The organism is Pseudomonas sp. H1_F01 (assembly GCF_054681425.1).
The window spans coordinates 3,667,587-3,782,929 of the sequence record NZ_CP162823.1 but is presented as its reverse complement, the minus strand read 5'-3'; the positions used below and the strand labels follow the sequence as shown (position 1 = coordinate 3,782,929).

Annotated in this window: 84 protein-coding genes (2 of these 84 cut by a window edge); 51 read left to right on the top strand and 33 right to left on the bottom strand. The window is 62.2% G+C overall.

Going from position 1 to position 115,343, the window contains the following annotated elements; translation table 11 throughout:
* From AB4O09_RS17205 to AB4O09_RS17180, 6 genes are all read left to right on the top strand, one after another.
* Positions 1 to 989: the 3' portion of an AMP-binding protein gene (locus AB4O09_RS17205; RefSeq protein WP_060613829.1), read on the top strand. 172 nt of this gene lie to the left of the window's left edge; only the last 989 of its 1,161 coding nucleotides appear in the window; the start codon falls outside the window, past its left edge; its stop codon occupies positions 987 to 989.
* A gap of 13 nt (positions 990 to 1,002) precedes the next feature.
* On the top strand, positions 1,003 to 1,785 hold the full coding sequence (locus AB4O09_RS17200; protein ID WP_003201361.1) for an ABC transporter ATP-binding protein: 783 nt from the start codon (positions 1,003 to 1,005) through the stop codon (positions 1,783 to 1,785).
* Between the two features lie 67 nt (positions 1,786 to 1,852).
* Positions 1,853 to 2,734, top strand: coding sequence for a branched-chain amino acid ABC transporter permease (locus AB4O09_RS17195; RefSeq protein ID WP_003201363.1), 882 nt, complete (start codon positions 1,853 to 1,855; stop codon positions 2,732 to 2,734).
* Positions 2,735 to 2,745: 11 nt separating this feature from the next.
* Positions 2,746 to 3,813 (top strand): branched-chain amino acid ABC transporter permease, encoded by a 1,068-nt coding sequence (locus AB4O09_RS17190; RefSeq protein WP_027911750.1) that lies wholly within the window; start codon positions 2,746 to 2,748, stop codon positions 3,811 to 3,813.
* 72 nt (positions 3,814 to 3,885) lie between these two features.
* On the top strand, positions 3,886 to 5,211 hold the full coding sequence (locus tag AB4O09_RS17185) for an ABC transporter substrate-binding protein (RefSeq protein WP_003201366.1): 1,326 nt from the start codon (positions 3,886 to 3,888) through the stop codon (positions 5,209 to 5,211).
* A gap of 57 nt (positions 5,212 to 5,268) precedes the next feature.
* The gene (locus tag AB4O09_RS17180; protein WP_460107250.1) at positions 5,269 to 6,036 is read left to right on the top strand and encodes an ABC transporter ATP-binding protein; all 768 of its coding nucleotides are present in this window, start codon (positions 5,269 to 5,271) and stop codon (positions 6,034 to 6,036) included.
* Positions 6,037 to 6,067: 31 nt separating this feature from the next.
* Here AB4O09_RS17180 and AB4O09_RS17175 read toward each other — a convergent pair whose 3' ends face one another.
* The 5 genes from AB4O09_RS17175 to AB4O09_RS17155 all read right to left on the bottom strand — a co-directional run bounded on the left by AB4O09_RS17175 (position 6,068) and on the right by AB4O09_RS17155 (position 12,274).
* The gene (locus tag AB4O09_RS17175) at positions 6,068 to 7,171 is read right to left on the bottom strand and encodes a sigma-54 interaction domain-containing protein (protein ID WP_038856884.1); all 1,104 of its coding nucleotides are present in this window, start codon (positions 7,169 to 7,171) and stop codon (positions 6,068 to 6,070) included.
* Between the two features lie 318 nt (positions 7,172 to 7,489).
* Positions 7,490 to 8,521, bottom strand: coding sequence for an HlyD family secretion protein (locus AB4O09_RS17170; RefSeq protein ID WP_027911748.1), 1,032 nt, complete (start codon positions 8,519 to 8,521; stop codon positions 7,490 to 7,492).
* Between the two features lie 6 nt (positions 8,522 to 8,527).
* Complete coding sequence (locus AB4O09_RS17165; RefSeq protein WP_027911747.1) at positions 8,528 to 10,093, bottom strand: MFS transporter; 1,566 nt, start codon at positions 10,091 to 10,093, stop codon at positions 8,528 to 8,530.
* Positions 10,090 to 11,538 carry an efflux transporter outer membrane subunit gene (locus AB4O09_RS17160; protein WP_460107248.1) on the bottom strand — a complete coding sequence of 483 codons (1,449 nt, stop codon included), beginning with the start codon at positions 11,536 to 11,538 and terminating at the stop codon, positions 10,090 to 10,092. Before AB4O09_RS17160 ends, AB4O09_RS17165 begins: the two co-directional genes overlap by 4 nt.
* 364 nt (positions 11,539 to 11,902) lie before the next feature.
* Positions 11,903 to 12,274 carry a response regulator transcription factor gene (locus AB4O09_RS17155; RefSeq protein ID WP_003201377.1) on the bottom strand — a complete coding sequence of 124 codons (372 nt, stop codon included), beginning with the start codon at positions 12,272 to 12,274 and terminating at the stop codon, positions 11,903 to 11,905.
* A 471-nt stretch (positions 12,275 to 12,745) separates the two neighbouring features.
* On the opposite strand from AB4O09_RS17155, the gene AB4O09_RS17150 reads away from it, so the two are divergent.
* The 6 genes from AB4O09_RS17150 (at position 12,746) to AB4O09_RS17125 (ending at position 23,706) form a co-directional block, all read left to right on the top strand.
* Positions 12,746 to 18,235 (top strand): trifunctional serine/threonine-protein kinase/ATP-binding protein/sensor histidine kinase, encoded by a 5,490-nt coding sequence (locus tag AB4O09_RS17150; RefSeq protein ID WP_460107245.1) that lies wholly within the window; start codon positions 12,746 to 12,748, stop codon positions 18,233 to 18,235.
* Between the two features lie 117 nt (positions 18,236 to 18,352).
* Positions 18,353 to 18,931, top strand: coding sequence for a lecithin retinol acyltransferase family protein (locus AB4O09_RS17145; RefSeq protein ID WP_028237219.1), 579 nt, complete (start codon positions 18,353 to 18,355; stop codon positions 18,929 to 18,931).
* Between the two features lie 95 nt (positions 18,932 to 19,026).
* Positions 19,027 to 19,677: a response regulator transcription factor gene (locus AB4O09_RS17140; protein WP_039011838.1), complete on the top strand. Its 651-nt coding sequence runs from the start codon at positions 19,027 to 19,029 to the stop codon at positions 19,675 to 19,677.
* Between the two features lie 167 nt (positions 19,678 to 19,844).
* On the top strand, positions 19,845 to 21,107 hold the full coding sequence (locus tag AB4O09_RS17135) for a serine hydrolase domain-containing protein (RefSeq protein WP_100263990.1): 1,263 nt from the start codon (positions 19,845 to 19,847) through the stop codon (positions 21,105 to 21,107).
* A 118-nt stretch (positions 21,108 to 21,225) separates the two neighbouring features.
* The gene (locus AB4O09_RS17130; protein WP_043042845.1) at positions 21,226 to 22,563 is read left to right on the top strand and encodes an alginate export family protein; all 1,338 of its coding nucleotides are present in this window, start codon (positions 21,226 to 21,228) and stop codon (positions 22,561 to 22,563) included.
* Between the two features lie 39 nt (positions 22,564 to 22,602).
* The gene (locus tag AB4O09_RS17125) at positions 22,603 to 23,706 is read left to right on the top strand and encodes a polyamine ABC transporter substrate-binding protein (protein WP_003201387.1); all 1,104 of its coding nucleotides are present in this window, start codon (positions 22,603 to 22,605) and stop codon (positions 23,704 to 23,706) included.
* A gap of 51 nt (positions 23,707 to 23,757) precedes the next feature.
* Here the strand turns inward: AB4O09_RS17125 and AB4O09_RS17120 are convergent, their stop codons facing one another.
* The gene (locus tag AB4O09_RS17120) at positions 23,758 to 24,369 is read right to left on the bottom strand and encodes a TetR/AcrR family transcriptional regulator (RefSeq protein WP_003201389.1); all 612 of its coding nucleotides are present in this window, start codon (positions 24,367 to 24,369) and stop codon (positions 23,758 to 23,760) included.
* 505 nt (positions 24,370 to 24,874) lie between these two features.
* Here AB4O09_RS17120 and gabP point away from each other — a divergent pair.
* From gabP to AB4O09_RS17100, 4 genes are all read left to right on the top strand, one after another.
* Positions 24,875 to 26,275, top strand: coding sequence for a GABA permease (gene gabP, locus AB4O09_RS17115; protein ID WP_043042844.1), 1,401 nt, complete (start codon positions 24,875 to 24,877; stop codon positions 26,273 to 26,275).
* Between the two features lie 308 nt (positions 26,276 to 26,583).
* Complete coding sequence (locus AB4O09_RS17110; protein ID WP_003201392.1) at positions 26,584 to 28,305, top strand: type I secretion system permease/ATPase; 1,722 nt, start codon at positions 26,584 to 26,586, stop codon at positions 28,303 to 28,305.
* Positions 28,298 to 29,668 (top strand): HlyD family type I secretion periplasmic adaptor subunit, encoded by a 1,371-nt coding sequence (locus AB4O09_RS17105; RefSeq protein WP_003201394.1) that lies wholly within the window; start codon positions 28,298 to 28,300, stop codon positions 29,666 to 29,668. The genes AB4O09_RS17110 and AB4O09_RS17105 overlap by 8 nt, the downstream gene beginning before the upstream one ends.
* Positions 29,669 to 29,670: 2 nt before the next feature.
* Positions 29,671 to 31,020, top strand: coding sequence for a TolC family outer membrane protein (locus AB4O09_RS17100; RefSeq protein ID WP_013693241.1), 1,350 nt, complete (start codon positions 29,671 to 29,673; stop codon positions 31,018 to 31,020).
* A gap of 1,358 nt (positions 31,021 to 32,378) precedes the next feature.
* Here AB4O09_RS17100 and AB4O09_RS17095 read toward each other — a convergent pair.
* The gene (locus AB4O09_RS17095) at positions 32,379 to 37,991 is read right to left on the bottom strand and encodes a putative Ig domain-containing protein (RefSeq protein ID WP_460107241.1); all 5,613 of its coding nucleotides are present in this window, start codon (positions 37,989 to 37,991) and stop codon (positions 32,379 to 32,381) included.
* A gap of 415 nt (positions 37,992 to 38,406) precedes the next feature.
* On the opposite strand from AB4O09_RS17095, the gene AB4O09_RS17090 reads away from it, so the two are divergent.
* From AB4O09_RS17090 to hemN, 3 genes are all read left to right on the top strand, one after another.
* Positions 38,407 to 38,850, top strand: a complete 444-nt coding sequence (locus AB4O09_RS17090) for a CopD family copper resistance protein (protein ID WP_013693243.1) — start codon at positions 38,407 to 38,409, stop codon at positions 38,848 to 38,850.
* A gap of 95 nt (positions 38,851 to 38,945) precedes the next feature.
* Positions 38,946 to 40,319 (top strand): oxygen-independent coproporphyrinogen III oxidase, encoded by a 1,374-nt coding sequence (locus AB4O09_RS17085; protein ID WP_013693244.1) that lies wholly within the window; start codon positions 38,946 to 38,948, stop codon positions 40,317 to 40,319.
* A complete protein-coding gene (gene hemN / locus AB4O09_RS17080; protein ID WP_003201404.1) occupies positions 40,316 to 41,704 on the top strand; it encodes an oxygen-independent coproporphyrinogen III oxidase in 1,389 nt (462 codons plus the stop codon). The genes AB4O09_RS17085 and hemN overlap by 4 nt, the downstream gene beginning before the upstream one ends.
* A gap of 199 nt (positions 41,705 to 41,903) precedes the next feature.
* Here hemN and AB4O09_RS17075 read toward each other — a convergent pair whose 3' ends face one another.
* On the bottom strand, positions 41,904 to 44,561 hold the full coding sequence (locus AB4O09_RS17075) for an excinuclease ABC subunit UvrA (protein WP_027911741.1): 2,658 nt from the start codon (positions 44,559 to 44,561) through the stop codon (positions 41,904 to 41,906).
* A 195-nt stretch (positions 44,562 to 44,756) separates the two neighbouring features.
* On the opposite strand from AB4O09_RS17075, the gene AB4O09_RS17070 reads away from it, so the two are divergent.
* The 9 genes from AB4O09_RS17070 to nahK all read left to right on the top strand — a co-directional run bounded on the left by AB4O09_RS17070 (position 44,757) and on the right by nahK (position 58,260).
* Positions 44,757 to 46,235 carry a hypothetical protein gene (locus AB4O09_RS17070; protein WP_038859185.1) on the top strand — a complete coding sequence of 493 codons (1,479 nt, stop codon included), beginning with the start codon at positions 44,757 to 44,759 and terminating at the stop codon, positions 46,233 to 46,235.
* Between the two features lie 262 nt (positions 46,236 to 46,497).
* Positions 46,498 to 48,666 carry a transcriptional regulator NosR gene (gene nosR / locus AB4O09_RS17065; protein ID WP_028237024.1) on the top strand — a complete coding sequence of 723 codons (2,169 nt, stop codon included), beginning with the start codon at positions 46,498 to 46,500 and terminating at the stop codon, positions 48,664 to 48,666.
* Between the two features lie 53 nt (positions 48,667 to 48,719).
* On the top strand, positions 48,720 to 50,639 hold the full coding sequence (gene nosZ, locus AB4O09_RS17060) for a TAT-dependent nitrous-oxide reductase (RefSeq protein ID WP_027911739.1): 1,920 nt from the start codon (positions 48,720 to 48,722) through the stop codon (positions 50,637 to 50,639).
* Between the two features lie 26 nt (positions 50,640 to 50,665).
* The gene (locus AB4O09_RS17055) at positions 50,666 to 51,985 is read left to right on the top strand and encodes a nitrous oxide reductase family maturation protein NosD (RefSeq protein ID WP_003201414.1); all 1,320 of its coding nucleotides are present in this window, start codon (positions 50,666 to 50,668) and stop codon (positions 51,983 to 51,985) included.
* Positions 51,982 to 52,899, top strand: a complete 918-nt coding sequence (locus AB4O09_RS17050; RefSeq protein WP_013693248.1) for an ABC transporter ATP-binding protein — start codon at positions 51,982 to 51,984, stop codon at positions 52,897 to 52,899. Before AB4O09_RS17055 ends, AB4O09_RS17050 begins: the two co-directional genes overlap by 4 nt.
* The gene (locus AB4O09_RS17045) at positions 52,896 to 53,726 is read left to right on the top strand and encodes an ABC transporter permease (protein WP_003201419.1); all 831 of its coding nucleotides are present in this window, start codon (positions 52,896 to 52,898) and stop codon (positions 53,724 to 53,726) included. Before AB4O09_RS17050 ends, AB4O09_RS17045 begins: the two co-directional genes overlap by 4 nt.
* A 30-nt stretch (positions 53,727 to 53,756) precedes the next feature.
* The gene (locus tag AB4O09_RS17040) at positions 53,757 to 54,284 is read left to right on the top strand and encodes a nitrous oxide reductase accessory protein NosL (protein ID WP_003201421.1); all 528 of its coding nucleotides are present in this window, start codon (positions 53,757 to 53,759) and stop codon (positions 54,282 to 54,284) included.
* A gap of 240 nt (positions 54,285 to 54,524) precedes the next feature.
* On the top strand, positions 54,525 to 55,688 hold the full coding sequence (gene nosP, locus AB4O09_RS17035; RefSeq protein ID WP_003201423.1) for a nitric oxide-sensing protein NosP: 1,164 nt from the start codon (positions 54,525 to 54,527) through the stop codon (positions 55,686 to 55,688).
* Positions 55,618 to 58,260 (top strand): hybrid sensor histidine kinase/response regulator NahK/ErcS', encoded by a 2,643-nt coding sequence (gene nahK / locus AB4O09_RS17030; protein ID WP_003201425.1) that lies wholly within the window; start codon positions 55,618 to 55,620, stop codon positions 58,258 to 58,260. The genes nosP and nahK overlap by 71 nt, the downstream gene beginning before the upstream one ends.
* 77 nt (positions 58,261 to 58,337) lie before the next feature.
* On the opposite strand, the gene AB4O09_RS17025 is transcribed toward nahK, so the two are convergent.
* The 6 genes from AB4O09_RS17025 to AB4O09_RS17000 all read right to left on the bottom strand — a co-directional run bounded on the left by AB4O09_RS17025 (position 58,338) and on the right by AB4O09_RS17000 (position 63,570).
* Positions 58,338 to 59,003, bottom strand: a complete 666-nt coding sequence (locus AB4O09_RS17025; RefSeq protein WP_014338437.1) for a response regulator transcription factor — start codon at positions 59,001 to 59,003, stop codon at positions 58,338 to 58,340.
* Positions 59,004 to 59,062: 59 nt separating this feature from the next.
* Positions 59,063 to 59,596: a PQQ-dependent catabolism-associated CXXCW motif protein gene (locus tag AB4O09_RS17020; protein ID WP_456004757.1), complete on the bottom strand. Its 534-nt coding sequence runs from the start codon at positions 59,594 to 59,596 to the stop codon at positions 59,063 to 59,065.
* A gap of 256 nt (positions 59,597 to 59,852) precedes the next feature.
* Positions 59,853 to 60,647 (bottom strand): ABC transporter permease, encoded by a 795-nt coding sequence (locus AB4O09_RS17015; protein ID WP_053162584.1) that lies wholly within the window; start codon positions 60,645 to 60,647, stop codon positions 59,853 to 59,855.
* Complete coding sequence (locus AB4O09_RS17010) at positions 60,644 to 61,375, bottom strand: ABC transporter ATP-binding protein (RefSeq protein ID WP_003201432.1); 732 nt, start codon at positions 61,373 to 61,375, stop codon at positions 60,644 to 60,646. The genes AB4O09_RS17015 and AB4O09_RS17010 overlap by 4 nt, the downstream gene beginning before the upstream one ends.
* Entirely contained in the window at positions 61,372 to 62,376 is a 1,005-nt protein-coding gene (locus AB4O09_RS17005) for a YVTN family beta-propeller repeat protein (protein ID WP_003201434.1), read from the bottom strand. Before AB4O09_RS17005 ends, AB4O09_RS17010 begins: the two co-directional genes overlap by 4 nt.
* A gap of 27 nt (positions 62,377 to 62,403) precedes the next feature.
* Positions 62,404 to 63,570: an ABC transporter substrate-binding protein gene (locus AB4O09_RS17000; protein WP_003201436.1), complete on the bottom strand. Its 1,167-nt coding sequence runs from the start codon at positions 63,568 to 63,570 to the stop codon at positions 62,404 to 62,406.
* A 383-nt stretch (positions 63,571 to 63,953) separates the two neighbouring features.
* On the opposite strand from AB4O09_RS17000, the gene AB4O09_RS16995 reads away from it, so the two are divergent.
* The gene (locus AB4O09_RS16995; RefSeq protein WP_013693253.1) at positions 63,954 to 65,207 is read left to right on the top strand and encodes a HAMP domain-containing sensor histidine kinase; all 1,254 of its coding nucleotides are present in this window, start codon (positions 63,954 to 63,956) and stop codon (positions 65,205 to 65,207) included.
* Positions 65,207 to 65,845, top strand: coding sequence for a response regulator (locus AB4O09_RS16990; protein ID WP_013693254.1), 639 nt, complete (start codon positions 65,207 to 65,209; stop codon positions 65,843 to 65,845). Before AB4O09_RS16995 ends, AB4O09_RS16990 begins: the two co-directional genes overlap by 1 nt.
* Positions 65,846 to 65,914: 69 nt before the next feature.
* Here AB4O09_RS16990 and AB4O09_RS16985 read toward each other — a convergent pair whose 3' ends face one another.
* Entirely contained in the window at positions 65,915 to 66,559 is a 645-nt protein-coding gene (locus tag AB4O09_RS16985) for a pentapeptide repeat-containing protein (RefSeq protein ID WP_003201442.1), read from the bottom strand.
* A gap of 130 nt (positions 66,560 to 66,689) precedes the next feature.
* The gene (gene exaA, locus AB4O09_RS16980) at positions 66,690 to 68,546 is read right to left on the bottom strand and encodes a quinoprotein ethanol dehydrogenase (RefSeq protein WP_028237021.1); all 1,857 of its coding nucleotides are present in this window, start codon (positions 68,544 to 68,546) and stop codon (positions 66,690 to 66,692) included.
* A 254-nt stretch (positions 68,547 to 68,800) separates the two neighbouring features.
* Between exaA and pedF the strand changes: the two genes are divergently transcribed.
* The 10 genes from pedF to mqo all read left to right on the top strand — a co-directional run bounded on the left by pedF (position 68,801) and on the right by mqo (position 80,571).
* On the top strand, positions 68,801 to 69,262 hold the full coding sequence (gene pedF, locus AB4O09_RS16975; protein WP_003201446.1) for a cytochrome c-550 PedF: 462 nt from the start codon (positions 68,801 to 68,803) through the stop codon (positions 69,260 to 69,262).
* A gap of 5 nt (positions 69,263 to 69,267) precedes the next feature.
* Complete coding sequence (locus tag AB4O09_RS16970) at positions 69,268 to 70,143, top strand: substrate-binding periplasmic protein (protein WP_003201448.1); 876 nt, start codon at positions 69,268 to 69,270, stop codon at positions 70,141 to 70,143.
* A gap of 10 nt (positions 70,144 to 70,153) precedes the next feature.
* Positions 70,154 to 70,912, top strand: coding sequence for a quinoprotein dehydrogenase-associated SoxYZ-like carrier (locus AB4O09_RS16965; RefSeq protein ID WP_003201450.1), 759 nt, complete (start codon positions 70,154 to 70,156; stop codon positions 70,910 to 70,912).
* A gap of 16 nt (positions 70,913 to 70,928) precedes the next feature.
* Positions 70,929 to 71,867 (top strand): quinoprotein relay system zinc metallohydrolase 1, encoded by a 939-nt coding sequence (locus AB4O09_RS16960; protein ID WP_460107238.1) that lies wholly within the window; start codon positions 70,929 to 70,931, stop codon positions 71,865 to 71,867.
* A 137-nt stretch (positions 71,868 to 72,004) separates the two neighbouring features.
* Entirely contained in the window at positions 72,005 to 73,780 is a 1,776-nt protein-coding gene (locus AB4O09_RS16955) for a PQQ-dependent methanol/ethanol family dehydrogenase (protein WP_003201454.1), read from the top strand.
* Between the two features lie 268 nt (positions 73,781 to 74,048).
* Positions 74,049 to 75,569, top strand: coding sequence for an acetaldehyde dehydrogenase ExaC (exaC, locus tag AB4O09_RS16950; protein ID WP_003201456.1), 1,521 nt, complete (start codon positions 74,049 to 74,051; stop codon positions 75,567 to 75,569).
* Positions 75,570 to 75,847: 278 nt separating this feature from the next.
* A complete protein-coding gene (gene pqqA / locus AB4O09_RS16945; RefSeq protein ID WP_003243383.1) occupies positions 75,848 to 75,919 on the top strand; it encodes a pyrroloquinoline quinone precursor peptide PqqA in 72 nt (23 codons plus the stop codon).
* A gap of 133 nt (positions 75,920 to 76,052) precedes the next feature.
* On the top strand, positions 76,053 to 77,210 hold the full coding sequence (gene ercA, locus AB4O09_RS16940; protein ID WP_085983279.1) for an alcohol dehydrogenase-like regulatory protein ErcA: 1,158 nt from the start codon (positions 76,053 to 76,055) through the stop codon (positions 77,208 to 77,210).
* Positions 77,194 to 78,564 (top strand): hybrid sensor histidine kinase/response regulator, encoded by a 1,371-nt coding sequence (locus tag AB4O09_RS16935; protein WP_003201459.1) that lies wholly within the window; start codon positions 77,194 to 77,196, stop codon positions 78,562 to 78,564. Before ercA ends, AB4O09_RS16935 begins: the two co-directional genes overlap by 17 nt.
* A gap of 363 nt (positions 78,565 to 78,927) precedes the next feature.
* Entirely contained in the window at positions 78,928 to 80,571 is a 1,644-nt protein-coding gene (gene mqo / locus AB4O09_RS16930) for a malate dehydrogenase (quinone) (protein WP_003201461.1), read from the top strand.
* Positions 80,572 to 81,463: 892 nt separating this feature from the next.
* Here mqo and AB4O09_RS16925 read toward each other — a convergent pair.
* Genes AB4O09_RS16925 through AB4O09_RS16915 form a run of 3 tightly spaced genes read right to left on the bottom strand, consistent with a single transcriptional unit; the run spans position 81,464 to position 84,496 of the window.
* Entirely contained in the window at positions 81,464 to 82,771 is a 1,308-nt protein-coding gene (locus tag AB4O09_RS16925) for a CitMHS family transporter (RefSeq protein ID WP_003201465.1), read from the bottom strand.
* 52 nt (positions 82,772 to 82,823) lie between these two features.
* Positions 82,824 to 83,147 (bottom strand): AtuA-related protein, encoded by a 324-nt coding sequence (locus AB4O09_RS16920; RefSeq protein WP_003201468.1) that lies wholly within the window; start codon positions 83,145 to 83,147, stop codon positions 82,824 to 82,826.
* On the bottom strand, positions 83,147 to 84,496 hold the full coding sequence (locus AB4O09_RS16915) for an acyclic terpene utilization AtuA family protein (RefSeq protein ID WP_013693257.1): 1,350 nt from the start codon (positions 84,494 to 84,496) through the stop codon (positions 83,147 to 83,149). The genes AB4O09_RS16920 and AB4O09_RS16915 overlap by 1 nt, the downstream gene beginning before the upstream one ends.
* 100 nt (positions 84,497 to 84,596) lie before the next feature.
* On the opposite strand from AB4O09_RS16915, the gene AB4O09_RS16910 reads away from it, so the two are divergent.
* Entirely contained in the window at positions 84,597 to 85,481 is an 885-nt protein-coding gene (locus AB4O09_RS16910) for a LysR family transcriptional regulator (RefSeq protein ID WP_003201473.1), read from the top strand.
* Between the two features lie 133 nt (positions 85,482 to 85,614).
* Here AB4O09_RS16910 and AB4O09_RS16905 read toward each other — a convergent pair whose 3' ends face one another.
* The 3 genes from AB4O09_RS16905 to AB4O09_RS16895 all read right to left on the bottom strand — a co-directional run bounded on the left by AB4O09_RS16905 (position 85,615) and on the right by AB4O09_RS16895 (position 88,906).
* Positions 85,615 to 86,466 (bottom strand): CAP domain-containing protein, encoded by an 852-nt coding sequence (locus tag AB4O09_RS16905; protein ID WP_013693258.1) that lies wholly within the window; start codon positions 86,464 to 86,466, stop codon positions 85,615 to 85,617.
* A gap of 194 nt (positions 86,467 to 86,660) precedes the next feature.
* Positions 86,661 to 87,434 (bottom strand): L-iditol 2-dehydrogenase, encoded by a 774-nt coding sequence (locus tag AB4O09_RS16900; protein WP_033028109.1) that lies wholly within the window; start codon positions 87,432 to 87,434, stop codon positions 86,661 to 86,663.
* A 158-nt stretch (positions 87,435 to 87,592) separates the two neighbouring features.
* On the bottom strand, positions 87,593 to 88,906 hold the full coding sequence (locus tag AB4O09_RS16895; protein ID WP_013693260.1) for an ABC transporter substrate-binding protein: 1,314 nt from the start codon (positions 88,904 to 88,906) through the stop codon (positions 87,593 to 87,595).
* 273 nt (positions 88,907 to 89,179) lie between these two features.
* Here AB4O09_RS16895 and AB4O09_RS16890 point away from each other — a divergent pair, with 273 nt between their 5' ends.
* Positions 89,180 to 90,082, top strand: coding sequence for a helix-turn-helix domain-containing protein (locus AB4O09_RS16890; protein ID WP_003201480.1), 903 nt, complete (start codon positions 89,180 to 89,182; stop codon positions 90,080 to 90,082).
* A gap of 11 nt (positions 90,083 to 90,093) precedes the next feature.
* Positions 90,094 to 90,723, top strand: a complete 630-nt coding sequence (locus AB4O09_RS16885; RefSeq protein ID WP_038859610.1) for a hypothetical protein — start codon at positions 90,094 to 90,096, stop codon at positions 90,721 to 90,723.
* Between the two features lie 151 nt (positions 90,724 to 90,874).
* Here AB4O09_RS16885 and AB4O09_RS16880 read toward each other — a convergent pair whose 3' ends face one another.
* Positions 90,875 to 92,650 (bottom strand): sigma-54-dependent Fis family transcriptional regulator, encoded by a 1,776-nt coding sequence (locus AB4O09_RS16880; RefSeq protein WP_027911730.1) that lies wholly within the window; start codon positions 92,648 to 92,650, stop codon positions 90,875 to 90,877.
* 284 nt (positions 92,651 to 92,934) lie between these two features.
* On the opposite strand from AB4O09_RS16880, the gene AB4O09_RS16875 reads away from it, so the two are divergent.
* The 6 genes from AB4O09_RS16875 to AB4O09_RS16850 all read left to right on the top strand — a co-directional run bounded on the left by AB4O09_RS16875 (position 92,935) and on the right by AB4O09_RS16850 (position 102,006).
* Positions 92,935 to 94,407, top strand: coding sequence for a benzaldehyde dehydrogenase (locus AB4O09_RS16875; RefSeq protein WP_003201487.1), 1,473 nt, complete (start codon positions 92,935 to 92,937; stop codon positions 94,405 to 94,407).
* 69 nt (positions 94,408 to 94,476) lie between these two features.
* Complete coding sequence (locus tag AB4O09_RS16870) at positions 94,477 to 95,244, top strand: coniferyl-alcohol dehydrogenase (RefSeq protein WP_013693262.1); 768 nt, start codon at positions 94,477 to 94,479, stop codon at positions 95,242 to 95,244.
* 89 nt (positions 95,245 to 95,333) lie between these two features.
* A complete protein-coding gene (locus tag AB4O09_RS16865) occupies positions 95,334 to 96,983 on the top strand; it encodes a DUF1302 domain-containing protein (protein ID WP_460107235.1) in 1,650 nt (549 codons plus the stop codon).
* 15 nt (positions 96,984 to 96,998) lie between these two features.
* Positions 96,999 to 98,360 (top strand): DUF1329 domain-containing protein, encoded by a 1,362-nt coding sequence (locus tag AB4O09_RS16860; protein ID WP_003201493.1) that lies wholly within the window; start codon positions 96,999 to 97,001, stop codon positions 98,358 to 98,360.
* Between the two features lie 69 nt (positions 98,361 to 98,429).
* A complete protein-coding gene (locus tag AB4O09_RS16855; protein ID WP_003201495.1) occupies positions 98,430 to 99,533 on the top strand; it encodes a WD40/YVTN/BNR-like repeat-containing protein in 1,104 nt (367 codons plus the stop codon).
* A 52-nt stretch (positions 99,534 to 99,585) separates the two neighbouring features.
* A complete protein-coding gene (locus AB4O09_RS16850; protein ID WP_460107232.1) occupies positions 99,586 to 102,006 on the top strand; it encodes an efflux RND transporter permease subunit in 2,421 nt (806 codons plus the stop codon).
* A gap of 442 nt (positions 102,007 to 102,448) precedes the next feature.
* Here AB4O09_RS16850 and AB4O09_RS16845 read toward each other — a convergent pair whose 3' ends face one another.
* From AB4O09_RS16845 to AB4O09_RS16830, 4 genes are read right to left on the bottom strand one after another with little or no spacing between them, the layout of a single operon-like run.
* On the bottom strand, positions 102,449 to 103,816 hold the full coding sequence (locus AB4O09_RS16845; protein WP_027911726.1) for a 4Fe-4S binding protein: 1,368 nt from the start codon (positions 103,814 to 103,816) through the stop codon (positions 102,449 to 102,451).
* Positions 103,804 to 104,658, bottom strand: coding sequence for an FTR1 family iron permease (locus tag AB4O09_RS16840; protein WP_027911725.1), 855 nt, complete (start codon positions 104,656 to 104,658; stop codon positions 103,804 to 103,806). Before AB4O09_RS16840 ends, AB4O09_RS16845 begins: the two co-directional genes overlap by 13 nt.
* A 22-nt stretch (positions 104,659 to 104,680) precedes the next feature.
* Positions 104,681 to 105,043: a cupredoxin domain-containing protein gene (locus tag AB4O09_RS16835; RefSeq protein ID WP_013693267.1), complete on the bottom strand. Its 363-nt coding sequence runs from the start codon at positions 105,041 to 105,043 to the stop codon at positions 104,681 to 104,683.
* Between the two features lie 2 nt (positions 105,044 to 105,045).
* Positions 105,046 to 105,576, bottom strand: coding sequence for an iron transporter (locus AB4O09_RS16830; RefSeq protein ID WP_003201507.1), 531 nt, complete (start codon positions 105,574 to 105,576; stop codon positions 105,046 to 105,048).
* A gap of 204 nt (positions 105,577 to 105,780) precedes the next feature.
* Here AB4O09_RS16830 and AB4O09_RS16825 point away from each other — a divergent pair, with 204 nt between their 5' ends.
* Positions 105,781 to 106,008 (top strand): DUF3079 domain-containing protein, encoded by a 228-nt coding sequence (locus AB4O09_RS16825; RefSeq protein ID WP_028237016.1) that lies wholly within the window; start codon positions 105,781 to 105,783, stop codon positions 106,006 to 106,008.
* 108 nt (positions 106,009 to 106,116) lie between these two features.
* Here the strand turns inward: AB4O09_RS16825 and AB4O09_RS16820 are convergent, their stop codons facing one another.
* From AB4O09_RS16820 to AB4O09_RS16810, 3 genes are all read right to left on the bottom strand, one after another.
* The gene (locus AB4O09_RS16820) at positions 106,117 to 107,856 is read right to left on the bottom strand and encodes a dipeptidase (protein WP_060613841.1); all 1,740 of its coding nucleotides are present in this window, start codon (positions 107,854 to 107,856) and stop codon (positions 106,117 to 106,119) included.
* A gap of 225 nt (positions 107,857 to 108,081) precedes the next feature.
* Positions 108,082 to 110,082: a peptidase U32 family protein gene (locus AB4O09_RS16815; RefSeq protein WP_013693270.1), complete on the bottom strand. Its 2,001-nt coding sequence runs from the start codon at positions 110,080 to 110,082 to the stop codon at positions 108,082 to 108,084.
* A 118-nt stretch (positions 110,083 to 110,200) separates the two neighbouring features.
* Positions 110,201 to 111,769 (bottom strand): sensor domain-containing diguanylate cyclase, encoded by a 1,569-nt coding sequence (locus AB4O09_RS16810; RefSeq protein WP_258637744.1) that lies wholly within the window; start codon positions 111,767 to 111,769, stop codon positions 110,201 to 110,203.
* Positions 111,770 to 111,896: 127 nt separating this feature from the next.
* On the opposite strand from AB4O09_RS16810, the gene AB4O09_RS16805 reads away from it, so the two are divergent.
* Positions 111,897 to 112,355, top strand: coding sequence for a metallophosphoesterase family protein (locus AB4O09_RS16805; protein ID WP_003201516.1), 459 nt, complete (start codon positions 111,897 to 111,899; stop codon positions 112,353 to 112,355).
* A gap of 9 nt (positions 112,356 to 112,364) precedes the next feature.
* On the opposite strand, the gene AB4O09_RS16800 is transcribed toward AB4O09_RS16805, so the two are convergent.
* The 3 genes in view from AB4O09_RS16800 to AB4O09_RS16790 are tightly spaced (at most 42 nt apart) and all read right to left on the bottom strand, a layout consistent with a single transcriptional unit that may run on beyond the window.
* A complete protein-coding gene (locus AB4O09_RS16800) occupies positions 112,365 to 113,267 on the bottom strand; it encodes a sugar phosphate isomerase/epimerase family protein (RefSeq protein ID WP_003201518.1) in 903 nt (300 codons plus the stop codon).
* Positions 113,268 to 113,309: 42 nt separating this feature from the next.
* Complete coding sequence (locus AB4O09_RS16795) at positions 113,310 to 114,479, bottom strand: Gfo/Idh/MocA family protein (protein WP_003201520.1); 1,170 nt, start codon at positions 114,477 to 114,479, stop codon at positions 113,310 to 113,312.
* 18 nt (positions 114,480 to 114,497) lie between these two features.
* On the bottom strand, positions 114,498 to 115,343 hold the 3' portion of the coding sequence (locus tag AB4O09_RS16790) for a TIM barrel protein (RefSeq protein ID WP_003201521.1). The gene runs 78 nt beyond the window's last position; 846 of the gene's 924 nt are visible here — the last part of the coding sequence; its start codon lies beyond the right edge, outside the window — the gene reads right to left on this strand; its stop codon occupies positions 114,498 to 114,500.

The window sequence follows — 115,343 nt, the reverse complement described above, 5'->3', positions numbered from 1 at the left end:
CCCTGCAAGCCCGCGGTTTTTCAGCGGGCGCGACCCTGACGATCATCAGCCGACCCAGACCACAGGTGCTGCTTGCAGCCTTGGCCGCGCAGTGGCTGGGGGGCGTGGCGAGTCTGTTCGATCCACTGGAGGTGGCGGCCGAACAGGTGCAACTGCTCGGCACGCTGCAGCCGGATTTCGTCCTGGTGGAAGGGTTGGAAGAGATGCTGCGTCTGCGTGCGGCGCAGGTGGCTGCGCGTGTGCTGGTTTATCTCGACAAGCGTGGCCTGGCGGATTCGACGCCATTTGTTCAAGCGCTGGATTACGCCGCGCTGGTTGCCGAGCAGCCAATCAATGAACGGGCACCGCAAGGGCGAGTGCTGCAAACGGCCTTTGTGTTTTATCGCGGGGCTGGGCAGGCGATTGAAGAGCAACGCGTCAGCCACGCCGAGCTGCTGCAGGAGGGCCAGCGGTTGGTGACGCGCGAAGGTCTGGGACGGCAGGAAGAGGCATTGGCCGCGCGGGCGTTCGCCTCGGGCGGACAAGCCCGCTATCTGCTGGCGCCCTGGTTGATAGCCGGTTTTCGCCTGAATTTTCCGGAGAATCTGGCGACCCGTGATCGCGACCGCCGCGAGCTGGGCCCGACGCTGGTGGCCGGGACGCGGGAAACTTATGAGCGTTTGTACCGTTATGCGCTGGAGCGTTTGCCGGCGCCGGGCAGTTGGTCGCGTGGGCTGGTGGACTGGGCGTTGGCGGCCCATCCCGACGTCCTGCAACGGCATCTGGGGGATTGGCTGGTGCGCCGGCCTCTGCGCGATGTGCTGGGGTTTTCCCGGACCCGCGCACCGCTGCTGGTGGGCGATGCGTTACCGCCCGAAACCCAGGCGTTTTTCCAGGCATTGGGTATCCGGGTTCGCCAGTGGAGCGATGCGGCCCACTGGGAAGCGTCGACGCATCTTGTGCAGCAAACCACCGATGACTGGAGCGGGCTCCAGTCGCAACTGGCCTGAGAGGAGACGCCTCATGACCCAGACGGCCGCCACGCATTTGCTGGAGCTGGACCATATTTCACTGTCATTCAAAGGCGTCAAAGCGGTCACGGACATCAGCTTTCGCGTCGCCACCGGAGAGATCTGCGCCTTGATCGGCCCCAACGGCGCCGGCAAGAGTTCGCTGCTGAATGTCATCAGCGGCGTGTATCAGGCCCAGGAGGGGCGTATCCGTTTTGATCGACAGGAGCGGCGCCGGATGCGCCCCCACGACGTGGCGGTACGCGGCATCGCCCGCACGTTCCAGAACATCGCGCTGTTCAAGGGCATGAGCGTGCTCGACAACGTGCTCACCGGACGCAACCTCAAGCGGCGCAGCACTTGGATCGAGCAGGCGCTGCGCATCGGTCGCGCCCGGGCCGAGGATGACCGCCAGCGCGAATCGGCCGAGCGCGTTATCGCGTTCCTGCATTTGCAGCCCTGGCGCGACACCCTGGTGGGCACGTTGCCCTATGGCTTGCAGAAGCGGGTGGAGCTGGCCCGGGCGCTGGCGGCGGAGCCTCGGCTATTGCTGCTGGACGAACCCATGGCCGGGATGAACGCCGACGAGAAGCAGCAGATGAGTCGCTTCATCGTCGACATCAATCGTGAGCTGGGCACCACCGTGGTGTTGATCGAGCACGATATCGGCGTGGTCATGGACATCAGTGATCACGTGGTGGTGCTCGATTACGGTCGCAAGATCGGCGATGGCTCGCCTGAAGACGTACGGCAGAACCCCGAGGTCATTTCGGCCTACCTGGGCACTCGCCACTGACACTGGATATTCGACGCCTTCCCGCCTGGGAGGGCAGGCTAGTTGCGCCCGCAGAACAGGAACAGCGATGGAATTTTTCTTTGAAGTATTGATTGGCGGGTTGTTGGCGGGGGTGATGTACGCCTTGGTGGCCATCGGTTTTGTGCTGATCTACAAGGCCTCCGGGGTATTCAATTTCGCCCAGGGCGCGATGGTGCTGTTCTCGGCGCTGACCTTCGTCAGCCTGCTGGAACGCGGTGTGCCGTTCTGGCTGGCGTTCCTCATCAGCCTGGCGGCGATGCTGCTGATCGCCGTGGCCGTGGAGCGTGTGGTACTGCGCCCTTTGGTCAACCGTTCGCCGATCACGTTGTTCATGGCCACCCTTGGCCTGTCCTACGTCATCGAAGGCTTCGCCCAGGCGCTGTGGGGCGCCCAGGTGCATGGCCTGGAGCTGGGCATCAGTGACGAACCGCTGGAGCTGGGCGGGATGTTGTTGTCGCAGTTCGACATTTTTGCCGCGTTGACGGCAGCGCTCCTAGTGCTGCTGCTGTCCTGGCTGTTCAACAAGACCCGGCTCGGATTGTCGTTGCGGGCGGTGGCCGATGACCCGCTGGCGGCACTGGCCGTGGGCATCCGCTTGCAGCGAGTGTGGGTGGTGGTGTGGGCGGTGGCGGGGTTTGTCGGGTTGGTCGCCGGGCTGCTCTGGGGCGCTCGCCTCGGTGTGCAGTTCTCGCTCTCGCTGGTGGTACTCAAGGCCTTGCCGGTGCTGATCATCGGCGGCTTCACCTCCATCAGCGGCGCGATTGTCGGCGGCTTGATCATCGGCGCCTCGGAGAAGCTGGCGGAGGTTTACCTCGGGCCCTTCATCGGCAGCGGCATCGAGAACTGGTTTCCCTACGTGCTGGCGCTGCTGTTTCTGCTGGTGCGTCCGGCGGGGTTGTTTGGCGAACGGGCCATTGAACGGGTTTAGGGGAACGCATGATGTTTTATCGAGAAGCAGGCCAGTTCAACACCCGCTATGCCCAGGACCGCCGGGTCTTCGCGCTGCGCCAGGACCGTCACGGACTCGTCGCGTTGCTGCTGTTTGCCTTTGTCGTGGTGCCCTGGTTGGGCAATGACTATTGGTTCAGCGCGATCCTGATTCCGTTCCTGGTGCTGTCCCTGGCCGGGTTGGGGCTCAATTTGCTCACCGGCTATGCCGGGCAACTGTCCCTTGGTTCAGCGGCGTTCATGGCGGTGGGCGCCTTTGCCACTTACAACCTCGAAGTACGGGTCGCCGGTTTGCCGTTGCTGGTCAGTATCGCCTTGGGCGGATTGGCGGCGGCGTTGGTGGCGGTGCTGTTCGGCCTGCCGAGTTTGCGCATCAAGGGCTTCTATCTGCTGGTCTCGACCCTGGCGGCGCAGTTCTTCGTGACCTGGGCGCTGACCCGGTTCAGTTGGTTTTCCAATAACAGCGCCTCTGGCGTGATCAGCGCGCCGCGCCTGGATGTATTGGGGGTGAACCTCGACGCGCCGGCCGGCCGCTATCTGCTGACCCTGAGCGTGGTGGTAGCGCTGTTCTGGCTGGGCAAGAACCTGGTGCGCAGCGAGTTGGGGCGCAACTGGATGGCGGTGCGCGACATGGACACCGCCGCCGCGGTCATCGGCATTGCGTTGGCAAAAACCAAGTTGCTGGCGTTCGCCATCAGCGGTTTTTTCCTCGGGGTGGCCGGCGCGCTCTGGGCTTTCGCTTACCTGGGCACGGTGGAGCCCCACGGTTTCGACCTCAATCGGTCGTTCCAGATCCTGTTCATCATCATTATCGGCGGCCTCGGCAGCCTGCTGGGCAACTTCCTCGGCGCGGCCTTCATCGTGCTGTTTCCGGTGTTGCTCTCGAACCTGGTGTCGCTGCTGCCCGGCGGGCTGGTTGACGCCGGCCAGGTGGAGAACCTGCAGAAGATGATATTCGGCGCCCTGATCATTCTGTTCCTGATCAAGGAGCCAGAGGGCCTTGCGCGCCTCTGGCAGAGATTTCGCCAGCGCGCACGGCTGTGGCCATTGCGCTACTGAGCGATGCGCACGGCGCGGGTTTGCAGTTGCATTTTGTTGGCTTACCTATGGCTTCATAACAAGGAAAATCCGATGTTCAAACGATCACTCGCCAGCAGCCTGGCACTGTCCCTGAGCCTCACCGCCGCGGCCTTCACCGTCCAGGCGGACAACGAACAATATTTCCCGCTGCAAAGCTATCGCGTCGGCCCTTATGCGGCCGGCGGCACCGGTTTTTTCGGCGGCTTCATCGACTACCTCAAGTACGTCAACGCCAACGGCGGCGTGAACGGCGTCAAGTTGACCTGGAGCGAGTGCGAGACCGAATACGTGGTCGAAAAAGGCGTCGAGTGCTACGAGCGCCTGAAGAAAGGCTTGAACGGCGCACCGGCGGCGGCCACCAACCCGCTGTCGGTGGGCATCGCCTACGCCACGCTGGAGCGTTCGACGGCCGACAAACTGCCGCTGATCACCATCAACCACGGTCGCACGGACTCCACCGATGGCAGCGTGTTTCCCTACGTCTTCCCGTTGCAGTTGAACCCGTATTCTGAAGTGTCGGCGATCATCAACTACATCGGCCAAAGGGCCGGGGGGCTGGACAAACTCAAGGGCCTGAAGATCGTCACCCTGTATCACGGCTCGCCCTATGGCAAGGAAACCAACGAGGTGCTGCAGACCCTGGCCGACAAGTACGGTTTTGCGCTGACCTTGCTGGAGGTGCCGCACCCGGGCAACGAACAACAATCGCAATGGCTGAATATCCGTCGGGAAAAACCCGACTGGGTGATCCTGCGCGGATGGGGCGTGATGAACCCGGTGGCATTGAAAACCGCGCAGAAAGTCGGTTTCCCGGCCGACCACATCATCGGCAACATCTGGAGCAATTCCGAGGATGACGCCGCGCCGGCCGGTGCCGCGGCCAAGGGCTTCATCGCTATCACCACGCACCCTTCGGGCACCGATTTCCCGGTGTTGCAGGGCATCAAGAAACAAGTGGTCGACGCCGGTCATGGCGACCTGGCCGACCCCAAGCGTTTCGGTACGGTGTATTACAACCTCGGTGTGGTCAACGGCATTCTCAACGTAGAAGCGCTGCGCATTGCCCAGCAGAAATTCGGCAAGCAACCCCTGACGGGTGAGCAGGTGCGTTGGGGCTTTGAGAACCTCAAGCTCGACGACGCCCGGCTCAAGGAACTGGGGGCGTTGGGCCTGGTGCAGCCGTTGCAGTTGTCGTGCTCGGACCATGAAGGCGGTGGTGCGGTGCGCTTCCAGCAATGGGACGGTACGCAGTGGAAGCTGATCAGTGACTGGGTACAGGCCGACCGCGCCCTGCTACGGCCGATCATCGAAGCATCTTCGCATCAGTACGCCCGGGAAAAAGGCATTACGCCGCGTGATTGCAGCAAGGAATCCTGAGGCATCGCGGCGGCCGGGCGCATGCGTCCGGCCGCTGCCTGAAAAGGCGAAACTAGCATGACGACGAACGTGCCGATCCTGCAGGTCGACGATATTGAAGTCCTCTACGAACAGACCATCCTGGCCGTGCGCAGCGTGTCGCTGGAGGTCGCAAAAGGGCAGGTCGTGGTGCTGCTGGGCGCCAACGGCGCGGGTAAAAGCACCACGTTGAAAGCGGCCTCCAACCTGGTGCGCGCAGAACGGGGCGAAGTGGTGCGGGGGCGGATCGTCTACCAGGGACGGGAGGTGACCCACTGCGCGCCTCACACCTTGGCTGCGAACGGTTTGGTGCAAGTACTCGAAGGTCGGCATTGTTTCGCCCAGTTGACCGTGGAGGAAAATCTTCTGGCCGGCGCCCTGGCGCGCCAGGTGCCGCGGCGCCAGTTGCTGGCTGACCTGGAGTTGGTCTATGGCCATTTTCCGCGGCTGAAACTGCGGCGCAAAAGCCTGGCCGGCTACACCTCGGGCGGTGAGCAACAGATGATCGCGATAGGCCGTGCGCTGATGGCCAAGCCGCAACTGGTCTTGCTTGACGAACCGTCGATGGGCCTGGCGCCGCAAATCGTCGAGGAAATCTTCGAGATCGTGCGCCAACTCAATCAGCACGACGGCGTCAGTTTCCTGATTGCCGAACAGAATATAAACATCGCCCTGGGCTACGCCCACTACGGTTACGTGCTGGAAAGCGGTCGCGTGGTCAGTGAAGGCAGCGCCGAACAACTGGCGGCTCGCGGTGATCTGCAGGATTTCTACCTGCGAACGCGGAGGAGAGGCCAGGAAGCATGATCGTTCCCAGGGTCCTGCAGGAGCCTTGGACTCAGGTCGACAGGTTGACCACCCGGCCATCCTGGGTGTCCAGTGCCGGGCGACGTCGATTGACCACCAGTTCGCCAATCCTGATCAGCAACGTGCGGGTGACATTGCGGCTCAGGCCCAACAGGCTGGCGGTGTGGACCTGATTGCAATTGGCGTATCGGTAGACGGTGCGCAGCAACTCGGCCTCGACCTTTTCATACAGGTCGCCATGCTCTTGCTCGAGCAGTTTCTCGAAGGCTTTCTGCAAAAGCGTCTCTGCGCTTTGAGGGGCCGACTCCTGCGAGTTGTCCTGGCGTTCGATACGCAAGTTAGACAGGTGCAGGTCCTGCACGCCGATCACGTTGTTGCGGCAAATCAACAGGGTGTGGTGGATGACATTTTCCAGCTCGCGAATGTTCCCCGGCCAGGAATAGTCGAGCAATTTGCGCTGCGCCTGGGCATCCAGCGTCACCTCGCCGTGACCGAGCCTGCGGCTGTACTCGGCAATGAAGTGGCGGATCAGCGGCAGGATGTCACCGGGGCGTTCGCGCAGCGGTTTGAGCACCAGGCTGACCACGTTCAGACGGTAATAGAGATCTTCGCGAAAGTGCCCGGCATTGATGGCTTTTTCCAACTGTACGTTGGTGGCCGCCAACACGCGCACATTGATCTTGATGCTCTTGCGCGAACCCAGCCGGACCACCTCGCGCTCCTGTAGCACCCGGAGCAACTTGACCTGGATCGGCAACGGCAAATCACCGATTTCATCCAGGAACAACGTCCCGCCGTCAGCTTCCTCGAACCAGCCGGCCTTGGCCGTCAGTGCGCCGGTGAACGCGCCTTTTTCATGGCCGAACAGCTCGGCCTCCACCAGGGTTTCGGAAAACGCCCCGCAGTTGACCGCAACAAACGGTTTGTGGCGACGGGCGCTGAGGTTGTGTACGTGGCGCGCCACCAGTTCCTTGCCGGTCCCGGTCTGGCCGATGATCAGCACGCTGGCGTCACTGGGCGCGACTTGTTGCAGATGCGCCAGCAAAGCGCGGGAGGTGGGGTCTTCGAAGACCTGGGCCGTGGCACGAATCGAGGTGGCCAGGCCGGGGGAGGGAGGAAGCGTTAGAAGCTGCATGACGGTGGCCCGTTAATGAGATTGCCGTGACTGAAAATGGGTAAATGCCAACGTTCTTGAGGCAGTACCGCGAAGCCATTGGGCTTAAGGCTTAATCTAAATGATCTAAAAAACAGACAACAAATAACCTTTAGTTATTTGCTTAGGGCTTCACCTGCGCATGCAAGGGGATTTGTCCTGCCGGGTTCTGTAGGAGCTGGCGAAGCCTGCGATCTTTTGATCTTTCGCTCGCGATTCAAATGTCTGGGGAAAGATCGCAGCCTCGTTGCACTCGTCAGCTCCTACAGAACCCAGCTCGTCACAAAAGCCCTGATGGATTTATTCACCAATGCGGATATGCGGCGTGACGGACATCCCCACGCGCAGTTTCGCCGCCCCGGGCTGGTCGGGGTCGATGCGGATGCGTACGGGCAAGCGCTGGACGATCTTGGTGAAATTGCCTGTGGCATTGTGCGGGGCAATGGCGGAGTAGCTGACGCCGCTGGCCGGCCCCAGGCTTTGCACCGTGCCTTCCAGCGCCTGGCCGGGCAAGGCATCCACTTCGATATCCACGGTTTGTCCGGTCTCTACGCGCGCCAGTTGTGTCTCGCGAAAGTTGGCGGTGATGTAGACGGCGTCCAGCGGCACGATCGCCAGCAAGGGTTTTCCGGCATTGACGAAAGCACCGACACGTATCGATTTCTCCCCGACGGTGCCGCTGATCGGTGCGGTGATGCGGGTATAGGAAAGTTGCAGTTGCGCGATGGCTTGCGCCGCCTCGGCATGGGCGAGGGCCGCCTTGGCCTTTTCCATATCGGCCTTGAGGATATCCACGTATTGCCGGGCAGCCTGCAACCCCGCCTGGCTCTTGTCCCGGCTGGCCAGTTGAACGCTCAACTGCGCTTCGGCCTGCTGCTGGGCCTGTACGGTGCCCGACCCATCGGTGGCCAGGTTGCGATAACGGGCCTGATTGACGCTGGCCAGCTTGAGCGCCGCCGCGTCTGCCGCTACCACTGCTTGTGCCTGGCGTATGGTGGTTTCCTGTTGGATCAAGTGCGCTTGCAGGCTGGCGATGCCGGCCCTGGCGCTGGCGACCTGGGCTTGCGCCGCGTTCACGGCAGCGACGAAATCGCGGTCGTCGATGGTTGCCAAGAGGTCGCCTTTTTTCACCGGTTGGTTGTCTTCGACCAATACCGTCTCAACCGTGCCCGATACCTGCGGTGCTACCGTAGTGAAGTCGGCATGGACGTAGGCATCGTCCGTAGACTGTATCGATGCACTGGATTCAGGACGATTGAAATAGAACACAGCGCCGATGGCCACCGCGAGCAGTGTGGCGCTGATGATCTGGGCTTTCTTCGGTAATGCCATGATGAGTCACCCGTGTGAGGAGGAAGGTGCTGAGGCTGCGTGCATGACAGGGGCGGGGATGTAGGTCAGTCGCAACACCAGAGGAATCAACAGCAGCGCCAGCAGGCCCAACACGCGATAGGCATCAGCAATCGACAGCACCAGCGATTGCTGGCCGATGAGACTCATCAGTTGCGCTGGCTCAGGCACAAACGCCAGGCTGTTACCTGCCAGTGCTCCCTGGTCCAGCAACATTTCTCCATGGAAGCGACCGCGCACGGTGATGAGCTGGGCAACTGCCGCTGCACCGGCCAGCGATCCGAAGGCGCGCAACGTGTTGATCGTGCCGGACACATAAGGCCCTTCAGCAGGCTGCACCACGCTGGTGATCAGGAACAACATCGAGACCACCGCCATCGGTTGTCCGAGGGCCTGCAGGGTTTGCGCCATGACGAACTGGTCGCGGTTCCATTCGCTGGTCAGTTGTGAGCCGGCCAGGCACGCCAGCGCGATCAAGCACAACCCCAGGGCGAACACGACACGGGCATCGACCCACTTCTGATACAGCAGTAGCGCAACCACGGGCCCCAGGACCAGTTGCGGCAGCGCGACAATCAGGCCGACCGACGCCATCTGGAAGGGGCGATAGTCCTGAAGCGCGCCGAGATAGTTGGCCGGTAACAACGCGCTGGACATCAACACCACCAGCAGTGCGAAGAACAGCGTGCAGCCCAGTCCCAGGTTGCGGCGCCCGAGAATCTGCAACTTGATAAACGGTGACGGGTGATACCACTCGGTCAACAGATAGATCGCCAGCAAGGCCAGGCCTACCAGCAGCGAAGACGTGATCAGCGGTGAATTAAACCAGTCCAGCCGCACGCCTTGATCCAGTGCGACAGTGATCAAACCGAACGCCGGCACACCGCAGGCCATGCCAAACCAATTGGCCTGCCGGAAGCGTGGGACCTGGATGGGTTCCTTCGCCAGTCCCCAGGCGATCAGGCCTGCGGCGATGAGGGCGAGGGGAATGATCTGCCAGTACACCCAGCGCCAGTCCTGCAACCCGTCCGTCCAGTGCCCGGCCAACCAGATGGACAGGTTAGGCGCAAAGGTCGCGGTCATGGCATACAGCGCCAGGCCATACAACCGTATGGGGGGCGGCAGGAATTTGAGCGCCGCCATCATCAGCAGCGGGATGGTGGTGCCGCTGGCAATGCCTTGCACAAAGCGCAAGGTCAGCAAAAGGTCCAGGTCGTGGATGAAGGGCAGGATCAAGGCGAGTAGCGTACAACCGCCGAGCATCCACAACTCCAAGCGACGGACCGAGAGTGTGATGGCGAACCACGCCGAAAAGGGCATGGCAATCAGCTCGCCGGCGCTGTACGCAGTGGTGAGCCAGGAGCCATCGTCGAAGCCCAAGCCCATTGCGCCTCGCACATCTGCCAGGGCCAATGCACCGACCCGGGTATTCAACCCCGCCATCATGGCGGCGAGAAAAATGCCGACCAGGCCGACCATCGAGCGTTTCGAGGACGAGGCCTGAGGCCCTGCGCTGGCCACCACGTGCGCTGGCGACAGTGCGACGCTGTTCATTGGGCAACCTCCGGATTCCAGCCGCCACCCAGGGACTTGTAGAGATTGACCACGGTCAGCTTGGCGTCAGTCGCGTTGGCATTGAGGCGGGTTTGGCTGGCCAGCAGGTTGGACTGGGCCGTCAGTACACTCAAATAGTCGGCGGCGCCTTGCTGATAACCTCGCTCGGCGGCATGCAGCGCCTGCTTGTTCTGTTCATAGGACATCAGCAGTTCATCGTGTTGACGCTGTTGGGCCCCCCAGGCATCCAGGGCGTTGTCCACTTCATGCCAGGCTCGCAAGACGGTTTGGCGATAAGCGAGTGCCGCGGTTTTTTGCCGTGATTCGTTCAGGGCCAGGCGTTGCATCAAACGTCCGCCCTGGAAGATCGGCAGATAAACCGTGGGACCGATGGAGAAGAACCGGGAATCCCAACTGGCGAGATCGCCACTGTCGAAGGCTTCCACGCCGATTTGCCCTTTCAGGCCAATGCGCGGATAGAAATCAGCTTTGGCCACGCCGATGGCAGCCGTGGCGGCATGTAGCTGGGCTTCGGCGCGCAGGATGTCGGGGCGCCTATGGGCCAGTTCAGAGGGGACACCAACCGGAACCCCGGAGGGCAGGGCAGGCAAGGGCAGTGCCTTGGCCAGTTGCCCATCGAGGGCACGGGGTTGTTCGCCCATCAGCAACGCCAGCGCGTTCATCTGGGCGTTGCGACGTTGGTCCAGCTCAGGAACCATGGCCTTGATCGTGGCCAACTGCGCCCGGGCAGAGGAGGTTTCGAAGCGCGTCCCGACGCCGTTACGCTCGCGGCTTTCAGCCAGGCCGAGGGTGCGCTCCGCGACCGTCAGGTTTTGCCGGGTGATGTCCAGTTGCGCCTGGGTTCCGCGCAATTGCAGGTAGGTCCGTGCCACTTCGGCGGCCAGGGCCACCTGTGCGGCTTCGCGATCGTAAACCGTGGCTTCCAGCGTCGCGGCAGCGCCTTCGCGGGCCCGTTGTGCGCGGCCCCACAGATCGATCTCCCAACTGGCATCGAAGCCCAGTTGCCAGAAATTGTTAGGGCCGGTCGGAGCCCCCAACGCAGCGAACTTGCCATTTTCACTGAGGGCCTCACGGGTGTAGCTGGCATTGGCGCCTACGCTGGGCAGTAATTGCGAAGCAGCGATGCCCAGCTGGGCGCGGCTTTGCTCGATGCGCTCGGCGGCCATCTGCAGATCAAGGTTGCCCGCCAGTGCACGCGCTTGCAGCCCGGTGAGCACGGCGTCATTGAACAGTGTCCACCATTGGGACGGCACCGCGGCAGCGGACGTCGGGATGACGCTTGCGTGCTCTTGTCGGGGTGACAAGAGCACAGCGTCAAGCCCGCTCTCAGGTTTCACGAAGTCTGGGCCTACCGTGCAAGCGGTCAGGAAGCTCGTGCCGATGAGCGTCAAAATGCGTCGAGGTAACCCGAAGATAGCCGACATAGCCAGTTCCCCGTAAGGTTGCTGCGTGGCCCGACGAGCGCACGCCTGGGGTCAATGAGTCAGCGATTGGCTCGCTGTGAACTCATGGTATCGGGGGGCTCTTCCAGGCGCACTTCTACATCGGGTCAGCGAAACCATACGTCAGTGGCGGGAGATCTATACGAAGGTGTGGGGTCAGTGGCGTGATGGAAGCATCGTGGCGAGGTGCTGCTCCCGTTCGACGGCTGTAGGCGCTGGCGAAGCCTGCGATCTTTTGATCTTTTGATCTTTTGATCTTTCGATCTTTAGCTTGAGATTCAGGTGTGTTTGGAAAGATCGCAGCCTCGTTGCACTCGACAGCTCCTACACAGCTCCTACACAGCTCCTACTGGCGCAGGGCAGTGTCGATACAGGACAGCAGTTTGTCGGCATCACAGGGTTTGGGCAGGCAGGCGATCAGCCTCGGTATGTGTGCCCCAAGGTCTGGGTAAGCGGTAATGAAGATGGTCGGGATCTGGAAACCCATGGCACCGAGCTGTTCATGCAGTTCCAGGCCGCTCATCCCCGGCATCTGGATATCGGAAATCAGGCAGCGGGTAGCCGCCGGGGCGTTTGCGTCGAGGAAATCCATGGCGCTGCAATAGGTTCGAACGTCATAACCGCTGGACCGTAACAGGCTTTTGAGGGCGGCCCGAACGGATTCGTCATCATCGACAACGGCAATCGTCGTTGTATTGCGTATCGGGGTGTCATGCATATCGGGTCGCTCGCACAAGCGCCTGTCGTCATTACAAGATACGCGGTCTCCTCGGGTGCAAAAGTATACCTAGGTATAGCGCGCTAAGACCAAAGGGTTGACTTTGGATCCAGCAGTTTGCCCCAGGGCTGCTTTCGCTGTACGCAGGTACAACTGACCGGTGCTGGCGTCTCGCCTAGACTGGCACGCATCGTTTGCCTGGGGCTCGACACAAAAAATCCAAGGCGAGTCAATTCGTTGTTCCCAATGAAATCACTTGAAGGGCTTTCATGAGGGGTTAATCTAGATATCGGCAACACGACCCGTTCTGGATCCCGACAGAGCCCCATCCTCATCGGGCGCCCAGCGCAGCCACGGACGTCGCCCCAGCGCGACGGCATCGGCCATGCGACGTGACACCGGATGCCAGCCCGACGGCAACGTGCGGCGGATAACCCACTACAAAATGCTCGCGTGCCGACGGATAACTACATGCAAATTTTATGGGACGATGGTGAACGTATCTTCTGCCGGGAACTGCGTCCGGGTGTCGAGGGCGATTGCAGCGTACTGGTGGCGCGGCCCGCTGCCGAACAACCGCGTCCCGGCTGCCTTGGCCGTCTGGCCCACGAGTTTGGCCTGAAAGACGAGCTCGATGGCACCTGGTCGGTGCGACCGCTGGAGATGGTGCGCGAAGGCGCCCAGACGCAGCTGGTGCTTGAGGATCCAGGCGGCACGCCACTTGTGCAGTTGCTGATTGCGCCCATGGAAACGGCCACGTTCTTGCGTCTGGCGGTGAGCATCGCCGTGGCACTGGGCAAGCTCCACCGGAGTGGCCTCGTCCATAAAGACATCAAGCCCAGTCATATCCTGGTGAACTGCTTCGACGGACAGGCCAGGCTCACCGGGTTCGGCCTCGCCTCACGGCTGCCACGGGAGCGGCAGGCGCCCGAGACCCTCGCAGGGACGCTCGCCTATATGGCACCCGAGCAGACCGGCAAGATGAATCGCTCGATCGATTCACGCAGTGATCTCTATTCCTTCGGCGTCACGCTGTACCAGATGCTGACCGGCTCGCTGCCATTCCTGGCATCGGACCCGATCGAGTGGGTGCACTACCATATCGCCAAGAAACCCTTGCCGCCTCGCGAGCGGGTTGGAACCATTCCCGAGGTGCTGTCCGACATTGTCATGAAGCTGCTCGCCAAGACGGCCGAGGAACGTTATCAGACCGCAACGAGTCTGGAATATGATCTGCGGCGCTGCCTCGCCGAGTGGCAGCAACAGCACCACATCAATGCCTTTGCGCTGGGCGAGCATGGCACATCCGATCGGTTGTTGATTCCCGAGAAACTCTATGGTCGCGAGCATGAAGTCGACACCCTGATCGCGGCGTTCGCGCGTGTCGTTGAAAGCAGCGCGCCGGAGCTTGTCCTGGTCACCGGTTATTCCGGTATCGGCAAATCCTCGGTGGTCAACGAGTTGCACAAGGTGCTGGTTCCGCCGAGGGGATTGTTCGCCAGCGGCAAGTTCGATCAATACCACCGCGACATCCCTTATGCGACGCTGGTGCAGGCCTCCCAGAGCCTGGTGCGCACCCTGCTTGGCAAGAGTGACACGGAACTGGCCAGTTGGCGTGACGCGCTGCAGGAAGCGCTGGATGTCAATGCGCGGCTCATGACCGATCTCATTCCCGAGCTGAAGCTCATCATCGGCGAACCACCACCGGTTTCGGTACTTGATCCGCAACAGGAGCAACGCCGCTTCCTGCTGGTGTTCCGGCGTTTTATCGGCGTGTTCGCCCGCGAAGATCATCCGCTGGCGCTGTTTCTCGATGATTTGCAGTGGCTCGATGCGGCCACGCTCGATTTGCTGGAGGATCTGCTGACCAGCGCTGATGTGCGGCACCTGTTGCTGGTGGGCGCCTACCGCAGCAACGAAGTGGACGTCACCCACCCGCTGACAGGCAAGCTCCAGACTATTCGGAGCGCGGGAGGCAACGTCGTCGAGATCATGCTGGCGCCACTCGCCAAGGTGCATATCGAGCAGTTGATCGTCGAGGCGCTGCATGACGAGCGGGCCCGCATCGAGCCCCTGGCGCAGTTGGTGCTGGAAAAAACCGCCGGCAATCCGTTCTTCGTGATTCAGTTCCTGCAAACGCTCGCCGACGGGCAACTGCTGACCTTCGATCATGACGCCCGGCAGTGGTGGTGGGACCCGGACCGCATTCATGCCGAGGGCTACACCGACAATGTCGTGGACCTGATGGTCGGTAAGCTGGTGCGCCTGCCGGGCGAGACGCAGCAGGCGCTGCAGCAGCTGGCTTGCCTGGGTAACGTCGCCGGGATCGAGGCGCTTTCGACCGTGCTGGGCATTCCCGGGGCGCAGGTCCGCGGGGTGCTCTGGGAGGCGATTCGCCTGGAACTGGTCGAGCGGCTGGACGACGCTTATGGTTTTGTCCACGACCGTATTCATGAAGCCGCTTATTCGCTGATCCCCCAGGATTCGCGCGCCGAGACGCACCTGCGAATCGGACGATTGCTCGCCGCGCAGACATCCGCGCAAGGGCAGGAAGAGGCGATCTTCGAGATCGTCGGCCAGCTCAATCGCGGCGCCGTATTGATCACCGACCCGGCTGAGCGGGAGCAGTTGGCTGCATTCAACCTGATTGCCGGCCAACGCGCCAAGGCGTCGACGGCTTATGCGTCGGCGCTCAACTATTTCACCACCGGGACGCAGTTGTTGGGCGAGGACTGCTGGGCGCGTCGTCATGGGCTGATTTTCGCGCTGGAGTTGAATTGCGCCGAATGCGAGCTCTTGACCGGGCAGCTGTCTGCCGCCGATGAGCGTCTCACGGCGTTGTCGGATCACGCCATGACCGTGATCGAGCGGGCCAATGTCGCGTGCCTGCTAATGGATGTCTACTTGCTCCTGGATCGCAGTGACGGTGCGGTTGCGGTCTGCCTGGCCTACCTGCGGCATGTGGGGATCGAGTGGTCGGCCCATCCGAGCGACGATGACGTGCGCAGCGAGTACGACCGTATCGGAGCGCTACTGGGGGACCGGGCAATCGAGGACCTTATCGACTTGCCGTTGATGGAGGATGCGACGTCCCTGGTGACCGTCAATGCGTTGGGGAAACTCTTCGCGCCAGCCCTGCAGAGTGAAGCGAACCTGGCGGACCTGTTGATCTGCAAAGCGGTCAATCTGAGCCTTGAGCATGGCAACTGCGATGCTTCATGTTTGCTCTACGCCAATTTATTCAGGGTCGCCGGTCGCCGGTTCGGTGATTACCAAGTGGGCTTCCGATTCGGTCAGCTTGGCTGCGAGCTCGTTGAGAAACGTGGTTTGGCTCGATTCGAGGCGAGCACCTATCTTTGCTTCTCGTGCTTTGCCGTACGCTGGATGAAGCCTGTGGGGCAATGCCGCGACCTGTTGCGTCGTTCGTTTACGGCGGCGAATCGAATCGGCGATCTACCGTATGGCGCCTACGCGGGCAACAACCTCACTGCCGATCTGCTCTTCGCCGGCGAGCTGTTGTCCGATATACAAGGCGAAGCCGAGCGGGGTCTTGTTTACGCCAGGAAAGTACGCTTCGGGTTGGTGACTGATTTCATCATCACGCAACTGGCGCTGATCCGGATGCTCCGAGGCTCGACGCTAACCTTTGGTCGCCTGGACGACGGCGAGCTAACCGAGTCAGGCATCGAAACCCACTTGGCCAGCAATCCGGATCTGGTACTGGCTGAGTGTTTGTACTGGGTACGAAAATTACAGGTTCGCTACATGGCCGACGATGCTGAGGCGGCATTGGAGGCCGCTGCAAAGGCGCAGCGTTTACTCTGGGTTTGCCAGTCGTTCTTCGAGGAAGCCGAGTTTCATTTCTATGGCGCCCTGGCCCGGGCCGCCCGCTGCGATAGCCTCCCGGTGGACGAGCATGGGCAGCACTTGCTGGCGATAGTTGCCGATCAGCAGTGGCTCCAGACCTGGGCGCAGCAGTGTCCGGAAAATTTCGCCAGCCGCGCCGCGCTGGTGGGTGCCGAAATCGCCCGCGTTGAAGGGCGCATGATCGACGCCGAGTTGCTTTACGAGCAGGCTATTGATTCCGCGCAAGAGAGTGGCTTCGTGCACATCGAGGCGCTTGCCAATGAACTCGCGTCGCGCTTCTACGCGGCGCGGGGCTTCGGGAAAATCGCTCGGGTCTATTTGCAGGATGCCCGTTACGGTTACCAGCGTTGGGGTGCCGATGGCAAGGTGCGGCAACTGGAGAACAAGTACCCATCGTTGAGGGCCGAAGCGCCTGAACTCGGCCCGACGACAACGATGGCGACACCGGTCGAACATCTTGACCTTGCCACGGTACTCAAGGTCTCCCAAGCCGTATCGGGCGAAATCGTCCTGGAAAAGCTGATCGATATGATCCTGTGCACGGCCATTGAACAGGCCGGCGCCGAACGCGGGCTGTTGATCCTGTCCGATGGCGGCGAGCATCGGGTCGCGGCGCAAGTGACTACTGGCGGCAACGCAACGCAGTTACGCGATGAGCGGGTGAGTGCGACGCTGCTGCCCGAGTCGATTCTCTATCATGTGCTGCGCACCCGAGAGAGCGTTTTCCTTGACGATGCCGTGGCCGAGGCGCCGTTCGCCGCAGACCCCTATATCCGGCAGCAGCGGGCCCGTTCGATTCTCTGCCTGCCGTTGATGAACCAGGCCAGGCTCGTCGGCGCGCTCTATCTCGAAAACAATCTGGCGGCCCGTGTGTTCAGTCCGACCCGGATCGCCGTGTTGAAGCTGGTGGCTTCACAGGCTGCCATTTCGCTGGAAAATGCTCGCTTGTACCGTGAGGTCGCGGAACGCGAAGCGAAGATCCGGCGCCTCGTGGACGCCAACATCATTGGGATCCTCGTCTGGAACGCCGACGGCGAGATCATCGAAGCCAACGATGCCTTTCTGCGTATGTTGGGATACGAACGAGCAGACCTTGCCTCGGGCCATCTGCGCTGGGCAGACCTGACGGTCCCTGAGTTTCGAGAACTCAGCGAACGTAGATTGGCCCACGCTTTGCTGACCGGGCATGCCCGACCCTATGAGAAGGAATATTTGCGCAAGGACGGCAGCCGACTGCCGGTCATCGTCGGCCTGGCGAAGTTCGAAGTCGGTAGCAGGGAAGGGGTCGCCTTTGTGCTGGATCTGACCGAACGCAGGCAGGCGGAAGAAAAAATCCGCGAAAGCGAGCGGCGTTATCGCGAGGTTCAGACCGAGCTGGCCCACGCCAACCGTGTCGCGACCATGGGGCAGTTGGTGGCTTCGATCGCCCATGAAGTCAATCAACCAATTGCCGCGGCCATCCTCAACGCCAATGCCGCATTGCGCTGGTTGAACGTGCAACCGCCGGAAGTCGGGGAGGTCCGGCAGGTGCTGGAGCGCCTCATCTTCGATGCCAACCGAGCGGCGGACGTGCTGGGTCGCATCCGTGGGCATATCCGCAAGGCGCCACCGCAAAAGGGACCGGTAGACATCAACGCGGCGATCAGCGAGATGATCGACTTCACCCGTGGCCAGATCGGCAAGAGTGGCGCCTCGATACAGACGCAACTCATGGACGGTTTACCCGCCATCGAAGGCGACCGTGTAGAGCTGCAACAGGTGTTGCTCAACCTGATCATGAATGCGCTCGAGGCCATGAGCGGTGTCAGCGAAGGCGAGCGGCAGTTGCTTATCTGCACGGTGCGCGATGATGCCGGATGCATCGTGGTGAGTGTCAGTGACACCGGGCCGGGGTTCGCCTCGGACAGTACCGACCTGGTCTTCACTTCCTTCTACACCACCAAGCCTACGGGCTTGGGGTTGGGGTTATCGATCTGTCGTTCGATCATTGAATCCCATGGCGGCAGTTTGAGGGCAAGCGTCAACCCACCCCGCGGTGCCACTGTTCAATTCACGCTGCCCATCGCAGCCTTCAGCTCAACGACAATGTCTTGATTAATACTTAGGTTTAAGACCTGTATATCAACCGGTCATTGAAATCAGTCCCATGTACAAATGAAACTCCGCAACCCCGGCGATACAGTGTTTTCAAGGGTTGCGGAGTCTCTTCTCATGAATAATCTAACTGCCCATGCCGTGGATGAGTTTTCATCACTGCGTTCCATTGTGCTTATTTGCCTGGCACTCATGACAACGAATGTTTTCTATCGCTTGAGTGCGCCCACGTCCCAAGGTCAACTGCCGAAAGACATGTCGGATGTTTCATTGGAACCGGTCAACATCGAGCAGGCCCCGGGCAGCGTGCCCATAGGTGCACACCTGGTCAGCCCTCGCCGGTTCTACCTGCATCACGGCATATACCTTGGCGGCGCAGAAGTTGCCCATTACTCGGGGTTCAGCGGTTCCCTCAAGTCGGGGCCTATCGAAGTGACCGATCTTGAACATTTCGCCAAAGGCAAGCCCGTGTGGATAGTTGACGAGCACTGTGAATATTGCGCCGAAGAAGTTGCCAATCGGGCGCGTTCGCGACTAGGCGAAGACCAATACAGGGTCTTATCCAATAACTGCGAGCACTTTTGCAGTTGGTGCACCACCGGGGAAAGTTACAGCAGCCAGATCAATGCGTACCTGCATCGACCTCGTCATCTTTTTGCACTGATATCAGCGTTGCACCCCCAGCTCATTGCATAGCGTCTACATCACGGTTCGGGCCATTCCTACCGTACTTTTCGGCCCAAGGCGCTGTGCTACAATTTTTTTCCGCCCACTCCCCAAGAGGATCGTGCATGAACGGCAATTCCCCATCCAATGACCCGAGCAGCAAGGATTCAATTGTGTTCGTGGTGGATGACGATGCCTCAATGCGCGATGCATTAAGCAACCTCTTGCGCTCGGTCGGCATACGCGTCGAGACGTTCGCCTCCACGGCGGACTTTCTCCAACAACCCAAGACCGAAGGTGCCAGTTGCCTGGTGCTCGATGTACGGCTTCAAGGTAGTAGCGGCCTGGACTTTCAACGTCAGTTGGCGGGGTCGAACGTCACTATCCCCATCATTTTCATCACCGGCCATGGCGACATCGAAATGTCGGTCAAGGCAATGAAAGCAGGGGCCGTGGATTTCCTGGCCAAACCCTTTCGTGAACAGGATTTGTTGGACGCGGTGTCAGCCGCACTCCAGGCCGACGTCAAGCGCCGAGCCGTCGAGCGTCAGCTTGCGGACCTGCATGCCCGCTACGAAACGCTGACGGCCCGTGAAAAAGAGGTGATGACGTTCGCTGCCAAGGGCCTGATGAACAAACAGATTGCCGGGCAGATGAACCTGAGCGAAATCACCGTGAAAATCCACCGCGGCCACGCGATGAAAAAAATGCACGCCAAGTCCTTCGCTGACCTGGTTCGAATGGCGGAGTCATTAGGTGCCGGGCAAGACCATTGAACAGAGTGACAGGCCTGCATGAACGCCAGTTCCCGGATTCGCGACACCGCTCAGGCGGCGGTGGATAGCTAATTGCTGGTAAAAAGATTTATTGACTAAAAAATTACATCGGGTAATTATTTCTCTGCATCTGCTTTCACGCAGAGTCATTTTGCAGGGGCAACCCGATGAATCAGAACACCGTGCCTTCACTGGCCAGTCTTTACGTCGAGACTCACGAATCGCCATTTGACGCACGCCTGGCGCCTTCACTCATGCAAGGCTTTCCCGCCGAACCCCAGCGCCGCGTCACCTGGCACAACTGGATGAGCCCACCGTTCAACCAATGGGGTTTCCGCAACCTGGCGCGCTTGCGTCCTTCCATCGATGTGCAGGCCGGCAGCGGTCCGGTCAGCGCGTTCAGGCAGGCGCTCCAGGCGCTGGATGAGCTGCACTTCGACAGCGAGTGTGGCTTGAGCATCAGCGTGATCGATCACCTGGTCGCCAGCCAGACCGATGCTTTCCTGGTCTTGCAGGGCGACACCGTACTGTTTGAGCGCTACTTCAACGGCCAGCGTCCCCAGGACCGACACATCATGTTTTCGGTGACCAAGTCGCTGATCGGTGCCTTGGGCGAGCAACTGGTCTGCGAAGGCTTGCTGGACCCTACGTTGACGGCCACCCATTACGTACCGGAACTGGCGGGCAGCGCGTTTGCCGATGCCACCGTGCGCCAGTTGTTCGACATGGCGGTGGCCGTCGATTACAGCGAGGTCTATGAGGACCCGGATTCAGAGAGTTCCCAATACGGTTACGCCTGCGGTTTCCAGCCGGCGCCAGCGCAGTACGCGACCTTCGAATCCCTGTATCAGTACTTGCCCTCACTGAGGAAATGCGGCAGTCACGGCGGCTTTTTCCATTACGTGACGGCCACCACCGAGGCGTTGGCCTGGGTCATGGAGCGGGCATCAGGCAAGGCCTGCCATCAGTTGCTCCAAGAGATCTGGAGCCAGTTGGGCTGTGAACGTGACGGCTACTTCCTGGCGGACCCCTGGGGCCGCAGCGTCGCCGGTGCCGGTTTCAGTGCGACCTTGCGTGACATGGCGCGCTTCGGCCGTCTGCTGGCCAACGATGGCCGCCAGGGTGGGTCACAACTGCTCTCGGCCGAGGCGCTGGCCGGTATCGCCGCCGGAGCCGACCCCGCGATCTACGCTGCATCCCCTGACTTTTCGAGCTGGACCCCAGGCGCGTCCTACCGCAGCCAATGGTATGTCTTCAACGACCACAGCCAGGCGCTCATGGCCGGTGGCATCCATGGTCAATACCTGTTCATCGACAAACCGTCCGGCGTGGTGATCGTCAAGCAGTCGTCCCTGGGCGAGGCCGTCAGCCCATTCGACGGCGACAGCGTGCGCATGCTGCGTGCCATCGCGGCGCACCTGACGCCCTGACTTCATCCGATAAACACAAGAATTTTGCGTTCCGCTCACCTGGCCCCACCAGGTGTTGGCGCGGTTTTGCGCCGCCATTTACTGCCCTGTAACAACAATAATCACACAGGAGCTCCATATGGTTTCCATGATGCGTTTGTCCCGAACGTTCCTCGTGCTCGGGTTACCCTTGACCGCCCAGGTTGCCTGGGCGGGCTACACCTTCGAGGAGGGCAACCTCAAGGGCGAGGTCAACTTCAGTGCCGGTGGCGCAGTCCTTTCTACCCGCAACGTCAACTTTGGCGGCGGCGTGGTGGACATGCGCAGCGGCAAGAATCGCGGCACGAAAATCGACTGGCAGGAGTTCTACGTCAAGCCGGGCGTCAAGTTGGAGTACACCGTGCAGCCGGATTTCAGCCTGTTGGCTGGCGGCTCCCTGGTGGGCGCGACCACCTTCGGTGATGGTGATGCCGGTGGCTTCACCCGTAGCTCCGACGGCAAGCTGTCGACCGAAGAGTTTTATGGCGGTTTCCGGGCCGGGGAGTGGACGGTCACCGGCGGTCGCCAGAACTACATGATCGGCAACGGTTTCATCGTGATGGATGGCAACCTCGACCAGTTGAACGACGGCGCCTACTGGCTCGCCCCACGCACTGCCTTCAAGGATTCGGCGGTGGTCGCCTGGGATCATGGCGCGTTGAAGGTCCAGGGCTTCAGCCTGGGCACCGACAGCGACCTGGGTGACTTTCGCATGAGCGGCGCGAACCTGGACTACAACCTCGACGACCAGCTGACGCTGGGCGCCACCGCGTTGAAGGTCAAGGCCATGGGCCCCAAGGGCAGCACGTTGCCGCGTCGCCGCGATGGCATGCTGGTGTACAACGTCAGGGCGTTGAACGCCAGGCTCCCGGGCATCGCCGACCTGACCCTCAATGCCGAATATGCCCTTGAGCGAGGCAGCGGCGAAGGCGTGGATTACGACGCCAAGGCCTGGTATGGCCAGGCGGATTACACTTTCAGCACGCTGCCGTTGACCCCGGTGATTGGCTACCGCTACGCGAGCTTTTCCGGCGACGACAACCTCACGGACAACCGACAGAAAGCCTGGGATCCGTTGAGCAAGGGCTTCGTCGACTGGAGCACCTGGCTGATCGGCGATGTCGTCGGCAACTACCTGCTGTTCAACAGCAACGAAAACGTCCAGCAGTTCTCACTCAAGACCCACCTCAACGAAACCCTTACGCTCGGCGCGATCCACTACCAGTTCTGGCTCGACGAAAAAAACTACATGGGCACCGCCGTCAGCGACAAACGGTTTGCCGACGAGAGTGTAGTCTTCCTGGATTGGGCGCCTTCGAAGTCGCTGTCCACCTCGCTGTCCTATAACTGGGTCAAGCCCATGGCAGCGGCCAAGCAAGTATTCGGCGACGACCGGAAATTCAGCGCGCTGGAACTCTACTTCACCTACCGCTATTAAGTGCCGCGAGCCTTCGCGGCCGCGCTGGAGTGTTTGATCATGAGCATGTTTTTGCGCAACACCTTGCTGGGCGCTGTCGTTTCGATGCTGGTTAGTGGCGCAAGCCTGGCCGAAGAGCGGACGGTGCGAATCTACAATTGGATCGAATACCTGCCGCCTGAAATCCTCAAGAGTTTCGAGGAGGAAACCGGCATCCGTCCCATCTACGACGTCTTCGACAGCGTCGAGACCTTGGAGTCCAAACTCCTGACCGGCAACTCCGGGTATGACGTGGTCTACCCGAGCAGTTCCAACGTCAGCCACCTGATTGCCGCCGGTGCCGTCCAACCCCTGGACCGCAGCCAATTACCGAACTGGCAGCATCTGGACCCCGAGTTCATGAAGTCCCTGGAGGCGGTGGGTGATCCGGGTAACCGCTATGCGGCGCCGTACCTGTGGGGCACGACGCTGATCGGTTACAACGTCGACAAGGTGCGCCAGGTGCTGGGCGCCGATGTGCAAATGAACACCTGGGACATCCTTTTCAAGGAAGAGAACATGGCCAAGCTGGCCAGTTGCGGCGTGGGATTGCTCGACGCCGCCAACGAGATCGTGCCCATCGCCTTGCACTACGAAGGGCTCGACCCCAACAGCCAGAAACGTGAGGACTACGCAAAGGCGCAGGCGGCCATGCTCAAGGTTCGTCCCTACATCACCTACTTCAATTCGTCACGCTATGGCATGGACCTGGCCAACGGCGAGATCTGCGTAGGGGTAGGTTGGTCCGGTGGGGTGGCCCTGGCCAAACGACTGGCCCAGGACGCAGGGAAGGGGGTCAAGGTGGAAATGGCGCTGCCCAAGGAGGGCGCGCCGATGTGGTCGGACGTCATGATGGTGCCCACCAACGCCCCTCATACCCAAGAGGCCTACGCGTTCATCAACTACATCTTGCGTCCCGATGTCATTGCCCGGATCAGCAACAAGATCGGTTACCCCAACCCGAACAAGGACTCCACGACGCTGGTCAACGCCGATATCCGCAACAACCCCGCCATGTATGTGCCGGACGAGGCGCGCAAGACTCTGTTCGCGTTGGAGCCGGTGCCGGCGGCGGTGGAGCGGATCCGCACTCGCACCTGGACCAGCATCAAGACGCATCGCTGATCAGCGTGACCCGGTGTTGCGGCGCCGGGTCCGTATCGGTGGGGTGTTCGCTCAGGCGCGCATGCCCAGGAAGAGCAATTCGGTGATACGCCGGACCTGGGTGGAGTGTGCCTCGATGTCCGGCTGTTCCTGGTTGACCAACCGGAACAGCTGCAAGTGCGAATAGTCGTTCAACAGGAAGGCGGCGAGGTCGACGTCGAGGTCGGCGCGCAGCTTTCCGGCCTGTTGCAATTCCCTGATCAGCCCACTGATTTCGGCCCTGAGCGCATCGTTCATGGCGCGATAACCCTCCGGCAGCCCGTTGTCGCCACCAAACAGAATCAGCGGCAGCAACTCGCGCCAAAGGCTCGGATGCATGACCTCCAGCGCGTAACCGGTCAACAGCCGTTCCAGATAACACAGTGCTTCGACCGGGTCTTCGATTTCAGGGATCTGGTTGCGGGTGTCCGTGAGTGCGCGCTGGTCGGCGTCGTGCAGGATCTCCAGGATGATCTCCTGCTTGTTGCCGAAGTACTTGAAGACGGTAGGCGCCGATACGCCGGCCTGGCTGGCGATCTGTTCGATGGTGGTGTTCTGGAAACCCTGGCGCTCGAACAGTTCGACCGCCGCCTTGCTGATGGCTTGGCGGCGTTCGGCTTTTTGACGTTCACGCAGTCCGCTCACGGGAGGTCCTTGTTGGAAAGAAAGCAGCGGTTAAAGGCCTTGGCGCACCAGCCCTGTGGGAGCGAGCTTGCTCGCGATAGCGTTGGATCAGCTGCATTGAAGTCGACTGAAATACCGCCATCGCGAGCAAGCTCGCTCCCACAGGGTTCCTGGTTAACAACAGGCCGGGTATAGGCATGCAAAATACTTAACCCAGTAAAGTTTTTAAAGGGTTTATTTCATGGCTCCCCTCAAGGACGCGGCTGAATACCGCGATCCAGACACCTGGCAAGCGGCAAAACGCCATGCCCCACTTGGCGAAATCAGGCACGGGGATGGCGCGTTCAGGTAACTAACTCGGGAGGGAAGGCAGGTAACGTGGCGCGACTTTTCACCGCAATTGCGCACGTTCGCCCAGGGTGGATCAACTCGACCAAGAGGTACCGCTTCCAGGAGGGGCGGGAATACCAGAAGCACCGACTGTCCCTGCGCGCGTCTCAATGTTCGATCACAAGAGAATAAAAAAATGACCAGCCCCAGCTTCAAGGATTCGAACGGCCATTTGGCACAGGGCTTCAAGCCTCGTCACGTCACCATGCTGTCCATCGCCGGAATCATCGGTGCGGGTCTGTTCGTGGGATCGGGCCATGCCATTGCCGCCGCCGGCCCGGCCGTCATGCTGGCCTACCTGTTTTCCGGGCTGTTGGTGGTCCTGGTCATGCGCATGCTGGGCGAGATGGCGGTCTCCAATCCGGACACCGGCTCCTTCTCCACCTATGCCGACCAGGCCATCGGACGCTGGGCAGGCTTCACCATCGGTTGGCTCTACTGGTGGTTCTGGGTGTTGGTGATTCCCATCGAAGCGTTGGCCGCCGGTCATGTGTTGAACCAGTGGTTTCCCGCCGTCGATGCCTGGTTGTTCGCCTCGGTGTCGATCGTGCTGCTGGCGGTGACGAATCTGTTCAGTGTGTCCAAATACGGCGAGTTCGAGTTCTGGTTTGCCATGGCCAAGGTGGTGGCGATCATCGGCTTCATCTCCCTGGGTTTCGCGGTGCTGATGGGGTGGATTCCCGAGCGCGAAGCCAGCGGCCTGAGTCGCTTGATGGAGGAGCATGGCGGGTTCGCCCCCAACGGTCTGTCGGCGGTGGTGGGCGCGTTCATTACCATCATGTTCAGTTTCATCGGTACGGAGGCGGTGACCATCGCAGCCGCCGAATCCGACAACCCTGCGCAGAACATTGCCAAGGCCACCCGTTCGGTGATCTGGCGCATCGGTGTGTTTTACCTGCTGTCGATCTTCGTGGTCATTTCCGTCGTGCCTTGGAACGATCCACTCCTGGCTTCAGTGGGTTCCTACCAGCGAGCGCTGGAGCTGATGAACATTCCCCACGCCAAATTCCTGGTGGATGTGGTGGTGCTGATCGCCGTGGCCAGTTGCATGAACTCCTCGATCTATATCGCCTCGCGAATGTTGTACTCCCTGGGGCGTCGCGGCGATGCGCCAAAGGCCTTGAAGGTCACGTCTTCGGCCGGTGTCCCAAGGTCTGCGGTGATTGCCAGTACCGTGCTCGGCGCGGGCGTCACCTTGTTCAGTTACTTCATGCCCGCCGGCCTGTTCCAGTTCCTGCTCGCCAGCTCCGGCGCCATCGCGTTGCTGGTGTATCTGGTGATCGCCATCTCGCAGCTGCGCATGCGCCGGATGTTGCGACGGCAGAATATCGAGCTGCCTTTTCGCATGTGGCTGTTCCCCTGGCTGACCTGGTTGGTCATCGTGTTCATCTCGGCGGCGCTGGCGGTCATGATGATCACGCCCGAGCACCGCAGCGAGGTCAGTACCACCCTGGGCCTGGCACTGGTCATTTCCTTTGTCGGCCTGGTGACGTCGCGGCATTCGCCCCAGCCTGAACGGGTCGTTTCCCTCGGCTAGCCGTGCTGTTTTCATCCTGTTGACGCCACGTTACTGGCGTCAACAAAACCGCTTTTTTGGCCCATTCGAGAGGCAATAAGCTTCGTCTCGAAGCGCGGCCCGTCCGCCTGTCACCCACTTGCAAGCACACCCCTGCAAACCGGCACTAACCCGCGGCTGCGTTGTCAGTAATTGGCGCCTGTAGGGATGAGGATCGCCCCTGATAACAGCGCGCCAGCTGGATAGTTTTTTCTCGATCACTCTCGGGAAAAAGAGCCTTGCGATGGATTGCGTCCTGGACCGACCATTTCTCTTGCAGGCGATTTCCCATGGGGTTTCTACTCGATCCGCGTCATGACATTGATGCTGCCTTATTGAGCTACCGCCGGGTGTTCTGGGCGCTGGCATTGTTCAGTGGCGTGATCAATCTGTTGGTGCTGGTGCCGTCGCTCTACATGATGCAGGTCTACGACCGGGTCCTGACCAGCCGCAACGAAACCACCTTGTTCATGCTCACCTTGATGGCCCTGGGACTGTTCATGTTCAGTGCCCTGATCGAGTGGGTCCGTGGCGAGGTGATGATTCGCATGAGCGCAGGGCTGGACGAAGCCCTGGGCGAGCGGATTTTCGACGCCGCTTTTGCCCGCAGCCTGCGCGAGCACAACGCCAACCCGGCGCAGGTGCTCACCGACCTGGCGACGCTACGCCAGTTGATTACCGGGCAGGGCCTGATCGCCTTGCTCGATGCACCCTGGCTGCCGATCTTCCTGCTGGTGGCGTTCATCTTTCACCCCTGGTTCGGCGTGCTGACACTGGTGTTGGCCTTGGTGCTGATCGGCCTGGCGTTGTGGGGAGAACTGGCGACGCGAGCGCGCCTGGGGGAGGCCAATCGGCTGGGGGTGCAGTCGTCGATCTATGTGAACAGCACACTGCACAATGCCGAAGTCATCCAGGCCCTGGGCATGCTCGGGCCGCTGCGTCAGCGCTGGAGCCTGTTGCAGCAACGGATCATTGCCGCCCAGGCCCATGCCAGCGACCGCAGCGCGCGTATCACCTCGACGACCCGTTTCGTGCGTATCTCCGGGCAGTCCCTGGCGTTGGGGCTGGGCGCTTTGCTGGTGCTTGAAGGCCAACTGTCGGCGGGCATGATGATTGCGATGTCGCTGTTGCTGGGGCGAGCCCTGGCGCCCGTGGAAATCGCCATCGGCTCGTGGAAGCAATTCAACGCCGGACGCCAGAGCTACCAGCGCCTGAGCCAATTGCTGGCCCAGCATCCGCGCGAGCGTCTGCGCATGCCGTTGCCGCCACCCACCGGCGCGGTGCGCCTGGAACAGCTGTATGTCGGTCCGCCAGGTGCTTCGCAGCCGATCCTGCGCGGGATCAATTTCAGCCTCGCCAAGGGCGATGTGCTTGCCGTGGTCGGGCCCAGCGCCAGTGGTAAGTCGACACTGGCGCGCGCCTTGGTTGGGGTCTGGCCGGCCATGGGCGGGTCGGTGCGCCTGGACGATGCCGAGATCAGCCAATGGTCCCACGACGCCTTGGGGCCGTACCTTGGATACCTGCCACAGGACATCGAGTTGTTCGATGGCACGGTTGCCGACAACATCGCCCGCTTCGGTGAGCAGGACGCCGACAAGATCATCGCCGCCGGGCGTCATGCCGGCATCCACGAAATGATCCTGCGCTTTCCCAAGGGCTACGACACGCCGTTGGGCCCTGGTGGGCTTGGCTTGTCCGGTGGGCAAAAACAACGCCTGGGCCTGGCTCGCGCGCTCTACGGACGGCCATCGCTGATCGTGCTCGATGAGCCCAACTCCAATCTCGATGACGCCGGTGAGCTGGCGCTGGTGCAGGCTATCAGTGCGCTCAAGGCGGCCGGCAGCACCGTGGTGTTGATTACTCACCGCCCCAGTGTGCTGGCGGTGGTCGATCACATCCTGGTGCTCAAGGACGGTACTCAACAAGCGTTCGGCCCACGGGACCGGGTGCTCAAGGCATTGATGCCGGGGCCCAGGCCGGCCGCGGTCAGGGAGGCGGGCGGCGATGCGTGATCTGACTCCAGGGGCACAAGCGTACAGCGAGCAAGGGTTGAGCGTGCGCAGCACCACGACGCTGCCCAGCGCCAGTACCGACGCCGGAAGCGCGGCTCGTTATGGCGTGGGATTCCTGGTCCTGACGCTGGGCGGTTTCCTGCTCTGGGCCTGCCTGGCGCCGCTCGACCAAGGGGTGGTAGGCAGCGGCACCGTGGTGGTGGCAGGGGAGCGCAAGGCCGTGCAGTCGCTGGTCGGCGGGGTGGTGGAAAAGCTGCTGGTCAGCGATGGCGACCGCGTCACCCAAGGGCAATTGCTCGTGCAGCTCAATACGGTGCAGGCGCAATCGCAACTGGACGTGACCCTGGGCAAGCTCCTCAATGATCGCAGCATCGAGGCGCGCTTGATTGCCGAGCGTCTGGGCAATGCCGAGATCCAATGGCCCGCGGAACTGCTGGCCCACGCCGACGAACCGCGAGTCAAGGCGGCCATGGCCTTGCAGAGCCAGTTGTTCATCACCCGCCGCGCGGAGCTGGGCAGCCGCTTGCAGATCATCGAGCACGAAGCCGCGGCCTTGCAGCAGCAATTGCTTGGCTACGAAGGCGTCAAGCGCAACTACGATGCGCAGATGCGCTTCCAGCAGCAGGAGCTTGAAGGCCTGCGCGATTTGGCCCGGGAAGGCTACGTTCCGCGCAACAAACTCTTCGAGGCCGAGCGCAACGCGGCCCAGTTGGCGGGGCAGATCGCCTCTGGGGTGGGTGATGTCGGCAGGACTCGCCAGGCGATCAATGAAAGCCGGCTCAAGGCCTTGCAGGCGCAGCAGGAGTTCCGCCGTGATGCCGAAACCCAGCTCAGCGAAGTCTCGGCCGAGGCCGCCGGTTATGCCGACCAGATTCGCGCCTTGCAGTTTGAAGTCGACAACGGTGCGATCCGTGCGCCAGTGGCCGGGCAGGTCATGGACGTGAGCATTCATACCGTCGGCGGCGTTGCGCAGGCCGGCCAGACCCTGATGCAGGTCGTGCCGCTGGATGCACCGATGGCGATCACCGCGCGTTTCGAGCCGCTGATGGCCAACAAGCTGCGTCCGGGCCTGCCGGTGCATGTGCATTTCACGGCGCTGCAACGGGTGGATACGCCGACGGTCACCGGCACGGTGACGACGGTGTCGGCGGACCAGTTGATCAATGAGCAGACACATCAACCGTACTTCTCCGCCAAGGTCGAGATTCCCGCCGACACCGTGGTTGCGTTGCAGAGCGCCGGCCTGCTGGTGCGCCCGGGCATGCTCGCCGATGTCACGGTGGTGACGGGCGAGCGCACCTTGATGAATTACCTGATGAAGCCTTTGCGTGAACGCTTGCTTGCAGCCTTCAAGGAGGAATGAGCATGGTCGATCGTTGCCGCTACCGTTTGCGTGTATTGCTGAGCCTGTGTGCGGGTTGGGCGGCGCTCAATCCGGTGTGGGCCGCCGAGGGGGGCCTGAGCCTGACCGCCGCTTATGATGCCTCGCGCCTCAACGATCCGACCGTTCAGTCGGCTGCCCACGCTTTTGAAGCTTCGCGGCATGAAGAGGACATCGGGCGTGGCGGCCTTTACCCGCAAGTGTCGCTGACCTCTCGCTACGGCTACGGCGGGCGGACCGACGGCGGTGACGACAGCACCTACGTCAACAGCAATGATTACCAGGCGAACAACGTGACCCTGGCGGCGCAACAGCCGCTCTACGACAAGGCACGCTGGGCGGCCTATCAGGAGGGCAAGGCGCGCGGTCAACTGGGCACCCAGGTGTTCGATGTGGCCGGCCAGACCCTGTATGACCGGGTGGCGAAGGGGTATTTCGACGTCGCCCGGGCCGAGAACGAGATCAAGCTGATCGTCCAGCAGAAGAGCGCGATCCAAGGCTTGGTCGTTCAAAGTAAAAAGCTTTATGAAGGCGGCCAAGGTGCGATCACCGATATCGACGAAGCCCAGGCACGGCTCGATCTGGTGCAAGCCCAAGAGGCTGAAGCCCAGGCGCGCCGCGTGGCGGCGTTGCGGGCCTTGTCCGGGCGCGCCAGCGTGCCCATCGATGATATTCAGCCGATGCGCGAAGAATTGGCCGCCGGTAGCCCGATCCCGCCTGAGCAGGACTTGCCGTACTGGACGGCGATTGCCCGTGAAGCCAGCCCCGAGCTGGCCGCTCGGCTGGCGGCGGTGAAAGTGGCCGAGGCCCAGGCCGACAGCCAGCGTGCCGGGCATTATCCAACCTTGTCGCTGACCACCCAGTTGACCCGCCGGGAAACCCGTCAATACCAGGAACTCGACCCGCGCCAGGACACCTATTACGTGGGGGTGCAATTGGATATTCCGTTGTATCGCGGCGGGGCGGTACGGGCCTCGGTGGCCAAGGCCGAAGCGCAACTGGCCGGCGCCCAGTCCGACTACGACGTGCAACGCCAGCAACTGGCCGAAGATATCGAGACCGATTACCTGGGCGTCGTGGCCGGGTTTGCCAAGAGCAAGGCGATGCAGCGGGCGGTGGAGTCCAATCAGCGTGCGCTGACCTCGACGGAAAAAGGCTTCCAGGGCGGCGTGCGTTCCACGGTGGATATTCTTGACGCCCAGCAGCGGCTGTTCCAGGCCCGCCGAGACCTGCTTAATACCAAGCTCGACATGCTGCAAAGCTATGTGAGCCTGCACACCCACACCGGCCAGATGAACCGCGCGGTACTGGAGCAGGTGCAGAGTTTGTTCTAGACAATCCAGGGTTCAAGTTTGCAACTTATCCCTGTGTGCGGGCTTGCTTGCGATAGCAGTGTGTCAGTCTGCCTTGATGTTGGATGTGCCGCCGTCATCGCGAGCAAGCTTTGCTCCCACAGTTTGGATCGGTGCCAGCCTGCGATTTCCCTGCCAACAAAAATCCCAGTGGGAGCAAAGCTTGCTCGCGATAGCGGTGGGTCAGTCTGCCTTGATGTTGGATGTGCCGCCGTCATCGCGAGCAAGCTTTGCTCCCACGGTTTGGATCGGTGCCAGCCTGCGATTTCCCTGCCAACAAAAATCCCCAGTGGGAGCAAAGCTTGCTCGCGATAGCGGTGTGTCAGTCTGCCTTGATGTTGGATGTCCGCCGTCATCGCGAGCAAGCTTTGCTCCCACAATTTGGATCGGTGCCAGCCTGCGATTTCCCTGCCAACAAAAATCCCCAGTGGGAGCAAAGCTTGCTCGCGATAGCAGCGTGTCAGTCTGCCTTGATGTTGGATGTGCCGCCGTCATCGCGAGCAAGCTTTGCTCCCACGGTTTGGATCGGTGCCAGCCTGCGATTTCCCTGCCAACAAAAATCCCCAGTGGGAGCAAAGCTTGCTCGCGATAGCAGCGTGTCAGTCTGCCTTGATGTTGGATGTGCCGCCGTCATCGCGAGCAAGCTTTGCTCCCACGGTTTGGATCGGTGCCAGCCTGCGATTTCCCTGCCAACAAAAATCCCCTGTGGGAGCAAAGCTTGCTCGCGATAGCGGTGTGTCAGTCTGCCTTGATGTTGGATGTCCGCCGTCATCGCAAGCAAGCTTTGCTCCCACAGTTTGGATCGGTGCCAGCCTGCGATTTCCCTGCCAACAAAAATCCCCAGTGGGAGCAAAGCTTGCTCGCGATAGCGGTGTGTCAGTCTGCCTTGATGTTGGATGTGCCGCCGTCATCGCGAGCAAGCTTTGCTCCCACAGTTTGGATCGGTGCCAGCCTGCGATTTCACTGCCAACAAAAATCCCCAGTGAGAGCAAAGCTTGCTCGCGATAGCAGCGTGTCAGTCTGCCTTGATGTTGGATGTGCCGCCGTCATCGCAAGCAAGCTTTGCTCCCACAGTTTGGATCGGTGCCAGCCTGCGATTTCCCTGCCAACAAAAATCCCCAGTGAGAGCAAAGCTTGCTCGCGATAGCAGCGTGTCAGTCTGCCTTGATGTTGGATGTGCCGCCGTCATCGCAAGCAAGCTTTGCTCCCACAGTTTGGATCGGTGCCAGCCTGCGATTTCCCTGCCAACAAAAATCCCCTGTGGGAGCAAAGCTTGCTCGCGATAGCGGTGGGTCGGTCAGCATCCATGCTGTATTGCGGCAAGCCTGCTCAGGGGGCAATCAGGCGGTGAAGTCGCTGGCGTGCAGCTCCTTGACGCCGACCAGTTCGAATTCGAACTCGGGGGTGGCGTCGGCGTTGGTGCTGCCGGAGAGGATGCCATCGGCGAAGCGCAGCTGGCCGGTGGCATTGGTGGGATCGAAGGCGTTGCTGCCGATGAACGTGAAGGCATCGACTGTGGCGGTCAGCGGGTTGGCGTCCAGGCCGGTGAGGTCCAACTTGTCGAACTCCGCGCTCTTGAAGCCGTTGATCACATCGCGCAGGGCTCCGACGCCCATGTCCGACAGCGCACCAAACGCGTAGGTGTCCGCACCCGTGCCTCCGGTGAGGTTGTCGGTGCCTGCGCCGCCGATCAACCGGTCATCGCCCGAACCACCCACCAGCGTATCGTTGCCGGCCCCTCCGTCGAGGACGTTCGCCGCGCTGTTGCCCGACAGTGTGTCGGCGTAGGCGCTTCCCTTCAGGTTCTCGATGAATTTCAAAGTGTCGAGCCCAGACCCCACGGTGTTCTGTTGCGCCGACGTCGAGAGGTTGACGGTCACGCTGGACAGCGCGCGTTCAAAGCTCGCCGTGTCAATGCCATCGCGTCCATCCAGTACATTGTTGCCGGCCCCGGCGAACAGCGTATTGTCCAGCGCGTTGCCGGTGCCATTGGCGGCGCCGGTGCTATCGACATACAGGTTCTCGACGTTGTTGCCCAAGGTATAGGCCGCGAGGCTGCTGTGCACGCTGTCGATCCCACCGCTCACGGTATTGCTGTTGGTCTCGATCACGCTGTCATCGGCGTTGTCGACAAAGTAGCTGTCGTTGCCATCGCCACCGCTCATGCTGTCGGCCCCTGCGGCGCCGTCCAGCACGTTATTGGCGGCGTTGCCGGTGATGAAATTGCGCCGTTCATTGCCGGTGCCGTCGATGTCCGACACACCGGTGAGCACCAGGTTTTCCAGATTGGCGCCCAGGGTCCAACTGACCGAGGCTTGCACTGTGTCGATCTGCGAGAGCGAGGTGTTGGTTTCCACCACGCTGTCGAAGGCATTGTCGACCACGTAGATGTCGTTGCCGTCGCCGCCGGTGAGGGTGTCGGCGCCCAGGTCGCCGTTCAGCGTGTCGTTGCCCGAACTGCCCACCAGAGTGTCGTCCTGGTCGGTACCGGAGATCATCCCACCCTGGTTCTGGGCGTTGTCGAAGATGTCCTGCACGCTGTTGTTGTCGTTGGGATCGCCTTGGAAGCCCAGGTCATCGGCAATGTAGTCCGCCAGGCGTTGGCCGACGATTTCCGCCGACTCCTCGTGCAGGTGCCAGACGTCATCGGGGTACACCAGCGGGTCGACTTCGTAGCGCAAGGGCAGGTCGGTGTAGTCCACCGCCAGCTTGACGTCGGCGCGCTCGGCGGCGATGGCCTCCTGGGCGGCGCGCACATAACCGACGCCCTCGACGATGGAAGCGATCTTCTCTTCCGAATAACCCCGGGCTCGGGCCGCATCCTCCTCGTAGTGACCGGTTTCCATCAGGTACACGCTGAAGTTGCCGAATTGGGCGTGCAAGTAGTCGAACACCTTCAGGGTCGCGGCCTTGTAGGCCGCTGCTGCCGCTGCCTTGTCGGTGGCGCGGGCGATTTCCTGGGCGGCTTCCTCGCCCTGGCCCCATATGATGCCCATGGTGACGTTATCGATCGCCTGCAGTTCGGTGCGTTGGTCGCGCAGCAACGTCACCGCCCGCAACAGTGCTGGCCCGGGTTGGTTGGTGTCGGTCAGCCACCAGCACAACTGGAGCTCCTCGGGGCTGAGTGTGGACAGGCCGTTGACCGTGCTGCCGCCCACCGCGATGTCGATGCCATTGCCGTCGGCATCGGTGAACTGGCTGCGCACGTCATAGGTGGTGTAGCGGTTCAGGTCATTGACCAGCATCGAGGTGCCGGACTGGTTGTCGTCCTCGGTCATGCGCAGCAGGCGGGCATTGGATTGGCCGAGGGTCGGCAGGTAGAGAATGTCCTGCTGGGCGCGCTCGCCGAAGACGAAGTCGCTGGCGGTGAGGGTGTTGAGGTAGTTGCCGTTGAGGGCGATCTCGAAGCGATTGCCGTCGGCATCGGCTTCGGCGGACTTGATGTAGGTCTTGTCGCCAGCCGCGTTCAGGGTCATGTACAGCGTGCCGTTGCTGCCATCACCGAGGCCGAGAAAGCCCAGCCCCGAGACATCGATCTTGTCGACGCCGACGGTGAAGTCATAAATCGTATCAGTGGCCGTGACGCCCCCGGTGTCGTAGTCGCGGTAGCTGTCGGAAAGGTTGCTGTAGCGGAAGGTGTCGGCACCGTCACCGCCGTACAGCGAATCGCGTCCGGCACCACCGTCGACGATGTCCGCGCCGGTGCCGGCCTTGATCGTGTCGTTGCCGCCCAGGCCAAGGATCAGGTCCGCGCCGGTCGTGCCGTTGAGGGTTTCGGCATTGTTGGTACCAGTGATGGTGTTGGCGGGCGCATCGGCCACCACCAGGGCGAAGTTGTCACTGACCGAGGCGCCCGAGGGGTCGGTGGCCTTGACCAGCACGTCGTAGTTGCCTGCCGCAGTGCTGGTCGGGGTACCGCTGAAGGTCAGGCTGGTGGCATTGAAACTCAGCCAGGCGGGCAGGGCGTTGCCGTTGGCGAGGGTCGCGGTGTAGGTCAGCACATCCTGGTTGGCGTCGGTGAAACTGTTGCTGGCCACGGTGTAACTGAACGGCGTGCTTTCACTGGCGTTCTGGTCCAGCAGTGGGGTAGCGACGACCGGCGCCACGTTGGTGGGGTTGGTCTGGTCGGCGAAGACAAAGTGACTGGCCGTCAGGCTGCTGAGGAAGTTGCCTGCCATCGAGACCTCAAACCGGTTGCCGTTGGCATCGACCGTCAGGTCCTTGAGGTAGGTGCGGTTGGTCGACGAACTGTAAGTGACTTGCAGGGTGCCGTTGAGCCCGTTGCCCAGGCCGGTATAGCCAAGCGCCGAGACATCGATCTTGTCCGCAGTCAGGTCGAAGTCGAGAATCTGGTCACTGGCGCTGGTGGAACTGGTGCGGTAGCTGTCGAGTTTCGAGGTGTAGCGGAATACATCGGCCCCCGTGCCGCCGGTGAGCTTGTCGACCCCGGTGCCGCCGACCAGGATGTCGTTGCCGGCGCCGCCATTGAGGGTGTCGTTGCCCGCGCCACCGAACAATTGCTCATTGGCTGCGGTGCCGGTCAGCGTGTCGTTGTTCGGCGTGCCATTGATCACAATGGCGGTGGGAACGTCCTGCACGGCGAGGGTAAAGCTGTCGCTGACGGTGGCGTTGCTGCCGTCGCTCGCGGTGACCTGGATGGCGTAGGTGCCCGACGCAGTGTCGGGTGGCGTGCCGCTGAAGGTGCGGGTGGCGGCATCGAAGACCAGCCAGCTGGGCAGGGCGCTGCCATTGGCGAGTTTGGCGGTGTAGCTCAGGCTGTCGTTGTCCGGATCGGTGAAACTGGTGGCCGGCACCACGTAGCTGAACGGGGTGTTTTCGGTCGCGTTCTGGTCCAGCAGCGGCGTCGCCAGTACCGGCGCCTGGTTGGTCGGCGAGGTGGTGGCAAAGACAAAGTTGGCGCTGGTCAGGGTGTTGAGGTAATTGCCATCCAGCGCCACTTCGAAGCGGTTGCCATTGGCATCGGCCTCCAGGGACTTGATGTAGGTCTTGGTGCCGGCACTGTTGAGCACCAGGTACACGGTGTTGTTCTTGCCGTCCCCCAGGCCGGTGAAGCCCATGGCGGAGAGGTCGATCTTGTCGGCGCTGATGTCGAAGTCGGTGATCAGGTCGCCGAGGTTGGCGCCGCCGGTGTTGTAGTTGCGGTAGCTGTCCAGGCGGTTGGAGAACACGAAGGTGTCCGCCCCGGCGCCACCAGTGAGGGTGTCCATGCCAGCATCGCCGTCGAGCTTGTCGTCGCCGGCGCCACCACTGAGGCTGTCGTTGCCCGCGAGGCCGAGCAGGGTATCGGCCGCATCGCTACCCAGCAGTGAGTCGCTACCGCTGGTGCCGGTGATCACCCGGTTGAAGATAAAGTTGCTGGCGGTCAGGGTACTGGCCAGGTTGCCCGAGAGGATCAGCTCGAAGCGATTGCCGCTGGCATCGGCGTCGAAGTCCTTGATGTAGGTGCGGTTGTTGCTGGCGCTGTAGCTGACCTGCAGGGTGCCGCCACGGCCATTGCCCAGGCCGGTGAAACCGAGGCCGGCGAGGTCGATCTTGTCCTGGGTGACGTCGAAGTCGGTGATGGTGTCATCGAAGCTGGTGGTCGCGTTGCGGTAACTGTCCGACTGAGCGACGAACCGGAACGTATCGGCACCGGTACCCCCGGTGAGTTTGTCGATGCCGGCGCCACCGACGAGGATGTCGCTACCGGCCGCGCCATTGATCGTATCGTTGCCTGCGCCGCCGTAGAAAATCTCGTTGGCGGCGCTGCCGAGCAGGGTGTCGTTGCCCGCCGTACCTTGCACGGTGGTCATGGGCACCGTGGCACTGACGTAGCTGCCGTCGCCATAGACCAGCGTGGCGCCCTTGCTGGTATGGCTGATGGTGTTGGCGATGATGGCGTTGCGGTCGGTGCCGTCTTCGTTGCGCTCTGCCACGCCATAGGTCGACAGGTCGCTGCCGCTGATGATGTTGCCCTGGATGGTGTTATCGCTGCCGTTGAAGTACTTGCCGGACACGCCCAGGGTGTCGTCATAGGACTGGATGATGATTTCCGGTACGGCGCCGCCCAGGGAATTGTTGTTGAGGGTGTTGTCGATGATTTCGACGTGGTTGCTGCCGTAGATGCGGATCCCGGCGCTGCTGTTGTCGTGGATGTCGACGCCGGTGACGGTCACTTCGCTGGAGAGCTTGATCAGCACCCCTTCGGCGCCGTTGCCATACACCTCGCCGCCGGTGATGGTGATGTTGTTGGGCGAGGGGATGTCCTCGCTGCCGCGCTGGATCACGATGCCATTGCCGCCGTTGTCGTAGGCGACGTTATTGGTCATGGTGAAATCGTGGGTGCTGGTGACGACGTTGAAACCGTGGCGGTCGTTGTCGTAGGCGACGTTGTTTTCGAAGGTGCTGTCGCTGAGGAAGTCGGCGACAAAACCGTCCAGGCCGTTGCCGTGGGACACGCTGTTCTTGATGACCATGTTGACGGTTTGCTCGTGGGGGTCGAAACCGTACCCGGAGCAATCCTTGATCTCGACGCTGTCGAGGGTGACGTTGGAGTCGTAGCCTTCTTCGCCGGGAATGTAGCCGTTGAACCAGCCGTCGACCTTGCCGGTGGTGCTGTCGCGGTTGCCGTCGATGGTGAGGTTGCTGACGCCGAAGTCGTGGGTTTCCTCGCCGTAGGCCGAGCGAATGATGCCGGTGATCTTGGTGTCGGAGCCATCGACCAGCTTGACCGTGGTCTCGCCCATGCCGTCGCCGTACAGGTAGACATTGCTCTTGAGCATCAGGCAGCCATCGGAAGGTTCCTCTCCCCCCGAAACGATGTAGGTGCCGGTCGGCATGTACACCTGCCCACCGCCGGCCGCGGCCGCCGCATCAATCGCACTTTGGATGGCTGCCGTGTCGTCGGTGATGCCATCTCCTTTGGCGCCAAAATTTTGTACGTTGAAAATCATGAGCTTATCTCCGTATCAGGCTTAAACCTCGGTAGACGTCAACATTCCATCGACGACCTTCGTGTTATGACCCAGCGGAGCGCAAAAGTTGTGACCGCATATCGGGGAAAGTGTCAAAAAGCCGGACTAACTGATCAGCGGTTGTGTGGAGATTGCGCAGGAGTAACGTTCTGTTGACGCTTTCTCAACGCCGACGATGCCCTTTCTTGTGGGAGCGAGCTTGCTCGCGATAGCGGTGCGCCAGTCAACCTCGATGCAACTGATCCGACGCTTTCGCGAGCAAGCTCGCTCCCACAGGGTTTGGTGGTGTGGCAGGCATTGCGCTTTCCTTGATTGGCATCAACCCCACTTTCGGGATGGCGCGATAACCTCGAATAAACCATCGCCCCGCTGAAGAGGGCGACCGAGGAAGCTCATGATTTATCCGCTGTTTCTGACCTTGCACCTGTTTGCCGCGCTGGTTTTCATCGGCACGGTTTTCTTCGAAGTCCTGTTCCTGGAGAGCATTCGCAAGCAACTGCCCACCAAGGTCATGGTGCTGCTGGAGCAAGGCATCAGCCAACGCGCCCGGCAGTTGATGCCGTGGGTGCTTCTGGTGCTGTTCGGCGCGGGCATTGGTATGGTCTGGCTGCGCTATTGGCCGTTGCTCTCGTCGCCGTTGCAGTCATCCTTCGGTTTGCTGCTGGGGCTCAAGATCCTGTTGGCGGGCAGTGTGCTGGGCCATTTCCTCTGGGCCATGTGGCTGTTCAGGAGCGGACGCATGAACGCCCGCTACGTGCACATCATCCATACCAGCGTGTTCGTGCATATGGTCGCGATCGTGCTGCTGGCCAAGGCCATGTTCTACCTCACCTGGTAAGCGCTGGCGCGTGGTTCCAAGGCGCTTGATACAGGTCAAGGTGGCCCGGCGGGTTACCCCGCAAACTGCTTGCGCACAGCCACTCGGAGATTGTCATGTTCGACCCGTTCCATACCCTCGGTGAGCGACCTTCGGGCCGTGCGCCTGTGGTGGCTGATTTCGATTGTCCGGTCGGTACACGTAGATTCCACACAGGCATCGGTTCGCTCGACCTGCTTCGAGGGTTGCGCAGCAGCCGTCAGAAACGACGGCCCTTGTCCCTGGCGGTGCACCTGCCTTCGCGCCTGCGGCTGGCGTCGTGTTCGCCCCTGGCCAGCGACTGCCGCTGCGGTGAGATCGAGGGCTACCTGCAACGCCTGACCTATGAGTTGGGGTTGGTCGGTTGCCACCTGGGCGCAGGGCGGCGCGTCGAGCAGTTTTGCCTGACCGGTGGCACACCGGTGATCGCTCATCTGCAGAAGCTGATGAGTGACCTGCGCAAGCGCTTTGACTTCAGTGAATACGACGGTGGCGACCACAGCATCGAGGTGGACTTGCACCACACCGACTGGTCGACCATGGGCCTGATCCGCGACCAGGGTTTCACTCATGTCAGCATCGGCGTCCCCGACATTGGCGTCGACAGCGACCTGTCGGTCGATTGTTACCAGAATCCGGCTCCGATCCATTCGTTGATCGATGCGGCGCGCACGTTTGGTTTTCGCTCCATCAACATTGACTTGGGTTACGGCCATGCCTGGCAGACGCCCAGCAGTTTCGCCCTGAAGCTGGCGACGCTGATCGAACTGGAACCGGACCGGTTGCACGCTTTCGACTATGCTCGCGCGCCTTATCGTTACCGCTCGAAGAACGCCGGGTTGGCCGGCGACTTTTGCAGCCCGGCCGACAAGGACGCCATGCGGCGGATCTGCTGCGAGCAACTGATTGGCGCCGGTTATCACTACATCGGCCTGGGCCAGTTCGTCAGGGCCGACGATGACCTGGCGGTGGCCCAGGAGCACGGACGCCTGCATCGCAATTGCCAGGGTTTTACCCGTCACGGTTGCTGTGATCACGTGGGCTTCGGTCTATCGGCCATCACTCAGATCGAGCACCTGTACGTACAGAACACCGACGACCTGCATCAGTATTGCCAACAGCTGGATGCCGGGCAGTTGCCGGTCCATCGCGGTTGGCGCTGTGAAGCGCAGGATCAGGTCAAGGCATGTGTGACCGAGCAGCTTTCCTGTGACCTTGAACTCGATATCCCGGCCATCGAGGCACGCTTCGGCCTGGTGTTTCGCGAGTATTTCGCGTCTCTCTGGCCGTCGCTGGAAGCTTTGCATGACCAGGGATTGATCGAACTGTCGAGCCGGTTTATCGGCATCCTGCCTGCCGGGCGCTTGAGCGTCGATGCGATCTGCAATCTGTTCGACCCAGGACTGGATGACGCAGGCCCACACCTTTTTGAAAAGTTGAATCCATCATGAATGCTGTATCCGGTTTCAATCGTGCCCTGGTGGAGAAATACGACCGCCCGGGGCCGCGCTACACCTCCTATCCGACGGCGCCGCAGTTCCACCAGGCCTTTGCCATGGATGAATACCAGCAGGCTGCCCAACGCAGTAACCAGGCACCGCTGCCCAAGTCGTTATCGGTGTACATCCACATCCCGTTCTGCCAGAGCCTCTGCTATTACTGCGCGTGCAACAAGATCATCACGCGCAAGACCCATCGAGCCGTCGAATACCTGACCTACCTCAAGCGCGAAATTGCCCTGCAGGCGACCTTGTTCGACCGCTCGCGCAAACTGACCCAGCTGCACCTGGGCGGGGGAACGCCGACTTACCTGACCCATGAGCAACTGGCCGACCTGATGGACTGCCTGCACCAGTCCTTCGACATGGACGACAGCGACGCCCATGAGTTTTCCATCGAGGTCGACCCGCGGACCATCGATGCGCAACAGATCCAGGGCCTGCGCCAGTTGGGGTTCAACCGCCTGAGCTTTGGCGTCCAGGATTTCGATGCCCAGGTGCAGATTGCCGTCAACCGAGTGCAAAGCGAAGCCCAGGTCGTCGAGCTGGTGGAAGCCGCGCGCCTGGCGCGCTTCAAGTCGGTCAGTGTCGATCTGATCTATGGCCTGCCCTTGCAGACCATCGCCAGTTTTGATGTCACCTTGAGCAAGATCATCGCCCTGCGTCCGGACCGGATCGCGGCCTACAGCTACGCCCACCTGCCGCAACGGGTGCGGGCGCAGCGGATGATCCGGCCAGAAGACATGCCGCCGCCAGAGCGCAAGCTGGAGTTGCTGGAACTGACCATCAATCGCCTGACTGAAGCCGGCTACGTCTACATCGGCATGGACCACTTTGCCTTGCCGGATGACGAACTGGTACGCGCCCGCGCCCAGGGCAGCCTGCAGCGCAATTTCCAGGGCTATTCCACCCACGCCGATTGCGACCTGATTGGCCTGGGGGTGTCCTCGATCGGCAAGGTGGGCGACAGCTACAACCAGAACGTCAAGGAGCTTTCCCAGTATTACGCGCGGCTGGATCAAGGCCTGCTGGCGGTACAGCGTGGTTATCGGCTGAGCGACGATGACCGGCTGCGGCGCGAGGTCATCAGCGAACTGATGTGTCACGCACGCATCGATTTCGGCCAGATCGAGAGCGCCCACGGCATTCGGTTTAGCGAGTACTTCGCCGATGCCCTGGACCGGCTCCAGGAGCTGGTGCGCGACGGGTTGCTGGACCTTCGCGACGACGAGCTGGTGTTGTTGCCCCAGGGACAATTGATGATGCGCAACGTGGCCATGGCCTTCGACGCGTACCTGGGGGCGGACCAGACGGTTCAGTATTCGCGTACGGTCTGAAAACTCAAGCTCGCGCTGGGTCTGTAGGAGCTGGCGAAGCCTGCGATCTTTTGATCGTTCCCACGCTCTGCGTGGGAATGCATCCCGTGACGCTCTGCGTCACCTTCCAGAAACGGAACGCGGAGCGTCCCTGGCGACATTCCCACGCAGGAGCGTGGGAACGATCGACGGGGGGCGTGGGCGGGATTTGGGCCAGGTTTTATCTTCCAGGTTGCAAAGCCCTTTTCAGAAACTCCGCCGTCCGGCTTTCCCGGCAGGCCGCGACTTCTTCCGGAGCCCCGCAGGCCACGACGTTCCCACCTTGGGAACCTGCGCCCGGACCGATGTCGATGACCCAGTCGCTCTGCGCCACAACGCGCATGTCATGTTCCACCACAACCACCGTGTGACCTTCCTCCACCAGGCGATTCAGTTGCACCAGCAAGCGGTCGACGTCCTGGGGGTGCAGCCCGTTGGTGGGCTCATCCAACACATACAATGTCGCCCCCCGGGCCTTGCGCTGCAGTTCTGTCGCCAGTTTGATCCGCTGGGCTTCACCGCCGGACAGTTCCGTGGCCGGTTGGCCCAGGCGCAGGTAGCCCAACCCGATATCCTGCAGCACCTGCAATGAGCGCCTGGCCGCCGCTTGCTCGGCAAACACCTCAAGAGCCTGGTTCACGGTCAGTTGCAGCACCTGGGAAATGTCCAGGCCTTGCCAGCTCACCGCCAGGGTCTGCGGGTTGTAGCGCGCACCATGGCAGGTGGGGCAGGGCGCGTACACGCTAGGCATGAACAACAACTCCACGCTGACAAAACCTTCACCTTCGCAGGTCTCGCAACGGCCCTTGGCGACGTTGAAGGAAAACCGTCCGGCATCGAATCCCAGTGCTTGCGCCTGCTCTGTCGCGGCGAACAGTTTGCGCACGTGATCGAACAGCCCGGTGTAGGTGGCGAGGTTGGAGCGCGGGGTGCGGCCGATGGGTTTCTGGTCCACCTGGACCAGCCGCTTGACCGCTTCAAGCCCAGCGGTAACGCGCCCGCCGCTGGTTTGCACGGGTTCGTCTTCCAGGCTTTGCTCATCGGGTTCGGCGTTGGGGCTGGCCTGGCCCAGGTGGGCGCCGACCAGATCCAGCAGGGCCTGGCTGACGAGGCTGGATTTGCCTGAGCCGGAGATGCCGGTCACGGCGGTGAAGCAACCCAAGGGGAAGGCCGCGCTCAAGTTGTCGAGGTTGTTGCGGGTAATGCCTTCCAGGCGCAGCCAATCCTTGGGCGCTCGGGGGCTGCGTGCCGTGACGTGTTCTTCGGCAAAGAGGTAGGCGCGGGTGCGTGATTCCGACACCTGGCCAAGGCCTGCCGGCGGACCGCTGTAGAGGACTTTCCCGCCTTGTTCGCCGGCGTCCGGGCCGACGTCGATGAGCCAGTCGGCGCGGCGCATGGTATCGAGGTCGTGTTCGACCACAAACACCGAGTTGCCGGCAGCCTTGAGGCGTTGCAAGGCGCCAAACAACGCCTCGCTGTCGGCCGGATGCAGGCCGGCGGAGGGTTCGTCCAGCACGTAGATCACCCCGAACAACTGGGAATTGAGCTGGGTCGCCAGGCGCAGGCGTTGCAGTTCGCCGGACGAAAGCGTCGGTGTGCTGCGTTCCAGGGCAAGGTAGCCCAGGCCGAGGTCGATCAGGGTGACGATCCGTTCCAGCAGCTCGGCGGCGATGCGTTGGGCGGCCAGGCGTTTCTCCAGGGAGAGGTTGGGGGTGTGGCGCGCGTCCGGCCCACCCGCGTGCGGGTTGTCGCCCCTGGCGGCGCGTTGCTCGCGGGCTTCTCGGGTTTGCTGGTGGCTGAGGACGTCTCCGGTTTCTTCGGCCTGTTCCAGGTAGTCGGGCGCCAGGACGCCCTTGAGCACGTCGGCCAGTTCAAGCAACGGCAGGTGCGATAGCTCGGCAATGTCCAGGCCGGCAAAGCTCACGGTCAGCGCCTGGCGTTTGAGGCGCTTGCCCTCGCACACGGGACAGGGGCTGGCGCGCATGTATTGCGCCACGCGTTTGCGCATCTGCGCGCTTTGGGAGTGCATGAAGGTGTGCAGCAGGTAGCGTCGGGCGCCGCTGAACGTGCCCTGGTAACTCGGTTCGAGCTTGCGTTTGAGGGCGGCGCGGGTCTGGGCCGGGGTGAGCCCGGCGTATACGGGAACGGTAGGGGTTTGTTCGGTGAAGAGAATCCAGTCCCGCTGCTTCTTCGGCAGGTCGCGCCAGGGGATGTCGACGTCATAGCCCAGGGTCACCAGGATGTCCCGCAAGTTCTGGCCCTGCCAGGCCATGGGCCAGGCGGCCACGGCGCGCTCGCGGATGGTCAGCGACGGGTCCGGCACCATGGACGCTTCGGTGACCTCATAGACTCGGCCCAGGCCATGGCATTGCTGGCAGGCACCCTGTGGCGTGTTGGGCGAGAAGTCTTCGGCATAGAGCATCGGTTGGTCGGCCGGGTAGCTGCCGGCGCGGGAGTAGAGCATGCGAATCAGGCTCGACAGGGTGGTGACGCTGCCCACCGAAGAGCGTGCGCTGGGGGTGCCGCGCTGTTGCTGCAAGGCGACTGCCGGCGGCAGTCCCTCGATGCTGTCCACGTCCGGCACGCCCACCTGGTCGATCAGGCGCCGCGCATAGGGTGCGACGGACTCGAAGTAGCGACGCTGGGCTTCGGCGTAGAGCGTGGAGAAGGCCAGCGACGACTTGCCGGACCCCGACACGCCGGTAAACACCACCAGGGCATCGCGGGGGATGTCCACGTCGACGTTCTTGAGGTTGTGTTCGCGGGCGCCACGCACCCGGACGAAACCGGTGCCTTGCGGCAAGTCAGCGGTTGAAGCGGGGGCGGAGCGTGGGGGCATCGGGCATTCCTTGTGGACGTTGCTGCAACGCTTCAGGGCGTTATGGCGTTGCATTATGGCGATGGCAGAGTGGACTGGATCACAGCGCTGACAATTATGCGACCGGGTTCAACCGTTCGCGTGTGATAAAAATTTACTCCGGGCGCAAGAGATGAGAAAAGCTCTGCAGATTTTTCCCATGGATACGGACGCCTCATGCCTCGATCGAAGTTGTTCTCCACGCTGTTTGTCGCGCTGCTGGTCGGTGCCGCGCTCTGGTACATCTGGATGATTGCCAGCGCCAAGCTGGAGTTGGGCGGCGACAGTCCTGACGAGCAACAAGTCGGCGCGGTGAAGGATACCCGGTTGCGAGCGATGTCCTCGTATTGCACAGGCGTGACGGTGACGCCACAGGGAACCTGGCTGGTAGCGCGCCTGGAGAGGGAGGCCCGAGAGCTTGAACCGTCCGCTGGCGTGTTGGACCTGGATGCGCTGGTCTATGGCCAGCCGAAACAGCCCAATGAAGCGGAAGAGTCTGGAACCTTTGCCGGTTTGTTTTCTCGTGCTGACAAGGAAACCACCTTCATTTCCCACCTGGACGCCCAAGGGCAATTTCAGCTCGTGGCACATGTCAGCGGCAGCGCTTGTATGGTAGCCAGCCCCGACGGGACCAGTGTGTTCCTGCTCACGGGCCTTCGTCGGCCTGAAACGGCGAATACCCATGATCCCGATCAGACCGTGGTCTTTCGCACTGATGATCAAGGCCAGCGCTGGACCTGGTTGACCAAGGGTTGGTTTCCCGAGGCCGAATCGTTGGCCTGGAGCCTGGCTCCCTATTTCCACGGCTCGAATGAAGTCTGGGCCGCAGGCACGCCGGACGCGGTGGATGAAGACAGCGATGAAGAGAAGCCGACTGCCGTTTCCACCGGCGTCTTCTACTCGGCTGATCGGGGGGCGAACAGCGCGTCGATAATGGCGCCCGAGTCGCTGCTGGTGTCCGCCAAATACGCCCACGGCAAACGCCCTGACGTCACTGACTGGGGCACGAATACAGATGAGCATGGGGAAATCCAGACCAACGTCCTGCAACTGGATGCGCAGACGGCCCATATCTGGGTGTCCCAACGCTTCTGGGGCGCCCATCCGGATGGCGTCAGCGACAATATCGCGATCAACGTCACGACACGGGCCCGGCTGCAAGCCAAGGCCGGGCAGTGGCAGGTGGTCGACGTACAGCGTGACGACAACTTGTTTGTGAGCAAGCTGATACAGAATGACGCCGGGCGGGTGATTGGGCTGATTGACCAGGGTGATCGCGGGCGAGAGGTTGTCGCCGAACTGGACACCGCCGCACTGACCTGGACGACCATGGGTGACCTGCCCAGTGTGTTTGCCCCCCTGGCATCGCAGACCCAGGTGCGTGGCGACAATCTCTGGTTGGGCCAGAACACCCTTCTGATCAACACGACCAGCGACCACCATCCACCGCGCTGGCTCTACTGGTGGTCGGACGCAAACATCTCCGCCGATGGGGTGTTCTATTCCAAGGATTGGGGGCGCTCCTGGCAGCACCTCGCCATCGACGGTTACCTGGGCATTCTTGGTTTCCAACCGGCGCAGGACCGGGTGTTCTGGGCCAATGGCAACTGGTACGACAACAATGACGGCCGTATCTATTCCTATGGGTTGCGCTGAGCACTGTGGGAACGATCGGGGTGCGGCGACGGTGGAAGATCGTTCTCACGCTCCGCGTGGGAATGCCGCCAGGGACGCTCCGCGTTCCGCTTCTGGAAGGTGACGCAGAGCGTCACGGGATGCATCCCACGCGGAGCGTGGGAACGATCAACACCTTTGGGGCAAGGCTTAAGTTTTTCCCAAGTTGATTTCAATCAAGGGCCGAAGAAGGGGCCGGCCCCTACCATGATCGCCAAGATCCTGTCTTTAAGCCCTGGCGTCCATGACCCCTCACTTTGTGATGCTGCACCTATCCCGCTTCTGGCTCCACGGGCTGTTCGTTCTCCTGCTGTTGTTCACGGGCCTGGCCCAGGCCAAGGACTACGGTGACGTCCCGCAACAGCGCATCCACCATGTCCTGAATCAGACCGACTCGATCTCCGAGCCCGAAGGGCGGTTCAAGGTGCGCAAGCTGTCCGCTGCCGGCAAGGTTGTGGGCTATGTGTTCCAGAGCCTGGACGTGGTGGACATTCCCGCCTATTCCGGCAAGCCGATCAACGTCCAGGTCATTCTCGATCCGGCCGGTGTGATTCTCGATGCCTATGTGCTCGAACACCATGAGCCGATCCTGCTGATCGGCATCGCCGAAGAAAAACTCCACGCGTTCAGCGCGCGCTACAGCGGCATCAAGGTCAACCAACGGGTGGTGGTGGGGCATTCCAGCGATCCGAATGCCGTGACCGTGGATGCCATCGCCGGGGCTACTGTGACGGCGATGGTGGTCAACGAAGTCATCATGCGTGCCGCCCACGATGTCGCGGTGTCCCTGGGCCTGGTCAAGGGTGATGCGGGGTTGGCCGTGGCGCCGGCGCGTGTGCGTGAGGACATCTACGAGCCCGCCGACTGGAAGACCCTGACCGGTAACGGCGCTATCCGCCGTCTGCTCCTGACCCGTGGCCAGGTTGACGCTTCCTTCAAAGGCACTGAGGCCGAACAGGTCGAAACCGCCAGCGGCGAGCAGGTGAACGACACCTTCATCGACCTCTATGCCACCCACCTCAACCCGCCCACCATCGGTCGCAACCTGCTGGGTGAGGCGCAATACCGCACACTGATGGCCGAGCTCAAGCCGGGCGAGCAAGCCATCGCGGTGATGGGCAGCGGTCGTTATTCCTTCAAGGGTTCGGGATACGTGCGTGGCGGCATCTTCGACCGGGTGCAACTGCGTCAGTCCGGCGACACCATCAGCTTTCGCGACTTGGATTTTCAGCGCCTGAATGATGTGGCCCTCGACGACATGCCGGACTTCGATGAAATGGCGATTTTCATCATCCGTGCCTCCCACCGTTTCGACCCTGGTTCACCCTGGACCCTGGAACTGCTGGTGCGCCGCCAGACCGGACCGGTCAGCGGCACCTTCAGCAGTTTCGAGTTGGCCTATCAACTGCCCGAACCTTACCTGGAACGGCCATTGCCTACCGCCGAGCAACTGGCGGCCGCCGAAGAAGCCAGCCGGCCGATGTGGCTGACGCTCTGGTATCAGAAAAGTGTCGAAATCAGCGTGCTTGGCGTAGCCCTGCTGGTGCTGACGGCGATCCTGTTTTTCCAGGACTCACTGGCCCGGCGGCCGACGCTGTTGCATTGGCTGCGCCGCGGTTATCTGGTCTTCACCGTGGTGTTTCTCGGCGGCTACGCCTTGGCCCAGTTGTCGGTGGTCAACGTGCTGACCTTCGTCCACGCCTTGTTCGAAGGCTTTCGCTGGGAGCTGTTCCTCACCGATCCGCTGATATTCATTCTCTGGGTGTTCACCGCCGGCAGCATTCTGCTGTGGGGGCGTGGGGTGTTCTGCGGCTGGCTGTGTCCGTTCGGCGCGTTGCAGGAGTTGATCAACGAACTGGCGCGCAAGCTCAAGGTTCCCCAATACGAGTTGCCGTTCGCCGTGCATGAGCGGCTCTGGGCGATCAAGTACATCATTTTGCTGGTGCTGTTCGGCGTTTCGCTGGAGTCGATGGCCACCGCCGAACGGCTGGCCGAAGTGGAACCCTTCAAGACCGCCATCACCCTCAGGTTCGACCGCCAGTGGTGGTTCGTGGCGTACGCAGTGGGCCTGCTGGTAATCAACCTGTTTACCCGCAAGGTCTATTGCCGCTACGTCTGCCCGCTGGGCGCGGCCCTGGCGATGCCGACCCGGCTGCGGCTGTTCGACTGGCTCAAGCGCCGCAAGGAGTGTGGCAACCCCTGCCAACTGTGCGCCAAGGAATGCGAGATCCAGGCGATTCATCCCGATGGCCGGATCAATGCCAACGAATGCCATTACTGCCTCGACTGCCAGATGACCTGGCACAACGAAAACAAATGCCCGCCGCTGATCAACAAGCGCAAGAAGCGCGGCAAGGCGACCGTGAGCGATCCGCAACTGATTCCCGTGGTGCAGGTGAACCCGGCGCCTTGAGGCACCCCAATGGCCTGTCCCTTGACCCTTTCATTCTTCATGGAGCACACAGCATGAGCGATAAAAAAAACCAAACCCCGGGCTCGGTGGAAGAACCCAGGGGTGTCAGCCGGCGCAGTTTTCTCGGCACTGGCGCGGTAACCGGTGCCGTACTGGCCGGCGCGACGGCGCTGGGGGCCGGGACGTTCACCCGTGAGTCCTGGGCTGCGGCGGCCAAGGAGGCCAAATCCAAGATCCACGTCGGGCCCGGGGAGCTGGACGAATACTACGGTTTCTGGAGCGGCGGCCACCAGGGCGAGGTGCGGGTGCTGGGCGTGCCGTCGATGCGTGAGCTGATGCGCATCCCGGTGTTCAACGTCGATTCGGCCACTGGCTGGGGCCTGACCAACGAAAGCAAGCGCATCCTGGGCGACAGCGCCAAGTACCAGAACGGCGATTGCCACCACCCGCACATCTCCATGACCGACGGCAAGTACGACGGCAAATACCTGTTCATCAACGACAAGGCCAACTCGCGGGTCGCGCGCATTCGCCTGGACATCATGAAGTGCGACAAGATCCTCACCGTGCCCAACGTGCAAGCCATCCACGGCCTGCGCCTGCAAAAGGTGCCGTACACCAAGTACGTGTTCGCCAACGCTGAGTTCGTGATCCCACACCCCAACGACGGCCACACCTTCGACCTGCAGGACAAAAACAGCTTCACGATGTTCAACGCCATCGATGCCGAGAAAATGGAAATGGCCTTCCAGGTGATCGTCGATGGCAACCTGGACAACTCCGATGCCGACTACACCGGCAAATACGCCGCCAGCACCTGCTACAACTCCGAGAAGGCCTACGACCTGGGCGGCATGATGCGCAACGAGCGCGACTGGGTGGTGGTGTTCAACATCCCGCGTATCGAGGCGGCGATCAAGGCCGGCAAGTTCATCAACCTGGACGGCTCCAAGGTGCCGGTGGTCGATGGCCGCAAGACCGATGGCAAGGACTCCGAATTCACTCGCTACATTCCCGTGCCGAAGAACCCCCACGGGCTCAACACTTCGTCGGACGGCAAATACTTCATCGCCAACGGCAAGCTGTCGCCCACGGTTTCGATGATCGCCATCGACCGCCTGGACGATTTGTTCGCCGACCGCTTCAAGGACCCACGCGAAGTGATTGTCGCCGAGCCGGAACTGGGGCTTGGGCCGCTGCACACCACGTTCGACGGGCGCGGCAATGCCTATACGACCTTGTTCATCGACAGCCAGGTGGTGAAGTGGAACATGGAGGAGGCCATCCGCGCCTACAAGGGCGAGAAGGTCAATTACATCAAGCAGAAACTCGACGTCCAGTACCAGCCCGGCCACAACCATGCGTCCCTCACCGAAACCAGCGAGGCGGACGGCAAGTGGCTGGTGGTGTTGTGCAAATTCTCCAAGGACCGCTTCCTGCCCACCGGCCCATTGCACCCGGAGAACGATCAGTTGATCGACATTTCCGGTGAAGAAATGAAGCTGGTCCACGACGGCCCGGCCTTCGCCGAACCCCATGACTGCATTCTCGCCCGGCGCGACCAGATCAAGACCCAGAAAATCTGGAACCGCAACGATCCGTTTTTCGCCGACACCGTGGCCCGGGCGAAGAAGGACGGCATCAACCTGGAAACCGACAACAAGGTCATCCGCGACGGCAACAAGGTGCGGGTGTACATGACGTCGATGGCGCCGGCCTATGGCCTGACGGAATTCACCGTCAAGCAAGGCAACGAGGTGACGGTGACTATCACCAACATCGACCAGATCGAAGACGTCACCCATGGTTTTGTCATGACCAACCACGGCGCGAGCATGGAGATCAGCCCGCAACAGACCTCATCGATCACTTTCACCGCCGACAAGGCCGGCTTGCATTGGTACTACTGCAGCTGGTTCTGCCACGCTCTGCACATGGAAATGGTCGGGCGCATGCTGGTTGAAAAGGCCTGAGACGGCTCGTCAAGGAGACAGCTTCAATGACCGGGAAAACGCCACAACCTGCGGGTTACGCTCGCCAACCGGTCATTGCGCTGGTGCTTTGCCTGTTATCGGGCGGCGCGCTCGGCGCGCCGCAGCCGATCACCAATTTGCCTTTGCAGGCCGAGGGCGACCAGCAATGGCGCCTGCCTGCGGGCCAGTACCGGGGCTCGTTCAGCATTGACCAGCCCATGACCCTCACCTGTGCGCCCGAGGCGGTATTCCAGGGCCAGGGCGAGGGCAATGGCGTGATCATTCGCGCCCCGAACGTGCGGATCCAGGGGTGTACGTTCCTGGACTGGGGCCACGACCTGACGGCCATGAACGCCGCCGTGTTCATCCAACCGGTCGCCCAAGGGGCCGTGGTGCGTGGCAACCGGATGCAGGGCCAGGGCTTCGGTATCTGGGTCGATGGCACGCGGGACGTCAGCCTGATCGACAACCGCATCCAGGGCGACCCCAGCCTGCGCTCCCAGGACCGTGGCAATGGCATCCATTTGTATGCCGTACACGGCGCCCGGGTCATCGGTAACCAGGTACACGAAACCCGCGACGGCATCTACATTGACACCTCCAGCGGCAATCTGCTCCAGGGCAATGTCCTGGAGGACCTGCGCTACGGCGTGCATTACATGTTCGCCAACGATAACCGCCTGCTGGATAACGTTACCCGGCGCACCCGCACCGGTTATGCCCTGATGCAAAGCCGCCAGCTGACGGTCACCGGCAATCGCTCCGAACAGGATCAGAACTACGGGATCCTGATGAACTACATCACCTATTCGACCCTGCGCGACAACTTCGTCACCGACGTGCGCGACGGGTCCACCGGCGACACCATGATCACCGGCGCCGAGGGCAAGGCCCTGTTCATCTACAACTCATTGTTCAACCGCATCGAAGGCAACCATTTCGAGCGCAGCGCCGTGGGCATCCACCTGACGGCCGGCTCGGAGGATAACCGCATCGCCGGCAATGCCTTCGTCCACAACCAGCGCCAGGTCAAGTACGTTGCCACCCGATTGCAGGAATGGTCGGCGGACGGTCGCGGCAATTACTGGAGCGACTACCTGGGCTGGGATCGCAACGGCGATGGCTTGGGCGATGTCGCCTATGAGCCCAACGACAACGTCGATCGCCTGCTGTGGCTGTATCCCCAGGTGCGCTTGTTGATGAACAGCCCGGGAATCGAACTGCTGCGTTGGGTGCAGCGAGCTTTCCCGGTGATGAAATCCCCCGGGGTGATGGACAGTCATCCGCTGATGGAAACGCCTGTCCAGCCCCCGCCACGCAACAGTGCCCAGGAGGACGCGTCTTGAACGTCGTCGAGATCGAAGGCGTCAGCCAGTACTATGGCGATGTCGCCGTGCTGCGCGGGCTGGACTTGAATCTGGCCCAGGGCGAAGTGCTCGGCCTGTTCGGGCATAACGGTGCGGGCAAGACCACCACCATGAAGCTGATCCTCGGTTTGCTGCGGGCCAGCGAGGGGCAGGTGCGTGTCTTCGGCCGAGCGCCCAGCGACCCGAGCGTGCGGCAGATGCTCGGTTATCTGCCCGAGAACGTGATGTTCTATCCGCAGTTGAGCGGGCTGGAAACCTTGCGCCATTTTGCCCGGCTCAAAGGTGCTGCACCGGAGCAAGTGCAGCGTTTGCTGGAAGAGGTCGGGCTGGCGGGTGCCGCGACACGGCGGGTGAAAACGTATTCCAAGGGCATGCGCCAGCGTCTTGGTCTGGCCCAGGCGCTGCTCGGCCAACCGCGCCTGTTATTGCTGGATGAACCGACCGTGGGCCTGGACCCTATTGCCACCCAGGACCTCTATCAGTTGCTCGACCGCCTGCGTTGGCAGGGCACCAGCATCATTCTCTGTTCTCACGTCCTGCCTGGCGTGGAAGCTCACATCAACCGCGCCGCGATTCTCACCAGAGGGCGCCTGTTGGCCTTGGGCAGCCTGGCCCGGCTGCGGGAGGACGCCGGGCTGCCGACGCTGATCCGCGCCTCGGGCCTGTCGCGGGCCGACTGGCTTCGCCAGCATTGGCGCAGCGAGGGGCACGCCACCCAAGGTTGGGGCGCAGAAGGGGTGCAAGTGTCCGCGCCGGATGGCAGCAAACTTAAATTGCTGCGCCAGTTACTGGCCCAGGATGACCCGTCGGATGTCGAGATCAAGCCGCCGTCGCTGGAGGACTTGTACCGTCATTACATGGTCCGTGCCGCAGCCGAGGAGACCAGCCTATGAATCCGGTCTGGAACATGGCCCGCAAGGAATTCAGCGATGGCCTGCGCAATCGCTGGTTGTTGGCGATCAGCCTGTTGTTCGCGGTGCTGGCGATCGGCATCGCCTGGCTCGGCGCGGCGGCGTCCGGTCAACTGGGGTTCACCTCGGTACCGGCCACGGTGGCGAGCCTGTCCAGCCTGGCGACCTTCCTGATGCCGCTGATTGCCTTGCTGCTGGCCTATGACGCGATTGTCGGCGAGGACGAGAGCGGCACCTTGCTGCTGTTGCTGACCTACCCGTTGGGCCGCGGCCAATTGCTGCTGGGCAAGTTTGTCGGCCATGGTTTGATCCTGGCCCTGGCCACTTTCATCGGTTTTGGCTGCGCGATGCTTGCCATCGCCCTGTTGGTGGACGATGTCCAGTTGAGCCTGCTGCTCTGGGCCTTCGGTCGGTTCATGGTGTCCAGCACGCTGCTGGGCTGGGTGTTCCTCGGGCTCGCCTATGTGCTGAGCAGCTTGTCGGCAGAAAAATCCACCGCGGCCGGATTGGCGCTGGGGGTGTGGTTTTTCTTCGTGCTGGTGTTCGACCTTGCCTTGCTGGCGTTGCTGGTGCTGAGCGAGGGGCGCTTCAGCCCGGAACTGTTGCCCTGGCTGCTGCTGTTCAACCCTACCGACGTGTATCGGCTGATCAACCTGTCCGGGTTCGATGCGGCGTCCAGCGGCGCCGCGGTGCTGACCTTGGGCAGCGACCTGCCGGTGTCGGCGCCTTTGCTCTGGCTGTGCCTGGGCTTGTGGATGGCGGTTCCGTTGTGGCTGGCCTATCGGTTGTTCAATCGCCGGTGCCCGTGAATTTCAATCTTGATAAGGGAGCATGCAACGATGAACAAGGTGTACCTCAAGGGGGGCCGCCTCTTGGCCGGGGTGTTGATGTGCCTGGCACTGGCGGCCTGCGGCAAGGCCGAGCCACCTGCGACCAGCGAGGCGGCGCTGGCGTTTCATCCCAGTGACGAGTGCCATGTGTGCGGCATGGTCATCACTGACTTCCCCGGGCCCAAGGGCGCGGCGGTCGGGGCAGGGGGCGTGAAGAAATTCTGCTCGCCGGCGGAGATGCTGGGCTGGTGGTTGCAGCCGGAAAACCATCGGGCCGACGTCAAGCTGTATGTCCACGACATGGGCCGCAGCCATTGGGATACACCGGATGACGCCCACCTGATCGACGCCCGGACCGCCTACTTCGTCATCGGCAGTGGGCTTAAAGGCGCCATGGGCGTTGTCCTGGCCTCGTTCTCCGACCCCCAGGCGGCACAAAAGCTCGCCAGCGACACCGGCGGCCGGGTGCTGCGGCTGGAAGACATCGACCAGAAACTGCTGGGGCAGGCGACTGCCATGGCGCCGATGAGTCATTGATATTGCTTGTTCGGCAAACCACGCTTGTGGCAGGGGCGCTTGTGGGAGCAAAGCTTGCTCGCGAAACAGGCGCCTCGATTCTGCCAGACCGCATCGCCTCCATCGCGGGCAAGCCTTGCTCCCACATAAGGGAGCAATCTCATCCCATGGAAGCGTCCACCCGCTACCCAAGTAGCATTCGTCGACTCGACGCGGCTTCGTACACTCAGGGCTCCTATCACGCACCCGTCGGAGGCGAAGATGCAGCAGGCCCAGAGCGAAGGTGTGGTGAGCGCCATGTCCCAGGCGACGGATGTCCAGCAGGTGGCCCAGGAGCTGGCGCGGCAGTTGTTGCACCCGCACCTGGGCTTCGTGCTGTTTTTCTGTTCCGCCGAATACGACCTGCCGGCCCTGGGCCAGGCGTTGTCCCAGAGTTTCGGCGGGATTCGCCTGGTGGGCTGTACCAGCGCCGGTGAAATCACCGCCCAAGGTTATGGTCGCAACTGCGTGACGGCGGTGGGGTTCGATCACCGGCACTTTTCCATCGCCGCCGAACTGATCGGTGAAATGGAGCGCTTCAGCCTGATCGACGCCCAGCAAATGGTCGAGCGCCTGGCGAGCGGCTGTCGCAGCAACGCCTTGGCCCCGATCAAGGGTCACAGTTTCGCCCTGACCCTGCTCGATGGCCTGTCCAGCCGCGAGGAAATGGTGCTGGCGGCCTTGAGTGCCGCGCTGGGGGACATCCCGCATTTCGGCGGGTCGGCTGGCGATGACAACTACCTGACCCACACCCATGTGTACTTCGAAGGCCAGTTCCACAGTGGCGCGGCCGTGGTGGTGTTGATCAATACCTGGCTGGAATTCGAAGTCTTCACCACCCATCACATCCTGCCTCGCCAAGAGAAGCTGGTGGTGACCGGTGCCGACAGCGCCTCGCGGCGGGTCTATGAGCTCAACGCCGAACCCGCCGCAGAAGAATACGCCCGGCACATCGGCGTGCCGGTGAGCGCCCTCGACTATCGGGTCTTCGCCGCCCATCCACTGGCGGTGCGCATCAACGATCAGTACTACGTGCGGGCGATCCAGCAGGTGCACCCGGACCTGAGCCTGAGTTTCTACTGCGCGGTGGAGAACGGCATCGTTCTCACCGCCATGACCCCCGGTCCCTTGCTGCAAAACCTGCAAACGCTGTTCGACGGTTTGCAGGCCCGTCTCGGTGATCTGCTGCTGACCATCGGCTGCGATTGCTTTCTCCGGCGCCTGGAGCTGGAAGATCGCGGCGGCCTGGAGCAGATCGGCCAGTTCCTGCGCGAACAACGGGTGATGGGGTTCAACACCTATGGAGAACAGTTCAATGGCATGCATATCAACCAGACGTTCACCGGAGTTGCCATTGCCCGACATCGCGTCCCCGGCCATCGTTGAGCTGCAGGCCCAGCTCGCTGCCCTGCAGCACGAAAACCGCAAGTTGCGGCGCATCAACGAGGCGCTGATCGAACGGGTGGAGTCTGGCGTAACCCGGGGCAACGATCCGTATGCAGCGTTCCAGCACTCGGTGGTGCTGGCCGAGCAGGTGCGCGAGCGCACCGATGCGCTGAACCAGGCCATGGCTGAACTCAAGGCCGGCAATCACTTGCTGGGCGAGGCGCGGCTGCGGGCGGAAACCGCCCACCGGCACCTGATCGACGCCATCGAAAGCATCTCCGATGCGTTTGTGCTGTTCGATGAGCAGCAACGCATTGTCCTGTTCAACAGCCGCTTCAAGGCCTTCTGGGCCAACAGCCGGGTGCGCATCATCGCCGGAATGCGTCTCTCCGAGGTCAAGCGCTTGATGACCGCCAACGGACTGTTCAGCGAAGAGCCCCGGGGCCAGGCCGACGAGCACGTGCTGTACCGGCTGCAGAACGGACGTTGGCTGCAAGTCAGCGAGCGACCGACCCAGGAGGGCGGCCGGGTAATCCTGTTCACCGATATCACCGACGTCAAGCTCAGCGAAACGGTGCGCCGCGAGCAGGCTATCGCGCAGAAATCCCACCTGTTGCAGCGGGCGGTGGACAACCTGTCCCAGGGCGTGGCGATGGTCAATGCCCAAGGCGTGCTGGAGCTGTGGAACCGGCGTTTCCTCGAACTCAGCGGCCTGGCACCGGTAGCGGCGCACCGGCCATTCAATGAAGTGATTGCCGACAGTGAGCTGCAACTGCTGACCCCGGCCAGTCGCGACAGCAACGGCCGGCTGATCCACGAATCCGAGCAGCGCCTGTCCGATGGCCGGGTCCTGGAGATCCGTACGCATCCCTTGCCCACTGGCGGCTACGTCAACACCTTCACCGACATCACCGAACGCTACCAGCACGCCGAGGCGCTGAGCGAAAGCGAACGCTGGATTCGCCTGATCACCGACCATGTGCCGGCGCTGATCGCCTATCTCAACGCCGACCTGGTCTACGAATTCACCAACAAGGTCTACGAGCAGTGGTATTGCTGGCCCCGTGGCGTGATGCTCGGCCAGAGCCTGCGCGAAGCCCATAGCGAGCAGCATTACCAGCGCCTGGAGGCCTACGTGGCGCGGGCGTTGGCGGGTGAGAGCGTGACGTTCGAGTTCGCCGAGACCAATATCAACAACCAGGAGCGCTACATGCTGCGCTCCTATGTACCCAACCGCCTGGCCAACGGCGAAGTGGTGGGGATTTTCGTGCTGATCCGCGACATCACCGAACGCCGGCGCACTGCTGAAGCGCTGCACCAGGCCTACCAGAACCTGGAACAGCGGGTCCAGGAGCGCACGGCCGAACTGACCACCCTCAACGAGCAGTTGCTGCGCGAAATCGATGAGCGCAGCCGGGTGGAATTGCGCCTGCGGGAGGCCAAGCGCGAGGCCGAGCAGGCCAACCTGTCGAAGACCAAATTTCTCGCAGCGGTCAGCCATGATCTGCTGCAACCGCTCAACGCCGCCCGGCTGTTCACCAGCGCCTTGCTGGAGCGCCGCGAGCCGGTTGCCAACGCGCAACTGGTGCGTAACGTCAGCAATTCACTGCAGGACGTGGAGAACCTGTTGGGCACCCTGGTGGATATATCCAAACTGGACGCCGGGGTGATCAAGGCCGATGTCGCGCCGTTCGGCCTCAGCGAGCTGCTCGACAACCTGGCCGCCGAATACGCCCAGATCGCCCGCAGCGAAGGGCTGGAGTTGCACTTTGTCGGCTGTTCGGTGCTGGTGCGCAGCGACATGCAATTGCTCGCGCGAATCCTGCGCAATCTGCTGAGCAACGCTATTCGCTACACCCCCAGCGGCCGGGTGGTGCTGGGTTGTCGGCGCCACCGCCAGCGCGTGTCGATCCAGGTCTGGGACAGCGGCATCGGCATTGCCGAGAACCGCCTGGAGGAAATATTCCAGGAGTTCAAGCGCGGCGACGTGCAGCGCCCGAATCAGGACCGTGGGTTGGGCCTGGGCCTGGCGATTGTCGAGAAAATCGCCGGGATCCTCGGGCACCGGATCCAGGTGCGCTCCTGGCCGGGCAAGGGCTCGATGTTCTCTATCGACGTGCCGCTGAGCGCCACCGCGCCCAAGCCGCTGCCGTGCCTGGACATGAGCGAGCCGATGCTCGAACGACTGCGTGGGGCGCGGGTCTGGGTACTGGATAACGATGCGGCGATCTGTGCCGGCATGCGTACGTTGCTGGAGGGCTGGGGTTGCCAGGTAGTGACCGCGTTGTCAGAACAGGACCTGGCCCGCCAGGTGGACAACTACCATGCCGAGGCTGACCTGTTGATCGCCGATTATCACCTGGACAACGATCAGAACGGCGTCGATGCGGTGGCCCGGATCAACGCCCGCCGGGCCTCACCGATCCCGGCCATGATGATCACCGCCAACTACAGCAACGAACTCAAGCAGCAGATCCGCGAACGCGGGCACACCCTGATGCACAAGCCGGTGCGGCCGATGAAGCTCAAGATTGCGATGAGTCATCTGTTGGGCCAGGCCCTGAGCCATTAAGTCGAACGCTGTTGTGGCGGGGGAGCAAGCTTCCTCGCCACAGGGGTATCCACCCTATCTCAGCAGTGTCCAGCGGTTCAACGCCGCAGATAAGCCCCGAAATCAATATCCCCGGCACTGAGGATCGCCTGCACCCGGTTGTGCACGTTGAGTTTGCGCAGGATCGCCGAGACGTGAGCCTTGACTGTGGTTTCGGCGATGTCCAGGGTGTAGGCGATCTGTTTGTTCGACTCGCCCTTGGTCATGCGTTCGAGCACCAGCAATTGCTTGCGGGTCAAGGCCTGGAGCAGTTCCGGCGGGAAGCTCGGGTTTTCGTTCAGGCGCCGCCCCATCGGGCTTTTTTGCGTACGAATGATGTCCGGCGGCAGGTACACGTTGCCGTTGAGGATCTGCTCGATGGCGTCGGTCATCTGCGAGCGTGGCGAGGATTTGGTGATGAAACCCACCGCGCCATAGGTGATGGCCTGCAGCACCACCTGTTTGTCCTGCTCGGCGGAGACAATCACCACGGGGATGGTCGGTGCCTCGTTGCGCAGGTTGATCAGGCCATTGAGCCCGTGCATGCCGGGCATGTTCAAGTCCAGCAGGATCAGGTCCAGGTCGTCGTGCTCGGCAGTCAAGGCCAGGGCACTGTCCAGGTCGGCGGTCTCCATGACCTCGCTGCCAGGAAAACCGTCGCTGATGACGTTGTGGATGGCTTCGCGAAACAGTGGGTGATCGTCGGCTATCAGGATTTTATACATGGCCATTCACCTCGTTATTGTCGTGTGGGGCAGAGCAGTTGCACGCACTTCTTGCAAGATCAGGGAAAGGGTTCGGGCCGGGCCGCTTGCAGGGGCAGGTTGGCCGCCTCCCAGGCATCGAGGCCATCGCGATACCAGTACAGATGGTTATAGCCCATGGCAGCGGCGCGTTTTACCGCGTTCCAGCTCAGCCAGCAATCTGCGCGGCAATAAAAGACCAATGGCGAATCCAACCGCCCGCCGGTGGCCGCGCGCAGGTGATGGCTGAAGTAGTCCTGCCAGGTCGGGTCGAGGTCGCCGTCACCGGTATTGGCCAGCCACAGGCTGCCGGGGAGATTGGCGTGGGGTTCGTTGTCGATGAAACGCCCTTGGACCCACGGCCGACGATAGACGTCGATCAGCACTGGGGGCGAGGCTTGGCCGAGCAGCTGTTGCAGGGCCTGGGTGTCGAGGGTCTGGGCGCCGTCGGCAGTGGCGGGTGTCGGGCTGCGGTATTGGCCGATGCGATAACCCTGCGCTGAAAACAGCGCGGTATCGGCCTGCGCAACATTCAGCGCCAGGCCCAGCAGGAGGATCGCCAGCAAACGGGGCATAGGATTTATCCTTTTTGTTATGCGCCCATTACATGCCAGGGTCGAGGTCTTGTGAATGCGACCATGGACAGGAAAACCAGTACTAAAGTAGTAATTTGAGTGTTAAAGACCCGCGCGACATGGAGAACATGCACCGAACCCTGTGGGAGCAAAGCTTGCTCGCGATAACGGTGTGCCAGTCAGCATCAATTCTGGATGAGCCGCCGCCATCGCGAGCAAGCTTTGCTCCCACAGATTTTGTCTGTGCAATTAAGGGTTAGCTGCCGGCCTTGCGCAACGCCGCATGCTGCGGATTGAACGTCCACACCGCCAACAGCGCGAACACCAGGGTCAACCCCAGGCACACCGCCATCGCCAGCAGGTTGAACTGCTCGTACAGCGCAAAACGCACCAACTCCACGCCGTGGGTGAACGGGCTGACCGAGCAGAGCCAGTACAGCCAAGGGCTGGCTTCCTGCATTTTCCATAGCGGGTACAGTGCCGAAGACAGGAAGAACATCGGGAAAATCACGAAATTCATCACCCCGGCGAAGTTTTCCAGTTGCCGGATGGCATTGGACAGCAACAAGCCCAGGGCGCTGAGCATCAGGGCCACCAGCAACAGGGCCGGCAGGGCCAGCAGCAGGCCCATGGTCGGTGGCTGGATACCGTACAACCAGGCGATGGCGAGAAAGGCGTAGACCTGCAATAGCGAGATCAGCGACGTCGCCAACAACTTGCTCGCCAGCAGGAAAGCCCGGGGCAGGGGACTGGTCAGCAGCACGCGCATGCTGCCCATTTCCCGGTCGTAGACCATCGACAGCGAGCCCTGCATGCCGTTGAACAACAGGATCATGCAGGCCAGCCCGGGCACGATGTACACCTCGTAGGGGATGTAGGTGTCGTAGGGCGCGATGATGGCGATGCCCAGTGCCGCGCGAAAACCGGCGGCGAACACCACCAGCCACAGCAGGGGCCGGACCAGGGCGCTGAGCAGCCGGGTGCGTTGCAGTACGAAGCGCAGCCATTCGCGCGTCACGATGCCGCTGAAACATTGCCAGTACGCATTCATGGCTGGACTCCCGAGGCGGTCAAGCGAGTGAAGGCCGAGCCGAGGGTGCCGCCGTGTTCCAGGCTCACCGCGTCGGCCTGTCCGCTGGCGACCAGGCGGCCCTGATGCACGATCAACAGATCGTCGCTGGGCTGCACTTCGTCGAGCAAGTGAGTGGTCCAGAGCACGCTGATACCTTGCTCGCTGCACAGTTGCCGGATGTGCAGGCCCAGGGCTAGGCGGCTGGCCGGATCAAGGCCGACGCTGGGTTCGTCGAGCAGCAACAGGCGCGGTTCGTGGAGCAGGGCGCGGGCGATCTCGACCCGGCGACGATGGCCACCGTTGAGGTCGCGTACCCGCTCGTGGCGGCGCTCCGTCAGGTGCTGGCGGGTCAGTTCAGCGTCGATGCGGGCGCTGCCCTGGCGCCGCGAAAACCCGTGCAGCGCCAGGTGATAGCGCAGGTTCTGTTCGATGCTCAGGTCCAGGTCCAGGGTGCTCTGTTGGAACACCACGCCCAACTGGCGCAGGGCCGATCTTGGTGATTTTTGCAGGGAATGACCGCCGATGCGGATCTCGCCACGTTGCAGGTCGTACAAACGCGTGAGCAGGGCGATCAGCGTCGACTTGCCGGCACCGTTGGGCCCCAGCAGCGCAGCGAAACGCCCGGCGGGAAGGCTGAAATTCATCTGCTTGAGGGCTTCGCGCGTGCCATAGGCAAAGCTCAGGTCGCTGACCTCCAGGGCGTTCATGGCGTGACCACCACGCCCCAAGGGTAGCGCCCGACTTTCACCGACTTCAGGACCTTGCGGCTCTCAACATCGATCACCGAGACATCGCCGCTGACGCCGTTGGTCGCCAGCAGCTGCTTCTGGTCCGGGGTGAACGCCAGTTGCCAGACCCGTCGGCCCACCAGCAGATAATCCAGCACTTCGAAGGTCTTGGCGTCGATCACTGCCACATGGTTCGCCGGGCCCAAGGCGACGAACGCCAGCTTGCCGTCGGCGCTGAGCTTGATGCCCACCGGTTGGACCTTGTCCGGGTGCACACCCTTGATCTGGAACGTCAGGGTCTTGAGGATCTTGCGCGTCGCCACGTCAAGCACGGTCAACGTGCCGCCGATCTCCGCCGAGGCCCAGAGCTGCGTGCCGTCGCGATTGAACTCGACGAAACGTGGCCGCTGATCCACCAGGGTGTTGTCGGCCAGGGTCTGGGTGCTGGTATCGATCCAGTGCAGCATGTTCGTGGTTTCGCTGGTGTTGACCGCCCACTTGCCGTCAGGGCTGACGGCCATGCCTTCGGGTTCGACACCCACGCCGATCTGGCCGAGCACTTCGGAGGTCTGGGTGTCGATCACCGTGACCAGGGCATCGTCTTCGTTGGAGACATACAGCCAGCGGTCGTTGGGGTGCAGGGCGAACTGCTCCGGGTCCTTGCCGGAAGGCAGTTCCTTGATGATCTTGCGGGTGGCGACGTCCATCACCTGGACCCGGTCCGAGTCGCTGGCGCAGATGTACAGCAGGCGATTGTCGTGGGACAGCAGCAGGCCCCGGGGGCGCTGGCCGACCGGCAGGGTCTCGATGACTTCCAGGCTCTGCATGTCGATCAGGCTCAGGCTGTTGTCTTTCTCGTTGGAAACCCAGGCGATGCTGGCGGCGGCGGGACCGGCGGCGAGCAACGCGGCGCCCAGGGCGAGGGCTTTGCATAGCCGGGTCGGGCAGAGCCGGGCCGGGTGAATCAGGGAGCGGCGCATGGCGGTTTTCCTTATTGTTGTTATCGATCAGGGGTAACGGCAGCTCACTTCGGGCTGGTCATAGCCCAGGCTGTCCATTTCATTGGAAGGGTGGAGAAAACCGTCCTGGGGCGAGGTGCTGACCAGTGCCCGAGGCTGGACCAGCGCAATTGGTTGGCGCAACTGGCCGTTCCAGGGCCGGTAGCTGAGCTTGCGACCCTTGAAGCCGTCCAGGGGCAACTGGTCGCTGAGGGCCAGATGGCGGATGGCGAGCGGGTCGTCCTGGCGCAGTTTGCTCACGGCGCTGGCGATGCTGCGCACGGCAATCCAGGCGGCGAAATCACGGTCGTTCATCCAGCGTCCGGCCAGGGCTTCGAAGCGTTTTTGCAACTGCGCTGCGCCGTAGGTTTCCACGGTCTTGTGCCAACCGGTGGGCGTCAGCCCTTGGGTGCCGGCCACCGGGCGTGGGTACCAGGTCTGGTAGGGCAGGTATTCGCCGAAGTCGCCGCGCTCGTCGGCCACCAGTACCACGTCGTACTCGGCGGTCTGGGTGAACAGTGGCATGTCGGCCTGGGCGCTGCGACGCTGGTCGTTGTCGAACTGCCAGGCCTTCTCGGCGACGATCTTCATGCCGAAGCGTTTCATGGCCCGGCGCAATGCGGCGGCATAGGCCTGGTCCTCGGGCGTCTGGCCGACGATCAGCAAGGCCCGCTGCCATTTACGCACGACGCTGAACTGCACCAGGGCATCGGCGAGCATGGCGCGGTCGGGCAGGCTGTGCAGCACGTTACCGAGGCAGTCGGTGGTGCGCAGGCTGTCGTCGGGGCTACCGGCGTTGAACAGCAGGCTGTCGGGCAGGGCGGCGCTGAGTTGGCGCAGGCTGGCGGCCGGTGCGTTGACCACGAACAGCCGCAGACCCTGGTCGTGTTGGGCCCGGGCGGCCTGGAGCAGCGCTTCGGGAGTGTTGACGCTGGCGCTTTCCAGGCGGTAGTCGTGCTTGAGAAAACGTCCGGTGCTGTTGCTGTCGACGATCGCCAGTTCAGCGCCGCGCAACCCGGCATCGGCCGGTTCGGCAATGACGTTGGACAGCAACGGGCCCGGATCGGGACGATAACCCAGGTAGCCGATGCGCACTTGTAGCGGCGTGATATCGCCCGCGTGAGCGGTTGCCGCTGCCAGCAGAGAAACCAGGGCGTAACTGACGAGCCGGCGCATGACATCCTCCATTGCAGGTAGCGCCAGCATAGGAAGCCCAGGGTCATGGGGAAATATGCAGAAAGTACCGCCGGTGCAGTACCAAGGTAGTAACTCACCTTGGAGGCCGGGGTTTTAGCATGCTAGGCATCGTCATTGACCAGGAGGGGACAGACCATGCGGATTCTCAAAGCGTTGCTGCTGCCGTTTCTGCTGATCCTGAGTTTGATCGGGGTTGATCGTCCCAGAACCTGGAAACCTCCAAGCCCCTCTGTGGGAGCGAGCTTGCTCGCGATAGCGGTGGTTCAGTCGACTTCAGTACCGGATGTGCCGCCGTCATCGCGAGCAAGCTCGCTCCCACAGGGGGTGGGCGTCAATGTCAATTCAAGGTTGGAGCGCTAACCATGTCAGCCCTCTGGCGCATCAACCTCTGGGTTTGTGCCTTTTTCGCCCTGGTCACCCTGGCCTGTGCAGTCCTGTTGTTGCACCAGGCCACGGCCGATGTGAAACGCGAGCTGCAATCGGCCGAGTCGGTGGTGCATTACCTGCGCGAAACCGCCGAGCGCGATCCGGCCAGTCTCCAGCCGCGGTTGACCGGCAGCCTGCGGCATGTGCGGGTCCGTTGGCTGGCCCCTGGGGAACTGTTCCCGGCGGATGAAGACGGGATGAAGGCCTGGCTTGGCCGCCGGTTACTGGATGACGGCCCTGCGGCCCAGGTGGTGGATTTGCCGGACGGTCGGCGGGCCTGGATTGCCGTCGACCCGCGCGATGAAATCGACGAGATTCTCGATTCCTTGGTGCAACTGTTGTACGTCTGCGCCCTGGCGCTGTCGCTCAGCCTGTTGGTGATTCGCTGGGGGGTACGCCGGGGCATGCGTTTGCTCGATGAGTTGCTGCATGCGTTGCGTCAGGTGTCAGCGGGGAACCTGCAGGTGCGCCTGGGCACTGAGGGTATCCCGGAGGCGCAGCATCTGGCGGGGCATTTCAATCGCATGACCGCCGCCCTGGCCGAGGCCCAGGCCGATAACGCCCGGCTTACCCAGGCTTTGCTGGCCGTGCAGGAGCAGGAGCGCACCCAACTGGCCCAGACCCTGCACGACGACCTGGGCCAATACGTGGCCGGTATTCGGGCCCGCGCCTGCCTGCTGCGGCTGGTGATGGATCAACCCCTGGCGCTGGAGCAGACCGTCAGCCAGCTCGAAGAGCATTGCGAGCATTTGCAATTGGGTTTCCGGGCGCTGGTGCATGACTTGTACCCCGTGGTGTTGCAGCACCTGCCGTTGTGCGAGGCCATCAGGCTATTGGCCGGGCAATGGCAGGCCAACCAGGGTATCGCCTGTCAGGTGTGGATCGACAAAACGCTGCCGCCCTTGTCCGGGCCGGACAAGACCCATTTGTATCGTTTGTTGCAGGAAGCGTTGACCAACATTGCCCGGCATGCCGGCGCCACGCAGGTGCGGATTCGCCTGCAACACCGCGCCGGGCGCCTGCGGTTGCTGGTGCGCGACAACGGTTGCGGAGCGACGCAACCATCGCGCGCCGGTGTTGGCTTGCACTCGATGTCCGAGCGGGCGCGCAGCCTGGGCGGTGAGCTGCGCATCGTCAGCCAGCCTGGCGCCGGTTGGGCGCTGGCCTTGAATATTGCCTTGGAGGCGTGATGAACATTTTGTTGGTGGACGACCATGCGGTGGTTCGGCAGGGCTATGCCAGCCTTTTGCGGGTGTTGATGCCGGACCTGCAGGTCCGCGAAGCAGCCACCGGCGAGGAGGCGTTGAGCCAGGTCCAGGAGCAGGTGCCGCATCTGGTGATCATGGACTTCGGCCTGCCCGGTATCAGTGGCTTGGAAACCACCCGCCGGCTACGCCAGCGCTTGCCACAACTGCGGGTGTTGTTCTTCAGCATGCACGATGAATTGCCCTTGGTGCGCCAGGCATTGGACGCCGGTGCCGCGGGCTACCTGACCAAGAATTCGGCACCCCAGGTGCTGGTGGAAGCGGTACGCCGGGTGCTGGCCGGGCATGTCTACATCGAGCAATCCCTGGCCACGCAACTGGCCTGCACCAGCTCGCGCCAGGATGTCGACCCGCGCCTGCAATGCATGACCCAACGTGAGTTGGAGATTTTCGTCATGCTCGCCAAGGGCACCCCCGCCCGCACCATTGCCGAACAGCTGTGCATCAGCGCCAAGACCGTGTCCAACCACCTGACGCTGCTCAAGAGCAAGTTGCAGGTCAGTTCCCATGCCGAGTTGGTGCACCTGGGGATCGATATGGGGGTGGTGCGGGTGGCTGGCTGAAATGATCAGAGCCGAACGCGGAGCGTCCGTTGAGGCATTCCCACACGGAGCGTAGGAGCGATCAGGTCTTCACTGATCCCAAGACGTCGGGCACCCGGTACAGCCTTGCATATTGGCATCCTGGAAATTCCCGTAATGCTGGCGAGAACCGCTCAGGTTGGCCTGTTCCAGGTTGCTTTCACCGAGCTTGGCTTCCTGCAGGTTGGCGTCGCGCAGGTCGGCGCCCTTGAGGTCGGCCTTGCTCAGCCAGGCCATTTCCAGGTCCGCCGCCTGCAGGTTCGCCTCGTGCAAGCGGGCGCCGGACAAGCGGGCGAATTGCAGGTAGGCCGCCGTCAGGTCGGCACGCTGGAATTGCGCGCCCTGGGCGAACAGGCCCCAACCCTGGATCGCCTTGAGTGTGGCGCCGCTGAAGTCCGCCAGGCGCAGGTTGCTTTGTTGCAGGCTGGCACGGGTCAGGTTGGCGCCCTGCAGCTGGGCTTTCTCAAGATTGGCCAGGTCCAGTCGCGCGTGCCGCAGATCGGCGTCGCGCAGATCGGCACCGCTGAGGTTCATCTTGCGCAGGTCCTGGTTCGCCAGTTTTGCACCGCGAAGGTTGGCGCCGGGGCATTGGCTGGATTCGGCGATGAGGCAGCCGTTGATCGTCAGGGGGGTGTCAGGGTCGTCGGCATGGGCAAGGGCGCCGATGAACAGAAGCAGCAATGGCAATGATTTCATGGCAGGAACTCGGGCAAGTGTGGGAGCGGGCTTGCTCGCGAAGACGTAGGCACAGTCAAAATCCCTATCAACTGAACCACCGCTTTCGCGAGCAAGCCCGCTCCCACAGGGGATTGTGGTGAGGGTCAGGTTATTTCTGCGCCGTCGCCTTATCCCAGCTCGGAATCTTGAACACCCAGAACGACCCACCCTGGGCCACCGGCTTGGTCAGTTCGGCCATGTCGCCGCCCCACAACGGTACGGCGCCACCGTAGCCGACGGTCACGCCGATGAATTGCTCGCCGTCCTGCTCCCACGTGATGGGCGGGGAGACGATGCCGCTGCCGGTCTGGAATTTCCACAGTTCCTGGCCGGTCTTGGCGTTGAAGGCCTTGAAGAAGCCGTCGCCGGTGCCGGTGAACACCAGGTTGCCCTTGGTCGCCAGCACACCAGCCCATAGTGGCAGAGGTTCCTTGTGTTCCCAGACCACCTTGCCGGTGGTGGGGTTCATCGCCCGCAGGCTGCCGACGTGATCGTCGTACATGCGCTTGATGCGAAAGCCCATGCCCAGGTAGGCCGAGCCTTTCTTGTAGTTCACTTCCTCGGTCCAGTATTCCTCTTTCCACTGGTTGCCGGGGACGTAGAACAGGCCGGTGTCCTGGCTGTAGGCCATGGGGTTCCAGTTCTTGCCACCGAGGAAGGGCGGCGAGACTTCCACCGGCTTGCCCTTGGTTTCACCCGGTAATGGCTTGGCCGGACGCTGGCCGGGATTCTCCACTGGGCGACCGGTCTTGAGGTCGATGTGGCTGGCCCAGGTGATGTTGTCGACGAACGGGAAGGCGTTCTGCAGCTTGCCGTTGTTGCGGTCCACCACGTAGAAGAAACCGTTGCGGTCGGCGTGGGCGGTGGCCTTGACCACCTTGCCGTCCTTATCCTTGTAGTCGAACAGCACCAGCTCGTTGTTGCCGGAGAAGTCCCAGGCGTCGTTGGGCGTGTGTTGGTAGAACCACTTCACTTCGCCAGTGCTTGGGTCGACCCCGACCTGGCCGGAGGTATAGAGGCTGTCGAAGTCGTGAGGGTTGCCGTCCTTGGCCGTGCGCGCCCAGGTGTTCCACGGGCCGGGGTTGCCCGCGCCGACGATGATGGTGTTGGTCTCGGCGTCGAAACTGGCACTCTGCCAAGGTGCGCCGCCGCCGTGGCTCCAGGCTTCGACCTTGCCGGTTTCAGTGGTCTTGTCGTCGGGCCAGGAGGGCGCCTTGACGTCGCCGGTCGGCGTGCTGTCCTTGCCGTTGAGGCGGCCCATGTGGCCTTCGACAAACGGGCGCATCCAGACTTCGTCGCCGGTGTCCGGGTCGCGGGCGAACAGTTGCCCGACCACACCGAACTCGTCGCCGGAACTGCCATGGATCAGCAGGACCTTGCCACTGGTCTTGTCCTTGATCAGCACCGGGGCGCCGGTCATGGTGTAGCCGCCGGCGTGGTCGCCGAACTTCTTGTTCCACACCACTTTGCCGGTGTTTTTATCCAGGGCGACGACTCGCGCGTCCAGGGTGCCGAAGTAGATCTTGTCGCCGTAGATGGCCGCGCCGCGGTTGACCACGTCGCAGCACGGGCGAATGTTGTCCGGCAGCCGGTGGTTGTAGGTCCACAGGCGCTTGCCGGTCTTGGCGTCGAGGGCGAATACCCGCGAGTACGAGCCGGTGACGTACACCACGCCGTCGCTGACGATGGCCTGGGACTCCTGGCCGCGCTGCTTCTCGTCGCCGAATGAGTAGGACCAGGCCGGGGTCAGCTTGAACACGTTCTTGTCGTTGACCTGGGCCAGCGGGCTCCAGCGCTGGGCGTTGGTGCCCATGCCGTATTGCAGCACGTCCTTGGTGGTCAGGTGGTCGTTGGCGATGTCTTCCCAGGTGACGGCAGCGTGCGCCGAGGGACTCGACGACAGACTGCCGGCCAGCAGCAAGGCAACGGTCAGGGAGGAGAGGGCGGGTAGCGTTTTTATTCTCATGGTGGCAGTTCCCAGTGAAAGGTTTTGGCCTGACTAGGGTGAGTCGCGCCACGACGTTGCCGATACGGAAAAAGTCCCGCCCTTGCCGGGAAGACTTCCCGAACCGCCTGTCTTTACGACCTGCGTCGGATGGCTTGCTACCAAGGAACTAGACCCCGGCCACCAAAGCAGCATTCGGCTGGGGCAAGGGGGTTCCTAAGATGACGGCACGGCTTCTTCACAGAGGTCTTGCGTGCAATCCAGAGGGCATAACAATGACAACAAAACGCAACGCCATCATCGCTACCGCATTACTGATGGGGCTGACCGGCGCAGGCTCCGCATGGGCCCATGGCAACGTAGTGCCCCAGGCAGTGGAAACCAAGGGTCTGACCCCGATCAAGGACACCGGTGTCGCACTGGACGGTGACGGCTGGGCCACGGTGAACCCTTATCGCGCCTCACCTGAACACGACCGGGCACTGGAAATCGGCTCATCGGCCTACAACCAGAACTGCGCGGCCTGCCATGGCCTGGAAGCCAAATCGGGCGGCATCGCCCCGGACCTGCGCATGCTCGACGCCGCCGACGCCGGTGATGAGTGGTTTGTCGAGCGCGTACGTCACGGTGCGGTGCGCGACGGCCGGGTCTACATGCCAAAAATGGCCGACTACCTGAGCCAGGAAGCCTTGTGGGCGGTGCGCACCTATCTCGACAGCGTGCACGTCGAGGAGTGATCGCCATGCGCCTGTTCGCGTGGGTAATGTGCAGCCTGCTCCTGTGGGGCCAGGCGGTGCAGGCGCAGGTGCGCAGCTACGACCAGATGATCGCGGCCGGTGAGTTGAAGGTCGCGGTCTACAAGGACTTCGCGCCCTACAGTTTCGAAGACCACGGCCAACCCAGGGGCGTGGACGTGGAACTGGCCCAGGCCCTGGCCAAGGCGCTTGGCGTGCGCCTGCAACTGATGTGGGCACCGCCGGGCGAAAAACTCGATGACGATCTGCGCGATTACATCTGGCGCAGCAGTCCGCTGCACGATCGACAACTCGCCGACCTGATGATGCGTGTCCCGTACGATCATGACTACGTGCAAAGGCGCAACGACATCGGCGAACTGGCAAACGCCCAGGTGGTGATGTTCGGCCCTTATCAGCAGGAATGCTGGCAGGTGGCATTTGACCGCCGCCGACTGGATTCGGTGGGCAGTGTCGCGGTGTTCCAGCAGCACCCCATTGGCGTTGAAGTCGATAGCGTGCCGTCGTTCTACCTGACGTCGGTGTTCAACGGCATGCTCAGCGCCAAGACCCACCATTACCCCGGTGTCAGCCAGGCCTTCAAGGCCATGCAGGCCGGGGAGGTGGACGCTGTCATGGCCATGCGCGGTGAGGTCGATTGGCAAGTGCACGAGGCGGCCGATCCGCAACTGGCGCTGGCGGAGAATGCCTACCCGAACATGGGCAAGCAACGTTGGGAAATCGGCATGGCGGTGCATGAAAGCAACCGTCAGCTGGCCTATGCGGTGGAAGAGGCGCTGGAAGGCTTGATCCGCGACGGCAGCGTCAAGACCGTCTATGCCCATTACGGCCTGCGTTACGAAGTGCCGGAGATGTATCAATAGGAGCGCCGGGATGAAATGGGTCATGTGGTGCCTGCTGTGGTGCGGCCTGCCAATGACCGCCTGGGCGGCGGTCGAGCCAGGGAAGGACCCGGTGCCATCGGTGATGTGGGCCTTTTATCACAAGCAATTGCTGGGGGACGCGCCGTTCGTGTTCGATGACCGGGTACGCCTGCTGGCGCCACCCTTTGCCGAAGACGCCCGCCAGGTGCCACTGGAAATAGATGCCCGGGCCTTCACCGGCGACGTCGTGCGGGTGCTGGCCTGGGCCGAACTGAACCCGTTGCCGAAAATCGTCGACTTCCAACCGGGGGAGCGAGTGCTGCCCTGGCTGTCGATCCGCATTCGCATCGAGCAAGCCACGCCGTTGCGCGCCGCCGTGCAGACCCGCGATGGCTTGTGGCACGTCGGCTCGACGCTGATCGACGCGGCCGGTGGCGGCTGCACCGCGCCCAGCGTGGTGCGCACCCAGCCAGGTTGGGAGGAACACTTGGGCGAGGTACTGGGCGCCCGCTATCCCCGGGGCGATTCGAGCCGCCTGCGCCTGCAGGTGGCTCATCCGATGGATAACGGCCTGGTGAGCGGCATCCCGGAATTTTTCCTCAACCAGGCGCAACTGCTGGACGCCGACGGCCAGGTGCTGGCGCGCCTGGAGCTGTTCCCGGCGGTCAGCGAAAACCCCAACCTGGGCTTCGACATCCGAGGCCCGGGCCAGACCCGCCTGCTGCTGCGCGACAACAGCGGCAATACGTTCGAGGCGGCGATCCCCTGACCACAAGGAGCGCGCCATGCGCTGGTTGTTGCTGATGTTCCTGAGCCTGTGCTGGCCGACGTGGGCCGGGACGGGCTACGCACTCAAGCCCCGGCAGATCGCCGAAGGCACCTGGCTGCTGGAAGGCAGCACCGAGAATTTTGCCAAGGCCAACGGCGGCAACATCGTCAACACCGCGTTCATCGTTACCGATGCCGGCGTGGTGGTGATCGATACCGGGCCGTCGAAGCGCTACGGCGAGGCGCTGCGCCAGGCCATTGCCGCGACCACCGACAAACCGGTGATCCAGGTCCTGCTGACCCATCACCACCCCGACCATGTATTGGGCAACCAAGCCTTCAGCGACGTGCCCATTGGCGCCTTGGCGGGCACCACCGACCTGCTGCGGCAACAGGGTGATGCGCTGGCGGAAAACATGTACCGGCTGGTGGGCGACTGGATGCGCGGCACCGAGGTGGTGCTGCCGACTCGAGAGCTGGCTGCGGGGTCGCTGAGGGTGGGTGACCATTCGTTGCGCTTGCTGCAACTGGCCGGGCACACCGGGGCCGACCTGGCGATCCTCGACGAAACCACCGGCGCGCTGTTTGCCGGCGACCTGGTGTTTTACGAGCGCGCCCTGACCACCCCCAACAGCCCGGGACTCGAGGTCTGGCTCCGGGACCTGGACACCTTGCAGGCCCTGCCCTGGAAGCAGATCGTGCCCGGCCACGGCCCGGTCGCGATCGACGCCCGGCCCTTTGCACAGATGCGCGACTACCTGGGCTGGCTCGACCAACTGATGCGCGATGGCGCGGCGCGGGGCGACGACATGGCCGAGATGATCCGCAGCCCCATCCCCGAGCGCTTTGCCGGGATCAGCCTGAGTCGCTATGAGTTGATTCGCAGCGTCAGTCATCTCTATCCGCGCTATGAGCGGGCGGGGATGAAGCGGGTGGATGCCCACGACCCTGACTGAACGCACTCCTCCATGTGTACCAAGGAACTAGAAAACTCAACACAGCGGGCAATTGTTGGCAACGGCTCCGAGCCCAAGAATCTGTGGCAGACCGGGAAAAATTCCCGGGTATAACAATAACCGCAGAGGTAGCCGTCATGAGTCATCCCGCACGTCGCCAACCCTTCGCCGTGAGCCTGCTGCTCAGTGCCATGCTGCTGTCCGGTTCGGCCCTTGCAGCCGTGACCGATCAGGAAATTCTCCAGGACCCGAAAAACCCGCAACAGATCGTGACCAACGGCCTGGGTGTCCAGGGCCAGCGCTACAGCCCGCTCGATACCCTCAATGTCGATAACGTCAAGGACCTGCGACCGGTCTGGGCGTTCTCCTTCGGCGGTGAAAAGCAGCGTGGCCAGCAAGCCCAGCCGATGATCAAGGACGGGGTGATGTACCTCACCGGTTCCTACTCTCGGGTATTCGCAGTGGATGCGCGCACCGGCAAGAAGCTGTGGCAATACGATGCGCGCCTGCCCGATGACATCCGTCCTTGCTGCGACGTGATCAACCGTGGCGTAGCGTTGTACGGCGACCTGGTGTTCTTCGGCACCCTCGACGCCAAGCTGGTGGCCTTGAACAAGGACACCGGCAAAGTGGTGTGGAGCAAGAAGGTGGCCGACCACAAGGAAGGCTACTCCATCAGCGCCGCGCCGCTGGTCATCAACGGCAAGCTGATCACCGGCGTGGCCGGGGGCGAGTTCGGCGTGGTGGGCCAGATCAGCGCCTACGACCCGAAGAACGGTGACCTGCTGTGGACCCGCCCAACCGTGGAAGGCCACATGGGCTACGTCTACAAGGACGGCAAAGCCATCGAGAATGGTATTTCCGGCGGCGAGGCGGGCAAGACCTGGCCGGGTGATCTCTGGAAAACCGGCGGTGCCGCGCCTTGGCTGGGCGGCTACTACGACCCGGAAACCAACCTGTTGCTGTTCGGCACCGGCAACCCGGCGCCCTGGAACTCCCACCTGCGTCCTGGCGACAACCTCTATTCGTCGTCGCGCCTGGCCCTGAACCCGGACGATGGCAGCATCAAATGGCACTTCCAGAGCACGCCTCACGACGGCTGGGATTATGACGGCGTCAATGAACTGATCTCGTTCAACTACAAGGAAGGCGGCAAGGACATCAAGGCGGCGGCGACCGCGGACCGTAACGGCTTCTTCTACGTGCTCGACCGCACCAACGGCAAGTTCATCCGCGGCTTCCCGTTTGTCGACAAGATCACCTGGGCCACTGGCCTGGACAAGGATGGGCGGCCGATCTACAACGAGGCCAGCCGTCCGGGCGCGCCGGGCAGCGAAGCCAAAGGCAGTTCGGTGTTTGTCGCACCGGCCTTCCTCGGCGCAAAAAACTGGATGCCGATGGCGTATAACCAGGACACCGGGCTGTTCTACGTGCCGTCCAACGAGTGGGGCATGGACATCTGGAACGAAGGCATCGCCTACAAGAAAGGCGCGGCGTTCCTCGGAGCCGGTTTCACCATCAAGCCGCTGAACGAGGATTACATCGGCGTGCTGCGGGCCATCGACCCCAAGACCGGCAAGGAAGTCTGGCGCCACAAGAACTACGCGCCGCTGTGGGGCGGGGTCCTGACCACCAAGGGCAACCTGGTGTTCACCGGTACGCCTGAAGGGTTCCTGCAGGCATTCAACGCCAAGACCGGGGAAAAGGTCTGGGAATTCCAGACCGGCTCCGGCGTGCTCGGCTCGCCCATCACCTGGGAAATGGACGGCGAGCAATACGTCTCCGTGGTCTCCGGCTGGGGCGGCGCGGTGCCGCTGTGGGGCGGCGAGGTGGCCAAGCGCGTGAAGGACTTCAACCAGGGCGGCATGCTCTGGACCTTCAAGTTGCCGAAGGACTTGGTGGTCAAGCGCTGAGCCAACTCTGGCAAATGCAGAACCTGTGGGAGCGAGCTTGCTCGCGATAGCGGTCGATCAGTCACCCTCCATGCTGGATGTGCCGACCTCATCGCGAGCAAGCTCGCTCCCACAAAAAAGCCCGGGTCAACCTCAGATCGCGGCAAAATCTACGACCAAATAACGAGAGTCCCCCCTGCCAACGACGCATTCGTCCGGCAGGCGGGGCTCTCTACCATCGGCCTATCGCCTGTCCCGTGACAGGCATCGACCAGGCAGAGGCCCCATCATGATCTATGCACAACCCGGAACCCCAGGCGCCGTCGTTTCCTTCAAGCCGCGCTATGGCAACTTCATCGGCGGCGAATTCGTCGCGCCGGTCAACGGCGAATACTTCACGAACACGTCCCCGGTCAATGGCGAAGTCATTGCCGAATTCCCACGCTCCAGCGCCGCCGACATCGACAAGGCCCTGGATGCCGCCCATGCCGCAGCCGATGCCTGGGGCAAGACCTCGGTGCAGGACCGTTCCCTGGTGCTGTTGAAAATCGCCGACCGTATCGAGCAGAACCTGGAAATCCTCGCCGTCAGCGAAACCTGGGACAACGGCAAGGCCGTGCGCGAAACCCTCAATGCCGACGTGCCGCTGGCGGCCGACCATTTCCGTTATTTCGCCGGCTGCATCCGCGCCCAAGAGGGTGGGGCGGCCGAGATCAACGAACTGACCACGGCCTATCATTTCCACGAGCCGCTGGGCGTGGTCGGGCAGATCATCCCGTGGAACTTCCCGCTGCTGATGGCCGCCTGGAAACTCGCCCCGGCCCTGGCTGCCGGTAACTGCGTCGTGCTCAAGCCGGCTGAACAGACGCCGCTGTCGATCATGGTCTTCATCGAGCTGGTCGCTGACCTGCTGCCGCCAGGGGTGTTGAACATCGTCCATGGTTTCGGTCGCGAAGCCGGTGAAGCCCTGGCCACCAGCAAGCGCATCGCCAAGATCGCCTTCACCGGTTCCACCCCGGTGGGCTCGCACATCATGAAATGCGCCGCCGAGAACATCATCCCGTCCACCGTGGAACTGGGTGGCAAGTCGCCGAACATCTTCTTCGAAGACATCATGCAGGCCGAGCCGGCCTTCATCGAGAAAGCCGCCGAAGGCCTGGTGCTGGCGTTCTTCAACCAGGGCGAAGTCTGCACCTGCCCGTCCCGGGCGCTGGTGCAGGAGTCGATCTACGAATCGTTCATGGCCGTAGTCATGAAGAAGATCGCCAAGATCAAGCGCGGCGACCCGCTGGACACCGAGACCATGGTTGGCGCCCAGGCCTCCGAGCAGCAGTACGACAAGATCCTCTCGTACCTTGAAATTGCCCAGCAAGAGGGCGCCGAGCTGCTCACCGGCGGTGCTGCCGAGCGACTCGAGGGGGATCTGTCGAGCGGCTATTACATCCAGCCGACCCTGCTCAAGGGCCACAACAAAATGCGTGTGTTCCAGGAAGAAATCTTCGGCCCGGTAGTGGGTGTGACCACCTTCAAGGACGAAGCCGAAGCCCTGGCCATTGCCAACGACACCGAGTTCGGCCTCGGCGCCGGCCTGTGGACTCGCGACATCAACCGCGCCTACCGCATGGGCCGGGCGATCAAGGCCGGTCGCGTGTGGACCAACTGCTACCACCTGTACCCGGCGCACGCCGCGTTCGGTGGCTACAAGAAGTCCGGCGTGGGGCGTGAAACCCACAAAATGATGCTCGACCACTACCAGCAGACCAAGAACCTGCTGGTGAGCTACGACATCAATCCGTTGGGGTTCTTCTAACCCGATAACACAGCACGACACCCTGTGGGAGCGAGCTTGCTGTGGGAGCAAGGCTTGCCCGCGATACAGGCGACTCGGTCTCCGGTCAGGCCGAGGCGACTAATCGCGAGCAAGCTTTGCTCCCACAGTAAGCCTTGCTCTCACAATGGGTTTTGTCGCTCTCCTGAATTGCTACCAACGCACCCCACCCACCGCTTCGAAAGTAGCATTCGAGCCTCGGGCGCGGCGTGCATTAATGACCTTGCCGGAATCGCCCGGTACAAGAAGAGGAAAGACCCATGTGGACTAAACCCGCGTACACCGACCTGCGTATTGGCTTTGAAGTGACGATGTACTTCGCCAACCGATGAGTGCCGGCCCGGCCTGACGCGTTCAGGCCGGGCTCACCATTTGGTCTGATTGCAATCACGGTGGGATGCTTTAGGCTCAGGGTATCCCAATACAATAAGAACAGGCTTACCGATGAGCCACGTACCTGAAAAGATGAGTCTCAGCCCGCTGCGCAAGTTCGTTTCACCTGAAATCATGTTCGGCGCCGGTTGTCGGCACAATGTTGGCAACTATGCCAAGACGTTCGGCGCACGCAAGGTGCTGATCGTCACCGATCCCGGCGTGATCGCTGCCGGGTGGGTGGCCGATGTCGAAGCCAGCCTCCAGGCCCAGGCCATTGATTACTGTCTCTACAGCGCCGTCTCACCCAACCCCCGGGTCGAGGAAGTGATGCTCGGTGCCGACGTGTACCGGGAAAACCATTGCGACGTCATCGTTGCGATTGGCGGCGGCAGCCCGATGGACTGCGGCAAGGCCATCGGCATTGTCGTCGCCCATGGTCGCAGCATCCTCGAATTCGAGGGTGTCGACATGCTGAACATGCCCAGCCCGCCCTTGATCTTGATTCCCACCACTGCCGGCACCTCGGCCGATGTGTCGCAGTTCGTGATCATTTCCAACCAGCAAGAACGCATGAAGTTTTCCATCGTCAGCAAGGCGGCGGTACCGGACGTGTCGCTGATCGACCCGGAAACCACCCTGAGCATGGACCCGTTCCTGTCGGCCTGTACCGGCATCGACGCCCTGGTTCACGCCATCGAGGCGTTTGTGTCCACCGGTCATGGCCCGTTGACCGACCCCCATGCGCTGGAAGCGATGCGCCTGATCAACGGCAACCTGGTGCAGATGATCGCCAACCCGGCGGACATCACCCTGCGGGAAAAAATCATGCTGGGCAGCATGCAGGCCGGGCTGGCATTCTCCAACGCAATCCTCGGCGCGGTGCACGCGATGTCCCACAGCCTGGGCGGCTTCCTCGATTTGCCCCATGGCTTGTGCAACGCGGTGCTGGTGGAGCACGTGGTGGCGTTCAACTACAACTCGGCGCCGGACCGTTTCAAGGTGATTGCCGAGACGCTGGGCATCGACTGCCGGGGGCTCAACCACCGCCAGATCCGCACTCGGCTGGTGGAACACCTGATTGCCCTCAAGCACACCATCGGTTTCCACGAGACCCTGGGCCTGCACGGTGTGAGCACCTCGGACATTCCGTTCCTGTCGCAGCATGCGATGCACGACCCGTGCATCCTCACCAATCCTCGGGAGTCGAGCCAACGGGATGTCGAGGTCGTTTATGGCGAAGCCCTCTGACGAGCAGCAGAAAGCCCTGGAAGGGCTGCTGGGGCTGGGCAATCACTCGACGCGCAAGAGCCACTACCCAGAACTGGCGGCGCGTCTGGATGAGCTGGAGTTGGCCCGGCAATACTTGCAACAGCTCAACAACCAGTTGGAGCAGCGGGTGTCCGAGCGCACCGATGCGCTGCTGGAGGCCAACCGTAACCTGCAACAACAGATCGCCCAGCGAGAGCTGATTGAGCAGCAGTTGCGCGACGCGCGCGACGCCGCACAGGCGGCCAACCGCAGCAAAGATAAATACCTGGCAGCGGCCAGTCACGACTTGTTGCAACCGCTCAACGCCGCCCGCCTGTTGATTTCCACGTTGCGCGAACGCCAACTGCCCACCGCCGAACATGTGCTGGTTGAGCGTACCCACCAGGCCCTGGAAGGCGCGGAAGATCTGCTCACAGACCTGCTGGACATTTCCCGTTTGGACCAGGCGGAGGTCAGGCCCGACCTGGCTCCGTATCGACTGGATGAGTTACTGGCGCCGCTGGTGTCGGAATTCCAATCGGTGGCAGGCGCTGTCGGGCTGGAGCTGCGGGTGCGGTTTGGCGATGAAGCCGTGCTGACTGACCTGCGATTGATGACCCGCATTCTGCGCAACCTGCTCAGCAACGCCTGCCGCTACACCGACAAGGGCGGTGTTCTCTTGGCTGCACGGCGTCGGGGCGAGCGGTTGAGCCTGGAAGTCTGGGACACCGGTCGCGGCATTGCCGCCGACTGCTTGGAGTCGATATTCCTGGAGTTCAATCAACTGGACGTCGGGCGGGCGGCGGACCGCAAAGGCGTGGGCCTGGGGCTGGCGATTGTCGAACGTATCGCCCGTATCCTTGGCTACCGGGTCCAAGTGCGTTCCCGTCCGGGGCGTGGCTCGGTGTTCAGCATCGAGGTGCCACTGTCAGCCGAAAAACCGCTGCCCATTGCTCAAATGCCCATACAGGCGGTCGCCGGCAACCCGCTGCCGGGGCGGCGTTTGTTGGTGATCGACAATGAACTGAGCATCTTGCAAAGCATGGCGGCGTTGTTGGGGCAGTGGGGCTGCGAAGTCCTGACCGCCACCGACGAAGCGGGCGCCCTTGATGTGCTGCAAGGGCGTGCGCCGGAGCTGATCCTGGCGGATTTCCACCTGGATCACGGGGTCGTGGGGTGTGAAGTGGTCAAGCACCTGCGCGAGCATTTCCACCAGGCGATCCCGGCGGTGATCATCACCGCCGACCGCAGCGACCAGTGCCGCCGCGCCTTGCGCAAGCTGGATGCGCCGCTGCTCAACAAGCCGGTCAAGCCTGGCAAGTTGCGGGCGGTGTTGAGTCAGATGCTTGGATAGGTCAATCGGTCCCGAGAGCCAGCAAAATGCCGTCATTTGGTCGGCGTTTTTGCCAGGAATGTAAAAAGACGCTTCGGTCTGTTTATTTCCTTATGTAAACTCCCCCCCGCTGCGACAATCGGGCACGGCCACGTCTGGCCCGATGAACACCGTTTGCAGCGTCCCTCACCCCAGCTGAAGCCAAGACCTACAAGAAGTCAGCGCCGGAGAGACATAAACGAGAGGCCGACGTATTGCTCGGCCCTGTAGGTCCATCCTCCGGTCCTTCTCGATAGCCGCCCTGCTGGCGTTGCCGGCCATGGACGTGGTCTATCCTTGATCAGGACAGGTGGACGGAATGGCGTTCATCCTAGGGATACACACATGTTGAAGAAAACACACACGGCGCTACTGGGCCTGGCGATGGCGATGGGTCTTGCGACCACGCACGCCGCCGAGCCAAAAAAAGTGGATGTCTTGCTCATTGGTGGGGGCATCATGAGCTCGACACTCGGCGTCTGGCTCAATGAGCTGGAGCCGGGCTGGACCATGGAAATGGTCGAGCGCCTGGACGGTGTTGCCGAAGAGAGCTCCAACGGCTGGAACAATGCCGGTACCGGTCACTCTGCGCTGGCCGAGCTGAACTACACGCCGGAAGACAAGAACGGCAAGGTCGATATCTCCAAGGCCATCGAAATCAACGAAGCCTTCCAGATTTCCCGTCAGTTCTGGTCCTGGCAGGTCAAGAACGGCGTGTTGAAGAACCCGCGTTCGTTCATCAACTCCACGCCGCACATGAGCTTTTTGTGGGGCGACGAGAACATCGCGTTCCTGAAGAAGCGCTACGAAGCCCTCCAGGCCAGCCCGTTGTTCGCCGGCATGCAGTATTCCGAAGATCGCGAGCAGATCAGCAAGTGGGTGCCGCTGATGATGCAAGGGCGTGACCCGAGCCAGAAAGTCGCGGCCACCTGGAGTCCACTGGGCACCGACGTGAATTTCGGCGAAATCACACGCCAATTCGCGGCTTATCTGCAAACCAAGCCGAACTTCTCCCTCAAGCTGTCCAGCGAAGTGGAAGACATCACCCGCAACGAAGACGGCACCTGGCGCGTTTCGTACAAGAACCTGAAAGACGGTACCGAAACCGAGACCGACGCCAAGTTCGTGTTCATCGGCGCAGGCGGTGGTGCCCTGCACCTGCTGCAGAAGTCCGACATCCCGGAAGCGCGTGAATACGCAGGTTTCCCGGTGGGTGGTTCGTTCCTGGTCACCGAAAACCCGACCGTCGCCCAACTGCACCTGGCCAAGGCCTACGGCAAGGCTTCGGTGGGCGCACCGCCGATGTCGGTTCCGCATCTGGACACCCGCGTGCTTGATGGCAAGCGCGTGATCCTGTTTGGCCCGTTCGCAACCTTCTCCACCAAGTTCCTGAAGAACGGTTCGTACTTCGACCTGCTGACCAGCACCACCACTCACAACGTGTGGCCGATGACCAAGGTTGGTATCGAACAGTACCCACTGGTCGAGTACCTGGCCGGTCAACTGATGCTGTCGGATGAAGATCGCTTCAACGCCCTGAAAGAGTACTTCCCGGAGGCCAAGCAGGAAGACTGGCGCCTGTGGCAGGCTGGCCAGCGCGTGCAGATCATCAAGCGTGACGAAGAGAAGGGCGGCGTGCTGAAACTCGGCACCGAAGTGGTCGCGTCCCAGGACGGCAGCATCGCCGGCCTGCTGGGTGCCTCGCCAGGCGCCTCGACTGCCGCACCGATCATGCTGACCGTGCTTGAGAAGGTCTTCAAGGACAAGGTCGCCAGCCCGGCCTGGCAGGAAAAACTGCACCAGATCGTGCCGAGCTACGGCACCAAGCTCAACGATAGCCCTGAGCGTGTAGCCCAGGAATGGGCTTACACCAGCGACGTCCTGCAACTGGACCCGCCACCGGCAATCGGCAAGCCAGGCGCCACCGCGGCACCGGCCAAGCCGGCGGCTCCCCGTGAGGCCAACCCAGCGGCTGACATGGCGCTGTAAGCCGGACGCTGTCTGGTGAGGTACAAGAACGCTGCGCATTGAGCGTAATGCTGTTCATTTAAGGATACGGCGCTTTTTCCGAGGTAGGGGAAGGCGCCGTTTTCTTTTGGATTGGATTGGGTACATATCCGTTGCTGCGGTAACGGCGGCTTAGGGTTCCGCCCTTACGGCGGGTCACTTTTGAGAAGCCCGGAAGCCGGCCCAGTCAAAAGTAACCAAAACGCTTCAGCCCCACCACTTGGCACCTCGCCTAGGCTCGGTGTGCCCTCACTCCGGCATTGCTCCGTGGGCCCGCCGCGAAGGGCCATCCATGGCCCAGCGCGGCTATCCCGGCATCCATGCCGGGATGCCCACTCCACAATGCCTGCGTTCGGCCATCGTGGTTAACGGGGCGCCCGAGATCAACGTCCTCCCCGAGGCGGCCTAACAGCCGACCTGGTTCTGGGTGATCGCGTTTCTCCTGTGGGAACTTCTCCTGTGGGAGCGAGCTTGCTCGCGATTGCAATTCATCATTCAATTCAAATATTGACTGACACACTGCTATCGCGAGCAAGATCGCTCCCACAATAAGATCGGGTACGGCCGGAGAGATAGGCCGGCTGCCAGGCCGCCTCGCGAGCAAGCTTTGCTCCCACGGAGCAATGCCGGAGTGAGGGCACACCGAGCCTAGGCGAGGTGCCAAGTGGTGGGGCAGAAGCGCTTTGGTTACTTTTGACTGGGCCGGCTTCCGGGCTTTTCGAAAGTGACCCGCCGTCAGGGCGGAACCCTAAGCCGCCACGACCGCAACAACGGATATACACACCGCCCCCAAGGACAATCGCCTCCAAACGCTTGAGGCAGCAGTGCCTGGCCCTCATCAAACGCATCCGTCAGCACCGCATTCACCGCCTGCTCAAACCTGTACCGCTCCAGTCATCACGGCGAAGCCGAGCATCACCAGGCTGACGCCCCAGGCCCAGAAGAACGTATAGGCGATGTGCTTGCGAAGCTCTACGCCGGACAACGCCAGCGCGAGGTACACGCTGGGCACCACCGGGCTGATGGAGAATCCAGTGTTCTCACCGATCAGCATGGCCCGGGCCACGGCCTCGAGGGGGACACCCGCGGCAGCGGCCACGTCCCTGATCACCGGCAGCAGGGCGAAATAGTAGGCGTCCGGTGAGAAGATCATCCCCAGGGGGACGCCGAAGAAACCGACGATCACATGCAGGTATTGGGCAGAACCGGCTGGCATGATATCGATCAGTGCCAATGCCATGCCGTCGGACATCTTCGCGCCGGAGAGCACGCCCAACAGGACGGCGGCGGCCATCATCACCAGGACCATTTGCAGCGCATCGGCCGCATGGGCCTTGAGGCGTTCGGCCTGGGCGTCCAGGGACGGGAAGTTCAAGGGCAGGGCGATGCCCAATCCCACCATGAAACACGCATACAAGGGAAAAATGCCGGTGAACAGGCACGCCAGGATCCCACCGGTCAGCGCCACGTTCAGCCAGTAACGCAGCTCCCGGGGGGAGAGGGCGAATTCACGGTCCTGGGGTTGCAGGCTGTCCATGTCACAGGTTGCAGCCGCTCCCAGCGACATCGGTTGGCGACGCTGGGCGCGCAAGCCCAACACTGTCGCGACAACGAGCATGCACGTCAGGCCCACCATCTGCACCGGCAGCAAGCCTAGCCACAGTTGGGTGGCATCCAGCCCCGACACTGCGGCAGCGCGTGCGGTCGTTCCGCCCCAAGGGACCATATTGATCACGCCGGCCGTGGTGCCAACCAGGCACAGCAACATCGCCGGGCTCATGTTCAGGCGCTTATACAAGGGCAGCAGGGCCGGGATGGTCAGCAAGAACGTGGCGGCGCCGACGCCGTCGAGATGGACCACTGACGTCACCAAAACCGTCACCAGTGCCACGGCCAGCGGCTTGCCGCCTGTGCTGCGGATCAGCAGGTTGACCAATGGATCGAACAAGCCCCGGTCACGCATGATGCCGAAAAACAGGATGGCAAACAGAAACAGTGCTGCGGTCGGGGCCACCGTGATCAGGCCGGCCTTGATGAATTCGCCGATCTGGCCGAGATTGAAGCCGGCCAGCAGGCAAACGATCACGGGAAGGGTAGTGAACGCCACCACCGGACTGATCCTGCGCAGCAATATCAATCCGATGATGGCGAGCATCATCAGGAAACCCAGGGTTGTAATCATGTTGCAGCCTCTCTTTTTTATTGTTGTCGAAGGTTCGCGGGCGGTGAGTCGATCAGCCTTGCGGTCCGGGCAGGCGCAAGGCCAGAAGCAGGTAACTCAGGCTCTTGCCATGGCGATCCAGACCGCAACTGCGATTCACACCGCCCTCCAGGGCGTCCTCGAGCACGAAATTCAGTGCATTCAGGTTCGGCAGTTCATAGCGATGCACCTTGGAGGGTTGTCGCGTCGCGAATTGCTCGGCCACTCGGGCGCAGGTCAATTCCCGTAGCAGCCACGGATAGTGGGCCGGATCGTGGGGAAACAGGGCGATGCTGAGAATGTTGCCCTTGTCGCCAGCACGGGCATGGGCATAGTCGGCGAGGGTGACCAGGTTCATCAGTACCACTCCAGGGTTGTATGGATTTCATCTCGCGGCAGCAGGAAACTGCGGGTGGTAACGGTCTCGGCGAGGTGTCGCCGGACGCCACCGCCGCCCGCCGGCCCGTTGGTGTAGAGCGACTCGACCTCTGCCAGCAGGGCCTCCACCAGCCGTCGGTCGGTGTGAGTCAGGCCGATGCGCACGCGCACATCCTCCAGGGCGGGCGCCTGGGTCAGTTGCTGTTGCAGATATCGACCGCCCTGGTCGTTGAAGAGGCTGGCGACCCCGGACAGGTCGATCCAGGGCTGGACCCCGGGTGCCAATTGGTCGAAGCGCTGCAGCAGGATTTCCCGCGCCAGCGCGGCACGCGCCACGGCGCCGGGGCCCGCGTAGGATATTTCCGCCTCGCCGAACCAGAGGCCGCGCACACCCGCCAGACCCTTGAGCGTGTCGGGACGCGGGTGACCCAGCAGGCCACTGATTTCAACACGGTCATCACCCAAGTCCTGTACACGGGCCTGGCCCAGGTCCAGCACCACGTCCGGCGTCAGATAGCGTCGAGGGTCGTGTACTTCGTAAAGGAGTTGTTCCTTGACGGTCTGTTCGCTGACCCGTCCGCCGCAGTTGCGGGTTTTGCCGATGATCAGGCGGCCATCCTGATGGATCTCAGCAATGGGGCAGCCGAGATTGGCCGGGTCCGGAACGTCTTTCATCCCAGGATGAGCAAAATAGCCGCCGGTGACCTGGGTGCAGCACTCCAGCAGATGGCCTGCGGTGGTGGCGACGGCCATTTTCTGCCAATCGTCAGCCGACCAACCCAACCCATGGCGGATCGCCCCCACGGCCAGCGACGGATCCGCGACCCGGCCACACAGCACGATGCCAGCGCCCTCGGCCAACGCCTGGGCGATACCGTCGGCTCCGGTATAGACGTTCACCGACACGGGGTGCTCCAAGGGCTCCGAGGACAGCCACCGTTCGTAACGGGGCGGTGTTTCTTCCAACAGGTCATCACCCAGCACACAGGCGATTTTCAGTGCAGGGAAGCGGCCCGCCAGCGTCTGGCGCAACCGTTGCGCGGCCGCCCTGGGATTGGCGGCGCCGCCATTGGTGATGATCGGGATGCCGGCCTCGATGCACACGTCCAGCATGGGCTCGAGGAAATCGAACAGACGCGCGGAGTATCCCGCCTGCGGGTCCAGGCGCTTGCGTAGCTGCGCCTCGGCCAGGGTCCGTTCAGCCAGCAGTTCCAGCATGATGTAGCGCTTGCCGCTGCGTTGTGCCAGGTCCTGTGCCAGGCGCAGGGCGGCGTCGGGTCGATCATTGGCGAAACCGGCACCGCAGCCGACGAGAATTGTTTTTGTCATGTCGCTTTCCACTGAGGGGTGGCCCCATAGTGGAGAGACTGGATTATTCTGTGAATTTTAAAGATAGAATCAATTGATTCATTAATTTTATGAGTGGGTCATGAACGTTTCTTTTCGTCAGCTTCGTGCCTTCATCCTTATTGCCGAGACTTCGAGCTTTACCCGCACGGCCGAACAGTTGCACCTGTCCCAGCCGGCGCTGAGCTATAGCATCCGCAAATTGGAAGAGAGCATGGGGCTGCAGTTGCTCGCGCGTAATACCCGCAGCGTCGAGCTGACTCCGGCCGGTGAGCATTTTCTACCCCAGGCCCGGCGCATGCTCCGGGACATGAACGACGCCGTGCGCGATGCTCGTGACACTCTGAGCCTGAGCCGTGGCACGCTCCGGCTGGCGGCCTTGCCCACCGCTGCGGCGTCATTCCTGCCCATTGCCATTGCTTCTTTCCAGCATGAAAACCCCGGCGTGACGGTGAGTTTGTTAGACGGCCGCGCCGGGGAAGTCATGGGCTGGGTGCAGCGAGGAGAGGTGGACGCCGGCATCAGTTCGTTGCCTGACGATCTGTCCGGACTGAGCTTTGTGCGCCTGTTGGATGACAACCTGGTGTTGCTGAGCCAAAAGGACCCGCAGCGTGACGGCCAGGACGACTGGAAGCGGCAACCCTATATTGCCCTCACGCCTGACACCAGCATCCGGCCCCTGGCTGACGCTGCGTTGCGCTATTTGAACGTTGACCCTGTGCCGGCCTGGGAAGTGGCGCACATGAGCACGGCCACGGCCCTGGTGCGCGAAGGATTGGGATTTTCTCTGTTGCCGGCCAGTTGCACGGCGGTGTTCAACATCGGTGAGCAGTGTGCTGTCACCGCCATCGACCAGCCGGCGAAGCGCTCGATCGGCCTGTTGCAGCGCAAGCCGGTGGCCCAATCACCTTCATTGAGCCAGTTCATGCAGCATTTGCGACAGGTGCTGCTCAGCCACGGACACTGAGGTTGATCGAGCAATGGCTATCGCGAGCAAGCTCGCTCCCACATTGGCTGGTGGTGGAACTTGATTGCACGGCCACCACAACGCCCCCTGTGGGCGCGAGCTTGCTCGCGAAAGCGCTGGCCCGGCCACCGCGCTATTGAGTGCCAAACATCGCCGTCCAATAGATCCCTGCATCGCTTTTCGGATCGGTCGCATACCCGGCGCCCAATTCGCGGAACTGTGGGTTCATCAGGTTGGCGCAGTGCCCCGGGCTGGCCAGCCAGCCGTCCACCACCTTGAGCGCGGTGTCCTGTCCGGCGGCGATGTTCTCGCCGATCAACTGGCCCAGATAGCCGGCCAATTCGGCGCGGTCGCCCGGCATGCGGTTGTCGCGGTCCTTGTGGTCGAAGAAATTGTTGTTGGCCATGGCCCGGGTGTGGGTCACGGCGGCCAGGGCCAAGGTGGCGTTCCAGGCCAGCGGCGTTGTGGCGGCGAAGGTTTCGGTGCCGCAGCGACGTGGCTGGGTGCGGGCACTGTTGATCAGCTTCAGCAGCTTCTGGCCCTCGGCTTGCCAGTCACCCAGGCGCGCCGACAACAGTGGGCGCGCCAGCACGATGCGCCATTCGCGGTCCAGGCGGCTGACGCCGATGTCGACGAACTGCGGGTCGAGTACTACCTGGCAGAAGCTTTCCTGGACGGCTTTCATGGCCGATTGCGCATCGCGCGGCCCGGACAGGCTGATGGCCTGCACGTTGACCATTGGATAGGCCGCCCGCGCCAGCGCCTGCTGCAGGTCGCCGATGCCATTGGCCGACAGGATCAGCCGGGAATCCATCGCCAGCGGTGGCAACTCCAGCGAGGCCTGGCCGGCACAGCTTTGGGACTGGCTGCGGTAAAGGTTGATGGACTCGACCAGTTGCGTCTCTTCGGTGGCCGTGGCACTGGCGGCGAAAACCAGGCCCAGCGACAGCACGACAAGACCCATGACGGATGAAATGGCACGCATGTAAATCTCCCTTGAGCGGACGGCGCCTATGATGCGCAATTTTTGCCCCGCTGGGGCAACGGTATTCACGCTCTTTTGAAATCCCTTGGAACGGCACAGTTGGGTAGCGTTCGGGATAATCCTCAAATAGTGGGATCAACTTTCAGGCGAATAAGTCCATTTCCGTCGTTTCAAGGCCATAAAATCGCAGATTATCAGCTCATCCAGTTCCCCCCATCGACGTTATAGGTCTGCGCCACCACGTACTCGCTTTCCGCCGAGGCGAGGAAAATCGCCATCCCGGTGAGGTCCTCCGCAGTCCCCATCCGGCCATAGGGCACCTGTTGCCCGACCTGGCGCTTCTTTTCCCCCAGGGGCAGGTTTTCGTGGCGGGCGAACAGCGCATCCACGCCATCCCAATGCTCGCCATCCACCACGCCGGGGGCGATGGCGTTGACGTTGATCCGATGCTTGATCAGATCCAGTCCGGCGGACTGGGTCAGGCTGATCACCGCTGCCTTGGTGGCGCAATAGACACCGACCAGCGCTTCGCCACGCCGACCGGCCTGGCTGGCCATGTTGATGATCCGGCCGCCATGGCCCTGGCGGATCATCTGCCGCGCCGCCGCCTGCAGGGTGAACAGCGTGCCGGCGACGTTGATGGAAAACAGCCGCTCGTAGCTCTGGCGGGTGATTTCCACGATGGGTGCCAGGTCGAACAGCGCGGCGTTGTTGATCAGGATATCCAGCTTGCCCACCTGGGCCACCACGGCCTCGATGGCCTGATCGATCGAAGCCTGGTCCGTCACGTCCATTTTGACCGCGTAGGCACTATCACCCAGTTCGGCGGCGGTAGCCTGGGCCCGCTCCAGGTCGATATCGGCGATCGCCACTGTGGCGCCCTCGTAGATATAGGCCTGGGCGAACGTCCTGCCGATGCCACGGGCGGCACCGGTCACCAGGGCACTTTTTCCTTCCAGTCGTTTCATGGGGTTGTCCTTTTCGAAGTACAAAAAAAAACTGTGGGAGCAAGGCTTGCCCGCGATGAAGCAAATGCGGTCTCTCAGAAATCGAGGTGCCTGTATCGCGAGCAAGCTTTGCTCCCACAGCGGGGCAAACCTTCTAGCCTCGGGGCGGGTACCAATCGTTATTTCTTGGGATACCCGGCCCGCTTCATCTCCCGCTCGGTACTCGATTGCGCCGAGGCCAATGCCTGTTCCACCGTGATCTGCCCGGTGAGGGCGGCGGTAAACAGCTTGCCGACGGAAGTGCCGATGGCCTGGAACTCTGGAATCGTCACGTACTGGATGCCCACGTACGGCACCGGTTCGGCGGTGGGGTGGGCCGGGTCGGCGTTCTGCATCATTTTCAAGGTGATCCGGGCGAACGGAGCGGCGTTCAGGTAGGCGTCGCTGTAGGTGGACATGCGCGTGCCGGGCGGAACATTGCTGATGCCGTCCTGCCTGGCGACCAACTGGATGTAGTCCTTGGACGTGGCCCAGGCCACGAACGCCTTGGCGGCGTCCTTGTGCCGGGAGCTGGTGGGAATCGCCAGTGACCAGGCATACAACCAGGAAGCACCTTTATGGGTCACTTCGATGGGGGCGGCAGCGAAACCCACACGGTCGGCGACCTTGCTTTGGCTGGTGTCGGTGATGAAGGAGCCCGCGACGCTGGCATCGACCCAGATCGCACATTTACCGCTGTTGAACAGCGCCAGGGTTTCGTTGAACCCGTTGCTGGTCAGGCCCGGCGGGCCGTACTTCTTCAGCGTATCGACGTAGAACTGCGCGGCGGCCTTCCATTGCGGGCTGTCGAACTGCGGTTTCCATTGTTCATCGAACCAACGGGCGCCGAAGGTGTTGGCCAGGGTGCTGAGCAGCGCCATGTTCTCGCCCCAACCGGCCTTGCCCCGCAGACACAGGCCGTACTGGCCCTGGTCAGGTTGGTGCAACTTGGCAGCGAATTCACCGAGCTGGCTCCAGGTCGGTTGCTCGGGCATGCTCAGGCCGGCCTGTTTGAACAGGTCCGTGCGGTAATAGGTGACGGTGCTTTCGCCGTAAAAGGGCAGGGCGTAAAGCGTGTCATTGACCGAGAGGCCTTGGCGAACGGCAGGAAAAATGTCCTCCAGGTCATACTCTGCGGGCAGGTTGGTCATCGGTTCGAGCCAGTGCTTGGCCCCCCACAGCGGGGTTTCGTAGGTGCCGATGGTCAGCACGTCGAACTGCCCGCCCTGGGTTGCGATGTCAGTGGTCAGGCGCTGGCGCAGGACATTCTCTTCGAGTACCACCCAGTTCAACTTGATGTCCGGGTGCTCGCTCTCGAAGGTTTTCGAGAGTTTTTGCATGCGGATCATGTCGGCGTTGTTCACCGTGGCGATGGTGAGGGTCTCGGCGGCCTGTCCGGCCAGGGCAAAAGACAATCCCGCGAACATGACAAGCACCTTGGGCACTGTTTTCATGAGCTTCTCCAGAGCTGCGCCTGGGCGCAGAATTATTATTGTTGTGGGGGCCGTGGCGTCGGGCTGAGCGGTTCGTCGCCAATGGCAAGCCGATTACAGCAGCGCCTGTGGAGGCCGACAAACGCAGGGAGGATCGTGCGCTGATACTTTTTTAACGCCCTTGAGCGCGACAGGGCCGGGTTAAAAAAGTATCAGTGGGCGGTCAGACCGAGGCTGGCGAACCGCTGCGCACTCGGCGTAAGGTGCCCGCTATAACGATAAAAGAGGCGCGACATGCCTGATCACCGAACGCCGCTGTTCGAGCAGCGACCAGCCGAACTGGAAGTCATCCTGCCTGAGCCCGAACACAGTTTTCGCTGGTACGAGCATGACTACCCGTACCCGATGGCGCGTTGGAACCATCACCCTGAATTTGAAATCCACCTGATCCGCCAGGGCAGCGGCAAACTGCTGGCGGGCGACTACATCGGCCCGTTTGGCCCAGGCCATGTGGCGATGATTGGCCCGGACTTGCCCCACGACTGGATGGGCGATCTGGCGCCGGGCGAGCACCTGCCTGGGCGTGACGTGGTCTTGCAATTCGACGGTGCCACGCTGCTGACCTTGCGCCGAACCCTGCCCGAACTGGGCGATCTGCAGGGCCTGTTCGAACGCGCCCGCCGTGGCCTGACCTTCGACGGCAACACCGCGCGGCGGGCCGCGCACCTGCTGGAAGCCATCGGCCCGGCCCAGGGACTGGCGCGGTTGGCGCTGTTCCTGGAACTGCTGCACACCCTCAACCAAGCCCCTGGCGACGAGGCCTTGAGCCTGGCGAGCCCTTGCTACGCGCCGACCCTCGATGCGCGCAGCTCCGAGCGCATCCATAGAGCCTTCGAATACCTGCAAGCCGAACTCACTGGCGACCTGCGCCTGTCGGTGATCGCTCGTCAATTGGACATGAGCGAGCCGGGCTTCTCACGGTTCTTCAAGCGCATCACCGGGCACGGCTTCATTGACCTGATGCGCAAGCTGCGGGTCCAGCGCGCCTGTCGCTTGCTGTTGCAGAGCGAAATGCCCGTGACCGATATCTGTTTTGAAGTGGGCTACAACAACTTGTCCAACTTCAACCGGCACTTTCGGATAGAGATGAACCAGACCCCCAGCGAGTACCGGCGGGGCGCTTTTCCCCTCGCTTGATGGAGACTGTCATGTTGCGCATCGTGGAACAGCAAGCCAGCGCATCCCTGCGCCAGCGGATGGAAAAGGCCGGTTGTGCCTTCGATTTCCTGGTGCTTGTGCCCGAGGCGAGTGATGCCGCTGATGAGGTGCTTCATCGTCAGGCTGTGGACCTGTTGTTCCAGCACCTCAAGGCTCAATGGCTGGAGCGTCATCGCCAACTGACTCTGGACCCGCGCTATACCGAGGCTGCGCCCCCCACCATGGATTGGGATTTGAGCAAGGCCGTCGCCAAGCCGCTGAACCGGGACGAACGGGCTCGACTCATGCGGATCGACCAAGATGATCAGCACACTTATGCCTTGTACGCGGCCTTCTGCGACCCGCCCTATGGCACCCGTTTCAGCGACGACACCCCGCAGGCGCTGTTCAGCGAATGGCTCGACCTGCTTGGGCTCGAGGACGGTACCGATGGGGTGGTGTTGAGCTGGGTCGATAACTTCAACCTCAACTGGACGGCCAGCGACGAGTACGATCCGGCACGGGCCCCCTGGAGCGATTATTTCGACGATGGCCTGGAGTGGTGGGGCGTCTGGTGCCTGAGCATCTGGAACCCCAAGCGCCGAACGCTTGCCGTACTGGCGGCGAGCACGACGGATTGAGTTGCAGAGCTTGCAGCTCCGCAGAAACCAATGTGGGAGCGAGCTTGCTCGCGATGGCGTCAGCCCAGCCAGCATCAATGTCAGCTGACCCACCGCCATCGCGAGCAAGCTCGCTCCCACAGGGGAATTATGGTGATCCCAGGTTCGGGGTTTAGTCCGGGACTCCTCGTTGATGCTTCTTCAACCGATAGGCGAACTGTGCCCGGCTCAGTCCCAATGAGCGTGCGGCCGCTGCCAGGTTGCCGCTGCTCAGTTGCAGGGCTTCGTTGATCAGCCGTGATTCCAGGCCGTCAATGGAGAAGTCCGAGTCCAGTTGGCTGAGGGACTGGAGCAGGGCCGGTTTTTCCGCGGCGTCGTTGGCGGCCAGGCCCATCGGTGAGAGACCGCCGTGCAGGTCCACGGAATACGCATCCACCGGCAGTTGTTCATTGCGAAACAGATGGACCAGGTCAATCGCCTGGCCTTCTTCGCTGGCGATCAGGCCGCGCTCGATGAGGTTCTGCAATTCCCGCACGTTGCCCGGGAAGTCATAGCGCAACAGCACCTTCAAGGCACGCATGGTCAGGCCCATCGGGGTGCGGCCGTACTCCTGGCAAAAGCGCTTGAGGAAAGCATTGATCAGCAACGGGATGTCATCGCGACGCTCGCGCAAGGGAGGCAGGGCGATGGGGTAGACGTTGAGCCGGTAGAATAGGTCTTCACGGAACGCGCCTTCCGCCACGGCCTTGCGCAGGTCGATGTTGGTGGCCGCCACGACCCGCACATCGACCTTGATGCCGTGGCCACCACCGATCCGTTCGATCTCCCGCTCCTGCAAGGCGCGTAGCAACTTGCTTTGCCCGGCCAGGCTCAGGCAGGTGATCTCATCCAGAAACAACGTGCCGCCATGGGCTCGCTCGAAACGACCGGGGCGTGAATGAGTGGCCCCGGTATAGGCACCGCGTTCGACGCCAAACAGTTCGGCCTCGATCAGGTTGTCGGGGATGGCCGCGCAGTTGAGGGCGATGAACGGACCATCGCGTCGGCGACTAAGTTGGTGCAGCTGGCGGGCGAACATCTCCTTGCCGACGCCGGATTCGCCGCTGACCAGCACGGTGGCGGGGGTCAAGGCCACCCGTTGCAAGGCTTGGGTCGCGGCGTTGAAGGCGGCGCTGGCACCGATCAGCGGCTGTTCGCTGTCCGGCAGCGGGGCGGTGCCGGCAACACTGTCGGACTGGCTGTCGGTGCGCGCGACGACCGCTGGCGGTGAGGCGTTGAGGTAATTGAGGTCCTGCTCGACATCGCCCCATTGCTCGGCGGTCTTGCCGACGACTCGGCAGCGTTCGTGCCCCATGCCTCGGCATTCCACTTCGCGGAAGATCACCAGTTGCCCGAACAGCCCGCTGACGAAACCGATGGCGTAGCCCAGTTCGGTCCAGCACACCGGATCCTGCCCGGTGCCATAGGCGGCGACATGCTCGTCGGCCTCACAGGAGTGATGCCAGAGAAATTCCCCTTCATAGAACCCCGAATCGGCGTCGAACTTGAAATGCAGCGGCTCGACCTTGGTCATGCCTTCAAGGGTGTGCAGATGCGTGCCTGCACGAAACACCGCCGCGGCATCGGCGTGGGGCCAGCGTTCGCGAATCAGCCGGGCGTCCCGGGCGCCGGAGGAATAGCCGGTGCGGGTGAGCATGCCACGGGCCTGTTCCAGCCCCTGGCGTTCGATGATTTCCCGGCGCAACGCCCCGAAGGATGAACTGTGCAGCAGCAACATGCGCTGGTCGTTGAGCCAGATACGGCCATCGTCGGGGGAGAAAAACAGACACGCGGTGAGTTCTGCCGTCGTAGGCGAACTGCTGTCGGTCAGCTCGTTGCTGTCACCCCGTGGACGGAAGTGCTCGGTGGCGATCCGGTGATCCGGCAACTGGCAGTGGGGATTATTCATTGTTATGCCCCTGATGGCGGGTGATCGAAATGATCATCTGGCGAGATAGTTATTAAGCATAACTTTATCAAATGAACAAGCGGCAGCTGGCCAACGGCCACGTCGGCAGGTGCGTCATCAGTCCTGCACTCGATGCAGACCATTGATCCAGAGCCCTGCGCCAGGTTTATCAAGGTCTGCGGGCAAAACCGGCACAGCGCTTGCTCAAGCACTAGCACGGCGTTTGCGTCGATACCTTCCAGGTGCGGCAAACGATGACAACAACAAAGAGCCGGGAGTGTTAAATGTCTGCATCCAAAAGCCACCTGTTGTCCCAGGTGATCGAGTCGGAATGTGTCTTCAACGGTGACTGGGTGCCTGCGTCGGGTCTGCTGCAATGGATCATTGAACCGGCCACCGGTGAGCGGTTGATGCGCTGTGCCACGGCCGACTCCGCCGACATCGCCAAGGCCAGTCGCGACGCAGCCCTGGCGCAGCCGGGGTGGGCGGCGCTGGGCCCGCGGCAACGCGCGGCGATCTTCCGCAAGGCCGCCGACGTGGCCGAGCAGTCCTTCGAAGAACTGGCGCTGTACGTGGCTCGGGAGACCGGCGCCGCGCTGTTCAAGGGCCAACACGAAGTACGCGAAGCCATCGTGCTGTTGCATCAGGCCGCCGGCCTGCTGTCCCAGGCCCATGGGGTGGTCCTGCCCAGCGAGGCGGGGCGCCTGTCCTATGCGCGACGCCAGCCCCATGGCGTGGTCGGGGTGATTTCGCCCTTCAACTTTCCCCTGGTGTTGTCCATGCGCTCCGTTGCGCCTGCCCTGGCGGCGGGCAATGCGGTGGTGCTCAAGCCGGATCCACAGACCCCGGTGAGCGGCGGTTTCCTTATCGCCCGGTTGTTCGAGGTAGCGGGGCTGCCCAAGGGCTTGCTGCAAGTGTTGCCCGGTGCGGCGGATGCCGGTGAGGCGCTGTGCCGCGACCCTAACGTGCGCATGATCGCGTTTACCGGTTCCACCGGCGCCGGTCGCAAGGTCGCGGAAGTGGCCGGGCGCAACCTGAAGAAGGTTGCGCTGGAGTTGGGTGGCAAGAACCCGCTGATCATTCTTGAAGACGCCGATCTCGACCTCGCCGCTCGCAACGCGGCCTGGGGCGCCTGGCTGCATCAAGGGCAGATTTGCATGGCCACCGGGTTGATCCTCGCCCATGAATCCATCGCCGAAGAACTGACCCGCAAACTGGTGGAAAAGGCCCGGGCCTTGACCGTCGGTAACGCCGCCCAGGGCGAAGCCGCGTTGGGGCCGCTGATCAATCAGCGCCAACTGAAACGGGTGCACGACATCGTCAGCGACTCCGTGCGTGCCGGCGCCCGGCTGGAGGCAGGCGGCGAGCACGATCGACTGTTTTACCAGGCCACCGTGCTCAGCGGCGTGAAACCGGGCATGCGGGCCTTCGACGAGGAGGTCTTCGGGCCCGTGGCAACGGTGGTCAGCTTCGCCACCGATGATGAAGCCGTCGAGTTGGCCAACCGCACCGAGTACGGTTTGGCGGCGGCGATCATTTCTCCGTCGGTAGGCCGGGCCATGGCCATCGGTGAGCGGTTGCAGTGCGGCATGTTGCACATCAATGACCAGACCGTCGCCGATGAGTGCATCAACCCGTTCGGCGGGCGCGGCGCCTCGGGCAATGGCGGCAGCGTCGGCGGCCCGGCGGACTGGGACGAATACACGCAATGGCAGTGGGTGACGGTCAAGGACCAGGCGCCGGTCTACCCCTTCTGACAGGCAGGTTTACAGGGCCCGATGAGCTGAGGGCCCTGCGAGTACACAAAAATAATAAGAGGACTCAACATGAAACTCGACAACAAGATTGTGCTGGTCACCGGTGTCTCGTCAGGCATTGGTGCTGCCACGGCAAGCCTGCTGCGCACTCATGGCGCCCAAGTGATTGGCGTCGACCTCAAGGCGCCGCACATGACCCTGGACGGTTTTGTGCAGGGCGACTTGAGTAGCGCCGAAAACATCGAACGGCTGCTGCCGCAGCTGCCCGCACGGCTCGACAGCCTGTGCAACATCGCCGGGGTGCCGGGCACCGCCAACCCGCAACTGCTGGCGCGGGTCAACTACCTCGGGTTGCGCCACTTGAGCCGTGCGCTGTTGCCGCGCATCAACGCTGGCGGCAGCATCGTCAATATCGCCTCGATCCTCGGCGCCGAATGGCCGTTGCGCCTGGAACAGCACAAGGCGCTGGCGCGCATCGAAGATTTTACCGCCGCGCAAGCCTGGCTGGCCGATCACCGGGTGCCGGACCAGACCTGCTACCAGTACTTCAAGGAAGCCTTGATCGTCTGGACCTACCTGCAGGCCCAACCCTGGTTTCTTGAGCATTCGGTGCGCATGAACAGTGTTGCACCGGGCCCGGTGTTCACGCCCATCCTCGACGACTTCGTGAGCATGCTCGGCGAGGCCCGGACCCAGGCCGATGCCCATCGCATGAAACGTCCCGCTTACGCCGATGAGGTGGCGGCGGTGATCGCTTTCCTGTGTGCCGATGAGTCGCGCTGGATCAACGGCGTCAACCTGCCGGTCGATGGTGGATTGGCCTCCACCTACATCTGAATGCGCATCCGTACAACGCGGTGCAAGCCGCTACCCGAGCGTGTTGGCTGCAAAGCCATGCCAAAAAATAACAATAATGAGAAGCGTCCATGGATAACCTCAAAGATTGCTTTGGTTTCAAGCATTGCGCCCTGTTCCTGGCGTTGTGCAGCACCGGTGTGATGGTCGAAAGGGTCCAGGCCATGCAAATGGACCTGGGTGACTCCGACTGGAAACTGCGCTGGGACAACACCATCAAGTACAGCCAAGCCTGGCGCCTGCATGGACAGGACAGCCGCTTGGTCAACGCGCCAACCGCCAACGGCCTGTATCCCTCGATCCAGAGCCAGGGCGACAAGAATTTCAGCAGTGGCCTGGTCTCCAACCGCCTGGACCTGTTTTCCGAAATGGACCTGAGCCGGCAAAACTATGGGCTGCGCGTGAGCGGCGCAGCCTGGTACGACGATATCTACAATCAGGACACCGACAGCAGCGAGCAAAAGCATTTCCTCAGTGAAACCCGCAAGCTCCATGGTCGCGACGCGGAAATCCTCGACGCCTTCGTGTTCTTGCGCGGGGATCTGGGTGAAGACTCCCAGGGCGTGGCGCGCCTGGGCCGACACAGCCTGATCTATGGGGAAAGCCTGTTCTACGGTGGCAACGGCATTGCCAATGCCCAGGGCCCGACCGATGTCGTCAAGTTGCTCAGCGTGCCGGGGACTCAGTTCAAGGAGATCCTGCGCCCGGTCAATCAGATCTCCGGGCAGTTGCAGATCAACCCGCAACTGTCGGTGGGCGCTTACTATCAGTTTGAGTGGGAACGTTCCAATCTGCCCGGCGCCGGCAGCTACCTGAGCGATGTCGATGCCATCGGCTACGGCAGTGGCCCTCTGCGCGAAGTGTTCGGCAACGACACGGTCAATGGCGGCGATTTGAAACCGCGCAATTCGGGGCAGGGCGGCATGCAGATCCGCTTCAAGCCGACCGGCACCGAGCTGGAGCTGGGTTTCTACGCGGCCCAGTATCACGACAAAGCGCCAACCGGGTTGTACGCGTACCTGGACGGTGCGGCGTCTGCGGCCACCGGGTTGCCCATCCTGGGTTCCTATCGCCAGGTCTACGCCGAAGACATCAAGACCGCTGGCGTCAGCTTTTCCACTGCCTACGGTCCGTTCAACTTTGCCGGTGAAACGTCGGTGCGCTGGAACGCGCCGCTAGTGAGTAATCTGCAAGTAGTGACCCCCGGCATGGCGGCCGATGGTGGCGACAATGAGTTGTTCGCCAGGGGCAAGACCGCCCACGCCAACCTGTCGGCGATCTACCTGTTATCGCCCACCGCGTTCTGGGATGGCGGATCGGCCCTGGCCGAACTGGCCTGGAACCGCACCCTGAGCGTGACCAAGAACGCTGCCGCGCTGGACTCCAACACCACCCGCGATGCCACCGCGCTGCGGGTATTGATCGAGCCGGCGTACTTCCAGATCGTCGACGGAATCGACCTGACCGTGCCGATCGGCATGGGTGTGGTACTCGATGGGCGCTCATCGGCGGTCAACAAATCCGGCTTCGGCAACACCCACTCCGGCGACTGGAGTGTCGGGCTCAAAGCCACCTACCTGCAACGCTGGGATGTCGGCCTCAACTACGTGAACTTCTTCGGCGCACCGAAAGCCGGGCTGCGCGAGGACGGCAATTTCAGTTACGGACAGTCGTTGGCCGATCGCGACTTCGTCTCGCTCTACGTGAAAACCTCATTCTAATAAGGTGGATTCGCCATGCAGAACACAGCATTCCTGAACACATGCGTCCTGACCCTGGCCCTTGCTGGCATGGGGCTGGCGCAGGCGGCGGTGTCGCCTGAACAGGCCGCGCGCCTGAAAACCGATCTGACTCCCTTGGGTGGCGAGCGCGCCGGCAACGCCGATGGCAGTATCCCGGCTTGGCAGGGCGGCTATACCCAGGCCACGCCTGGCTACAAACCGGGTGACAAACGCCCCGATCCATTCGCCGGCGAGAAGCCGCTGTATTCGATCAAAGCCTCGAACATGGAGCAGTACGCCAGCGAATTGGCCGAAGGGACCAAGCTGCTGCTGAAGAAATACCCGGGCTATCGCCTGGACGTGTACCCGACCCATCGCTCGGCCGCCGCTCCGCAATGGGTGTATGACAACACCAGCAAGAACGCCACCCGCGCCACCCTGGACGTGGACAGCGAGAAGGTCGCCAACGCCTACGGTGGCATCCCGTTCCCGATCCCGGAAAACGGTGCCCAGGTGCTGTGGAATTATCGGTTGTCCTGGCAGGGCGGCGACACCATCAGCGCGCCTTTCGATACCTGGCTGATGACCGCCGGTGGCAAGAAAGTCCAGGCGACCCGGGCCCAATTCTCCTATCAGTTTCCCTACTACTTCGAAGGCGGCAGCCTGGAAAACTATGCGGGCAAGTACCAGGTGGGCAAGCTGTTGACCGAGTTGCCGTCATCCAAGGCCGGCGAAGGCCTGATGACCCATTGGGACATGGACCCGGCCAATCGGGCGGCCTGGCAATATCTGGTCGGCCAGCGCCGGGTTCGCCGGGCGCCAAACATTGCCTATGACACGCCGGACTTCGTCACCTCCGGCGTCGGCCTGTTCGACGAAGCGTTCATGCTGTTCGGGCCTACCGATCGCTATGACCTCAAGCTGGTGGGCAAGAAAGAGCTGATCGTCGGCTACAACAATAACCGCGCCGCGCTGGCCAAGAGTGACGACCTGGTCAAGGAAAACTTCCTCAATCCTGATCTGGTGCGTTGGGAGAAGCACCGGGTCTGGGTGGTCGAGGCCACGCTCAAATCCGGCAAGCGCCATGTCGTGCCGCGTCGGACCTACTACGTCGACGAAGACTCCTGGCAGATCCTGATGGCTGACGGTTATGACGCCCAGGGCAAGCTCGGCCGGCAGATGTATTCGCTGACGCTGCTGGCGCCGGACATGCCGGTGCTCACCGCACAGGTCATGTGGGGCAGCTACAACCTCGACACCGGGGCCTACTTCCTCAACGCATCGAGCAATGACCTGGCGGTTCAGTACCAGAAGATCGCGAGACCTTCGGCGTCCTATTTCACGCCGGATGCCATGGCCAACGAAAACATGCGTTGAACCTGTGGCGGCCGTGGCGAGGAGGAGGTTCGCCGCGGTCGCTTACGATTTTCCAGGCGGAATAACGATATGAACGTTGAAAAATTTTTTGCGAGTCGCGGTCCGCTATGGGGCGTTTGCGCCTTGGTGGGGAGCCTGTTGGTGAGCGTGCCCTTGGTTGCACAGGCCACGACATTGGCCGTGCTGCAACAGCCGGCATTGCCGACCGCCAAGGCCCAGCGCTCGGTGTTGCTCGGGCTGGCCCGGGCCGGCGAGCGTCTGGTGGCGGTCGGTGAGCGCGGGATCGTGCTGCTCTGCGATGACGCAGGAGTCAATTGGCGCCAGGCCAAGGTGCCGGTCAGTGTCAGCCTGACGGCGGTGCAATTCGTCGATGCCGAGCAGGGCTGGGCGGTCGGTCATCTGGGCGTGGTGCTGCACACCCAGGACGGCGGAGAAACCTGGCAAAAGCAACTCGACGGTCAGCGTGCCATCGCCTTGGCGGTACAGTTCGCTGAGCGCGATGTCAATCAACCCGACGGTGCCAGCCACTTGGCGCAGGCACGGCGCATGCTCGATGACGGACCGGATAAACCGTTTCTCGACCTGTACTTCAGTGACCGCCTGCACGGCTACGTCGTGGGCGCCTACAACCAGATCTACCGTACCGACGATGGCGGGCGAAGCTGGCAGCCGTGGATGCGGCATGTGGACAATCCGCAGGGCTTGAACCTGTATGGCATCCGCGCCTTGGGCAACGATCTGTGGTTGGTGGGGGAGCGCGGTTTGCTGTTGCGTTCGACCGACGCCGGGCAGTCATTCCAGGCCTTGAAGTCACCGTATGAGGGCAGCTTCTTCGGTCTGCTCGGCACCCGCGACGGGGCCTTGGTGGTCTATGGCTTGCGCGGAAACGCCTGGTGGTCCGGGGATCGTGGCAACAGTTGGCGCCGCCTTGACACCGGTATCGAATCGACACTGGCGAGCGCTCTCCAACTGCGCGACGGCGGCCTGTTGTTGGCCAGCCAGAGTGGTGAACTTCTATTCAGTCATGACCAGGGGCGAAGTTTTGACAAGCGTCAGAGCCGCAGCGGTGGGACGCTCGCTGCCGTGCAACAGGCGGTCGACGGCAGCCTGGCCAGCGTCGGCTTGACCGGCGTGGCCGCTGACCAGGATCCGCGGGCCGCAGGTCAACCTTGAAACTTCACGGTGTAGCGCTATCGGGCCACGGCTCGTGCAACAGGAGTCAAACTTGAAAGACGACAGAACCCAAACCGTGATCGGCCGCCAGGAAGATTTTGACCGGGCGTCGGGCAACTTCGCTGAGCGGGCGATCTTCAACCATCGACCGCTGGTGGTCCTGCTGTGTCTGTTGGTGACGTTGGTGCTCGGTTGGCAAGCCACGCGCATCGGCATCAATGCCAGCTACGAAAAGACCATCCCCACGGGGCATCCCTACGTCGCCAATTTCCTGGAGAATCGCAAGGAACTGAGCGGCCTGGGCAACTCGCTGCGCATCGCCGTGGAGGTCAAGCAGGGGAGCATTTTCACCAAGGACTACCTCGACACCCTGGCCAGGCTCAACGACGAGCTCTATCTGCTGCCGGGCGTCGACCGCCCCTACATGAAATCGTTATGGACCCCGACCACGCGTTGGACTGCCGTGACCGAAGACGGGCTCGACGGCGGCACGGTGATCCCCGACGATTACGATGGCTCAGCCACCAGCCTCGAGCAGGTGCGGACCAACGTGGCCCGCTCCGGGGAAGTCGGGCAATTGGTCGCCGGCAACTTCAAATCCAGCGTGATCTTCGTGCCGTTGCTGGAAATCAATCCGCAGACGGGCAAGGCGCTGGACTATGGCGAGTTCTCCCGGCAACTGGAGGCGCTGCGAGACAAGTACCAGACCGATGACCTGCGGATTCATATCACCGGCTTTATCAAGATCGTCGGCGACCTGATCGAGGGCATGACCCAGGTATTGCTGTTCTTCGTGGTGGCGGTACTGGTGACGGTCTTGGTGCTGTTTGGCTACACCCGTTGCGCGCGAAGCACCTTGGTGGTGGTGATCTGTTCACTGGCGGCGGTGCTTTGGCAACTGGGGCTGCTAGCGCTGCTCGGCTATGAGCTGGACCCTTACTCGGCCTTGGTGCCGTTCCTGGTGTTCGCCATTGGCATGAGCCATGGCGCGCAGAAGATGAACGGCATCATGCAGGACATCGGCCGCGGTACTCACCGGGTGGTTGCCGCGCGCTATACCTTCCGTCGACTGTTCGCCGCCGGCATCACCGCTTTGCTCTGTGATGCGGTGGGCTTCGCGGTGCTGCTGCTGATCAACATTCGGGTGATCCAGGACCTGGCGATCACCGCCAGCCTCGGGGTGGCAGTGCTGATTTTCACCAACCTGATCCTGCTGCCGATCCTGCTCAGCTATATCGGCGTCAGCCCGGCGGCGGCGCAACGCAGCCTGAGTGCGGAAACCACAGAGCAACAGGCGCAGATCAAGCATCCCCTGTGGAGTGTGCTCGATTTGTTCACCCAACGGCGCTGGGCCACGGGCGCCATGTTGGCTGGCTTGCTGTTGGCCGCGTTTGGTTTTGCCGTGAGCCTGCACCTGAAAATCGGCGATCTGGACCCCGGCGCTCCAGAGTTGCGTGCCGACTCGCGCTACAACCGCGATGCGTTGTTCATGACCCAGAACTATGCGGCCAGCTCGGATATTTTCGTGGTCATGATCAAGACCCCCGAGGATCAATGCACCCGTTACGCCAGCCTGTCTGCGGTAGACGCGCTGGCCTGGCAACTGGAGCAATTGCCCGGCGTGGAATCGACCACCTCGATGGCAGCGCTGAGCAAGATCGCCACGGCCGGGTATAACGAAGGCAACTTCAAATGGTATGAACTGATCCCCAATGACGGCGCACTGGGTGCCGTGCAAACCCGCGCCCCGCGAGAGCTGTTCAATCAGGGCTGCTCGATGCTGTCGCTGTACGTCTACCTGGCCGATCACAAGGCTGATACCTTGAACCGGGTGGTGGAGGCCAGTGAGCAGTTTATCGCCGGGCATCAGATGCCAGAGGTCAAGTTCATGCTCGCGGCCGGCAGTGCGGGGATCGAAGCGGCGACCAATATCGTGGTGAAGAAGTCCATGCGCGAGATGCTGTTCTGGGTCTATGGCGCAGTCAGTCTGCTGTGTCTGGTGACCTTCCGCAGCTGGCGCGCAACCCTGTGCGCGATGCTGCCGCTGATGCTCACCTCGATCCTGTGCGAGGCGCTGATGGTGGGGCTGGGCATGGGGGTGAAAGTCGCGACACTGCCGGTAATCGCACTGGGCGTGGGCATCGGGGTCGATTATGCGCTCTATGTGTTGAGCGTGATCCTGGCGCGGATGCGGGCCGGTGACACCTTGGCCCAGGCGTATTACCAGGCGCTGCTGTTCACCGGCAAAGTGGTGTTGTTGACGGGCATGACATTGGCTGTGGCGGTGTCGACCTGGGCGTTCTCGCCGATCAAGTTTCAGGCTGATATGGGGATTTTGCTGGCCTTCATGTTTTTGGTGAACATGCTGGGGGCCTTGATCTTGCTGCCGGCGTTGGCTTGGTTGCTGTTGCCGCAGAGGGTGTTTTTAAAAAAGCCTGAGTTGAGTCGGCAGGGGGGGTGGGTTCGGGGCTGACGGCTTTTGGGGGGTATATCCGTTATTTAGGTAACGGCGGCTTATGGTTCCGCCCTTACGGCGGGTCACTTTCGAAAAGCGCGAAAGTAACCAAAGCGCTTTTGCCCCACCACTCGGTGCCTCGCCTAGGCTCGGCATGCCTGAACGAAGGCATTGCTCCGAGGGCCGCCGCGAAGGGCCATCCATGGCCCAGCGCGGCTAACCCGGCATCCATGCCGGGTTGCCCACTGCGCAATACCTTCGTTCAGCCAGCGTGGTTAACGGGGCGCCGAGATCAACATCCACCGCGAGGCGGCCTTATAGCCGACCTAGTTCTTGGTGGGACCGCGTTTCCCCTGTGGGAGCGAGCTTGCTCGCGATGGCGGTGTGTCATTCTTTGGTGATGTTGAATGTGCCGGCCTCATCGCGAGCAAGCTCGCTCTTACAGGGTGTTGTGAGCACATCACCATCCCCAGAACTGCAGCCACCAGCCATAACCCACCAGGCTGCTGGCCATGACCAGGCATGCCATGGCTGGCGATCGTTGGATCGCTGGAGTCTGCGTCTGCTGCAGGCGTTTCCAGCCCAGCCATAAACTCCAGGCTATCGCCGCTACCAGCAACCCGGCCCGTGCCGGTTGTACCCATTCCAGCAGCAGTCCTTCATAGCGCAGCAGTTTGACCGTGGTGGCCGACAAGCCGAGGAACAACCCAGCACCGCCGAGGGGCGTCAGGGTGATGGCTAAGGGCGGATATTGTGTGTTGTCACCCGAGAGGCGTGCCGCCAGGCGCATCAGCAGCATCAGTGAAGTGCCTATCAGCAGTGCACTCATGCCCAGGTACGCGACGATGCAAAAACCGTCGAGCCAACTGAAACTGTCATTGAGTTGCGGATAGTGCGTCAACAGCCACCACGGCGCGTTGTCCTGGAGTGCCCAGAGCCAATCATGACTGACCAGCCATTGGGCCAGGCTTTGCTTGAGGTCGATGAACCATGGGCTGACAGTCCACTGGAAGGCGCCCATGGCCAGGCCGATGACACCGAACAACAGCAAGCGAACATCCCATGGCGAGAGGGTGTCAGCTGTCGAGTGCAGGATTTCTTCGCTGCTGGAGCGGGCAATCAGGCGCACCGCATCGCGCTGGCCGCTGCAGCGACCACAGGCGTGGCAATCGGCGGCGCCACGCATGCGGCGGATGTCCAGCAAGGGCGCGCAGTTGGGAGGAGGGCGACGCGGTGCGGGGTTTTCCAGCCAGCGTTGTTCGTCCACCTGAAAGTGCACCGGCGCCAAGCGAGCAAGCAGGGAAAAGACGCCGCTGACCGGGCACAGGTAACGGCACCACACCCGCTTGCCCCGGGCGAACAACAGGCCGACGATCACCGCGGCGACGGTCGAGCCGCCCAGGATCAGCAATGCAGCCTGGGCGTAGTCGTAGACGCTGATCAATTGACCGTAGAGTGTGGTCAGGCAGAACGCCAAGGTGGGCCAGCCAGCCCAGCGCAATCCGCGCGGCACCCCGAAGCCCTTGCCGTACTGGCTGGCCCATTCACTCAGGGCGCCTTCCGGACACAGCACGCCACACCAGAGCCGCCCGAACAACACGATCGACAGCAACACGAACGGCCACCACAGGCCCCAGAACAGAAACTGTGCCAGCAGTGTGAGATTGTCGAACAGGCGTGCCTGGCTGTTGGGCAATGGCAGCAGGGCCGGCACCACCAGCAGCACCGCATAGAACAGCACCACCGCCCATTGCACGGTACGAATGGTTGCACCGTGGCGCCGCATGCCGTCGCCCAGGCGTTGGAGCCAGGGGTTCAGGTCGGGCATGGCAGGTTTTCCGCCTTGCGCGGCCGCAGCCAGCCCGCGACGACGCCCCAATAGCCCAGCCACACCAGCAGCGTCATCGCACTCGGGCTGGCCCGATACCCGGTGAAGTCCGCCAGGAACCCGCCGAAGCCATGGCCGTCGTCGAGTATCGCGCTACTGTCCCACAGCGCGTCGCCAATGCCGCGATACACCGCCTCAGGCCAATCCATCGCGAGCAGTTGCCCGCCGACCCGCTCGATACCGCTGACCAGCAACGCTGCCCCCAACAGCAGCAGGATCGCTTCGCTGATGGCAAAGAAACGCGGCCATGAGATGAACCGGCGACTGCTGTGCAGCAAGGAGACGGTCAGCAGCGACAGCACCAGCCCGGCCAGCGCACCGACGGCGAACAAGCCCAGTTGCGGCCCCTGCAGGCGCGCACCGGCGCCATACAGGAACACCACGGTTTCACTGCCTTCGCGGCTGACCGCCAGCAGCGCCAGCACCAACAGCCCCAGGCCGCCCTGACGGCTCAGGCGCTGGTCGGCGTGGCGCGTCAGGTCATGCTTGAGCGTCCTCGCGTTTCGGTGCATCCAGCCGACCATCTGCACGATCAGCAGGCTGGCGACCAGAGCCAGCGACGCCTGGAACCATTCATTGGCCGTCCCGCTCATGGCCTCGCCGGCCAGCAGGATCAGGCCGGCCAGCACGCCCGAAAGCAACAGGCCCAGCGCGGCGCCGGTCCATACATAGCGCAACAGCTGGCTGGCCTGGTGTTGTCGGCTGACCCAGGCCTGGAGAATCCCGATCACTAACAACGCCTCGACGCTTTCGCGCCAGACAATAAACATCGATTGAGTCATGCAAACGCCTCCTGCTGACCGATTACTCGGCGAGAATCCCGCCCTCGGGCAGTTGCGGATTGAATTCGTCGAAAAACGGATAGTGCCCGGGGCGCAGCGGGTGGATGACCACGAAGGTCGTGACGCCGGGCGAGAGCACTTTCTCGACGCGCAAAGGCGTGCTTTCGAACTCCGCCGGGCCCTGGCCGATGTTCTTCAGCACGATCTTGAAGCGTTGCCCGGCCGGCACTTCCAGTTGCGCCGGCGTGAAATGCCCGTCGCGTATGCTCAGCTCATAGGTCGGCAGTTCGGCTTGGGCGATCGAGGGCAGCAGCAAACCGGCCAGCGTCAACCAGGCCAGGCGTCGATGAGTCGTGACGTGCCGTGGGCAGGATGAGCGGTTCATGCTCAGTACCCGCCTTTTTTACCGATCCCGGCGTAGACGAATTCATAATGCAGTTCGCAGCGTTCGAACCATGGCGCCACGCCGGTTTCCTTGTCGGTATGACGACCGAGGGAGCCATGGCCGCCAGGCGGCAGGACAGTGAATGTCAGTTGATATTTGCCAGGGCCGAGCAGCTTGACGTTGTCGCCATAGTGCGGCCCGTCGTTGGCGACCATGGCGTGGAAATCACCCTTGAGCTCGGTGTCGTTGCCTTGTTTCTTCAGTTGGAATGACACATTGAGGTAGGGCACGAAACTGCCTTCCTGGAAGCCCTGCTTATTGTCCGCCGTGGCGCGGATGTCGGCTTCCAGGTGCACGTCGGAATCGGCCGTGGCCCGCATCATCCCGGCCGGGGCCATTTCAATCGGCTGCAAATACACCGCACCGACCTCCAGTCCTGGGCACAGTTGCGGTTCGCCGATGGGGTATTCCTTGGCCTGGGCCAGCGGTGCGAGAAACAGCAAGGCCAGAGGCAGAGTTGCAAGTGTGCGCATGATGACTTCCTGGTTGGCTAAACGATGGCGCCGAGTCTAGGAAGCTTTGCTGCGAATAATAATGATTCTTGTCAATTTTTAGCGCGAATTTTCCAACGACGAATGCCGACTGGTTCCTGCGCGGTTGTTCTTGATCGGGATCAAGGGGCACTGCGCCCCGACGCGGTAGGGTGCGGGTACACCCATCAGTTATACGGGGTCGTCATGGCAAAGCCCTTTCCCATCAGTCCCAAACATCCCGAGCGCATTTGCTGGGGTTGTGATCGTTACTGTCCGACCAGTGCGCTGGCCTGCGGCAACGGCGCCGATCGAACGATGCACCCGGCCGAGATGATCGGGGAGGATTGGTACCTGCACGGGGATTGGGGGCTGGAGCTGGTCGACATTACCGCCAAGGTCATCGATCCAAGCGCCACTCACTTGAAGGAATAAGGGTAAGCCTGTGGCGAGGGGATTCATCCCCACTCGGTTGCGCAGCGACCGCAAAATCTTGGGGCCGCTGCGCAGCAAGCTCCCTCGCCACAATCGATCACACGCGCCTTAGAGCTTCGGCAATTGCCCGATCCGCCCCATCATCTCGGTCACGATCTGCAGGTCCAGCAGGAATTGCTCGACTGTCTTGAACTCGTTGTCGTTGTGACCGGTGTACTTGACGTCGGGCATGGCCAGGCCGAATTGCACGCCATTGGGCAAGTCATGAACCGAAGTGGCGCCGGCAGAGGTGCCGTATTTGTGTTCCATACCGAGGTTTTCACTTGCCACGGCCAGCAGCGCCTTGACCCATTCACCCTCAGGGTTGCGGTACATCGGCTCGTCAATGGAATAGTCGAAGGCCACCGCAATGTGGGATTTCTTGCTCCAGGCGGCCAGTTTGCCGGCGATTTCAGTCTTGAGGGCTTCCGTGGTCTTGCCCACCGGCACCCGCAGGTTGACCGCCAGCTTGAGGGTCTTCTCATCCATGCCAACGTAGGTCAGGGACGCGGTCAGCGGGCCCATGAAGGCATCGGAAAAACCGATTCCCAGTTTTTTACCCAGGTAGTCGAGCCCCCAGTTGTCAGCGGCATAGCGGGCGGCGTCGGTGATGTGGTTGTGTTTGAGCGTGACCTTGCCATCCAGGCCATTGATGAGCCCCAGCATCCTTGCCACCGGGTTGACGCCTGACTCGGGTTCGGAGGAGTGGGCGGAAACGCCGGTGAAGGTAAGTTGGACGTCCTTGCCGACGACCTGGGTGCTCACTTCGAAGTTGCCACCGTTGCGCTTGGCATAGTCGGTAGCGGCTTTGAGCAGGCTGGCAGCCAGTTCGGCGGGCTTGTCGCTGGCGAAGGTGGCAACGGACGTCGACGGAATCTGATTGGTCGCCAGGCCGCCCGTCAGCGCGGTAATTTCTGCCCCCTTGCCCTGTGCCGCGCGCCGGGTGAAGTTCGCCATGACGGTGCCATAGCCTTTCTCGGCAATCACTACGGGGTAGCCGCCATCCAGCGCCAGGTTGTAATTGGGCGTCGGGTTGCGTTCGAAATAATAGGGGATGGCGTCGCCAGTGGTTTCCTCGGTGGTGTCGACCAGCAGCTTGAAGTTGCGCGCCAGCGGCAGTTTCTCTTCCTTGATGATTTTCATGGCATAGAGCGCGACCACGATGCCGTTCTTGTCGTCCTCGGTACCGCGGCCATACATGCGGTCGCCCACCTGGGTGACCTTGAACGGGTCGAGGCGAGTGCCATCTTTCAACACCCAGTTATCCGGTGTTACCGGCACCACGTCGGCATGGGCGTGAATGCCCACGACTTCGTCGCCGCTGCCTTCGAGGGAAATCTCATAGACACGGTTGTCGATGTTGCGGAAGTTGAGGTTGAACGCCTCGGCCAGGCTTTTGATCTTGTCGGCGATCTTGAGAAACTCCGGGTTCTCGTGCTGGGCAACGCCGTCCTTGCGAAAAGTCGGGATGGCGACCAGTTCCTTCAGTGTCTCGGTGGCCGCTTGGCCGTATTTCACTCGGGCATAGAGGCCCAGCAGGCGATGGATTTCATTCTGCTGTTCAGCCGAAAGGGTTGTGTTGCCTTGGAACGCGCTGATGGCCGGGCCGAGGTTGGCGGCTTTGCCCAGGTCGCTCTTGGCCACGTCGGCCAGGAACTGCCTGAAATCGGTAACTGAGGTGTTGGAGAAGGTTTTGACGATGGCTGCGCCCTGTTGGGCGCTGATGTTGGCGAATGCTGGTGTGGTGATCGAAGCGAGGCTGGACAACAGCAGGGTGGTCACGGCCAGGTGTTTGAGCGAGAAGTCCATTGCTGGGCATTCCTTGGCAGGCGGTAGGAGGGAAGTGTCTGATTTGATGACACAAACCGTTGCAACCTAACACCGCGAGGAAGTGGTGGGGGAGTCCTGCAGGAGAATCTGTCGCACCGCGAAGCAAAAACGGCGCAGAAATGAAAAATGGCGCAGGGCCATCAAACACCCGAAAAACCCTGTGGGAGCAAGTTTGCTCCCACATGGGCATGGCTGGGTATTGGTTTAATGCGGGGCGCGGGGGATCGTCTTGAGCAGGTCTTCAGGGCTGATGTGACCGACCACGGGCTGCGCCGTGCTGCCGGGCAATGGCAGGTCCAGGATGTGTCCCTTGATCTTGCCGACCACATGCATTTCGCAGGGTTTGCAGTCGAACTTCAGCGTCAGCACTTCATCACCGTGTATCAGTTGCATCGGTGCCACCTTGGTGCGTACGCCAGTGACGCCCTTGGCCTGCTTGGGGCAGAGGTTGAACGAGAAGCGCAGGCAGTGCTTGGTGATCATCACCGGCACTTCACCCGTTTCCTCGTGGGCCTCGAACGCCGCGTCGATCAGCTTGACGCCGTGACGATGATAGAAGTCCCGGGCCTTCTGGTTGTAGACGTTGGCCAGGAACGACAGGTGCGACTCCGGGTACACCGGCGGCGGGTTGGTCTCGGCCTTGCGGCCACCGCGTGGATGGGCTTTGATGCGGGCGGCGGTCAGGGCTTCGATGGCTTCGCGGCGCAACGCCTTGAGCTGCGAGTTGGGGATGAAGAACGCCTGGGGCGCATCCAGCTCGATCGCGGTAGCGTGGTATTCGGTGGTGCCCAGTTGGCCGAGCAGGTCGTGCAATTGCTCCAGGGCCTGTTCCGGCTTGTTGGCCACGCCGAACGGCCCATCCAGGGCGACGCTGGCGCTGATGCCTTCTTCGCTGGTGGCGGTCAGTTCCAGGCGTTCTTCACGCAGGCGCGCACCCCAGGCCAGGCCGACACGGCGTTCGGAGGATGTCTTGAGCAACGCCTGCTGCCAGTTGTGGTCCAGGTTGCGGCTCAACGGGTGGTTGGGGCGCAACTGGTACATGCCGGCCGGCATCTCGTTGGGTTCGACGCGGTAGCGGTAACGCTTCTGGCCGTCCTCTTCGAACTCACCCTTGGGCTCGGCGATGTTGGCGCGGAAACCGACGACTTCGCGCTTGACCAGCACATTGAGGCCGTCGCCGTTGGACAGCGGATCGAAGGTCACCACTTGCAGGTCGCGCTTGCCGACTTTTTCCACCACGCCCACCGGCACGCCGGTAAAGGTCGGCGAATCGAAGGCGCCAATGTCGATCTTGCGTTCGCTGACGAAATAGTCGGTGCTGCCACGGTGGAAGGTCTTGTCCGGGTCGGGGACGAAGAAGTGCGCGGTGCGGCCGCTGGACGCGCGGGCCAGGTCCGGACGGTCTTCGAGGACATCGTCCAGGCGCTGGCGGTAATAGGCGGTGATGTTCTTCACATAACCCATGTCCTTGTAGCGGCCTTCGATCTTGAATGAGCGCACGCCGGCTTCGACCAGGGCGCGGATGTTGGCGCTCTGGTTGTTGTCTTTCATCGACAGCAGGTGTTTTTCGTAGGCGACCACCCGGCCCTGGTCGTCCTTGAGGGTGTAGGGCAGGCGACAGGCCTGGGAGCAGTCGCCACGGTTGGCGCTGCGGCCGTTCTGGGCATGGGAGATGTTGCACTGGCCGGAAAACGCCACGCACAGCGCGCCGTGGATGAAGAACTCGATGGCCGCGTCGGTCTCATCGGCAATGGCGCGGATTTCCTGCAGGTTCAGCTCACGGGCCAATACCAGTTGCGAGAAACCGGCCTGGTCGAGGAACTTTGCCCGGGCCAGGGTGCGGATGTCGGTCTGGGTGCTGGCATGCAGCTCGATGGGTGGAATATCCAGCTCCATTACCCCAAGGTCCTGGACGATCAGCGCATCGACGCCGGCATCGTACAACTGGTGGATCAGTTGGCGGGCCGGTTCCAGCTCGTTGTCATGCAAGATGGTGTTGATGGTCGTGAACACACGGGCGTGGTAGCGATGGGCGAACTCCACCAGCCGGGCAATATCGCCCACTTCGTTGCAAGCGTTGTGACGCGCGCCGAAACTCGGGCCACCGATGTACACGGCGTCGGCGCCATGCAGGATGGCCTCGCGGGCGATGGTCACGTCGCGGGCGGGGCTGAGCAATTCCAGATGATGTTTGGGCAAGGACATTTGTTTTTAGTCAGGCTGGTCACGGTCGAAGCGAGCATTGTAGCCGCCAGGCGCCTTGCAGGCACCTGTGGACTTGGGTTTGCTCGATCTTGACCGATGCGCGGCGGTCCCGCGGAGTTCACCCAGGCGTCGAGTCGGCGCTGCACCAACGGTTGCGCCCGGTGTTCTTGGCCAGGTACAGGAAGGCGTCCGCCGCCTTGATCAGCATGGCCGGGGTTACGTCCTCGCCGCTCGGCTGGCTGGTGGTGATGCCCGCGCTGATGGTCACGATGCCCAAGGGATGATCGCCATGTTCAATGTTCATGGCCCTGACAGCTTCGAGGATTTGCTGCGCGACCTTGGCGGCACCCGTGCTGTCGGTGTTGGGCAGTAACACGGTGAACTCTTCACCGCCATACCGGACCGCCAGGTCGCCCGGCCTTTTGATGGTCTGCCTGACCGCGGAGGCAATCGCGCGCAGGCAGTCGTCGCCGGCAGCATGGCCGTATCTGTCGTTGAAACGCTTGAAGTAGTCGACGTCGAGCATGATCAACGCCAGGGAAGAACCCTGGCGCTTGGCCAGGCGAATCTCGTCGGCCAACGCGATGTCCAGCCGCCTGCGGTTGCCCAGCCCGGTCAGGCTGTCGGTCAGCGCCATGTCGCGCATGGTCTGGTGGGCGCTGCGGATCTGCTTTTCCATGGTCATCCGGTGGCGCAGCTGGCTCAGCACGATGAGCCCGAAGCCGACGAGGATCATGATCAGGAAAATCAGCACGAAGCTGGTCTTGAACAGGTCGCGCCGCCACGGAGCGATGATGGACTCGCGCGACAACCCGGCTTCCACCACCAACGGGTAGGTGGTCAGGGCTCGAAAGCCATACAGCCGCTCGGTATCGTCGACCACGGCCCTGGCCTCCGCGGTGCCCTGGTTCGACGTGGGCAGGTAGTTCTTGAAGATCACGCTGTTGACCAGGCTCTTGCCGATCACCGATTCGACGAAGGGACGCCGTACCAGGATGGTCCCGCTGCGTGTGGCCAGGACCAGCGCGCCCTTGTCGTCGATCTTGAAGTCGCCGTAGTAGTCGACGAAATAGCTGACCTTGACCGTTCCGAGCAGCACGCCGGCGAACGAGCCGTCGGGATTGTTCAAGCGACGGGACACCGGAATGATCAGGTCGTTGGTGGACCGGCTCTTGATCACTTCGCCGATGCGCACGCCCCGGTCCTCGTGGGTACGGTGATATTGGAAGTAGTCGCGGTCGGCGTTGTTCGCCGTTTCCGGAATGACTTCCTTGTCCGTTACCAGCCATTGGCCGTCCGGGCCATAGATAAACAGCCCATGCAGTTGCGGCATGATGGCGGCCTGTTGCACCAATAGCTTATGGATGCGCGCAACGTCCATGTTCTGCAGGCCATCGCCTTCCACCCGTTCACTGAGGGCGGCGGTGACCACATCCACTTGTCGGATGGTGTCTTCGGCGTGCTGGGCCGTCGCCCGTGCCAGGTTCGTCACCGAATCCTGGGCGGACGAAAAGGCCGCGCGATAATCCCGCCAGGTGCGCCAGCCTTCGACGGCCAGAAACGCGATGATGACCACCAGCATGAAACTCACGGTCAGGCGCAATGCCGCTCCAGCCCGTGCGCTCTGGGGAGAAAAGTCCTCATCAGTGTTTTCAATCTTTGGCTCTGGCCGTTTGCGTCCGAGCATCAACATTTCCTTTTACGACGGGTCTGCGCATTATTGATGCGCAGCCTATCTTATTCGATTTCAGCACGTTAGCTCGCTACGACGAAGCAGGTACAACCGGCGATACACGATTGGGGAGAAAGATTTCATGAAAGTTGGCGTCATTTCCGACACCCACGGTCTGCTCCGCCCGCAAGCGCTGACAGCATTGCAAGGGTGTGAGCGGATCATCCATGCCGGTGACATAGGTGGCCCCGAGATTCTGGATCAATTGGCGTCGATTGCGCCATTGCACGTGGTGCGCGGCAATAACGACCTGGGGGCCGATTGGGCTGGGCCGCTTGCTGACCGCCTGCAATTCGACCTGTGTGGATGGCAGGTATTGCTGGTTCACGACATCGCCGATGTACAGGACTCGCTGGACCCGGGCGTGAAGTGGGTGATCAGCGGCCATTCCCACAAACCGGGCATCGAATGGCGTGGCGACCGGCTGTACCTGAACCCTGGCAGCGCCGGCCGGCGGCGGTTCACGCTGCCGGTGACGCTGGCGTTGGTCGAGGTGAGCGCTAGTGCGATCGAGCCGCAGCTGGTCCGGTTGTTGGAATAATGAACACGCTTACTTGAAGTATTTGTCGACGTAGGACTGGATTTCCTTGCGCATGAAGCGCCCGGACTCATCCGCCCGTTCTTCCCAGCCGAACACGCAAGCGGTGACGATGCCGTCGAAGCCGGTCTTGGCCAGTTCACTGAAGAACAGGTCCCAGTCGATCTCGCCCTGGTGCATGTCCATGTGCTGGTGGACGGTGACCTTGGCGCCGGGCGGGTTGACGATGTAGCGCAGGCCGGACGAGGCTTTGTGGTTGTAGGTGTCGGCGATGTGGACATGGGCGATCATCGACCCGGCCTCGGCGATCATGGCTTTCATGTCATCGCCGAAATAGAAGGTGTGCGGCGTGCAATAGAGGAACTTGACGTTGTCCGAGCCGAGGGTCTTGAGCATGTCGAGGGCCGGGTGCAGGGTCTCGCACCAGTCCTCCGGGTGAGGCTCGACGTTCAGCGTGACGCCTTCCGCTTCCAGGATCGGCACCAGTTCTTCCATCGAACGCCACCAGGCCGCTTCGCTTGACTCGTGGCTGTGCACGCCACCGCAGCAACTGACTTTATGCCCGCGATCAGGCGACGGCCCACGGCCAAACTCCGAGTTCATGGTGGTGCAACCCATTTCCACGGCGATCTGGATGGCTTCCTTCCAATAGTTCACCGCCGCCCGGCGTTCGTCTTCGTGGGGGCTGGCCCAGCGATACATCGGCAGTAGCGAGGCCAGTTGCAGATCGTGGTCGCGCAGGGCTTTCTTGAATTCGGCGATGCGTTCCTTGTGGGCGCGGGGGCGTACCCACCAGGGCAGGAAATCTTCCCGTGGCGACAGTTCGAGGTATTCGAAACCGAGCTCGGCGGTCTTGCGGCACAAGTCCGGCAGACTCAAGTGGCGGTGCATGTAGGGGTCGAGGGCGATTTTCATTGTTGTTCTCCGTTAAGTAATGCTCATTACCGTGGCGAGGGGTCAATAGGCGACCCAGGTTGAATCCAGGTTGGCTGATTCCACACAGCGTTCGACCCAGCGCACGCCTTCCACGCCGGCATCGATGTCGGGGTAGCGCAGGGCCGCCAGTGCCTCGCTGTCGCCACGGTTCGCCGCATCCATGGCCAGGGCGAAGCGGCGATAGAGATTGGACCAGGCTTCGAACAGCCCTTCGGGGTGGCCGCCACCGATGCGGTCGTCCTGCAGCGCGTCGGCGTGCAGGTAGCCCATGCCGCGCTCCAGGATCTGCGCGGGCTGGCCCTGGATCTCGAAGCTCAGTTGGTTGGGCCGCTCGTCCCACCATTCAAGGCTGGCCCGGGAGCCGATCACGCGGATTTTCTGCCCGTGCATGGAACCGGCATTCACGGCGCTGGACCAGACCATGCCCATGGCGCCGCCTTCGTATTCCATCAAGGTGTAGGCGTTGTCTTCCAACGGGGCGCGGCTGGCGACGAAGCTTTGTCGGCTGCACATCAAGCGTTTGATCTTGAGATCGGGCAGCATCACCTTGGACAAATACAACGGGTGCGTGCCGACATCCCCCAGCACGTAGCTGGGCCCGGCCTGGCGCGGATCGACGCGCCACTGGGTGGCCTGGTTCTGCGCCTCCACCGGTGCGCTGTGAAAACCATGGGCAAACTGCATGTGCACCATGCGGATCTCGCCCAGTGCCTGCGCCGCGATCATCGCCCGGGCCTGTTCGATCAACTGGTGCCCGGCATAGCCGTAGGTCAAGCCAACGATGCGTCCCTTGGCTTGCGCCAGGGTGCGCAGCGCCTCGGCCTGCTCGAGGGTAAAGCACAGCGGTTTCTCGCAGACCACATGCAGCCCGGCTTCCAGGGCGGCCCGGGTGATGGCGTAGTGGGTGCCATTGGGCGTGGCGATCGACACCGCTTCAATCCCATCGGGACGTTGTGCTTCCAGCTCGAACAGGCTGAGGTAGTCCGAATAGCAGCGCTGGGGCTCGATACCCAGTTGCTCACCAAAGGCTTGGCCGCGTGCAGGGTCGATATCCAGCGCCGCGGCGACCAACTCGAAATTCCGGTCGCGCAGGGCGGCCGAGCGGTGGATGTAGCCGATCTGGCTGTGCTCGCCGCCACCGACCATGGCCCAACGGATGGGCCGCGTGATTGTTTTGCTGCCGTTGATCATGACGTTGTCCTTGTGTGATCAGAAACCGATGCGGGCCAGGTAGGCGCGGCTGGCGGCCACGTCGTCGAGGCTACTCCCGGCGTTGCGCGGGTCACGCTCCTGTTCGACGGTGATGCAGCCCACATAACCCAGTTCATGCACCAGGCTGTGCAGCGCCGGGTAATCGATGACGCCGCGCCCTATGGGGCACATCACGCCCCGGGCGCAGGCGGCGAAGAAGCGAATGTGTTCGTTCAGCACCTGGTCGAACACCACCGGGTCGATGTCCTTGAAGTGCAGGTAGTCCAGGCGATGGGCGTAGGTGCGCAGCGACGCGACCGGGTCCATGCCCGCGTAATAGAGATGCCCGGTGTCCAGGCACAGCCCGGCGACCTCATCGGGAATGTCGTCCACCAGGCGCGCCAACTCGTCGGCGAACTCGATGTAGCCACCGGCGTGGGGATGGATGACGGCGCGGATGCCGTATTGATGCCAGGCGATGTCGGCGATGGCGCGGATGTGCGCCATCATTGTGTTCCAGCGTGCATCGTCCAGGCGCGGGGCGCGGTCCGAGTGACCGGCTGCGTAGTCGCGTGCCTCGTGGCCCCAGTCGATGATCACCAGGTAGGGCCCGGCGAAGCGTTGGCCGAGCTGTTTTTCCATGGGGGGCAACTGCTTGAGCAGCGTGCAGATGTCGTGGGCCTGGCGCAGCAGTTCAGGCAGGTTGGCGGGGTTGACCAAGTCGTCGAAAATCGTCCCGGCAACCACGTGCAGGCCATGTTCGGACAAGGCCGGGCCTACGCCTTCGGCGTCCAGGGGCAAGTAACCATAGGGCCCCAGTTCAATGCCGCGGTAACCGGCCTCGGCCGCTTCTCTGAGCACGCG

What these genes read in the sequence shown, in the direction of transcription:
- AB4O09_RS17200 (WP_003201361.1), top strand. Translation starts at nt 1,003, where the DNA reads ATGACCCAGACGGCCGCCACGCATTTGCTGGAGCTGGACCATATTTCA.
- AB4O09_RS17195 (WP_003201363.1), top strand. Translation starts at nt 1,853, where the DNA reads ATGGAATTTTTCTTTGAAGTATTGATTGGCGGGTTGTTGGCGGGGGTG.
- AB4O09_RS17190 (WP_027911750.1), top strand. Translation starts at nt 2,746, where the DNA reads ATGTTTTATCGAGAAGCAGGCCAGTTCAACACCCGCTATGCCCAGGAC.
- AB4O09_RS17185 (WP_003201366.1), top strand. Translation starts at nt 3,886, where the DNA reads ATGTTCAAACGATCACTCGCCAGCAGCCTGGCACTGTCCCTGAGCCTC.
- AB4O09_RS17180 (WP_460107250.1), top strand. Translation starts at nt 5,269, where the DNA reads ATGACGACGAACGTGCCGATCCTGCAGGTCGACGATATTGAAGTCCTC.
- AB4O09_RS17175 (WP_038856884.1), bottom strand. Translation starts at nt 7,171, where the DNA reads ATGCAGCTTCTAACGCTTCCTCCCTCCCCCGGCCTGGCCACCTCGATT.
- AB4O09_RS17170 (WP_027911748.1), bottom strand. Translation starts at nt 8,521, where the DNA reads ATGGCATTACCGAAGAAAGCCCAGATCATCAGCGCCACACTGCTCGCG.
- AB4O09_RS17165 (WP_027911747.1), bottom strand. Translation starts at nt 10,093, where the DNA reads ATGAACAGCGTCGCACTGTCGCCAGCGCACGTGGTGGCCAGCGCAGGG.
- AB4O09_RS17160 (WP_460107248.1), bottom strand. Translation starts at nt 11,538, where the DNA reads ATGTCGGCTATCTTCGGGTTACCTCGACGCATTTTGACGCTCATCGGC.
- AB4O09_RS17155 (WP_003201377.1), bottom strand. Translation starts at nt 12,274, where the DNA reads ATGCATGACACCCCGATACGCAATACAACGACGATTGCCGTTGTCGAT.
- AB4O09_RS17150 (WP_460107245.1), top strand. Translation starts at nt 12,746, where the DNA reads ATGCAAATTTTATGGGACGATGGTGAACGTATCTTCTGCCGGGAACTG.
- AB4O09_RS17145 (WP_028237219.1), top strand. Translation starts at nt 18,353, where the DNA reads ATGAATAATCTAACTGCCCATGCCGTGGATGAGTTTTCATCACTGCGT.
- AB4O09_RS17140 (WP_039011838.1), top strand. Translation starts at nt 19,027, where the DNA reads ATGAACGGCAATTCCCCATCCAATGACCCGAGCAGCAAGGATTCAATT.
- AB4O09_RS17135 (WP_100263990.1), top strand. Translation starts at nt 19,845, where the DNA reads ATGAATCAGAACACCGTGCCTTCACTGGCCAGTCTTTACGTCGAGACT.
- AB4O09_RS17130 (WP_043042845.1), top strand. Translation starts at nt 21,226, where the DNA reads ATGGTTTCCATGATGCGTTTGTCCCGAACGTTCCTCGTGCTCGGGTTA.
- AB4O09_RS17125 (WP_003201387.1), top strand. Translation starts at nt 22,603, where the DNA reads ATGAGCATGTTTTTGCGCAACACCTTGCTGGGCGCTGTCGTTTCGATG.
- gabP (WP_043042844.1), top strand. Translation starts at nt 24,875, where the DNA reads ATGACCAGCCCCAGCTTCAAGGATTCGAACGGCCATTTGGCACAGGGC.
- AB4O09_RS17110 (WP_003201392.1), top strand. Translation starts at nt 26,584, where the DNA reads ATGGGGTTTCTACTCGATCCGCGTCATGACATTGATGCTGCCTTATTG.
- AB4O09_RS17105 (WP_003201394.1), top strand. Translation starts at nt 28,298, where the DNA reads ATGCGTGATCTGACTCCAGGGGCACAAGCGTACAGCGAGCAAGGGTTG.
- AB4O09_RS17100 (WP_013693241.1), top strand. Translation starts at nt 29,671, where the DNA reads ATGGTCGATCGTTGCCGCTACCGTTTGCGTGTATTGCTGAGCCTGTGT.
- AB4O09_RS17095 (WP_460107241.1), bottom strand. Translation starts at nt 37,991, where the DNA reads ATGATTTTCAACGTACAAAATTTTGGCGCCAAAGGAGATGGCATCACC.
- AB4O09_RS17090 (WP_013693243.1), top strand. Translation starts at nt 38,407, where the DNA reads ATGATTTATCCGCTGTTTCTGACCTTGCACCTGTTTGCCGCGCTGGTT.
- AB4O09_RS17085 (WP_013693244.1), top strand. Translation starts at nt 38,946, where the DNA reads ATGTTCGACCCGTTCCATACCCTCGGTGAGCGACCTTCGGGCCGTGCG.
- hemN (WP_003201404.1), top strand. Translation starts at nt 40,316, where the DNA reads ATGAATGCTGTATCCGGTTTCAATCGTGCCCTGGTGGAGAAATACGAC.
- AB4O09_RS17075 (WP_027911741.1), bottom strand. Translation starts at nt 44,561, where the DNA reads ATGCCCCCACGCTCCGCCCCCGCTTCAACCGCTGACTTGCCGCAAGGC.
- AB4O09_RS17070 (WP_038859185.1), top strand. Translation starts at nt 44,757, where the DNA reads ATGCCTCGATCGAAGTTGTTCTCCACGCTGTTTGTCGCGCTGCTGGTC.
- nosR (WP_028237024.1), top strand. Translation starts at nt 46,498, where the DNA reads ATGACCCCTCACTTTGTGATGCTGCACCTATCCCGCTTCTGGCTCCAC.
- nosZ (WP_027911739.1), top strand. Translation starts at nt 48,720, where the DNA reads ATGAGCGATAAAAAAAACCAAACCCCGGGCTCGGTGGAAGAACCCAGG.
- AB4O09_RS17055 (WP_003201414.1), top strand. Translation starts at nt 50,666, where the DNA reads ATGACCGGGAAAACGCCACAACCTGCGGGTTACGCTCGCCAACCGGTC.
- AB4O09_RS17045 (WP_003201419.1), top strand. Translation starts at nt 52,896, where the DNA reads ATGAATCCGGTCTGGAACATGGCCCGCAAGGAATTCAGCGATGGCCTG.
- AB4O09_RS17040 (WP_003201421.1), top strand. Translation starts at nt 53,757, where the DNA reads ATGAACAAGGTGTACCTCAAGGGGGGCCGCCTCTTGGCCGGGGTGTTG.
- nosP (WP_003201423.1), top strand. Translation starts at nt 54,525, where the DNA reads ATGCAGCAGGCCCAGAGCGAAGGTGTGGTGAGCGCCATGTCCCAGGCG.
- nahK (WP_003201425.1), top strand. Translation starts at nt 55,618, where the DNA reads ATGGCATGCATATCAACCAGACGTTCACCGGAGTTGCCATTGCCCGAC.
- AB4O09_RS17025 (WP_014338437.1), bottom strand. Translation starts at nt 59,003, where the DNA reads ATGTATAAAATCCTGATAGCCGACGATCACCCACTGTTTCGCGAAGCC.
- AB4O09_RS17020 (WP_456004757.1), bottom strand. Translation starts at nt 59,596, where the DNA reads ATGCCCCGTTTGCTGGCGATCCTCCTGCTGGGCCTGGCGCTGAATGTT.
- AB4O09_RS17015 (WP_053162584.1), bottom strand. Translation starts at nt 60,647, where the DNA reads ATGAATGCGTACTGGCAATGTTTCAGCGGCATCGTGACGCGCGAATGG.
- AB4O09_RS17010 (WP_003201432.1), bottom strand. Translation starts at nt 61,375, where the DNA reads ATGAACGCCCTGGAGGTCAGCGACCTGAGCTTTGCCTATGGCACGCGC.
- AB4O09_RS17005 (WP_003201434.1), bottom strand. Translation starts at nt 62,376, where the DNA reads ATGCGCCGCTCCCTGATTCACCCGGCCCGGCTCTGCCCGACCCGGCTA.
- AB4O09_RS17000 (WP_003201436.1), bottom strand. Translation starts at nt 63,570, where the DNA reads ATGCGCCGGCTCGTCAGTTACGCCCTGGTTTCTCTGCTGGCAGCGGCA.
- AB4O09_RS16995 (WP_013693253.1), top strand. Translation starts at nt 63,954, where the DNA reads ATGTCAGCCCTCTGGCGCATCAACCTCTGGGTTTGTGCCTTTTTCGCC.
- AB4O09_RS16990 (WP_013693254.1), top strand. Translation starts at nt 65,207, where the DNA reads ATGAACATTTTGTTGGTGGACGACCATGCGGTGGTTCGGCAGGGCTAT.
- AB4O09_RS16985 (WP_003201442.1), bottom strand. Translation starts at nt 66,559, where the DNA reads ATGAAATCATTGCCATTGCTGCTTCTGTTCATCGGCGCCCTTGCCCAT.
- exaA (WP_028237021.1), bottom strand. Translation starts at nt 68,546, where the DNA reads ATGAGAATAAAAACGCTACCCGCCCTCTCCTCCCTGACCGTTGCCTTG.
- pedF (WP_003201446.1), top strand. Translation starts at nt 68,801, where the DNA reads ATGACAACAAAACGCAACGCCATCATCGCTACCGCATTACTGATGGGG.
- AB4O09_RS16970 (WP_003201448.1), top strand. Translation starts at nt 69,268, where the DNA reads ATGCGCCTGTTCGCGTGGGTAATGTGCAGCCTGCTCCTGTGGGGCCAG.
- AB4O09_RS16965 (WP_003201450.1), top strand. Translation starts at nt 70,154, where the DNA reads ATGAAATGGGTCATGTGGTGCCTGCTGTGGTGCGGCCTGCCAATGACC.
- AB4O09_RS16960 (WP_460107238.1), top strand. Translation starts at nt 70,929, where the DNA reads ATGCGCTGGTTGTTGCTGATGTTCCTGAGCCTGTGCTGGCCGACGTGG.
- AB4O09_RS16955 (WP_003201454.1), top strand. Translation starts at nt 72,005, where the DNA reads ATGAGTCATCCCGCACGTCGCCAACCCTTCGCCGTGAGCCTGCTGCTC.
- exaC (WP_003201456.1), top strand. Translation starts at nt 74,049, where the DNA reads ATGATCTATGCACAACCCGGAACCCCAGGCGCCGTCGTTTCCTTCAAG.
- ercA (WP_085983279.1), top strand. Translation starts at nt 76,053, where the DNA reads ATGAGTCTCAGCCCGCTGCGCAAGTTCGTTTCACCTGAAATCATGTTC.
- AB4O09_RS16935 (WP_003201459.1), top strand. Translation starts at nt 77,194, where the DNA reads ATGGCGAAGCCCTCTGACGAGCAGCAGAAAGCCCTGGAAGGGCTGCTG.
- mqo (WP_003201461.1), top strand. Translation starts at nt 78,928, where the DNA reads ATGTTGAAGAAAACACACACGGCGCTACTGGGCCTGGCGATGGCGATG.
- AB4O09_RS16925 (WP_003201465.1), bottom strand. Translation starts at nt 82,771, where the DNA reads ATGATTACAACCCTGGGTTTCCTGATGATGCTCGCCATCATCGGATTG.
- AB4O09_RS16920 (WP_003201468.1), bottom strand. Translation starts at nt 83,147, where the DNA reads ATGAACCTGGTCACCCTCGCCGACTATGCCCATGCCCGTGCTGGCGAC.
- AB4O09_RS16915 (WP_013693257.1), bottom strand. Translation starts at nt 84,496, where the DNA reads ATGACAAAAACAATTCTCGTCGGCTGCGGTGCCGGTTTCGCCAATGAT.
- AB4O09_RS16910 (WP_003201473.1), top strand. Translation starts at nt 84,597, where the DNA reads ATGAACGTTTCTTTTCGTCAGCTTCGTGCCTTCATCCTTATTGCCGAG.
- AB4O09_RS16905 (WP_013693258.1), bottom strand. Translation starts at nt 86,466, where the DNA reads ATGCGTGCCATTTCATCCGTCATGGGTCTTGTCGTGCTGTCGCTGGGC.
- AB4O09_RS16900 (WP_033028109.1), bottom strand. Translation starts at nt 87,434, where the DNA reads ATGAAACGACTGGAAGGAAAAAGTGCCCTGGTGACCGGTGCCGCCCGT.
- AB4O09_RS16895 (WP_013693260.1), bottom strand. Translation starts at nt 88,906, where the DNA reads ATGAAAACAGTGCCCAAGGTGCTTGTCATGTTCGCGGGATTGTCTTTT.
- AB4O09_RS16890 (WP_003201480.1), top strand. Translation starts at nt 89,180, where the DNA reads ATGCCTGATCACCGAACGCCGCTGTTCGAGCAGCGACCAGCCGAACTG.
- AB4O09_RS16885 (WP_038859610.1), top strand. Translation starts at nt 90,094, where the DNA reads ATGTTGCGCATCGTGGAACAGCAAGCCAGCGCATCCCTGCGCCAGCGG.
- AB4O09_RS16880 (WP_027911730.1), bottom strand. Translation starts at nt 92,650, where the DNA reads ATGAATAATCCCCACTGCCAGTTGCCGGATCACCGGATCGCCACCGAG.
- AB4O09_RS16875 (WP_003201487.1), top strand. Translation starts at nt 92,935, where the DNA reads ATGTCTGCATCCAAAAGCCACCTGTTGTCCCAGGTGATCGAGTCGGAA.
- AB4O09_RS16870 (WP_013693262.1), top strand. Translation starts at nt 94,477, where the DNA reads ATGAAACTCGACAACAAGATTGTGCTGGTCACCGGTGTCTCGTCAGGC.
- AB4O09_RS16865 (WP_460107235.1), top strand. Translation starts at nt 95,334, where the DNA reads ATGGATAACCTCAAAGATTGCTTTGGTTTCAAGCATTGCGCCCTGTTC.
- AB4O09_RS16860 (WP_003201493.1), top strand. Translation starts at nt 96,999, where the DNA reads ATGCAGAACACAGCATTCCTGAACACATGCGTCCTGACCCTGGCCCTT.
- AB4O09_RS16855 (WP_003201495.1), top strand. Translation starts at nt 98,430, where the DNA reads ATGAACGTTGAAAAATTTTTTGCGAGTCGCGGTCCGCTATGGGGCGTT.
- AB4O09_RS16845 (WP_027911726.1), bottom strand. Translation starts at nt 103,816, where the DNA reads ATGCCCGACCTGAACCCCTGGCTCCAACGCCTGGGCGACGGCATGCGG.
- AB4O09_RS16840 (WP_027911725.1), bottom strand. Translation starts at nt 104,658, where the DNA reads ATGACTCAATCGATGTTTATTGTCTGGCGCGAAAGCGTCGAGGCGTTG.
- AB4O09_RS16835 (WP_013693267.1), bottom strand. Translation starts at nt 105,043, where the DNA reads ATGAACCGCTCATCCTGCCCACGGCACGTCACGACTCATCGACGCCTG.
- AB4O09_RS16830 (WP_003201507.1), bottom strand. Translation starts at nt 105,576, where the DNA reads ATGCGCACACTTGCAACTCTGCCTCTGGCCTTGCTGTTTCTCGCACCG.
- AB4O09_RS16825 (WP_028237016.1), top strand. Translation starts at nt 105,781, where the DNA reads ATGGCAAAGCCCTTTCCCATCAGTCCCAAACATCCCGAGCGCATTTGC.
- AB4O09_RS16820 (WP_060613841.1), bottom strand. Translation starts at nt 107,856, where the DNA reads ATGGACTTCTCGCTCAAACACCTGGCCGTGACCACCCTGCTGTTGTCC.
- AB4O09_RS16815 (WP_013693270.1), bottom strand. Translation starts at nt 110,082, where the DNA reads ATGTCCTTGCCCAAACATCATCTGGAATTGCTCAGCCCCGCCCGCGAC.
- AB4O09_RS16810 (WP_258637744.1), bottom strand. Translation starts at nt 111,769, where the DNA reads ATGCTCGGACGCAAACGGCCAGAGCCAAAGATTGAAAACACTGATGAG.
- AB4O09_RS16805 (WP_003201516.1), top strand. Translation starts at nt 111,897, where the DNA reads ATGAAAGTTGGCGTCATTTCCGACACCCACGGTCTGCTCCGCCCGCAA.
- AB4O09_RS16800 (WP_003201518.1), bottom strand. Translation starts at nt 113,267, where the DNA reads ATGAAAATCGCCCTCGACCCCTACATGCACCGCCACTTGAGTCTGCCG.
- AB4O09_RS16795 (WP_003201520.1), bottom strand. Translation starts at nt 114,479, where the DNA reads ATGATCAACGGCAGCAAAACAATCACGCGGCCCATCCGTTGGGCCATG.